Source organism: Symploca atlantica LB2515, assembly GCF_052546295.1.
Genome location: NZ_JBQWMT010000001.1, coordinates 1,211,100 through 1,326,442, shown reverse-complemented (window position 1 = coordinate 1,326,442; position 115,343 = coordinate 1,211,100). Strand labels below are relative to the sequence as shown.

Annotated in this window: 107 protein-coding genes and 1 tRNA gene (1 of these 108 only partly in view); 50 read left to right on the top strand and 58 right to left on the bottom strand. The window is 44.5% G+C overall.

All coding sequences use genetic code 11. The features are described from left to right. From ACT7WV_RS05695 to ACT7WV_RS05680, 4 genes are all read left to right on the top strand, one after another. Positions 1-20, top strand: partial view of a hypothetical protein gene (locus tag ACT7WV_RS05695; protein WP_445101973.1) — the 3' portion only. Its footprint begins 163 nt before the window's first position; the window shows 20 of its 183 coding nt (coding positions 164-183); the start codon falls outside the window, past its left edge; it ends in the stop codon at positions 18-20. A gap of 40 nt (positions 21-60) precedes the next feature. Continuing rightward, on the top strand, positions 61-3,174 hold the full coding sequence (locus ACT7WV_RS05690; RefSeq protein WP_445101972.1) for a PAS domain-containing sensor histidine kinase: 3,114 nt from the start codon (positions 61-63) through the stop codon (positions 3,172-3,174). Between the two features lie 85 nt (positions 3,175-3,259). Beyond that, entirely contained in the window at positions 3,260-3,715 is a 456-nt protein-coding gene (locus tag ACT7WV_RS05685; RefSeq protein ID WP_445101971.1) for a response regulator, read from the top strand. Positions 3,716-3,764: 49 nt separating this feature from the next. Continuing rightward, on the top strand, positions 3,765-3,950 hold the full coding sequence (locus ACT7WV_RS05680; protein ID WP_445101970.1) for a hypothetical protein: 186 nt from the start codon (positions 3,765-3,767) through the stop codon (positions 3,948-3,950). Positions 3,951-3,975: 25 nt separating this feature from the next. Here the strand turns inward: ACT7WV_RS05680 and hpsJ-A are convergent, their stop codons facing one another. From hpsJ-A to ACT7WV_RS05645, 7 genes are all read right to left on the bottom strand, one after another. Further along, positions 3,976-4,758: an HpsJ-like protein, cyanoexosortase A-associated gene (hpsJ-A, locus tag ACT7WV_RS05675; RefSeq protein ID WP_445101969.1), complete on the bottom strand. Its 783-nt coding sequence runs from the start codon at positions 4,756-4,758 to the stop codon at positions 3,976-3,978. Between the two features lie 198 nt (positions 4,759-4,956). Next, on the bottom strand, positions 4,957-5,613 hold the full coding sequence (locus ACT7WV_RS05670) for a cyanoexosortase A system-associated protein (RefSeq protein WP_445101968.1): 657 nt from the start codon (positions 5,611-5,613) through the stop codon (positions 4,957-4,959). Continuing rightward, positions 5,610-6,470: a cyanoexosortase A gene (gene crtA / locus ACT7WV_RS05665; protein WP_445101967.1), complete on the bottom strand. Its 861-nt coding sequence runs from the start codon at positions 6,468-6,470 to the stop codon at positions 5,610-5,612. The genes ACT7WV_RS05670 and crtA overlap by 4 nt, the downstream gene beginning before the upstream one ends. 127 nt (positions 6,471-6,597) lie before the next feature. Beyond that, the gene (locus ACT7WV_RS05660; RefSeq protein ID WP_445101966.1) at positions 6,598-7,002 is read right to left on the bottom strand and encodes a PEP-CTERM sorting domain-containing protein; all 405 of its coding nucleotides are present in this window, start codon (positions 7,000-7,002) and stop codon (positions 6,598-6,600) included. A gap of 26 nt (positions 7,003-7,028) precedes the next feature. After that, positions 7,029-7,232: a hypothetical protein gene (locus ACT7WV_RS05655; RefSeq protein WP_445101965.1), complete on the bottom strand. Its 204-nt coding sequence runs from the start codon at positions 7,230-7,232 to the stop codon at positions 7,029-7,031. 404 nt (positions 7,233-7,636) lie between these two features. Then, the gene (locus tag ACT7WV_RS05650) at positions 7,637-8,059 is read right to left on the bottom strand and encodes a hypothetical protein (protein ID WP_445101964.1); all 423 of its coding nucleotides are present in this window, start codon (positions 8,057-8,059) and stop codon (positions 7,637-7,639) included. Between the two features lie 40 nt (positions 8,060-8,099). Beyond that, positions 8,100-8,528, bottom strand: coding sequence for an HHL1-like protein (locus ACT7WV_RS05645; protein WP_445101963.1), 429 nt, complete (start codon positions 8,526-8,528; stop codon positions 8,100-8,102). A 232-nt stretch (positions 8,529-8,760) separates the two neighbouring features. Between ACT7WV_RS05645 and ACT7WV_RS05640 the strand changes: the two genes are divergently transcribed. Both ACT7WV_RS05640 and ACT7WV_RS05635 read left to right on the top strand, forming a co-directional pair. Beyond that, a complete protein-coding gene (locus tag ACT7WV_RS05640) occupies positions 8,761-9,201 on the top strand; it encodes a YidH family protein (protein WP_445101962.1) in 441 nt (146 codons plus the stop codon). Positions 9,202-9,367: 166 nt separating this feature from the next. Then, complete coding sequence (locus ACT7WV_RS05635; RefSeq protein WP_445101961.1) at positions 9,368-9,862, top strand: DUF427 domain-containing protein; 495 nt, start codon at positions 9,368-9,370, stop codon at positions 9,860-9,862. 301 nt (positions 9,863-10,163) lie between these two features. Here ACT7WV_RS05635 and ACT7WV_RS05630 read toward each other — a convergent pair whose 3' ends face one another. Next, positions 10,164-12,056: an alpha/beta hydrolase gene (locus ACT7WV_RS05630; RefSeq protein ID WP_445101960.1), complete on the bottom strand. Its 1,893-nt coding sequence runs from the start codon at positions 12,054-12,056 to the stop codon at positions 10,164-10,166. 224 nt (positions 12,057-12,280) lie between these two features. Between ACT7WV_RS05630 and ACT7WV_RS05625 the strand changes: the two genes are divergently transcribed. Further along, entirely contained in the window at positions 12,281-14,524 is a 2,244-nt protein-coding gene (locus tag ACT7WV_RS05625; protein WP_445101959.1) for a PBP1A family penicillin-binding protein, read from the top strand. A 246-nt stretch (positions 14,525-14,770) separates the two neighbouring features. Here the strand turns inward: ACT7WV_RS05625 and ACT7WV_RS05620 are convergent, their stop codons facing one another. The 6 genes from ACT7WV_RS05620 to ACT7WV_RS05595 all read right to left on the bottom strand — a co-directional run bounded on the left by ACT7WV_RS05620 (position 14,771) and on the right by ACT7WV_RS05595 (position 19,175). Then, positions 14,771-15,628: a phosphate ABC transporter ATP-binding protein gene (locus ACT7WV_RS05620; protein WP_445101958.1), complete on the bottom strand. Its 858-nt coding sequence runs from the start codon at positions 15,626-15,628 to the stop codon at positions 14,771-14,773. Between the two features lie 171 nt (positions 15,629-15,799). Further along, entirely contained in the window at positions 15,800-16,201 is a 402-nt protein-coding gene (locus tag ACT7WV_RS05615; RefSeq protein WP_445101957.1) for an ExbD/TolR family protein, read from the bottom strand. Further along, positions 16,185-16,835 (bottom strand): MotA/TolQ/ExbB proton channel family protein, encoded by a 651-nt coding sequence (locus ACT7WV_RS05610; protein ID WP_445101956.1) that lies wholly within the window; start codon positions 16,833-16,835, stop codon positions 16,185-16,187. The genes ACT7WV_RS05615 and ACT7WV_RS05610 overlap by 17 nt, the downstream gene beginning before the upstream one ends. A 251-nt stretch (positions 16,836-17,086) precedes the next feature. Beyond that, positions 17,087-17,389 carry a hypothetical protein gene (locus ACT7WV_RS05605; RefSeq protein WP_445101955.1) on the bottom strand — a complete coding sequence of 101 codons (303 nt, stop codon included), beginning with the start codon at positions 17,387-17,389 and terminating at the stop codon, positions 17,087-17,089. Between the two features lie 168 nt (positions 17,390-17,557). Beyond that, positions 17,558-18,622, bottom strand: a complete 1,065-nt coding sequence (locus tag ACT7WV_RS05600) for an ABC transporter permease (RefSeq protein WP_463424148.1) — start codon at positions 18,620-18,622, stop codon at positions 17,558-17,560. 34 nt (positions 18,623-18,656) lie between these two features. After that, the gene (locus tag ACT7WV_RS05595) at positions 18,657-19,175 is read right to left on the bottom strand and encodes an adenine phosphoribosyltransferase (RefSeq protein WP_445101954.1); all 519 of its coding nucleotides are present in this window, start codon (positions 19,173-19,175) and stop codon (positions 18,657-18,659) included. Positions 19,176-19,664: 489 nt separating this feature from the next. Between ACT7WV_RS05595 and ACT7WV_RS05590 the strand changes: the two genes are divergently transcribed. The 3 genes from ACT7WV_RS05590 (at position 19,665) to mog (ending at position 22,373) form a co-directional block, all read left to right on the top strand. Beyond that, positions 19,665-20,291 carry a DUF3038 domain-containing protein gene (locus ACT7WV_RS05590; protein WP_463424147.1) on the top strand — a complete coding sequence of 209 codons (627 nt, stop codon included), beginning with the start codon at positions 19,665-19,667 and terminating at the stop codon, positions 20,289-20,291. After that, a complete protein-coding gene (locus ACT7WV_RS05585; RefSeq protein ID WP_445101952.1) occupies positions 20,288-21,709 on the top strand; it encodes a DUF4335 domain-containing protein in 1,422 nt (473 codons plus the stop codon). The genes ACT7WV_RS05590 and ACT7WV_RS05585 overlap by 4 nt, the downstream gene beginning before the upstream one ends. 136 nt (positions 21,710-21,845) lie before the next feature. Further along, on the top strand, positions 21,846-22,373 hold the full coding sequence (mog, locus tag ACT7WV_RS05580) for a molybdopterin adenylyltransferase (RefSeq protein WP_445101951.1): 528 nt from the start codon (positions 21,846-21,848) through the stop codon (positions 22,371-22,373). 18 nt (positions 22,374-22,391) lie between these two features. Here mog and ACT7WV_RS05575 read toward each other — a convergent pair whose 3' ends face one another. The 3 genes from ACT7WV_RS05575 to ACT7WV_RS05565 form a co-directional block, all read right to left on the bottom strand. Further along, positions 22,392-25,133, bottom strand: a complete 2,742-nt coding sequence (locus ACT7WV_RS05575; protein WP_445101950.1) for a PAS domain S-box protein — start codon at positions 25,131-25,133, stop codon at positions 22,392-22,394. Beyond that, positions 25,127-25,252 carry a hypothetical protein gene (locus tag ACT7WV_RS05570; protein WP_445101949.1) on the bottom strand — a complete coding sequence of 42 codons (126 nt, stop codon included), beginning with the start codon at positions 25,250-25,252 and terminating at the stop codon, positions 25,127-25,129. Before ACT7WV_RS05570 ends, ACT7WV_RS05575 begins: the two co-directional genes overlap by 7 nt. 231 nt (positions 25,253-25,483) lie before the next feature. After that, positions 25,484-26,434: an FTR1 family iron permease gene (locus tag ACT7WV_RS05565; protein ID WP_445101948.1), complete on the bottom strand. Its 951-nt coding sequence runs from the start codon at positions 26,432-26,434 to the stop codon at positions 25,484-25,486. Between the two features lie 340 nt (positions 26,435-26,774). On the opposite strand from ACT7WV_RS05565, the gene ACT7WV_RS05560 reads away from it, so the two are divergent. After that, positions 26,775-27,347: a hypothetical protein gene (locus ACT7WV_RS05560; protein ID WP_445101947.1), complete on the top strand. Its 573-nt coding sequence runs from the start codon at positions 26,775-26,777 to the stop codon at positions 27,345-27,347. 241 nt (positions 27,348-27,588) lie between these two features. Continuing rightward, positions 27,589-28,551 (top strand): protochlorophyllide reductase, encoded by a 963-nt coding sequence (locus ACT7WV_RS05555; RefSeq protein WP_445101946.1) that lies wholly within the window; start codon positions 27,589-27,591, stop codon positions 28,549-28,551. A 248-nt stretch (positions 28,552-28,799) separates the two neighbouring features. On the opposite strand, the gene ACT7WV_RS05550 is transcribed toward ACT7WV_RS05555, so the two are convergent. The 4 genes from ACT7WV_RS05550 to ACT7WV_RS05535 form a co-directional block, all read right to left on the bottom strand. Further along, positions 28,800-31,871 carry an RNA-directed DNA polymerase gene (locus ACT7WV_RS05550; protein WP_445101945.1) on the bottom strand — a complete coding sequence of 1,024 codons (3,072 nt, stop codon included), beginning with the start codon at positions 31,869-31,871 and terminating at the stop codon, positions 28,800-28,802. After that, positions 31,864-34,317, bottom strand: a complete 2,454-nt coding sequence (locus tag ACT7WV_RS05545; RefSeq protein WP_445101944.1) for a 3'-5' exonuclease — start codon at positions 34,315-34,317, stop codon at positions 31,864-31,866. The genes ACT7WV_RS05550 and ACT7WV_RS05545 overlap by 8 nt, the downstream gene beginning before the upstream one ends. 301 nt (positions 34,318-34,618) lie before the next feature. Then, positions 34,619-34,689, bottom strand: a tRNA-Gly gene (locus ACT7WV_RS05540). Between the two features lie 79 nt (positions 34,690-34,768). Further along, the gene (locus tag ACT7WV_RS05535; protein WP_445101943.1) at positions 34,769-36,016 is read right to left on the bottom strand and encodes a hypothetical protein; all 1,248 of its coding nucleotides are present in this window, start codon (positions 36,014-36,016) and stop codon (positions 34,769-34,771) included. A gap of 171 nt (positions 36,017-36,187) precedes the next feature. Between ACT7WV_RS05535 and ACT7WV_RS05530 the strand changes: the two genes are divergently transcribed. Both ACT7WV_RS05530 and ACT7WV_RS05525 read left to right on the top strand, forming a co-directional pair. Continuing rightward, positions 36,188-36,964 (top strand): class I SAM-dependent methyltransferase, encoded by a 777-nt coding sequence (locus ACT7WV_RS05530; protein WP_445101942.1) that lies wholly within the window; start codon positions 36,188-36,190, stop codon positions 36,962-36,964. 35 nt (positions 36,965-36,999) lie between these two features. Continuing rightward, positions 37,000-37,596, top strand: a complete 597-nt coding sequence (locus ACT7WV_RS05525; protein WP_445101941.1) for an arsinothricin resistance N-acetyltransferase ArsN1 family B — start codon at positions 37,000-37,002, stop codon at positions 37,594-37,596. Between the two features lie 23 nt (positions 37,597-37,619). On the opposite strand, the gene ACT7WV_RS05520 is transcribed toward ACT7WV_RS05525, so the two are convergent. Then, positions 37,620-39,869, bottom strand: coding sequence for a Tex family protein (locus ACT7WV_RS05520; protein WP_445101940.1), 2,250 nt, complete (start codon positions 39,867-39,869; stop codon positions 37,620-37,622). A gap of 1,177 nt (positions 39,870-41,046) precedes the next feature. Here ACT7WV_RS05520 and ACT7WV_RS05515 point away from each other — a divergent pair. Beyond that, complete coding sequence (locus ACT7WV_RS05515) at positions 41,047-42,414, top strand: adenylate/guanylate cyclase domain-containing protein (RefSeq protein ID WP_445101939.1); 1,368 nt, start codon at positions 41,047-41,049, stop codon at positions 42,412-42,414. Between the two features lie 94 nt (positions 42,415-42,508). Further along, entirely contained in the window at positions 42,509-43,387 is an 879-nt protein-coding gene (locus tag ACT7WV_RS05510; protein ID WP_445101938.1) for an S-methyl-5'-thioadenosine phosphorylase, read from the top strand. Between the two features lie 332 nt (positions 43,388-43,719). Here the strand turns inward: ACT7WV_RS05510 and ACT7WV_RS05505 are convergent, their stop codons facing one another. After that, positions 43,720-46,143 (bottom strand): caspase family protein, encoded by a 2,424-nt coding sequence (locus ACT7WV_RS05505; RefSeq protein WP_445101937.1) that lies wholly within the window; start codon positions 46,141-46,143, stop codon positions 43,720-43,722. A 965-nt stretch (positions 46,144-47,108) separates the two neighbouring features. Here ACT7WV_RS05505 and cysC point away from each other — a divergent pair. Both cysC and sat read left to right on the top strand, forming a co-directional pair. Further along, a complete protein-coding gene (gene cysC, locus ACT7WV_RS05500; RefSeq protein WP_445101936.1) occupies positions 47,109-47,663 on the top strand; it encodes an adenylyl-sulfate kinase in 555 nt (184 codons plus the stop codon). Positions 47,664-47,761: 98 nt separating this feature from the next. Beyond that, complete coding sequence (gene sat / locus ACT7WV_RS05495) at positions 47,762-48,943, top strand: sulfate adenylyltransferase (protein ID WP_463424221.1); 1,182 nt, start codon at positions 47,762-47,764, stop codon at positions 48,941-48,943. 506 nt (positions 48,944-49,449) lie between these two features. Here the strand turns inward: sat and ACT7WV_RS05490 are convergent. Beyond that, entirely contained in the window at positions 49,450-49,881 is a 432-nt protein-coding gene (locus tag ACT7WV_RS05490) for a VOC family protein (protein ID WP_445101934.1), read from the bottom strand. A 107-nt stretch (positions 49,882-49,988) separates the two neighbouring features. On the opposite strand from ACT7WV_RS05490, the gene ACT7WV_RS05485 reads away from it, so the two are divergent. Next, positions 49,989-50,810 (top strand): TIGR00297 family protein, encoded by an 822-nt coding sequence (locus tag ACT7WV_RS05485; RefSeq protein ID WP_445101933.1) that lies wholly within the window; start codon positions 49,989-49,991, stop codon positions 50,808-50,810. A 74-nt stretch (positions 50,811-50,884) separates the two neighbouring features. Here the strand turns inward: ACT7WV_RS05485 and hetR are convergent, their stop codons facing one another. From hetR to ACT7WV_RS05470, 3 genes are all read right to left on the bottom strand, one after another. After that, complete coding sequence (gene hetR, locus ACT7WV_RS05480) at positions 50,885-51,784, bottom strand: heterocyst differentiation master regulator HetR (RefSeq protein ID WP_445101932.1); 900 nt, start codon at positions 51,782-51,784, stop codon at positions 50,885-50,887. A 313-nt stretch (positions 51,785-52,097) separates the two neighbouring features. Beyond that, entirely contained in the window at positions 52,098-52,265 is a 168-nt protein-coding gene (locus ACT7WV_RS05475) for a hypothetical protein (protein ID WP_445101931.1), read from the bottom strand. Between the two features lie 319 nt (positions 52,266-52,584). Beyond that, on the bottom strand, positions 52,585-53,439 hold the full coding sequence (locus ACT7WV_RS05470; protein WP_445101930.1) for a phosphate/phosphite/phosphonate ABC transporter substrate-binding protein: 855 nt from the start codon (positions 53,437-53,439) through the stop codon (positions 52,585-52,587). 257 nt (positions 53,440-53,696) lie between these two features. Here ACT7WV_RS05470 and ACT7WV_RS05465 point away from each other — a divergent pair, with 257 nt between their 5' ends. Beyond that, positions 53,697-54,608: a c-type heme family protein gene (locus ACT7WV_RS05465; protein ID WP_445101929.1), complete on the top strand. Its 912-nt coding sequence runs from the start codon at positions 53,697-53,699 to the stop codon at positions 54,606-54,608. Between the two features lie 15 nt (positions 54,609-54,623). Here the strand turns inward: ACT7WV_RS05465 and ACT7WV_RS05460 are convergent, their stop codons facing one another. Next, on the bottom strand, positions 54,624-55,859 hold the full coding sequence (locus tag ACT7WV_RS05460; RefSeq protein WP_445101928.1) for a protein kinase domain-containing protein: 1,236 nt from the start codon (positions 55,857-55,859) through the stop codon (positions 54,624-54,626). A gap of 241 nt (positions 55,860-56,100) precedes the next feature. Here ACT7WV_RS05460 and ACT7WV_RS05455 point away from each other — a divergent pair, with 241 nt between their 5' ends. The 4 genes from ACT7WV_RS05455 to ACT7WV_RS05440 all read left to right on the top strand — a co-directional run bounded on the left by ACT7WV_RS05455 (position 56,101) and on the right by ACT7WV_RS05440 (position 61,240). Beyond that, positions 56,101-57,468, top strand: a complete 1,368-nt coding sequence (locus ACT7WV_RS05455; RefSeq protein ID WP_445101927.1) for an NAD-dependent succinate-semialdehyde dehydrogenase — start codon at positions 56,101-56,103, stop codon at positions 57,466-57,468. Positions 57,469-57,698: 230 nt separating this feature from the next. Next, a complete protein-coding gene (locus ACT7WV_RS05450; protein ID WP_463424146.1) occupies positions 57,699-59,351 on the top strand; it encodes an acetolactate synthase large subunit in 1,653 nt (550 codons plus the stop codon). 192 nt (positions 59,352-59,543) lie between these two features. Then, entirely contained in the window at positions 59,544-60,344 is an 801-nt protein-coding gene (gene xth, locus ACT7WV_RS05445) for an exodeoxyribonuclease III (RefSeq protein WP_445101926.1), read from the top strand. Positions 60,345-60,364: 20 nt separating this feature from the next. Next, positions 60,365-61,240, top strand: coding sequence for an SDR family oxidoreductase (locus ACT7WV_RS05440; RefSeq protein WP_445101925.1), 876 nt, complete (start codon positions 60,365-60,367; stop codon positions 61,238-61,240). Between the two features lie 115 nt (positions 61,241-61,355). Here the strand turns inward: ACT7WV_RS05440 and ACT7WV_RS05435 are convergent, their stop codons facing one another. Next, positions 61,356-63,053: a cadherin-like domain-containing protein gene (locus ACT7WV_RS05435; RefSeq protein ID WP_445101924.1), complete on the bottom strand. Its 1,698-nt coding sequence runs from the start codon at positions 63,051-63,053 to the stop codon at positions 61,356-61,358. Here ACT7WV_RS05435 and ACT7WV_RS05430 point away from each other — a divergent pair. After that, a complete protein-coding gene (locus ACT7WV_RS05430) occupies positions 63,052-63,222 on the top strand; it encodes a hypothetical protein (protein WP_445101923.1) in 171 nt (56 codons plus the stop codon). The two genes, ACT7WV_RS05435 and ACT7WV_RS05430, sit on opposite strands and share 2 nt — an antisense overlap. A 446-nt stretch (positions 63,223-63,668) precedes the next feature. On the opposite strand, the gene ACT7WV_RS05425 is transcribed toward ACT7WV_RS05430, so the two are convergent. Next, a complete protein-coding gene (locus ACT7WV_RS05425) occupies positions 63,669-63,863 on the bottom strand; it encodes a hypothetical protein (protein WP_445101922.1) in 195 nt (64 codons plus the stop codon). 411 nt (positions 63,864-64,274) lie between these two features. Between ACT7WV_RS05425 and ACT7WV_RS05420 the strand changes: the two genes are divergently transcribed. From ACT7WV_RS05420 to ACT7WV_RS05395, 6 genes are all read left to right on the top strand, one after another. Then, the gene (locus ACT7WV_RS05420) at positions 64,275-64,718 is read left to right on the top strand and encodes a hypothetical protein (protein WP_445101921.1); all 444 of its coding nucleotides are present in this window, start codon (positions 64,275-64,277) and stop codon (positions 64,716-64,718) included. Positions 64,719-64,809: 91 nt separating this feature from the next. Continuing rightward, entirely contained in the window at positions 64,810-65,460 is a 651-nt protein-coding gene (locus tag ACT7WV_RS05415; protein WP_445101920.1) for a hypothetical protein, read from the top strand. A 567-nt stretch (positions 65,461-66,027) separates the two neighbouring features. Continuing rightward, complete coding sequence (locus ACT7WV_RS05410; protein WP_445101919.1) at positions 66,028-66,396, top strand: hypothetical protein; 369 nt, start codon at positions 66,028-66,030, stop codon at positions 66,394-66,396. Between the two features lie 314 nt (positions 66,397-66,710). Further along, positions 66,711-67,379: a hypothetical protein gene (locus ACT7WV_RS05405; protein ID WP_445101918.1), complete on the top strand. Its 669-nt coding sequence runs from the start codon at positions 66,711-66,713 to the stop codon at positions 67,377-67,379. Positions 67,380-67,527: 148 nt separating this feature from the next. Continuing rightward, positions 67,528-68,454: a peptidoglycan-binding domain-containing protein gene (locus ACT7WV_RS05400; protein ID WP_445101917.1), complete on the top strand. Its 927-nt coding sequence runs from the start codon at positions 67,528-67,530 to the stop codon at positions 68,452-68,454. Positions 68,455-68,626: 172 nt separating this feature from the next. Next, a complete protein-coding gene (locus ACT7WV_RS05395; RefSeq protein WP_445101916.1) occupies positions 68,627-70,144 on the top strand; it encodes a phytoene desaturase family protein in 1,518 nt (505 codons plus the stop codon). A 46-nt stretch (positions 70,145-70,190) separates the two neighbouring features. On the opposite strand, the gene ACT7WV_RS05390 is transcribed toward ACT7WV_RS05395, so the two are convergent. The 8 genes from ACT7WV_RS05390 to ACT7WV_RS05355 all read right to left on the bottom strand — a co-directional run bounded on the left by ACT7WV_RS05390 (position 70,191) and on the right by ACT7WV_RS05355 (position 75,800). Next, complete coding sequence (locus ACT7WV_RS05390) at positions 70,191-70,850, bottom strand: Na(+)/H(+) antiporter subunit B (RefSeq protein WP_445101915.1); 660 nt, start codon at positions 70,848-70,850, stop codon at positions 70,191-70,193. Next, the gene (locus ACT7WV_RS05385) at positions 70,847-71,518 is read right to left on the bottom strand and encodes a DUF4040 domain-containing protein (RefSeq protein WP_445101914.1); all 672 of its coding nucleotides are present in this window, start codon (positions 71,516-71,518) and stop codon (positions 70,847-70,849) included. The genes ACT7WV_RS05390 and ACT7WV_RS05385 overlap by 4 nt, the downstream gene beginning before the upstream one ends. Continuing rightward, positions 71,511-71,789: a monovalent cation/H(+) antiporter subunit G gene (locus ACT7WV_RS05380; RefSeq protein WP_445101913.1), complete on the bottom strand. Its 279-nt coding sequence runs from the start codon at positions 71,787-71,789 to the stop codon at positions 71,511-71,513. Before ACT7WV_RS05380 ends, ACT7WV_RS05385 begins: the two co-directional genes overlap by 8 nt. Then, positions 71,786-72,037, bottom strand: a complete 252-nt coding sequence (locus tag ACT7WV_RS05375) for a hypothetical protein (RefSeq protein ID WP_445101912.1) — start codon at positions 72,035-72,037, stop codon at positions 71,786-71,788. Before ACT7WV_RS05375 ends, ACT7WV_RS05380 begins: the two co-directional genes overlap by 4 nt. Continuing rightward, positions 72,034-72,423: a Na+/H+ antiporter subunit E gene (locus tag ACT7WV_RS05370; RefSeq protein ID WP_445101911.1), complete on the bottom strand. Its 390-nt coding sequence runs from the start codon at positions 72,421-72,423 to the stop codon at positions 72,034-72,036. Before ACT7WV_RS05370 ends, ACT7WV_RS05375 begins: the two co-directional genes overlap by 4 nt. Next, positions 72,420-73,853 carry a cation:proton antiporter gene (locus ACT7WV_RS05365; protein WP_445101910.1) on the bottom strand — a complete coding sequence of 478 codons (1,434 nt, stop codon included), beginning with the start codon at positions 73,851-73,853 and terminating at the stop codon, positions 72,420-72,422. The genes ACT7WV_RS05370 and ACT7WV_RS05365 overlap by 4 nt, the downstream gene beginning before the upstream one ends. Further along, on the bottom strand, positions 73,850-74,185 hold the full coding sequence (locus ACT7WV_RS05360; protein ID WP_445101909.1) for a cation:proton antiporter subunit C: 336 nt from the start codon (positions 74,183-74,185) through the stop codon (positions 73,850-73,852). Before ACT7WV_RS05360 ends, ACT7WV_RS05365 begins: the two co-directional genes overlap by 4 nt. Positions 74,186-74,372: 187 nt before the next feature. After that, positions 74,373-75,800, bottom strand: a complete 1,428-nt coding sequence (locus ACT7WV_RS05355; protein WP_445101908.1) for a cation:proton antiporter — start codon at positions 75,798-75,800, stop codon at positions 74,373-74,375. Between the two features lie 306 nt (positions 75,801-76,106). Between ACT7WV_RS05355 and ACT7WV_RS05350 the strand changes: the two genes are divergently transcribed. Then, the gene (locus ACT7WV_RS05350) at positions 76,107-77,351 is read left to right on the top strand and encodes an ATP-binding protein (protein ID WP_445101907.1); all 1,245 of its coding nucleotides are present in this window, start codon (positions 76,107-76,109) and stop codon (positions 77,349-77,351) included. 97 nt (positions 77,352-77,448) lie between these two features. Further along, positions 77,449-78,093 carry a Uma2 family endonuclease gene (locus tag ACT7WV_RS05345; protein ID WP_445101906.1) on the top strand — a complete coding sequence of 215 codons (645 nt, stop codon included), beginning with the start codon at positions 77,449-77,451 and terminating at the stop codon, positions 78,091-78,093. Positions 78,094-78,187: 94 nt separating this feature from the next. Here the strand turns inward: ACT7WV_RS05345 and ACT7WV_RS05340 are convergent, their stop codons facing one another. After that, complete coding sequence (locus ACT7WV_RS05340; protein WP_445101905.1) at positions 78,188-81,169, bottom strand: leucine-rich repeat domain-containing protein; 2,982 nt, start codon at positions 81,167-81,169, stop codon at positions 78,188-78,190. A gap of 224 nt (positions 81,170-81,393) precedes the next feature. Between ACT7WV_RS05340 and ACT7WV_RS05335 the strand changes: the two genes are divergently transcribed. Together ACT7WV_RS05335 and ACT7WV_RS05330 are read left to right on the top strand one after the other, a co-directional pair. Continuing rightward, positions 81,394-81,768, top strand: coding sequence for a hypothetical protein (locus ACT7WV_RS05335; RefSeq protein ID WP_445101904.1), 375 nt, complete (start codon positions 81,394-81,396; stop codon positions 81,766-81,768). Between the two features lie 255 nt (positions 81,769-82,023). Beyond that, complete coding sequence (locus ACT7WV_RS05330; protein WP_445101903.1) at positions 82,024-83,436, top strand: LCP family protein; 1,413 nt, start codon at positions 82,024-82,026, stop codon at positions 83,434-83,436. A gap of 282 nt (positions 83,437-83,718) precedes the next feature. On the opposite strand, the gene ACT7WV_RS05325 is transcribed toward ACT7WV_RS05330, so the two are convergent. Beyond that, complete coding sequence (locus ACT7WV_RS05325; RefSeq protein ID WP_445101902.1) at positions 83,719-85,281, bottom strand: SagB/ThcOx family dehydrogenase; 1,563 nt, start codon at positions 85,279-85,281, stop codon at positions 83,719-83,721. A gap of 350 nt (positions 85,282-85,631) precedes the next feature. On the opposite strand from ACT7WV_RS05325, the gene ACT7WV_RS05320 reads away from it, so the two are divergent. Next, positions 85,632-86,201: a pentapeptide repeat-containing protein gene (locus ACT7WV_RS05320; RefSeq protein ID WP_445101901.1), complete on the top strand. Its 570-nt coding sequence runs from the start codon at positions 85,632-85,634 to the stop codon at positions 86,199-86,201. On the opposite strand, the gene ACT7WV_RS05315 is transcribed toward ACT7WV_RS05320, so the two are convergent. After that, entirely contained in the window at positions 86,165-87,103 is a 939-nt protein-coding gene (locus ACT7WV_RS05315; RefSeq protein WP_445101900.1) for a DUF4349 domain-containing protein, read from the bottom strand. The genes ACT7WV_RS05320 and ACT7WV_RS05315 overlap by 37 nt on opposite strands. Positions 87,104-87,245: 142 nt before the next feature. Here ACT7WV_RS05315 and ACT7WV_RS05310 point away from each other — a divergent pair, with 142 nt between their 5' ends. Beyond that, on the top strand, positions 87,246-87,653 hold the full coding sequence (locus ACT7WV_RS05310) for a nuclear transport factor 2 family protein (RefSeq protein ID WP_445101899.1): 408 nt from the start codon (positions 87,246-87,248) through the stop codon (positions 87,651-87,653). Between the two features lie 10 nt (positions 87,654-87,663). Here ACT7WV_RS05310 and ACT7WV_RS05305 read toward each other — a convergent pair whose 3' ends face one another. Both ACT7WV_RS05305 and ACT7WV_RS05300 read right to left on the bottom strand, forming a co-directional pair. Further along, positions 87,664-88,539 (bottom strand): lysophospholipid acyltransferase family protein, encoded by an 876-nt coding sequence (locus ACT7WV_RS05305; RefSeq protein ID WP_445101898.1) that lies wholly within the window; start codon positions 88,537-88,539, stop codon positions 87,664-87,666. An 86-nt stretch (positions 88,540-88,625) separates the two neighbouring features. Further along, a complete protein-coding gene (locus ACT7WV_RS05300) occupies positions 88,626-89,240 on the bottom strand; it encodes a class I SAM-dependent methyltransferase (protein WP_463424145.1) in 615 nt (204 codons plus the stop codon). 503 nt (positions 89,241-89,743) lie between these two features. On the opposite strand from ACT7WV_RS05300, the gene ilvC reads away from it, so the two are divergent. Further along, positions 89,744-90,739, top strand: a complete 996-nt coding sequence (gene ilvC, locus ACT7WV_RS05295) for a ketol-acid reductoisomerase (RefSeq protein ID WP_445101896.1) — start codon at positions 89,744-89,746, stop codon at positions 90,737-90,739. A gap of 164 nt (positions 90,740-90,903) precedes the next feature. On the opposite strand, the gene ACT7WV_RS05290 is transcribed toward ilvC, so the two are convergent. The 7 genes from ACT7WV_RS05290 to ACT7WV_RS05260 form a co-directional block, all read right to left on the bottom strand. After that, a complete protein-coding gene (locus ACT7WV_RS05290; RefSeq protein ID WP_445101895.1) occupies positions 90,904-91,182 on the bottom strand; it encodes a hypothetical protein in 279 nt (92 codons plus the stop codon). A 33-nt stretch (positions 91,183-91,215) separates the two neighbouring features. Beyond that, the gene (locus tag ACT7WV_RS05285; protein ID WP_445101894.1) at positions 91,216-92,625 is read right to left on the bottom strand and encodes an amidase; all 1,410 of its coding nucleotides are present in this window, start codon (positions 92,623-92,625) and stop codon (positions 91,216-91,218) included. Positions 92,626-92,713: 88 nt separating this feature from the next. Beyond that, positions 92,714-93,655 (bottom strand): lysophospholipid acyltransferase family protein, encoded by a 942-nt coding sequence (locus tag ACT7WV_RS05280; RefSeq protein WP_445101893.1) that lies wholly within the window; start codon positions 93,653-93,655, stop codon positions 92,714-92,716. A 587-nt stretch (positions 93,656-94,242) separates the two neighbouring features. After that, positions 94,243-95,067 carry a type I methionyl aminopeptidase gene (map, locus tag ACT7WV_RS05275; protein WP_445101892.1) on the bottom strand — a complete coding sequence of 275 codons (825 nt, stop codon included), beginning with the start codon at positions 95,065-95,067 and terminating at the stop codon, positions 94,243-94,245. 361 nt (positions 95,068-95,428) lie between these two features. Beyond that, positions 95,429-95,938 carry a plastocyanin/azurin family copper-binding protein gene (locus tag ACT7WV_RS05270; protein WP_445101891.1) on the bottom strand — a complete coding sequence of 170 codons (510 nt, stop codon included), beginning with the start codon at positions 95,936-95,938 and terminating at the stop codon, positions 95,429-95,431. A gap of 34 nt (positions 95,939-95,972) precedes the next feature. Beyond that, complete coding sequence (locus tag ACT7WV_RS05265) at positions 95,973-96,416, bottom strand: VOC family protein (RefSeq protein ID WP_445101890.1); 444 nt, start codon at positions 96,414-96,416, stop codon at positions 95,973-95,975. Between the two features lie 11 nt (positions 96,417-96,427). Continuing rightward, positions 96,428-96,937 carry a TIGR02652 family protein gene (locus tag ACT7WV_RS05260; protein ID WP_445101889.1) on the bottom strand — a complete coding sequence of 170 codons (510 nt, stop codon included), beginning with the start codon at positions 96,935-96,937 and terminating at the stop codon, positions 96,428-96,430. Between the two features lie 188 nt (positions 96,938-97,125). Here ACT7WV_RS05260 and ACT7WV_RS05255 point away from each other — a divergent pair, with 188 nt between their 5' ends. Continuing rightward, complete coding sequence (locus tag ACT7WV_RS05255; RefSeq protein WP_445101888.1) at positions 97,126-97,647, top strand: gamma carbonic anhydrase family protein; 522 nt, start codon at positions 97,126-97,128, stop codon at positions 97,645-97,647. 111 nt (positions 97,648-97,758) lie between these two features. Further along, a complete protein-coding gene (locus tag ACT7WV_RS05250) occupies positions 97,759-97,881 on the top strand; it encodes a photosystem II protein Y (RefSeq protein WP_445101887.1) in 123 nt (40 codons plus the stop codon). 167 nt (positions 97,882-98,048) lie between these two features. On the opposite strand, the gene ndhO is transcribed toward ACT7WV_RS05250, so the two are convergent. The 5 genes from ndhO to pedR form a co-directional block, all read right to left on the bottom strand. Continuing rightward, a complete protein-coding gene (gene ndhO / locus ACT7WV_RS05245; RefSeq protein WP_445101886.1) occupies positions 98,049-98,270 on the bottom strand; it encodes an NAD(P)H-quinone oxidoreductase subunit O in 222 nt (73 codons plus the stop codon). A 99-nt stretch (positions 98,271-98,369) separates the two neighbouring features. Next, positions 98,370-99,218: a DNA-formamidopyrimidine glycosylase gene (locus ACT7WV_RS05240; RefSeq protein WP_445101885.1), complete on the bottom strand. Its 849-nt coding sequence runs from the start codon at positions 99,216-99,218 to the stop codon at positions 98,370-98,372. A 3-nt stretch (positions 99,219-99,221) separates the two neighbouring features. Beyond that, the gene (locus ACT7WV_RS05235) at positions 99,222-99,572 is read right to left on the bottom strand and encodes a photosystem I reaction center subunit IV (protein ID WP_445101884.1); all 351 of its coding nucleotides are present in this window, start codon (positions 99,570-99,572) and stop codon (positions 99,222-99,224) included. Between the two features lie 142 nt (positions 99,573-99,714). Continuing rightward, a complete protein-coding gene (locus ACT7WV_RS05230; RefSeq protein WP_445101883.1) occupies positions 99,715-100,356 on the bottom strand; it encodes a DUF6391 domain-containing protein in 642 nt (213 codons plus the stop codon). 540 nt (positions 100,357-100,896) lie between these two features. After that, entirely contained in the window at positions 100,897-101,172 is a 276-nt protein-coding gene (gene pedR, locus ACT7WV_RS05225) for a photosynthetic electron transport-dependent transcriptional regulator PedR (RefSeq protein ID WP_445101882.1), read from the bottom strand. Positions 101,173-101,812: 640 nt separating this feature from the next. On the opposite strand from pedR, the gene ACT7WV_RS05220 reads away from it, so the two are divergent. From ACT7WV_RS05220 to ACT7WV_RS05210, 3 genes are all read left to right on the top strand, one after another. Next, positions 101,813-102,799: a carbohydrate kinase family protein gene (locus ACT7WV_RS05220; RefSeq protein ID WP_463424144.1), complete on the top strand. Its 987-nt coding sequence runs from the start codon at positions 101,813-101,815 to the stop codon at positions 102,797-102,799. Positions 102,800-103,020: 221 nt separating this feature from the next. Beyond that, positions 103,021-104,709 carry a leucine-rich repeat domain-containing protein gene (locus ACT7WV_RS05215; RefSeq protein WP_445101881.1) on the top strand — a complete coding sequence of 563 codons (1,689 nt, stop codon included), beginning with the start codon at positions 103,021-103,023 and terminating at the stop codon, positions 104,707-104,709. Positions 104,710-104,940: 231 nt separating this feature from the next. After that, the gene (locus ACT7WV_RS05210; RefSeq protein ID WP_445101880.1) at positions 104,941-106,197 is read left to right on the top strand and encodes a class I SAM-dependent methyltransferase; all 1,257 of its coding nucleotides are present in this window, start codon (positions 104,941-104,943) and stop codon (positions 106,195-106,197) included. Between the two features lie 196 nt (positions 106,198-106,393). Here the strand turns inward: ACT7WV_RS05210 and ACT7WV_RS05205 are convergent, their stop codons facing one another. The 3 genes from ACT7WV_RS05205 to ACT7WV_RS05195 form a co-directional block, all read right to left on the bottom strand. Beyond that, a complete protein-coding gene (locus ACT7WV_RS05205; RefSeq protein ID WP_445101879.1) occupies positions 106,394-106,906 on the bottom strand; it encodes a transcriptional repressor in 513 nt (170 codons plus the stop codon). A 259-nt stretch (positions 106,907-107,165) separates the two neighbouring features. After that, positions 107,166-107,642 (bottom strand): signal peptidase II, encoded by a 477-nt coding sequence (gene lspA / locus ACT7WV_RS05200; RefSeq protein ID WP_445101878.1) that lies wholly within the window; start codon positions 107,640-107,642, stop codon positions 107,166-107,168. A gap of 56 nt (positions 107,643-107,698) precedes the next feature. After that, positions 107,699-108,292 carry a biotin transporter BioY gene (locus ACT7WV_RS05195; RefSeq protein WP_463424143.1) on the bottom strand — a complete coding sequence of 198 codons (594 nt, stop codon included), beginning with the start codon at positions 108,290-108,292 and terminating at the stop codon, positions 107,699-107,701. 279 nt (positions 108,293-108,571) lie between these two features. On the opposite strand from ACT7WV_RS05195, the gene pstS reads away from it, so the two are divergent. The 7 genes from pstS to ACT7WV_RS05160 all read left to right on the top strand — a co-directional run bounded on the left by pstS (position 108,572) and on the right by ACT7WV_RS05160 (position 115,340). Further along, positions 108,572-109,711 (top strand): phosphate ABC transporter substrate-binding protein PstS, encoded by a 1,140-nt coding sequence (pstS, locus tag ACT7WV_RS05190; protein WP_445101876.1) that lies wholly within the window; start codon positions 108,572-108,574, stop codon positions 109,709-109,711. 136 nt (positions 109,712-109,847) lie between these two features. Continuing rightward, positions 109,848-110,801 (top strand): phosphate ABC transporter permease subunit PstC, encoded by a 954-nt coding sequence (gene pstC, locus ACT7WV_RS05185; RefSeq protein ID WP_445101875.1) that lies wholly within the window; start codon positions 109,848-109,850, stop codon positions 110,799-110,801. 30 nt (positions 110,802-110,831) lie between these two features. After that, complete coding sequence (gene pstA, locus ACT7WV_RS05180; RefSeq protein ID WP_445101874.1) at positions 110,832-111,722, top strand: phosphate ABC transporter permease PstA; 891 nt, start codon at positions 110,832-110,834, stop codon at positions 111,720-111,722. Positions 111,723-111,841: 119 nt separating this feature from the next. Further along, positions 111,842-112,666: a phosphate ABC transporter ATP-binding protein PstB gene (pstB, locus tag ACT7WV_RS05175; protein WP_445101873.1), complete on the top strand. Its 825-nt coding sequence runs from the start codon at positions 111,842-111,844 to the stop codon at positions 112,664-112,666. Between the two features lie 301 nt (positions 112,667-112,967). Then, on the top strand, positions 112,968-113,366 hold the full coding sequence (gene psb27 / locus ACT7WV_RS05170) for a photosystem II protein Psb27 (protein ID WP_445101872.1): 399 nt from the start codon (positions 112,968-112,970) through the stop codon (positions 113,364-113,366). Beyond that, positions 113,359-113,517 carry a hypothetical protein gene (locus ACT7WV_RS05165; RefSeq protein ID WP_445101871.1) on the top strand — a complete coding sequence of 53 codons (159 nt, stop codon included), beginning with the start codon at positions 113,359-113,361 and terminating at the stop codon, positions 113,515-113,517. The genes psb27 and ACT7WV_RS05165 overlap by 8 nt, the downstream gene beginning before the upstream one ends. A 338-nt stretch (positions 113,518-113,855) precedes the next feature. Then, on the top strand, positions 113,856-115,340 hold the full coding sequence (locus ACT7WV_RS05160) for a family 10 glycosylhydrolase (protein ID WP_445101870.1): 1,485 nt from the start codon (positions 113,856-113,858) through the stop codon (positions 115,338-115,340). Positions 115,341-115,343 lie beyond the last annotated feature (3 nt).

Here is a 115,343-nt window from a genome sequence, read left to right as displayed (position 1 = left end):
TTGTAGAGAAATTGAGTTAGTAATTTTAAATAAAGCGATAACAGCACCCTAGGCAAACTCATGCGTACTAATGCCTTACAGACAGCAACTATCGATACAGCCGAACTAGTGCGATTGCTGCGAGCAATCTCCAAAATCTCTAGTCTGGTGGTTGTCATTTCTAGCTGTCTAGTTTTTGTCGGCTGGGCACTAGATTTCGAGTTGCTCAAAAGCATTTTGCCGGGACAGGTAACCATGAAGCCCAACACTGCCCTAGGAATGCTCCTGAGTGGGGCAGCACTATGGTTATGGCATCAACACTTAAAACTCCACAACGAAAAATTTGCCAAAAGCGTTGTATTAATTATTTACTGTTTGTCATCTTTCGTGGTTTTCTTGGGTCTGTTAACGCTAATTCAATATAGTTTTAATCTCGATTTTGGCATTGATCAACTGTTGTTTAAAGAATCTCCAGATGCAGTAGACGCACTAGCCGAAGGACGAATGGCACCCAATACTGCTCTCAACTTTGTTTTTATCGGATCGGCGTTGGTGTTATTCACCCGGAAAATTGATCGCCCTGCCCAGTTTTTCAGTCTTGTAACCTTTTTCGTGGCACTGCTGGCACTTACCGGACATCTCTATGCTGTGACGCAATTCTATAGTGTCGGTTCTGTCACGGGCATGGCAATTAACACAGCGAGTGATTTTCTGCTGGTGTCACTGGGCATTCTCTTTGCTGGTGCTGATCGAGGCTGGATGCGGGAGATTAGTAGCAACAAAGCAGGTGGCATCATGGCGCGGCGTCTGGCACCCGTGGTCATAATTTTACCGCTACTGCTCGGTTTACTAGCTCTGGTAACCTATAAGATACTTGATATACCAGCCGAATACGTGATCGCGCTACGCAGTGCTTTGAGTGTTGCGGTGTTGATCAGCCTTGTTTGGTGGAATGCTCGCTCTCTCAACCAAATTGACACCTACCGCTGGGAAACACAACAACGTTTAATTGAGAACGAACGGCGATTTCGTGCGATTTTTGACCAAACCTATCAATTTATTGGTTTATTGCATACTGATGGCACGTTGATTGAGGCAAACCGTACTGCTTTGGAGTTTGGTGGTGTAACTTCTGCTGATGTGGTTGGCAAGCCCTTTTGGGAAGCCCCCTGGTGGACGCTATCTGCCACAACGCAGCAGCAGTTGAAAAAAGCAGTTGCCAAAGCCGCTCAAGGTGAATTTGTGCGCTATGAGGTTGTTGTCCGAGGAGCAAGAGATACCGTTGCCACAATTGACTTTTCCCTCAAGCCGATCACCGACACTTCAGGCAATGTAATTCTGCTGATTCCAGAAGGCCGTGATATTAGTGAGCGTAAACAAGCAGAGGAAGCCTTACGTCAACTCAACGCCGAGTTAGAAACCAGAGTAGCCAAAAGAACAGCAGAACTGACTGCCATCAACACATCATTGCAACAAGAAGTTGGCGATCGCATCTCAGCACAAGTTGATCTACGTGAGAGCGAAAAACGTTTCCGACGAGCGGTCATTGATGCCCCTTTCCCAATCTTAATTCATTCTGAAAATGGAGAAATCCTCCAAACAAGCAAAGCTCTCACAGAGATTACAGACTACACTCCAGAAGAAATTCCTACCATCGCCGCTTGGACAGAAAAAGCCTACGGAGAACGTCAGGATGATGTACTAGAGGTGATTAACAATCTGTATGCCCTAGACCGACGGGTTGATGATGGGGAATTTGCTGTCACAATTAAGGACGGAACCCGCCGCATCTGGACATTCAGTTCCGCTCCCCTGGGCCAGGTGGCAGATGGCAGACGGTTGGTTATTTCTATGGCAGCGGATATTACACAGCGTAAACAGGCTGAAACTGCCCTGGCCAGTCGCTTAGAGCAACAGGCGGCAGCAGCGCAGCTCGGTCAAAATGCTTTGTCGGGAATTGAATTAGTGGCGTTGTTTGATCAAGCAACGGCTCTAATGGCCAAGGCTCTCAAGGTCGAGTACTGCAAGGTTTTGGAGCTACTGCCAGATGGCAAAACGCTGCTGTTGCGTTCTGGTGTAGGCTGGCAAGCGGGTCTAGTGGGGCAGGCTACCGTAGGAACTGACCTTGATTCTCAGGCTGGTTACACTCTTCAGGTCTCTGAACCCGTAATTGTAGAAGACTTAGCAACTGAAACCCGCTTTAGTGGGCCGCCGTTGTTACGGGAGCATCAAGTTGTTAGTGGTATGAGTACTGTGATTCGAGGCAGAGGATTACAGCCGTTTGGTGTCTTGGGGGTTCACACAGTCAGCCGATGCCAATTTACCAAGGATGATGTCAATTTTCTTCAGGCAGTGACCGGTGTGCTCTCAGCTGCGATCGCTAGCAAACAAGCAGGGCAAGAAATTCAACAGTTGAATGAAACGTTGGAACAACGCGTGCAAGAGCGTACCCAGCAGCTAAAGGAAACTAACCAAGAACTAGAAACTTTTTCTTACTCAGTTGCCCATGACCTGCGCGCCCCCCTGCGGGGAATCCAGGGATTTGCTTTTGCCTTGCTGGAGGACTGTGGCAATCAATTAGATGAATTGGCGCAAGACTACGTACAGCGCATGGCAGCTTCTGCCGAACACCTGGACACTCTAATCCAAGACTTGCTTGAGTACAGCCGTCTGGGACGCGCCGATATTCAATGGCAGTTAGCCAGCCTGAGCGCCATACTAGAGGGAGCGTTGATTGATTTAGATTCAGAGATTCAAGCCCACCAGGCACAAATAATTGTAGAGCAACCCCTACCGATTGTTAAAGCTCAACGCAGTATATTGAGGCAGGTATTGGTTAATCTGGTAAACAATGCCATCAAATTTGTTGTTCCCGGTGTGCAACCTGTAGTGCGGATCTGGGCAGAGCAAGGGGTGGGACAGCAGCAGAACCCAGGCGCAGAGAAGGCTCCTCGTTGGGTACGCCTCTGGGTCGAAGATAACGGCATCGGCATTGCACCCCAGCATCAAGAGCGAATCTTTAAGGCTTTTGAGCGATTGCATGGAATGAATGCTTATCCTGGTACTGGAATCGGGCTAGCAATCGTCTATAAAGGCATTCAACGCCTAGGTGGTAGCGTGGGAGTTGACTCTAGCCCCAATCAAGGCAGCCGTTTCTGGATAGAACTTATGCAAGGAGAGGATCAAGTTTATTAACCGTCAGTAGACGGGCAAAATGAATGCAGAGTGTGGTCTCTGTTAGCGGAATTGAGGCAAGCCTTGGAGGATGAACTAATTTAAGATGATGGATTTAAACGATTATGGAGTCTTACTTGTAGAAGACGATTCTAACGATATTCTGCTTATTAAGCGAGCCTTTCGTCAGGCAAATTTGACCAATCCTATCCGTATTGTCGAGGATGGAGATCAGGCAGTTGAGTACCTTTCTGGTCAGGGGGACTATAGCGATCGCAACCAATACCCACTACCCGCCATGATCTTGCTCGATCTAAAGCTGCCTCGCCGTTCCGGACTGGAGGTTTTAGAATGGATACGGCAGCAACCCGTTGTCAAACGCATTCCCGTTGTTGTACTCACCTGTTCTAGGGAAAGTGCAGACGTTGATCTGGCTTATGACCTGGGTGTAAATTCCTACCTGGTCAAACCCGTTAGGTTCCAAGCTCTAATGGGGATGGTAGAAACGATTAACACCTACTGGATGAGGCTAAACCAGTATCCCTCAATTGTCTCTTCGTAAGAGGCGCTCAAGCTATAGCTACCACACAGTCACGACCAATACAAGGTTTATGGTGCAGCCTTTTCTGATGATGCAGCTTGCTCAATTCTCTGGCAGCTTTGCTCACCGCCGACGCAGATCATCAAGTAGTGTAGATGCCCCTAGTGTGGCGTTGCTCAACAGAGAACTCAAGTCTAGAGTTTGCCTAAAATTCGACCTCGTATTATGCAACGCTGTTTGCCGAGTCGGTTCGTAGCTCTAAGTTAGGTAATAGGCGTATCTTACCGGAAACCCCTGTTCAATGAACCTCGGCGACTCTTTTTCCGCGTCCAACTGCTGCTAAGCCAAATTACCAGGAGTAAAACTCCTGTGAGCAAAGCTCCTAGATTCCATTTTACTGAACTCTTAAGCAAATTTAGACGCTGATCTGCCTTAACCTCTTTTGCCCTGGTGCTGATAGTGGTTTCTCCTTGAGCAAGGACTGAGGATAGCTGTCCTTTGACATCTTCTAGTTGCTGGCCACTGCCAATCTGAGGAGAGCCACCTGTAGAATTAAAACCAGTTAAAAGCTCCTCCATTTGCTGTTGAGTTGTTACTCCTTGTAGTTGCTTTTGAATTTGCTGAATTTGATTCTTTCCTTGCTCAATTTGGTTAGTAATTTGTTGAGTGTTTTGTCGGTCAATTCTTAAGGTGTTGACAATCGCCAAAGGAATCATGAGAAAGAACAATATTGCCATCAAAAAAGCCAACCAAGATAAGCTTTTTAACAGAGGTAGCTCCCATTTACCTCGTCCGCCTCTCTCGCCAAAAAACACCAGTCCAAATCCCAGCAGCAGTACGACAACACGTTCAACAATTGCCCCAAAAGTCTGGAATTCCCAAACAGGATTCATAAATTGGGGTGGAATTATGATGGCTACCAGCTCAACTAGGGAAAATAACAAAAATCCGTAGCCAATCCAATGCAGGAGTAAGGTAGACGACAATATTTCAACGCAATATTGTCGTAATACTTCAACTTTTGCTTCAAGTTGTTCAGTTAGTTTTGTACTTGATTCGTTCATAGAGTTTTAATATTGTTTAATAAAGTAGTAAATATATAGCCCTTCTCTACGGCATGCATGACTTCTCAGATCCCTATCCGACGAAGAGAGTCTTAATTATTAATCCCCTTCCTACAAGGAAAAAGGCGATGTGCTGCGCGCACACTACGGGAGGAGGGTTAGGTTTTTTTGAGCTACACACCTAATTGAGAACTGCGATCAGCTTCCTTGCTGAGAAAAGCGGGAATGCCACCATTCGTACCACGGCAACCAAGTAGTTTCCAGCGTTTGGTAAGCCTGTTCAGGAGAAGAATCTTTAATCGGTAATGATAAATGAGTCCAGAGACAACGATTGTCCAGTAAAGATTCTTGATCCATGAGCCAAGGTAGTAAACGGCTAAACCGCAAGTCAGTCTTATAGCGGTTTTGGATTAACTGTGTATAGGTAATAGCACTATCAGCACGGGGATTGATGCAAGCTCTTAAGTAAGCTCGCTGCTCGTTAAGTGACAAGCTGTAGGCACCGATTGCTCGATGGTAACGTATCGTTGGAGTTAGCTCACCAGGTGATAAAACACTGGGGTTGTACTTGCGAAATAGCGCTTCATTCTCAAAAGAACTCTCGACATAGCGCATCTCAATTATAAGCTTGAGGTCTCCCTGACGATATTGGTAGTTTCTCCCTAAGGGTTCCATCAGAGGTTGACTTCCTAGAGATTGCCAACTGGGTAAAGGCACATTCGTAGGAAACTCAAAGGCTTTCGCCGTCAATCTCTTGTCCGAAGCCGTGCCAAAAACTGACTTTCCTAAAACAAGAATAACACCCCCGAAGGTAAGTGCTAAGAGAGATACTCTAAGGGACTTCCAGAAGATCATAGCCTTGAGGAATCCACATCAGTTTGATCTTGAATTCCCTCCTGTCGTAGTAAGAAAAAATAGAACAACCCAAACAACATAACGGCCATCAGTGTGAAGACAAGAGAACCTTGACCATCGTGCCAGTAGGCTAAAACTTTTTGATTTTGGGTACTGGCAAAAAACGCCATTATTACTACTCGAACACCATTCACCACAAAAGCCAAGATCATGGCAATGATGGGCACAAAGTATTTTTTTACCCCGCTCACAGGAAACATTACGAGAGTTAATACAGACAAGCCTAACAGATAAAATATTCCTCTTAAGCCAGAACAAAAAGGCTGCACATTGACTCCGCCTCCTGGCAGCATCACCGTCACGCCTTGCTGAAATACATCAAATCCCGTGTACCACATCATAACTGCGGCAAATTTAGCAGTTACAACCGAGATATCAATGACAGGAAAAATGGCTGCTTTGGGAACGCCGAGAAAAAACAGGAGGAGCAACTCCTGCCAATATTGTCTTAGTCCCTTAAAGCCAGAAGCTAGCAAGGCAAGACCAAGACCAGACAGAAAGGGAAACGCACCGAGAAAGTGAGTTGTTAGCTGAGGTGAGGAACTTCTCAAAAGTACCACAGCGATTAAAAGAATTCCTAAAAAGCTGGAGAAAACATCGCTTTCTAAGTTCAAGCTGTTGCGTTTCTGCCAAATTAAAGATGCCGCAGCTAACCAAAAAAGAAGACCGATTGAAGAGACGCTGCTGCCGTCTATTCGCTCTGTTAAGCTCAGATGAATTGTGATTAACCCCGTGGCGATGCCCAATAACAAAAACTGAGAGCCTTTTATGGCCGAAAGAAGAGAGAATGTCTTCATGGTTCGTGGGAAAGTAAAAATTTCTCTTCTAATGATTAAAATTTGGGACACGGTATAGCCATGTCCCTATATGGTAGTCAACACCCTTCTTTACCTAACTTACAAAACATCAGCTGAGAGCAATTCCCTATGCCTTGACTTTGGCTTTAGCTTTAACCTTACCCTTAGACTTCTCCCGTCTGAACAAGCCAGCAAAGCCAACAGCTGCACCCGTACCCAAGATAGTTAGGGGTTCAGGGATATCCTCGGAGGTCACACTTGAGCTGCTGGTAAGCCAGTCACTGTAACCACCAGAGCCACCAATACTTTGGGCGTGGAGAGCTAGTGCCAATTCACCTGTTCCGAAAAGTCCTTGAAGTTGACTATATTCTGAATCATTGACCAGGTTGAAAACAACGCTTACAGACTCACCTACATCTACAGCATTTTTATTAAATCCACCTGGGCTATCGGGATCTGCTCCAAAAGCAGCATCCCATCCAATTCCACCACGAGGGTTTTTGGGTGTAGCACCTGCGGAAAATTTAACCACACTGCTATTAATAATTGAGTCAAAATTTAGATAATTAAGAAATGTATTTTGTTTTTCCAGAAATAGATTTCGTTAATAGTTGCAGGTGCCGTAGCACCACTATTGTTGAACTTAAATTGAACTTTTCCGCCTCCTATATCTTCAACATTGACGCTGAAGTTGGGTGCTACATTTGTTGCTCCATGATTGGTCACGTTACCGAAACCAATGTTAAATGCCTCTGCTGGCATTATTTACACAGCAAGAGCAACACCCGTTGCTACCAATGCAGTGGGCAGGAAAGAGAACTTGTTCATTATTTTTTAGACAGAATTAAGTTGGATAAGTCATGGAATAAGTGCTTGGAGAAGACCAACTGATTGACTTGATTTCCAAGAATTTACTCGTTAATTTAGGCTAGCTTAGCCAACAATAAAATTTGAATGATTAATCAAAACAATATACGGCTTTTATCAAAGCTTTAACAAAGTTTTTATGGATTGATTTTTCTCTCCTTTGAGGTGAAATTGGGATAAGTATAATCTAACCTTATTACCTAATTGTTATATTGTCCTCTACAGACATAGAAATTGACGGATTTTCCCCATGTCCTTTTCCACGAATGTCTTAGGATGGATTGAGGAAAATCGCTTACTTATGATGCAGCCTTTTTTGGTGATGTCGGTTGCTCAATCCTCTGTTCAATCTCTTCTAGTGTTTGCCAAACTAATCGCTTTGCCTGAAGTTTCCAACCCCATCGTTGAATTTTAACAGCGGCAAAACCTGCGGCAGCCGTGACCAAAAAATCTAAGGGTTGGAAGAAAGAAATCCCAAAGATTAAACCGAGTCCCGCAATTCCCCAGAAGGGCAAAGCTACAGTCTGACGTTGTTTCTCGACTAACTGGCTGATGGCATCAGTTGGCATCATCTCCAGCAGTGCTGCTTTAACCTGCCGTTGCTCTGCTAGAGGAACGGATATGCCAATCTTCTGGCGCAGTTTTTCAATTTTACGAGCATCGGTGCTGTACTCGGTTAATTCGTCCTCTGCCATGAGGACTAGGCGTTCTAGCTGTCCCATTTGAGATTATATTTTTCCTGTTTTGTCAAGTATTATCGGCTCAAGTGCGCTTCAGCAGTGAAGAAAAGCCGTCTTTAACTTGGTTAATCGCTGTTTGAAAAACACCGTTGCCACTAGATTGGGTTGGGACTGCTACTTGAATAGGTTCATCTTTAAACTCTTTGAGGCGATAGCCATACTCTAGTTGATGCTTATTTTTGCGCAGAATGGGATACAGCCGCAAGGCTCCCCCAAGCAAGTCTTCCTGACTATCAAAGATTGCTTGATTGATTTGGCCGGAGCGTTTCACTGCGATTACTCCCACCAGATACCAATTTTTTTTACCCTCAATGCGAATGTAAATCTCAAAATCTGGTGTTCCCCCAGTTTTCATTCGCTCATATTGTTTAGCAGCTTTAGCGCGTTCAGTCGAGCGCTTGGAGACTTTTGCTGGAGGCTGAGATTTGCCAAATCCGGGGTTGGTCGTCATGGTTGTTAAATTTTTGGTGTAATATCTTAACAAAGTTTAACATAATTTTAATAAACTCTCTTGGAGTACCGAGGAACTTGTTAACTCATGGGTTCCGACTAACTAGGAACGAATTATCGCTCCTTCGCTGTACTTACTGTGTTGCTTTTACTACGCGAAGGAGCCAGATCTACTTTCTGGAGAGAGGAGTACGATTTTTGTAGGTAGATAAATATTTAATTTTGATTCTATTGTGACCAGAAAGCCACAAATAGACCGTCAGCGAGAGCATCAAGCAAACGAACGCACCTTTCTGGCTTGGCTGCGAACTTCTATTGCCCTAATTGGCTTTGGCTTTGCTATTGCTCGTTTTGGCATCTTTTTGCGCCAAATTCAAATAGTAGTTACTCAAGAAACAGCTTCACAACATCCCATCTTTAACTCGGAGAACTTAGGCGTAATTTTAGTAGTTTTTGGTATTGTTGCAATTGCCCTAGCAGCTTGGCGCTACGATCAAGTTTTTTGGCAAATTGAGCGGGGAGACTATCGACCGAACCGATTAATAATTTGGATGACGACTGGGGTAGTTATGATATTAGGACTTCTCAGTCTTCCTTTAGTATTTTGGCGCAATCGGATACCCACCTCTGTGCCTTCACCTCCTAGCGAACCGCAATCCCAGAAGCATCTTTAATCATGCTTGTAGAGGAAAAATCACTAGGGACGTGCATTTGATAAAGTTGCTGCTAATAACCACTTCATTTGTACTTTCAAAGAACTTACTGCATCTAGGCGGATTTATACCTGCTAGCTTACATTTAAAATAGCGGGTGTGATACAAGCAAGAAAACTTAATTAGTGTGAACAGTCCCCGTATTGAACCTGAACCTGGTCAAGAGTCTGTGTGGGATTACCCACGTCCACCCCGCCTAGAGGAGTCACCCAAGCGCATCCGGATTATTTTCAATGGGGTGACAATTGCCGAGAGCAATCGTTCCCAGCGTGTTTTAGAAACAAGCCATCCCCCCGTTTACTATATTCCTCCTGAAGATATCAAGATGGAATATTTATCAAGAACAAATCAAGGGTCGTTTTGTGAGTGGAAGGGGCGGGCAATTTATTACACAGTTATTGTTGGTAACAAACAAGCGGCTAATGCGGCTTGGGCTTATCCAGATCCCACAGCAAGCTTTGCTCCTCTCAAAAATTATTTAGCCTTCTATGCCCATATGATGGATGCCTGTTATGTGAATGGTGAGTTGGTAGAACCACAGCCCGGTAATTTTTACGGTGGTTGGGTTACCAAGGATATTCTAGGACCATTTAAGGGTGGCCCTGGAACCTGGGGCTGGTAAAAAAAATCGAGACGAAGGAAATTTGACAGGGGTATAGAAGTGCTTTTTTTTTGACAAAGGTTAGCGTTTTCAGGTAGTTCAGGTAGAACAGTGCAAGATAGTCTTGATTTGTCAAAAAAACCTATCGAAAGCAACAGATTTGGGCGGTGAGGACACTCCTTACTCAAAAAATAAATTAGAGAATAGAGGAGTACCGCCCATTGATTGTTCATTGAGTTGTATGGTTCCCTGAGCAATCAACTCTGAGCCAACATCTTCGTCTTCTGAGAAACACAAAAAAGTCTATACCCCTTACCCAACTTCAGCTAAGTCCAGTTGAGCGATCCTGATTATTTAGGAGATCTCTAAAGGTTTGATGTAATTCTCCTGTGTAACAACTTACTCGTGGCATGGCGTGAGCTCGAGAAAAGAAGAGAGACTTAATTGCACCTAGGGAAAAGTAATTCATCTTGGGCAAGTGCAGGGCAATTTGTTGATTACCAACACCTCGAACTTCAAACCAAGTTCCGATGGTTGGCGGTAATTCTGTATTGAGACGTAGGGAAAGCTTTGAGTTTGAGAAAGACTGGGCGTAGGTAGAACTCAAAAACGGTTCGTAGATTTTGGCTTCTGGTGTTAGTTGTTTAACGAATGCTAAGCTAACACCTTTCAAGAGTTGCCGCAGTGGTTCGGCTTCCTTGCCAATCAACTCTTTAACCAAGGTAGTTTTTGCTACAGAGTCATTGAGACTAGCTTGGTCAGTTGCACTCAGATGTGTGCCGCCGAGAGCGACAAGAAGATACTTAGAACCACCTAACTGAGCAAAAGACCGCAAATGATGATCCAACGAAGGTGTAATAACATCCTCTGTCCCCGTCAAAATTAAGGTTGGAGTTTTAACTCTCGCCAGACCATTTTTGCCAAACAAGCGTCCTGCCATCGGGTTAAGAGCAATTACCTGTGCCACTCGTCGATCCTGTAGAACAACAGAGTCGTTAGGCAAATTAGTGGCTGCACACTGGAACCAGTCTGCGGGTGAACGTCCCACGGGAGAGCGATTTTTACAAAACCTTCTGAGCTCATCTAAATCCAATTTGCCCCCAGCTAAAGCTAAGGCGGTATACCCTCCTAGAGAGTGACCGATGACGGTGACTCTTTGAGTATTAAATTTGCCTCGCATGCGGCTGTATCGTTGATTAATTGTGGCTAATCGGTCTAGCAGAAAGCTGACATCTTTAGGGCGGTCAATAAACTCCGATGGGGGTAACAAATCGCCGAGGTTACCACTAATCGAGACACCGTTGATCCACTCAAAATTACTACCAGGGTGTTCTATTGAGGCAACAGCAATACCGTGAGAAGCCAAATGACGGGCTATGTAGGTGAGGAATCTGCGATCAGAACCAAAGCCATGGGAGAGAACCACCAGCGGCCCAGAGACATCGCGCGCCCAGTAAAGGTCTACAATAATCGTGCGTTGGCGTTCTCGGTCTCTGAGCCTAATGGTTCGTTCCTGGACGAATTGTTGGCCAGCTTGAGTCGGGTCAAAACTGGGGAGGACTGTGGCAGAGTCGGTAACTTTAAGATCCCGCTCCAGCAAAGGACTTATCGCTTGACTTTGTAGGTAAGAAGTATTGAGCTGAAGGGCGATTGTCAAGGCAGAAGTGGCATCAATAACAACATTTTCGTCGGGATAAGCCCGTAAGAAACTCAGTACACTCAGACCATTAGCTTGCCTTGCTGCCAAAAACAAGGCAGCTTGCAATTGCTCTATGTTGCTATCAGGAAGTGCCTGACCAATTCTTTTGAATAATCGCGCGCCATCAGTGGAAAGAAGGAGGTCATTGATAAATTTCTCTGTCATATTGGGGTCGATTTGCAGGCGTCTTGTTAGCAAATGCCGCACCTGTGGGTTGAGTACTGCGCTGTAAGGTGTAAGCGTTTTTGTCAACTCGCCAGTCTCAGCAAAATGTTCTAAGTCGTCAATTTCGACCGATTGCTCAAAGGGGCCCAAACGCAGAGTGAAGCGTTGAGCCGCTGAAACCGAGGTGGCGATACTGCAAAAAAAAGCAGCAAAGAGCGCATACATAGCGCCCTGTCTGATGAGATTGATTCGACTTCTGGAACTGACTTGTGGAAGTTGACCGTCGCTAGAAGACCGAAATACCCTATCACCAGACCAGTTAAGCTGAAACTTCATAATGCAAGATTTCACCGCGATGTGAATAGCTATTAATAATCTTGGCAAAGCGACCCGATTAAAAATCTATAAGTTTCCCAAGTACTTTTGCTTTAGGGGGGTCGCTCAGGAACGTAAACTTTTTGGCACAATAAAGCAATCGCCTTTTATAATCACAGATTGTCGCCGACAATGCCTTCACGAAGGTTACGGATAGAATGAGGCAAGAGCCCCAAAGCCCATAACTCATCACGGACAAAATGAGTTCTCCCCAGCCACCACAACCGCCGAAGACACTGCTTGGTCAACTGACTCAGGCAGTACAGACGATTCAGGCAAAAGTTAACTTTCAGGCACTGGCAATTAAACCTAATGCTAAAGTGCCTGAACTTTGGGTGCAAGATGCAGGTGCAGATAAAGCCGATGTCTATCCCCTATTAGGAGACCGTTATTTACTAGGGCGTAGTTCCAAATCCTGCGATATTGTAGTGCGTAACCCAGTAGTCAGTCAGATTCATCTGTCTTTGGAGCGCTACGGAAGACGCAGGAGAACCTTCCTGATCAAAGACGAAAACTCCACCAACGGGATTTACCGAGGAAAACGCCGCCTCGGCTCACTGATGCTTTGTCACGGTGATGTTCTCACGATTGGACCGCCGGAACTAGCAGCATCGGTGCGGCTTGAGTACCACGATGCACCACCTTGGTATGTCCGGGGTATTCGTTACGGTCTTTACGGCGTCGGTGGATTGATCAGCTTGGTAGTACTGTTAATTTTTATTGAGGCACTGCAAGCGCCAGCAGTACGGCCATTGCCACTCGGTGTCCAAGGGCCGGTGATTGTCTATTCCGAGAACCAGACACCTCTGCGGCAACCCCGCACAGATGCCCATAGAGAACTCAAGAGATTATCCGATTTTTCGCCCTATTTGCCCCAGGCGGTGGTTGCCTCAGAAGACAGCCGCTATTACTGGCACTTTGGGATAGACCCCTACGGTGTTTTACGGGCGGTAGTCAGGAATATTCAGGGCGGAGGCATTCGTGAAGGAGCTAGTACCCTGACGCAACAGGTAGCTCGGAGTTTGTTTACTGACTATGTAGGCAGAGAAAATACTGCCTCTAGGAAACTGCGAGAGGCTGTAGTTGCCTTGAAGCTAGAAACTTTATACAGCAAGGACGAAATCTTAAAGACTTATTTAAATCGCATTTACTTAGGGGTTGAAGCCTATGGCTTTGAAGATGCCGCCCAGTTTTATTTTGACAAATCAGCAAAGGATCTGAATATCTCGGAAGCGGCAACACTAGCAGGAATTTTGCCAGCCCCCAACAGCTATAACCCGGTTGAGAACTACGATAAGGCTTTGGAACGACGCAACCGGGTAATTAGGCGGATGGCGGAACTAGGGATGATCAACCAGGAGGAGGCAAACAAAGCACGGCGATCACGTATTGAGGTTAGCCCCAAAGCTAGCGCATTCCTCAATAGCACTAAAGCCCCCTACTTCTATAGCTACGTCTTTAATGAACTGCGCGATTTATTAGGAGCAGATTTAGCCCAAGAGGGAAACTTTATCGTTGAAACTGGTCTGGATCTCCGGACTCAGGCAACAGCAGAGTCGTCCCTGAGTAACTTTGTCGATACGGAGGGCGATCGCTTAAGATTCTCCCAGGGGGCAATGGCTACCCTCGACACCAGTAATGGTGAAATTCTGGCTCTCGTTGGTGGCGTAAATTACCAACAAAGCCAGTTTAATCGAGCTACCCAAGCCCAACGACAACCTGGGTCAACTTTCAAGCTATTTGACTACGCTGCTGCTTTAGAGCAAGGTATCTCACCTAGAAAAGCCTACTCCTGCGCCCCCCTGCGGCGTTACCGAGCTTGTGAACGTTCTGGTGGGTCAATCGACATGTATACCGCCTTAGCGCTGTCTGAGAACGTGGTAGCCATTCGGGTAGCTCAAGATGCCGGTTTAAATAACGTGGTGGATTTGGCGCAACGTCTGGGTATTAGTTCCAAACTTGATCCAGTTCCAGGTTTAGCAATTGGTCAAAGTGAGGTCAAAGTCCTAGAAATCACTGGTTCCTACGCCGCAATCGCTAATCGTGGCGTCTGGAACCGCCCCCATGCAATCCAGCGGATTCTCGACAGCAGCGATTGTACTGATTTTAAAGATCCACAAACCTGTAGGGTAATTTACAGCTTTCAAGAAAATGGTGAAGGAGGTAGAACAGTCCTCTCACCAGCAGTAGCAGACACCATGACCAACATGTTGCAAGGTGTCGTGCAAAGAGGTACAGGTCGTGCGGCTGCTTTAGGAATGGGAGAAGCTGGTAAAACTGGTACTACTGACCGCTATGTCGATCTCTGGTTCATTGGCTATATTCCAGCACGTCAGTTAGTCACTGGGATCTGGTTGGGTAACGATGATAACTCTCCTACCAGAGGAACTAGTGGACAAGCTGCCCAGTTATGGAGTAAATATATGCGTCAGGTTGTCCAGTAAAAGGGTGGCAGTGGAAAGTTTAACCGAATTGACCACTTCTTTAGATAGAAATAGTTACTAAATCTTTAAATTGCTTATTTCCTTAAGCCAATGTTTACTTTTACTTTAAAAATGCTTAATTTTTCCAAGTAGAGGTTCCCGAAAATTGGCTGTGAAATTGATATATTTTGCTCATTTTTCACAGTAAATCTTTTGAAGAACTCTGGTCGAGTCAAGAATAATTAATAATAATTGTCTGGGTAATCATCAGGTGTATAAATGACCGCTAACGTACTCTTGGGTCATCCGCTGCTGAGGATTAGTAAAGATAACTTCTGTTTTGTCGTACTCTACTAAGTAACCAAATCCTTTGCCGTCACCTGCTTGCTGTCTATCGAAAAAAGCCGTCATATCTGTTGCACGCCTAGCCTGTTGAATATTGTGAGGGACGATGATTATGGTATATTTACTTTTGAGTTCGTAAAGCAGTTCTTCCACTTGCTTGGTTGAGATGGGATCAAGGGAGGAACAAGGTTTATCCATCAGCAAAATTTCCGGTTCGAGGGCAACAGCACGGGCAATGCACAAGCGCTGTTTTTGCCCACTGGAAAGGGATAAGGCACTGGCTTTAAGTCGATCTTTGATTTCATCCCATAAATTAGTTTGCCGGAATGAACGTTCTACCAATTCATCCATGTCGCCTTTATAGTTATTTATCCTAGCTCCATAGGCAATATTGTTGTAAATTGACTTCGGGAAAGGGCAAGCTTTTTCAAAGACAATGCCAATCCAACGCCGAACCAATATGGGGTCTACTTCTGCGGAATACAGGTTTTGATTTTTATAGAATAATTTCCCTTCTGTTCGGAAGTTATCGATTGAATCGTTGAGACGGTTGAAACACCTAATTAATGTACTTTTTCCACAACCAGAAGCACCAAGAATGGCAGTAATCTGATGTTTGGGAATTTCCAGAGAAACATCTCTAAGTACCAAAAAATTACCGTAGTAGGCACTTAAATTTTCTGCCCGCAAAATGTAGTCAGTTGGCTCGCCTTTACTGTAGTCTTGGTGCTCTATTCGATGTTTCAGCTTCTTGTGGTTAATCTGGTTTTGCGTAGGCATAACACAACAGAAGCGAATGAGATATAGTGAAGCACGACGGATTAGCCGATTATAGATTAGTTAATATTTAAATTAAACTTCCAAATAAACTTCCCAAGCTCGATATACAGCTCACTTAGAAAGGTACACAAATAACAGGCTAAGCTTCAGCTTTTAAGCAGAGTCCTTTTACTAAGAACTCTTGGCAGCGATCGCTAATTTTGCTCCCTTAACCCGACGCAATAGATCCATCACGCCAACTACCTTACCATGTTCAACTCTTTGATCGGCGTTGATAATGACCACAGTTTCAGAGTTTGGTTTTACTAAAGAGCGTACTGCACCTTCAAGTTCTGAAAGCTTAATCGGCTTGCGGTTAAGTGCAATTGTTCCGTTCGACTCAATAGAGACAGTGATTTTAGTACTAGGCTGAGGTTGAGCTGTTGAAGCCTTTGGTAAGTTAACTGGTAGTCCTTCAGAACGGGTTAAATACAACGTAGAAATAATGAAAAATGCCAGAATTGAGAAAATGACATCGATCATGGGTACGATATTAATCTGGAGAGGAGAATCCTGCTCATCGGGTAGACGCATAGGGATGTCCTCCTCGTTCGTAGTGACGACGATAAATAAGTTCTAACTGACCGCCGTACTCCTGAATTAGTGCTAATTGACGCAGGTAAAATCCTCGGAACATATTGGCAAACAACAGAGTAAAAATTGCCACAACCAATCCCATAACTGTAGAGACTAAAGCTTCAGAAATTCCGCCCGTGACTCTCGTGGTTGCACCATCTCCGACATCACCGATTCTCAGGGCAGAAAAAGCAGTAATTAAGCCTAAAATCGTACCTAATAGACCCAGCAGTGGCGAAACATTAATAATTGTTTCAAACATTGTACTAAATCTCTTCAAAGTTGGTAGTTCTGCTTGTGCCGCACTTTCTAAGGCTAAGCGAAATTCCTCCGGTGTAGGGTTATCTAGTTCCAAGGCTTCCAAGAAAATCCGAGAAACTGGCAAGTCAGCATTCTGCTGTAGCAGTTTAATTGCCGCCTCCGGATCTGTTCTGTAAAGCTTGAGCACTTCTCTAATGACTCGGCGTTGTCTGCGTTTGACTTTAAACCAAAACACTAAGCGCTCAACAATCAAAGCTACTGCTATCAAGGAGAATACCAGTAAAGGCCAGGCGACAATTCCACCAGCGATAAAAAAATTGCTAATTTGCATAGGCTTTCAGGTAAATGGCACAAGAATAGCATTCAGGCGATCGGGATATTATCTTACGCTAGAAGCTAGCAGAGGTTTTTGGGTAGAAACAATAAGATTAAGTAAAGAAACATTATAAAATAGAAAAAGGGCGCTATTTGCGCCCCACTAGTGCTAGTAAAAAAATAGAATCATCTACTCAATTTTCTATTAACGATTAGTCCCCATCTTTTAAGTAGACAAGAAGGGCAAAAAGAGCTGTATCTAGCTTCTCAAAAACCAGAAACTTGAGATAAAAACTCAATTTGCGGGACTAGCGGGTCTTGAACAACACCAATACCAGCAAAACCCCAACGTTGAAGCAAGTGTTTTAACTGAGTACCAGGAACTGACTCCACAGTAAAGCGGTCAGCCACTCCAGAAGCATGGGTATTGAGATAGCTAAGAGCCTCAAAACGTTCCCGAAACATCAAGAGGTAACTTTCCCCAACTGTTTCAGCATTACTATTTGGCTTGGCAACAAGATACTGCCCGTCGGCTCGAGAACGAATCAGATAATAAATTTGGGAAAACATTAACAAAAAAAATGACTATGATAGTTGAATGGCACTGATTTAAGAAAATTTACCTCAACCGATCAACCCCCGTGCAGGGGGTTTGGGGGGAACTCCCCCCAAGCAGAGTTTCTAACAACAAACGACTATTTGCCGCTTTAGTCAGTGCGATTCTTCTATGGTTGAGTACTATTTCAGATTTTCCAGGCGAATCCGAGGATCGACAACCTTGAGCAGCAAGTCTGCTAACAAATTGCCAACAATTAGCATTACTGCACCCATCATCAGGCTTGCCATTACCAGATAGAGATCTTGAGCTGTCACAGCCTGCAAAATCAAACGCCCTAAACCAGGCCAATTGAAGAAATATTCAGCAATAAATGACCCACTCAGTAAAGCGGCAAACTCAAAACCCAGAATGGTCACCAGGGGATTGATCGCATTGCGCAGAGCATGAACATAGATTACCCGGTTTTCTGGGAGTCCCTTGGCTCGCGCTGTTTGGATATAGTCTTGACGCAGAACGTCTAGCAATTCTCCTCTAGTAATGCGCTGTAGACCAGCAAAACTAGTGATAGAGAGAGCAATAGTTGGCAAAATCATATGCCAGCCAATATCCAAAACTTTCCCAATCGGCGATAAATCTTCATGATTAATACTAGTCATGCCGCCCACAGGGAATAAAGGGGTGGTGTACTGTGCAAAGATCAGCAGCAACAAGGCAAAGATGAAGCTGGGAAAGCCCTGACCAGTATAGCTAATTACTTGTAAAAATCGGTCGCTCCAGCGATTCTGATTGACAGCAGCAATAATTCCCAAGGGAATGGCGATCACCCAAGTAAGAATAATCGAGGAAATTGCTAGCAGCAACGTATTAGGTATCCGTTCCCACAGCAAAGACGACACGGAGCGAAAATAGACAAAACTCTGCCCAAAGTCGCCTTGAGTAACCACCCTTCCTAGCCAGCGCCAATACTGGATATATCCCGGTTGATCCAGACCGAATTGCTGCCGTAGTTCCTCAATACGTTCCGGTGAAATTTGCGGATTCTGCCTCAGGGTATCTAAATAATCCCCTGGTGCCAATTGAATAATGGCAAAACTTAAGGCAGAGGCTAAAAGCAAGGTCAAAAGTCCCTGGGATAACCGCTTAGTAACGTAGAGAAAAGTCTCACTGGTAACCAGCATTTTTAGCCAATTAACAGCGAGAGTGAACCTATTCTTGATTGAGGAATCCTTGGTTGAAGTTACCATAGAATGCCCATCCTACCTCATTATTTATTAGTGACTAATACTCAATCAAAGTCACCACCGGGACTTCAGGCAGTTTCTGACGACCACCCAAATCCCGTAGCTCAATGATAAAACCGAAGCCAACCAGTGAGCAGCCAGCCTTTTCTACTAAATTAGCCGTGGCGCTTGCGGTACCACCCGTAGCAATTAAATCATCCACGATCAAAACACGACTCTCAGGAACTAGGGCATCTTGATGCACTTCCAACCTATCCACACCGTATTCGAGTTCATACTCAACGGTGTGTACTGCGGCTGGGAGTTTGCCCGGTTTGCGGACAGGGATAAACCCAGCTCCCATTTGATAGGCTAAAGTTGGGCCAAAAATAAAGCCACGGGACTCCATCCCCAGCACGTAATCAGCTTCTAGTCCAGCTTCTCGGCATTTTTGAGCAAAAGTGTCAACTGTATAGCGTAGTCCATCAGGGTTACGCAGCAGCGTGGTGATATCTCGATACAAAATTCCTGGTTTAGGAAAATCGGGAATTGACCGTATTAAGGACTTTAAATCCATGAAACTGTTAAATCTTCCGTAGTTAGATTAAGGGGGAGAATACTTACTTTGAGTGCCGACACAGTCGCACACCCACAATTATCCTGTAACTTGTCATCCACTCCCTGCAAAATCGTACACTAGTAAATTGAACGGTTTTTGTGGATGGGGAGAAACTTGCGACCTGGCTAATCAAACTTTTTTATACGTCATCGGTTCTAATATTTGGGTACAAGCCACAACTAGAGAATAGTCAGACTAGGCATTAGGCATCAATCATGATTAAAGGCTCTCGTCGAGGCAGCTACCTTTTGCTTACCCATTTATTCAGGCAGATCAGGCATGAGGTGATAACCTCGGAGAATAGAATTATGAAGTAATTGTAGCAACGCCAAAACATTGGACACAAATGCCAATATAAAATGTCAGCTAATCTAGAGACTCCTATATTTAGAGTTACTTTTAGAGTTACTTGGACAAAAACCAGTCTACCCACAGTCGCTATTTGGAATGAATCTTTCTGTGAGCGTAATGCCGACAAACAGTCCTTCTGCTCAGTCAAAGCACATGATTTTGGATAGTCTAGCCGATCCGCCAATCTCAGACCGGCTGTGCCCACCACGCACCAGGCAGCAGATTGATCTGATTCTACTGACCATTGAATCTCTGGAACTAGGGGGTTCGGAAGCTATGCTGTTTGCGGCAAAGGAGCTCGAACTCCAGGATATTATCAAAAATCGTGTTGTTCTGTGGCGTCTGCGCTGCGCTAATCCTTGGCGGCGATCTCACTCGAGAAGACCCCTAAAGCTAGAGGAAGCCAAGGCTTTAGTGGTGATTGCCTCTCATCTGGCGCGCAAAATGACCGTTTTGATCCGGCAACTACTACTGGCTTACCAACAACTCAATGATAAGCAGGTAACGCTCGAACATCATTTTCGTTTGTCCGAGTATCTCGAACGGTTTCGGAAACATTTTCGGAGCAGAATGAATCCACGAAGAGCAAAGGTTGCTGCCTATAACTCAGATGAAAAGTTAAACGAGCTAGCACTCTCGCTGTTGAGTCAGTTGCTATTCTGTACAGGAACTTCTGGCATGCAGCGATTTTGGACTAGCTTGTTCGATGGAGAAGTAACATGACAATTCGACGTCAGTACAGTTTGCCAAATTGCACGCTAATCTTGGAAGGATTGAGTGACTCTGTAACCACGGCAGGGAATCAGCCCGATGCCCGTCCCTTGATGACGATCTTGGTTAACGCAGAATGTTATTTGGCAGGTAGGGAACAACCCCTGAGCGGCGGACGCGAGTTTTTGGAAAGCCTGGTGAGGTCTGTTAGTAGCTACGCTCAGGAATTCTTATCTCAGGTGCGTCATCCCCAAACCCATGGGGAGAAGCCAACTCTGGTACAGTTGCAGAACATAGAAAAAAACAACTTGCATCGCTTGATGCTGATGGAAAACCCGGAGACTGCTGCCAATGGCTACAGTACAACAACGACATCTAGTGGGATTGCTCAAGAAAAAGCAGTTTACGTTGATCTGACTACGGTGCAGCTATTCGACTTAGTTGAGGCGACAGACCAGTTTCTGGCTGATAGCCGCACTCTACCAGACCTGATAGTACCCTTACAGCCAGTTTCCCGGCGTTATAAAAAAGCCGAGCAATCAGCGGCAAAGCGAGCCACTCCTGCCATTGTCGGAGTGACGAGTTTAGCTTTAGCAGCGGTCGCTTTGTTCTTTGTACCCATACCCAAAGTACGCGAACCCTTGCCAGAATCCCGTACTAATTCTAGTAAAGTAACTTCAGAGAATTCCCAGGAAGAAGAGAACTCCACAGCTACACCTGAGTCAGATCCACCTTCTGCTTCTGAGACGAGAAGGACTCTGACAGAAGTTTCAGAGATTAATGATCCAACAGAACTTGGTTTTTTGAAACGTGCTCTTTACAAGAAGCTTAATCAATCTTGGGAGAACCGGAGAAGCTTAACAGAAAATTTGACTTATCAAGTCAGCGTTGGCAAAGATGGAGCCGTTATCGGCTACAAGCCAGTTAAAGGAACGCCGCTTAATGTGGGAGAGCAAACTCCTTTACCTGAGTTGCTCTATATCCGGACTCCAGGTAATAACGCGATTCAAGAAGCCACCGCTCAGTTCCTCGTCGTTTTTACCAACACGGGCATTCTACAAATTAGTCCTTGGCAAGGGTATATAGGTCAAGCTGGCTTAGGACCAGAAATAACTGAATCTGCGGTAATTAGCAATTTGGCAGATCAGCTTTACCAAACAATTAATACCGACTGGGACAAAACTCTCACATCCCCTAGTGAATTAGCTTACCGGGTGGGTGTCACCGAAGATGGCGTAATTGCTGACTATGAGCCCATTAATACACCCGCCTGGGATTATGTTGAGCAAACTCCCCTGGAAAGATTACTGAAGCCAGAGGCAGCGGGTATTGGTGTTGAGGGAGCTGGATTAGTACCCCAGAAACCCCTGGCTCAGTTTCGGGTGGTGTTTCAGCCCGACGGAGTACTAGAAGTAGCTCCCTATAGATAAATAAATATCTAGGCAGGAAGGTTGAGGCCTCAAGGGATAGACCTTCAGTATCCTGATCATAACTTACAAAATCTGCAAGTTAAATACTGTAGATTAGCTTACTATTTTTCTCTTTCAGCTAGATAACAGGGTCAGCATGAGCATTAAAATCGGTATCTTAACTGCTTCAGACCGTGCTAGTGCCGGGGTCTATGATGACCTTTCTGGTAAAGCAGTAATTAATTTACTGGGGGAATATCTCACTAGTCAGTGGGAACCCATTTACAAAGTCATCCCGGATGACCAGCAAAGTATTGAAACAGAACTCAAACGGATGATTGATCAGGTTCAATGTTGCCTAGTAATTACAACTGGCGGTACTGGCCCTGCTCCTCGGGATGTCACGCCGGAAGCTACAGAAGCAGTTTGTCAGAAAATGCTTCCAGGATTTGGGGAATTGATGCGTTCGGTTTCTTTGCAGTATGTGCCAACGGCCATCCTCTCTCGACAAACCGCAGGCATTCGAGGCAATGGTCTGATTGTCAATCTTCCGGGAAAACCCAAGTCTATTAAAGAATGTCTCGAAGCTGTTTTCCCTGCCATCCCCTATTGCGTCGATTTAATCGGTGGGCCTTATTTAGAATGCAACCCAGAAGTAATCCAAGTTTTCCGACCAAAGCGCTAGGGGTAGAAGTCAACTGAGTCATACTGGCTCGTGGCGTCCAGCAAGATTTGCCACCACCACCGCTAACTGATGAGGATCTACTGGCTTAGAGACATGTAGGTGGAAACCTGCCAAGATTGCAGCGGTGCAGTCTTCAGGTCTAGCGTAAGCTGTCAGTGCGACGGCGGGAATCTTTCCTCCTTGCTCGGGAGACAGCGCCCTGACACGCTTAATTAGTGCGTAGCCATCCTCTCCTGGCATGCCAATATCACTCACTAGCACATCCGGCTTTAACTGTTGCAGTGTGACTAGTGCATCGCTAGCGTTGGCTACTGTTTTCACTTGTGCTCCATATTGTTCAAGGATCAGGCTCAGTAGCTCCCGCGCCTCAGCCTGATCATCCACAACCAGTATTCGTAACTCTTCAAGTGAAAGAGGGCAGGGATTGGCTATTTGATCTGGAAAAGCTAGGGGATTTGCTCCATTTTGAGGAGTTCGCAGGCGCACTGCCCTCAACGGTAGCTCAACAATAAAGGTTGCTCCCTTTCCGATTCCCAGGCTTTCTGCGTGGACTGTCCCGCCATGGAGTTCGACAAGGTGGCGTACAATAGCTAATCCTAGTCCCAGTCCACCATAGGCTCTTGTCCTAGCGCTATCAGCTTGGCGAAAGCGATCAAAAACATAGGGGAGAAACTCCGCCGAGATACCTACTCCTGTATCAGTTACCCGAACTTGGGCGCGGGATTTTTCTAGTAGTAGTCTGACCTCAACACGCCCCTTTTGGGGAGTGAACTTAACGGCATTAGAGAGCAGGTTCCAAAAAACCTGTTGTAAGCGGTTGATATCACCCGAAACTATGCCAATTAAAGACTCTGAGCAAAAATTAATGCCAATCTCCTTAGCCTCAGCAGCGGGGCGCACAACTTCAATTGCTGCCTGAATCACTGGTGTCAGTTCCAGTTGGCGAACGTCCAAGTTGAGCTTGCCCCTAATAATGCCAGATACATCTAGAACATCTTCAATCAGTTGTGCCAGGGATTTGGTATTGCGCTCAATGGTTTCTAGGGCTCTAGCCGTGGTAGTTTCGTTAAACTTGCGGCTGCGCAGCATCGTTGTCCATCCCAGCATGGCGTTGAGGGGAGTACGCAGTTCATGGGAAAGTGTAGCGAGGAATTCGTCTTTAATACGATTGGCTACTTCGGCTGATTCACGGGCTGCTTGCTCCCGTTCCAAGCTCTGGGCGAGTTCTTCTTGAGCTCGTTTATTGGCAGTCACATCACGCAAGGTGGTCACCGCGAGAATCATCCGCCCAGAAGAGTCGTGGACTGGCGTTCCGCTATAGTTTCCAATCCACACCTTTCCGGTATCAAGCCGATGAACTTGCACTTCGTAATTATCAAATGTCTCGCCGCGTAGCGATCGCGCTAGAGGCCACTCCTCTAATGGCATCACTCGTCCATCTAGGTAATGTAGCTCGAAGATCTCTTGGAAATCCTCCAACTGCCGACGCACTTGAGCAAGGTTCTGGTGTTCGTGGATGCGCAAAGCCGCAGGATTCATTGTCAGTACGTTGCCCTCAGGGTCAGAAATAATCAATCCTTCTCTGATGCTGCTCACGACAGCCTCTAGTTGTCTCAGGCTATTCTCTAATTGCTTAAGTAGCTCTTGGCGTTCTTCTTCTGCTCGTCGGCGCTCAGTGATGTCCATCTCCACACCAAGCATCCGCACCGGTTTGTTGTCCTTTCTAAAAAGGCGGGCTTTAGTTGCTATCCAACTTAAACTGCCGTCAGATTGTAAGATACGGAAATCAGCATCTAATTCTGTATCTTCCTGAAGTACACGTTTAACTTCTTGTTCTACCCTTACTCGATCATCAGCATAGATCAGATCTGCCCAGTCTTCATAGTTGGTGAATCCACCAGGCGCTAGTCCATAGATGGCTTCAATATTGCCGGTTAAAGTCAATTCACCCGTGGGAATATTCCAGTCAAACGTACCGATTTTGCCGATCTGCTGAGCCAGTTTCAATCGCTGTTGATCTTTTTGCAGTGCTTCCTCTGCCTGCTTGCGTTCTGTGACATCGGTAATCATGGCGATCGCACCATTAAATTCTCCTGATTTTGTCATAATTGGGCTAGCTGAAACGATTGCCCACAAGTTAGAGCCATCCCGACGGTGGAAACATAAGTCAAACTGCGTTTTTATGCCCTGTTTTTGTCGCTCAATCTGTTGCTCTAGTTGATTTCGAGCCATGATATCCATAAAGTAATAGATATCATGGTCAAGCATGTCTTCAATTCTCAGACCCAGCATCTGAGCCATCTGTTGATTGGCATATTTGATCCGCAGTTGGGCATCAATTAACCAGATGCCTTCATTAGCTGTATCGAGAAGACGGCGATACTGCTCTTCACTCTCTCGGAGCTGTGAAAGATTTGTCTGAGCTCGCTCTCTCGCAATGCGTCGTTGTGTTTCCAGGGAGCTAATCAAGAGCGCTACCAGTACAAATACGCCCAATCTGATGATTCCATTTAAGGTGATTAGGAATACATTGGCTGGAGGACTGATAAAGTAGGCAATAGCCAAAGTCGATAAGGCTGTAGCCACTAGTCCTGGTCCATGACCTTTATACCAGGCACTAATCGCTATGGCTGCATAGAATAGCGAGAAATTAACCGATGTCAACCAAGGTTGTAAGCACAGTGTCAGAATCAAGGCACTAGCTGTAGTTAGGATAGCTACTCCATAACCTTTGACGTGGGTTGGCATTCGGCTTACCATTTTCTCTCCTTCGGCTCTGGTAATTTGGTAAAGTCTTGAGGAATTGCCAAGTTAATGCGATCGCCTTGTTGAAGGTGAGTAGTTAAGCTCACTTTTGGTGATGCAGTCGGTTGATACACAGGCAATTTCCTTAAGAGTCTGTTACCTCACTCGAGAGGATTCTAATCTAGATTATCGAATAAGCTTTGATCTAAGTATCACCCCACAGATGCAGAGATTTGAGATGTTTAATTCCGTCGAGGAAAAGCAGTAGAACTTTATTCCTAAGTACCCCTGATATTTATCACAGAAGTCGGGAATCTGGGTTGTCTTTTCTGCACTTGTGATCAGCAATGTCTATATTCCCTGGTTTAATTTTTCTCTGCCGACTGTTCTGGTTTAGCAGTTGTAGTTGTTTGTTGGCTTAAGCTGTTGAAATAAAGACCACCTACCGAGAACAAAAATAGTAGGTAAGCTAAAGCTTGAATTAGATAAATTTTTGCTCGGTAACCAAACAAAGCTTTGAGTACTAATCCAGGAAACTGGTTATCGGGTAAGACGCCGCTAATATCCCAAACCATCGGGCCAAGAAGGCAAGAAGAGTACTCTGTCAAGGGGCTATAGGAAAAGCACAACCCTGAGAACCCAGAGTTCATTTGCGCCAAGATGGCAACAGCTTGATCGACATGCTTAAGGGCACCAATTACTAAACCTGCAACGATGAGTAGTAACAATATACCCATGACTTGGAAAAACTGGCGGATATTAATCTTGATGCCCCACTTGAACAGCACAATACCAATAAGAGTTGCTCCTGCTAAGCCACCAATTGCTCCTAGCGCTGGTGCTAGCCCTTGTTGAAACTTGGCAATAATAAAAACCACAGTTTCAAAGCCTTCTCGCAAGACAGCAACGAAAATTAAGCCAAAAACTCCCCATCCAGCACCAGTACCTTGGTTGATTGCGGTTTTGATATTGCCTTCAATTTCTCCTTTGAGAGTTCGCGCCTGTTGCGTCATCCAGATCAACATCCAACTGAGCAAAGCGATCGCTATTACACCAAAAACTGCCTCTAGAAGCGGTTCAATTAGTGTTGCATATTCTGGATAACTGGCACTCAAGGTTTGAATACCCCAGCTGAACAAGACACCAACTAGGGCACTAGCGACAATCCCCGCTATCACACCGGCATACACCAATGAGTTTAGTTGTTGGGCTTGAGCTTTTTTCAGGCAAGCCAAGACAATTCCTACGACTAGGGCGGCTTCAACGCCTTCTCGTAGAGTAATTACAAAGGTCGGCAGAGCAGCGCTAAAATCCATATTAAATCTGAGTAGCTTCGGTTGAGTATAGTTTCTTAGAGAAAATAGCTGTCATTAGAAATTAGCTATTAGTTCTTTTCTTCAGATAAGTTTGACAACTCGAACCTTAAAAGTCCAAGTCTCTTAATCGTGCAAGCGCTGAGTAAGGAACACTTTTCTCAAACCTCTAGTCTTTTAATCCAAAGACTACAATTTTTGGAGTTAACTAGCCCACTGGCATAATCCAGTTGGGCGAAGTGAGCTAACAACAGCACAGCCTATCATCTTAACTACTAAGTACCTAACTCTTCTAGAGTAGTCATTAACCCATAACAATTTCTAGTTTAGGAAGTCAGAAGTTATGAAATTAGGAATTTTGACAATTACAGGACTAATGCTTACAGGTGTTTTTATTGCCCCTGCTCAAGCACAAAGACGAATCTGCATTGTTGGCGAACGCAGCAACGATGTCGTTTGTGGGAGACCAGCAACTGAGCGTGAGATTCGGTCATCTGACAACTGGCAATATGATCAACGTCGTCCAACCACAAGAGACGATTTACGGCGACTTCGCCCCAGAGAAGATGTCAATAAAAGGATCAATGAGATTTATCGAGAAGTGCTCGGTCGCAATGCAGACAGCGGCGGTTTGAGAACTTACGGCGAGCGTGTTACCTCAGGAGACTGGGACTATGAGAAGGTTCGTGACGATTTAGCTGACTCTAGGGAGGCGCGAGATAAAATCAACCAGATTTATCGAGAAATTCTCAGGCGCGATGTAGACAACAGTGGACTGAAAACTTACACTAACCGTCTAAGAGAAGGTTGGTCACTTGCCGATGTGCGCCGCGATTTAGCCAACAGCCGCGAAGCTAGACAAATTCAGCAGGGAACAGAGGTGAGAGATAATAATAGGAGAAATAGAAGACGTTGACTTTTCCCCACCTTGAAAAACGGGAATTCGTTGTCAAGATAAAATAGAAGATTACTAAGGAAAAATTGAGACTATCAGCCCGACGAGGAGTGTGCATAGCTCAATTTTTTGTTTTCTATTTGCCACTCACCATATTTTTCTCTAATACAGAGCATCTCAGAAAAATACACAGATCATGTCATGGCGAGCATGCTTATGAGATCCTGGAAATAGTCAAAGGTGGTCAAGGGAGTATGAAGAAATGGCACAAAATCATCAGTCAACAGTTGTGATCACGGGCGCATCATCGGGCGTCGGTTTGTACGCCGCTAAAGCCCTTGCTCAAAGGGGATGGCACGTAGTGATGGCCTGTAGGAACTTGGCCAAAGCCCAAGAAGCGGCTCAAACTTTGGAAATACCGCAGGACAGCTACACGCTGATGGAAATTGACCTGGGTTCTCTAGAGAGTGTTCGACACTTTGTCAAGAACTTCAGGGAAAGCGGCAAATCTCTAGACGCCTTGGTGTGCAACGCCGCAATTTATATGCCTCTGTTAAAAGAGCCATTGCGCTCTCCAGAAGGCTATGAGTTGAACGTTGCCACGAATCACCTCGGTCATTTCCTGCTGTGTAACCTCATGCTGGAGGATCTGAAAAACTCTTCGTCTTCTGACCCCAGGCTAGTCATCTTGGGTACTGTGACGCATAATCCAGACGAGTTGGGTGGTAAGATTCCGCCGCGCCCTGACTTAGGAGAACTCAAGGGCTTTGCCGAGGGCTTTAAAGCGCCAATCTCGATGATTGATGGCAAGAAGTTTGAACCTGTTAAGGCCTATAAGGATAGCAAGGTTTGCAATGTACTGACGATGCGAGAACTGCATCGGCGTTATCACGAAGCGACAGGGATTACCTTCAGCTCACTTTATCCGGGCTGTGTTGCAGAGACACCACTATTCCGCAACCACTATCCCCTGTTTCAGAAAATCTTCCCCTTATTCCAGAAATATATCACTGGGGGGTATGTGTCTCAAGAGTTGGCAGGAGAGCGAGTCGCGATGGTGGTTGCTGATCCTGAGTACAAACAATCTGGTATTTATTGGAGTTGGGGAAATCGCCAGAAGAAAGACGGCAAGTCTTTTGTTCAGAGGGTTTCTCCTCAAGCCCGTGATGATGAGAAGGCTGAGCGCATGTGGGAACTGAGCGCTAAGTTAGTGGGAGTGGCGTGATGGGGTACTGAGTGTAGAGTACCGTTTGCATCTTGGATTTTGTGGGCATGAAACCTCCTTCACCAAGATTTTGATAGGTGTACAGTGAGTGGGGAACCTGTGGTAAACCCCGTATCTGTACACCGATGGAGGTGAAAAGTTTTGCTAAAAGTACGTAACGCATTTAGCAATTACAGCAGTAGATGGAGGCGTGGTAAGTGTTGCTGGAAAAGTTGAGAGGGAATTAATGAGAAATTTCTGAGAGTTCTTTAAGGTGATCCTTTTTCATTATCATCTGTTGGACTTTGACCACTGTAGTAATTTTCTCGAAGAATTTTAGGTTCCGGTAGATCAAATATCTCAGATGGGCTACCTTGTAGAGCAAGATCTCGTGCACCAACAAGCATGGGATCATTTTTGTTGACCGAGAATTCTTGCACAGCACTTGGCTCAAACTGTCCTAATATCAAAAGATAGTTTTTCTCCAACCTACTTGGCGGTAAAGGTTCAGAGCGAAGAGCTTTTTTAACAGCTTCAATATGACGATTTTGTTTAAAGTCGTTGTACTTATGTCCCAAATATAACCAAGTTTCAGTTGCCATAAGTCTTTCAGTTATACTAACTGAGCTATCTGAGATGGTCGCAAATCCAACAATTAGCTCCCACTCTTGAGCATCAACATTAGGAAGGAACCGCATCGCTCTAATTGTGATAGCTTTGAGATATTCAGCGGACTGCTCAAGATTGTGATAGCGATAGTGTTTTAATAAGGCTCTAATTTCGCTATGATAGCCTTGGTGCGCTAAATTCTCCAATATATTTATGGGATCGCGGATGATCCAAAAAGCTTCACGCAAAATTTCCATTAGGACGTTAAGTATATCCTCAAGTCCTAAAACAGAAAGTCTGTAAAGGGCAAAGCGAATATATCTTTGCAGCTTGCGTATTTCACTTAGCTTACTACCGTTTGATTCTTGTAGCTCTCGCCAACTATTCTGGAATAGCTCAACTAGTTGTTTCCGTAAGTCATTTCTATTTTCGTTCCAGATATTATTTGAGCTGATAAAGGATGCAGCCCATAGGTCAATTGCATCAAATGTATCGCTATTTGGTGGTTGTGTAGACTTTAATTCTCCCTCTAGTCCCAAAACTTCTTTTTGCTTTGCCAAGTCCCCATCGCGACTTTTCGAGCTGAAGAGGTACTCATATATTCTGCGACTGAGTTCCGTCTCATGTGTATAAATTTTTATTGCTTTTAAGCAATTTTGATAACATTCAATGTTGTACCACCAGAGCATGTCAGTATGATAAGAACTTGCAAAAATAGCACGGTGTTCTGAGTTCATAATCCAAAGTGGATTTACAACACTCTTAAAACGATTGCTTAATCTCTCCAGATATTCATCCTCCTCAGATTGCTCTAAAAATAAAGACACATCATAAATTTTTTCTGTTTTTTTCTCATTGAGGTTTAGACCTAGCTTTTGTAGTTCATCTCTTAAGGTATCTTCAACTTCATCCATATCTTCGGGATTTGGAATGATGATAATCATGTCATCTACATAGCGATGAAGTTCAACTCCCCACTCGTTACCACTTCCAAATTTTGCATCTATTGGAGTTAAATATATATTTGCATAGAAGCCTGAGCCAATGCTTCCTTGCGTTATCCCTTGACCCAGTTCATGTTCATCAATATCTTTAGAAAGCAATAGTCGGATTAGCCAGCGTATACGTTGGCTAACTGTTAATTCTTTGGAAAGACCACTATAGAGCTGATCCTGAATTATTTTTGTATAGAAAGATTCAATATCTACATTCAAAATTGCGCCGTTGGGGTAGTTGCTAGCACTGTCCCGCGCCTTTTTCATATAATAACAATAAGCGTTGAACCAATACTCATAAAGATACTCTGTGTCTCTATGTCCATATTTTCCAGAAATTCTATATGCGTAGCTACTACCTCTCAACTGAGAGGCCTTATCACCTAATCTCTGGATAATTGCAACTGACAAAATCTCTTCTTCAAGACGTGAAATTCCTTTAGGGCGAGAAAGTGTTAAGTTCTTAGGTATTTTATACGAAATAATTTCATCAGTTAAGGCAACGTCTTTAGCATAAGCACACAGTTGTTCTCGTAATCTTTCAAGCTTTACATCGAGGCTTAGCTCAAACAGACGCATTTCAGTTTCATCGAATAATGCCTCTCTTAAAAGGTTGTTGCGTGCCCTTGCCCAAGCCAACCTAAGATTGTCGAGACTTATTACACCATTCCAATCTTGATCCTCTGTTAAATCAGCACTCCATATCGTTTGAAAATCAGCATAGAATATTATGGGATTACCTGTTTTATCCCTATTTTTATCTTTCCAATAACTACTATGCGGATTTTCAAAAAATATTTCATGATTGCCATTATTTATTTGCTTAACTACATGACGTTTTTCTATAACATCTTTTAGAGTCAACGCCATTTCTTTGACTCGTTTCTCTAGAGTTACTTCACTATTAGTATTAGCTTGAACATATTTTTCTATGTTTTTAGTTGCAATAGTCAAGACATGCATTGTATCAACTGGCACATCTTCAATTATCTGTTTATACGCATAAGCCTCAGTACTACCAAAATTTTCAGGAATTTCTGTAAGGAAATTACATATTTCAGGATCGATCTTCATCAGCTCATTATATTCCTCTTCTTTATTTCTAAAACCTTGACTAAATGGAGAAATGACATTTAATTGAATTGTCAAAATATTTGAAAGACAAGGAAGATGAAATGTATTAAGTTCTTTTTTGAGGTTTTGAATAATTCCAAGTGTGGCTTCTGGAAAACCACTCTTTACACAGGCGAATTCTAACTCTATTGTATCTACGGCAGAAGTTTTCAATTTCTCCATGAGTTGCTTGTAAAGAAGAATTGAAAATTTATTGGGATCTACACCAATAGCAAAAATATTAATGTCATTTGAAATTTTCCCTTTTTCTTTCAAGATAAGTGCTGCCTCTATTACAGCAGCAGTACCAGCTCCTGCACCACATCCAATATCTAAAATGCAAATTCTTTGCTTATGCCTAAGCCAGCTTATTAAGTTATCTTCCCTAACAACATTTTCTAAAATGTGTGCAGCTTTAAAGTAGTGTGCAGGAAAAAGATTATAGTACTGGAAAGCTACACTCTTTAGATCTTCACCTTGCAGTATCTTTTGCCACTTTTTTCGAGGATCTATTGATTTATAGCCTTTGGCTATATCAATACTATCAAGCCACTGATGTACAGCAGTATAAGCTTCTGCAACCAGAGGATGAAAACAACGATATATGGGGGTATTATCACTCACTGATATATTCCTTAGGTATTTCGTTAATAAATTTACCGGGAGATTTTGAGTAGCCCCGGAAATCTCTCGAATAAGCTGAAATAAACAACCTTTGCTTTGCCCTCGTCATGGCAACATAAAACAAGCGCCTTTCTTCCTCTAAATTATCGTCACGAACACTAAAAAAACTGGGAAACTCATCCTCAGTAACCCCTGCAATAAAAACTGTGTCAAACTCCAAACCTTTGGATTGATGAATAGTAATAATCGGAACTTGGTTGTCATTTTGAGAGACTTGATCCAAGTTTTTAGCCAGGGCTGTGAATTCAAGAATGCTGCGTAAAGCTGTGTCAGGGTGCAAATTTGGATTATCCTGTTCTTGAAAAACTTCTACAAGATGCAATAGGTTTTGCTGTCGTTTTTCTTCTGACTGGTAATATTTGTAGAGTCCAGATTCAACTAGCAATTTGTCTAGCAGTTTTGAAGGTCGCATGGTTTGGCTGGCATCACGCCAGTTATCCATTTGTTCAGCTAGTTCATCAAACTCTTCGCCGTAGCGATAAACCAACGCTTGACGGTAATCTGCCCTGCGTCCAATCAGTGGAATTAGTACTGCTAGCAAGTCAATTGTGCTTCTTACATCATCCATGGCCTTATGACTAGGCAAATGTGCAAGATTCAGGTGTTCTGCCAAGGCTTCCAGACTGTAGCGCTCAGTTTTGATGAAGCGATTTGCTAGCTCTAAAGTATCTTCCCATCGCAGCTTGGGAACGGATACACCAGCTTTCTGCGCTTGAGCTGTTACCATCTTGATGTCAAAGCCGACATTATGGCCAATTAACATGGCATTTCTCACAAACTCGAAGAATTCGCGGAAAACCTCTTGAGCTGGTCTACCATGTTCTGCTAAGAAGCGATCGCTATGTCCGTGTATCCACTCCGAGTCACCAACACTTACTGTGTTGGCAATATAAGCATGAAACTCATCCTGTGGTTGTCCCTGAAATAAACGAATTGCAGCAATTTCTACAACTTCATCCTGGCTGACGGAAAATCCTGTTGTCTCAACATCAAAGACAATTACCGTTAGGGATGAATAGGCACTCAGTAGTTCACCAAAAGGATCGTCATCGATAAGCGTCTGACTAGATACCAGATCCGTCAGTCTAAAGCCACAATCTTTACCCTCTTCAATAACATTATTGATGGTTACATCTCCAATTCCACGACTTGGACGGAGCAAAATCCGACGCATCGAACCTGTATCAAAGGGATTCAAAACTAGACGCAGGTAAGCCAAAGCATCTTTAACTTCCTGTCGCATGAAAAATTGGAACCGCTCAACCGTCACACAGGGAATTCCCATCTGTTCCAGTGCTTGACTAACTATTTCTGTTCGCCGATGGTTACGAGCGAGAACCGCCACTCGACTGTAAGCAAAATCTCGGCAATCGCCTGCTAATTGCTGAATCTGTCTGCCGATCCACTTTGCCTCAGCCCGTTCATCTTTAGCAACATGAATTTGAATTGGTTCTCCTAGCTCACAATTAGGGGCTGGTTTAATCTGAGTTTGCCGATGCTCAAAGGAATCTGCAAAACCAGAAGCGGCTTGTAAGAGAGTTTTTGTTGCTCGATAGTTCCAGGTTAGGGAATACTCTGTCGGTTGAAAGTCGCGTTTGAATTGAGCAATTACTTGATCAGGTTCAGATCCTCGCCACTCATAAATTGTTTGGTCTAAATCTCCAATCATCGCTAAATTGCCACTTCGAGATGCTAAGTGACTGACAAGGCTGTACTCGGAAAGATGAGTATCTTGAACCTCATCAACTTGGACAAAATCGAACTTTTCCGCCCAACGTTGGCTAATCTCTGGTTCTTGATGCAACATTGCCCGAACATAAAAAAGTAAATCCCCAAAGTCTAGAACGTGGCGTTTTTGCAGAATGGCTTGATATTGAGCAGCACGTCTAGCCCCATATTTCTCTAGTGTTGTGTACAGTTCTTCTAGGGAATTACTGAGAGATAGCTGGAAATTACGAGCTTTAGTTTTGCAGTTAGCCAGCTCAAAGAATAACTGCTTAGCCTCTTTATCTCTAGAAAAACTAAAGACTTCCTTGATTAGTTCAATGCAATCAGCATCATCATAAATTACAAAATCTGCTGGTATGCCAAGCTGACTAGCCTCTATCCTCAGCATTGAGGCACATAAACCGTGGAATGTCTTGATAGTAAGATAGGGTAAATGATCTGGACAGTACTGAGACAAGCGTCCTCTCATCTCTTGAGAGGCTCGGTTAGTGAACGTGAGGCAAAGAATTCTTTGGGGAGAAATACCTCTCTTCATTGCATTTAAAGCTCGCTCTGCTAAAACGCGAGTCTTACCCGTACCAACAGGAGCAAGTACTAAAACTGCACCTTTGGTGTGGTTAGCGATCGCTCTCTGTTGAGAGTTAAGTTCGTTTTCCATATTGAGCAAAACTCTAAAGTTATCTCGCAAGCGTTGATGAATGCGATCGCTTTTTCAGTAAACTTTGCCGAGCTAGCGCTGATCATGCTAACGTCAACAATAATTCATACATACAAGGTAGTTGGTTCTCCGGATGGGTAACTCTCCCCTATCGCAAACCATCCACAGGGAAAGCGATCGATCCCAGTTGCCACACATTCCTGTAACCGAACCTTGTAAGATGATACTAATTTGTCACTGCTAACTTAGCGACACTAAGTAATCATTGATGACAAATAATTGTTCACTCTACATCTATAAAAGCGGGCGGCGAGAATCGAACTCGCATCATTAGCTTGGAAGGCTAAGGTTTTACCACTAAACTACGCCCGCAGTTTTTGGCATATTAATTTGCACTCTAAATAAGTTAGCACAATTTTCACCTTAATAGACAACATCCTTCTTAATTAAATTACGGAGTGATTTGGAAGTTAACCTCATACGTCTGGTCAAAAGGTTGACTTTGTCCATCGTAACCGGGACTAAATTGCCATTGGTCGATGATTTCCTTTGCTAGCTGCATCACATCAACATTGCCACTATCTTGCCCCAATACAGCAGAAATAACGGTGGCTTTGCCAGTGCGATCAATCCTGACAGTAATTCCCAAGCTTAGGGATTGACCAGCATTGGAAACCGAACGCAGATTAATCCTTTTCTCTCTAGGCGTGGATTGGGGTAGTTTGCTGACACTGTCTACACCTGGAGGAAGACCGGAAATTCTTAGATCGGTGAAAGTTACCTGATATGTTCCTCCAGGCTGAGGTTGCCCACTTCCCGGCTGAGGTTGCCCACTTCCCGGCTGAGGTTGCCCACTTCCCGGTTGAGGTTGTCCTGTTCCCGGCTGAGGTTGCCCACTTTCCGGTTGAGGTTGCCCACTTTCCGGTTGAGGTTGTCCGCTTCCCGAATCTGGTATTCCCGGAAAAACTGGAGGCACCTGGTTTACTGGAGGGGCTTGGGGTGGTAGTGGATACTCGAAAGGTTCAGGAGGTGCGGGTGGTTCACTTGAGAAGGGCGGTGGTGGCAGTGGTTGCGGTTCCGCAGGTACTGGCTCGCCAGGGAAGGACAATGGCGGTGGAACCGGAGGTATTGACTGCCGTGGTGGTGGCGGCGGAACCGGAGGTATTGACTGCCGTGGTGGAGGTGGCGGCGGAATCGGAGGTAATGGCGGAATCGGTCGTGGAAGCGGACGTATTGATTCCTGTGGTGGTGGTGGCGGCGGCGGTGGAACGGGATCTCTAGCTACAGGTGTCTCTGTTACAGATGATTGACTGGGTTGTTGTTCCCTAGGGGTCGATTCTCCTGGCGATGCCTGAGATTCAGGCTGTGGGGTTGGCTTGTTCTGCTGCTGGTTAGGGGAAGCACTTGGTGTAGGTTGTTGAGTGGGTTGTACTTCGTTCTGGGATGGTTTCTTGACAGCATTTTGAGTTTCTTTGATTGGTGATGTATCTTCAGGATCCAGGACAATCAGATCTACAGGAATAAAATCTGTAGTCGTCTGCAAGTCCTGGAGGCGTTCCCACAGCAACATACCCAGCATCCAAAAGCCAAGTGAATTAACGACTAAAGAACTCACAATAGCAGCTACCCATAACCCCTTCGGATCTGAGTGATGCCGTTCGGGCATTGGAGTAGTCTGTATTACAGTTGATGGTGCCATGTTTCAAAGCTCGTGGATACACCTTATTCAATAGTGCCAAAAAGCATCAACGTGCTCCGGACAAAAGCGGCAATTGCTGGAGATTTCAGGCGAACCTATCATCCCCTTGCATCATATGACAAGATTACTTAAGTTAAACCAACATCAATCCACCAGGTGTTTTTAGCCAGAATGAGCATATTCTCACTCCAACTACAGCAAGTTCATCCGTGGATCAGGTCGAGCATCATAGTAATTTTGCTGATGCTTTCGGGACTGATGCTCGGCGGTTGTGCAACCTTGAGCAGTGCTACTGAACCTGAAGTTATCTACCAGGAGAGGACTTTTCATAGCTCAGATGGCATTGGCAAGTTCTACATGGGCAGAGAAATTGCTAAGGTGATGGGACATACGGAGGCTCTTTGGCTGGAGCGACCGAGTCGAGAGGCTACAGAGCAACCACAGCAGGTGGTAGATGCCCTTGACTTGAAGCCTACTGATGTTGTGGCAGATCTTGGAGCAGGTACTGGCTATTTTAGCTTCCGTATCAGTCCTTTAGTGCCTCAGGGAAAGGTTTTGGCAGTGGATATTCAGCCAGAAATGCTTGATATTATTGAGTTCTTAGCAAAAGAGAATAAGATTACTAATGTTGAGCCTATTTTGGGTGACCTCAACGAACCCAACCTACCGGAGGAAAGCGTTGATTTGGCACTAATGGTGGATGCTTACCATGAGTTTGAGTATCCTAGGGAAATGATCTCAGGAATTGTCCGGGCACTCAAACCAGGTGGACGCGTGGTGCTAGTAGAGTATCGGCGTGAGAATCCCTTGATTATGATTAAGGCTCTTCACAAAATGACCCAAAAACAAGCCCGTAAAGAAATGAAAGCGATGGGTTTGCAATGGCTAGCAACTAAAAGCTTTTTACCTGAGCAACATTTTATGGTGTTCCAGAAGCCACAGGAGTGACAATAGTCAGCAATGATTTTGGGGGCTAATTAGCAATGGATGCAATCAGGCTAGTCAAGGAAAGTGATGCCCAGAAAATGCTGGCAATTTATGCTCCGGTAGTACAGGAAACTGCCATTTCTTTTGATGTGGAGCCACCCACCAAAACAGAATTTACCGAGCGTATTCGATCTATTTTGGAGTATAGTCCTTGGCTGGTTTGCGAAGTTGATGGAGAAATTTTAGGCTACGCCTGTGCGAGTAAACACCGTCTACGTGAAGCCTACCAATGGTCTGTTGAATCTTCCATATACGTAGCAGCTAACCATAAAAGGAAAGGAGTTGGCAAGGCTCTCTACACTTCTTTATTTAAGGTGCTGCAACTCCAAGGCTTTTATAATGTCTACGCTGGAATTACTCTACCAAATCCAGCGAGTGTCGCCTTGCATGAATCTGTCGGGTTTTCCCATTTTACTGTCTATCAATTAGTGGGATATAAGCTTGGTAAGTGGCACGATGTGGGGTGGTGGCAACTATCGCTACAATCAGAAAGATTAGTGCCTGCGCACCCACCCCTGCCGTTGAGTGAAGTTCAACATTCTGCACAGTGGCAGGAAGCCTTAAACAGTGGACTCTCTATACTGCGCCTGTAATTAGAACCTAAAGATTTCTTCTACTACAACTTCTTGCCAAACTTAGCTTGCAAATCCTCAAGTTTTGTCCCCGTAGGCTTTTTGGTCGTACCATTTTTTTTGTTGCTAGGCTGACTATTTTGTGGCGATCGCATTGACAGAGAAATTCGCTTTAATTTCTCATCAATTGAGAGTACCCACACTTTAACCACCTGTCCTACTTTAACCACCTGTTTAGGATCATCCACAAAGCGATCAGCTAATTGTGAAATATGCACTAATCCATCCTGATGAACGCCAATATCCACAAAGGCTCCAAAGTTAGCAACATTGGTTACAATCCCTTCAAGTTCCATACCTTCCGTAAGGTCTTTAATTTCTTTGACTCCTTCTTTGAAGGTGGCATACTTGAATTCAGCGCGTGGGTCTCTTCCTGGTTTTTCCAGTTCACTAATAATATCTCGTAGGGTTGGTAAGCCGACAGTATCGGTAACGTATTGCTTGAGATCCATCGACTTGAGTCGATCTGCCGCTTGGGTAATTTTCTCCAGCGTTAAATTTAAGTCAGAAGCGATCGCTTTTACTACTGCATAACTCTCTGGATGCACAGCCGTATTGTCCAAGGGGTTATCGCCATTGCGAATACGCAGAAAACCAGCCGCTTGCTCAAATGCTTTTGGTCCCAACTTCGATACTTTGAGGAGGGTTTTGCGATTTTTAAAAGCGCCCTGTTCGTTGCGGTAGCTGACAATATTTTTGGCAACAGTTGGTGTCAATCCAGAAACGAAAGTTAGCAGTTCTTTTGAGGCAGTATTTAAATCAACACCGACATAATTTACACAGCTTTCTACAGTTTCATCCAGCTTTTTTTTGAGTAGTTTTTGGTCAACATCGTGCTGGTATTGTCCTACACCAATTGACTTAGGATCAATTTTGACTAACTCTGCTAGAGGATCCTGCAAACGGCGACCAATACTAATCGCTCCTCGAACCGTAACATCTTGATCAGGAAACTCCTCTCTGGCTAAGTCACTTGCTGAATAAATTGATGCGCCAGATTCATTGACCATTACTTTAATTGGCCGATGTTCCAGGGTTTTGAGGATATCGGAGATAAACTCATCTGTTTCACGGGAAGCTGTACCATTACCAATAGCAATTAGCTCAATGTTGTATTTGGCAATAAAGTTTTTGATTGTTTCAGCCGCTTTTTGACGCTGAGCTGGGGCTTGAAAGGGGAAAATCGTCTGATATTCCAGAAATTTTGCTGTCTCGTCCAAAACAGCCACCTTGCAACCAGTGCGGATTCCTGGATCAACGGCTAAGGTTGGCTTCATTCCGGCTGGTGGAGACAGTAATAACTCACGCAGATTAGTCTCAAAAGTCTTAATTGACTCGATATCAGCATAAGCTTTTCTGTCAGAGCGCACTTCGCTAGTCAGTGATGTTTTCATTAGACGGTTAAACCCGTCTTTGAGAATTTTTCGGTAAAAATCCCGAATTTCTGGCACTTTCGTCTGTATTTCCTGCGACTCCAGGTAAGACATTACCAAGTCTTCATCGAAGGAGAGTTCTAGGTTTAGTACTCCTTCTGCTTCACCGCGTAGTAGTGCCAGCATATTATGCGGTGCAATCTTATTCGCTTTAATCTGGAAATTCCGGTACATCTCGAACTTAGTAGTGCCTTCCGGATAATCCTTTTTTACTCGCGAGACGAATACCCCTTCATTCATCAGGTATTCTCGCAGGTAAGCACGCAACTTTGCTTTCTCAGACACTTCTTCTGCCAGAATGTCAGAGGCACCTCGCAGAGCTTCCTCTGGATTATTTACTCCCTTTTCTGGTGAGACATATTTCGTGGCTTCTTGAGTTAGTGAAGCTGGTGCAGCGCTAGGTGTGTTGAGAGATTTGATTAACTCCGCTAAAGGTTCTAAGCCTTTTTCTCTAGCAATGGTTGCCCTAGTACGTCGTCTTGGTTTATAAGGAAGGTACAGGTCTTCTAATTCAGTTTTTTGCAGGCAGGCAGCGATTTTTGCCTGGAGTTCATCGGTTAGCTTACCTTGAGAAGCGATTTCTTCTAAAATCGTCGCTTTCCTAGCTTCTAGCTCAGTGAGGTAGGTAAATCTCTCGGAGATATCGCGCAGCTGAATTTCGTCAAGGGAGCCTGTCCGCTCTTTCCGATAACGGGCAATAAAGGGAATTGTTGCTCCCTCAGCAAAAAGTTCAAGAGCGTTTTCTATCTGAAAGGATTTCAGGGAAAGCTCTTTTGCCAGTAGTTGAGGAATGTTCAGCATTAGGTATGTGGTCAGTCGGACTTTTCCAGGATAAGCTGACTAGCCTCTACCTGCTAGAAAGCTGGCAACTGCTCTATTGTACTAGGCAACCTTTAAAATAATTAGCAATTCTTGGTGAATCAGAAGTCAACTCTGTTGAAATTTGCTGTGATTTATTCCGAAGGAGGAAAAATAATCGTCTTGCTGATGGAGTAAACCGATCTCTGTTGGGAGCGATTCTGATAGAGGAGTCTTAGTAGGAGAAGCAGCACAATTCAAAAGTACCAGAGTAGAATCTTAAGCAAATTAGCTCTAACGCAATGGGAAAGTGTTCTGTGCCAGTTCCGGGTGTAGTCGGGGGGGACTCGGATGCAAGTAGTCGGAGCAAATTAATCTGTCTGATTTTCCGGCATTTTGTTAGTTAACTAGAAAAGAGAATTAAGAAAGTAATAATCATGACTTTTGGTTGTCAAATTACAATACAGCTCAATAACCAATTTCCAAGAGATACTTACCAAGAGTGGTGGCTTGAAAAGCATATATTGTCTATACTTAAACTACTAAAAAATTAGTATTCGATACCAGCAATAATCTCCCTAGACTAGTAGAAATATAAAATCCTAATGATGATCAGGTAGATGTAAATCATCTTTTAACTAGAGAAAATCTTGAAGTCCTAAATCACAATTATGTCCACTAGGTTCAATTATTTTCTCAGCTTAGGCAAAAATTTAATTTATACTAAATTAAGCTACTCTAGAAATGAAGTGCATTCAGTTTTTTGGACTGGTTTACTGATTAGTTTTCCTTGATGGGTAATATATTTGGCAAAATATAACTAATACCAAAATTCCCGGAAGAGAATTGATGAGTTTCTTTTTTATAGTTTAGCTGCTACAAGTAGAGTTTTCTTCTCGCAAAAATCCTATTTAATTTGTTAGTAGAAGTATAGATTAAATAAATTAATTGAATGAAAAAAGTATAAATAAACTGTATTTTTGCACATGATTTACGCCACTTTTTATTGCTCAAAGCCATAATTAACAATGATGGTAGAAAAAAATTCCCTAGTACGATTCAAAGTGAAGACCAAATCTGCACCGACAAAATTGACAAATTTCTTGTCAATGCTGAACAAACTTGACTATTAATGATTGGCTAGTGGTTACTCACAAAGAATTACACTAAGGAATCAATAATGTCAAAAGACAGTTTAAGCTCATCCTTCGCTGACAATGAAAATAATTTATCTTTTAAAGAGAAAATTAAAGAAACACATTCCGCTTGGAAAATCTTGATAGTTGATGATGAGACTGAACTCCATGATCTGACTAAGCTAGGTCTCAATAACTTCCAGTTAGACGGGAAAGGTTTGAATTTTATAAGTGCTTATTCTGGTAAAGAAGCTAAACAGTTAATTGAGCAACATCCTGATACAGCTTTAGTCTTGCTTAACATAGTCATGGAAACTAAGGATGCAGGGTTAGAAGTTATTAAGTATATACGAGAAGTCTTAAATAATCAGTTTGTTAGAATCATTTTACGGACAGAAGAATCAGAACAAGCACCCGAAAAGCTAGTTATTCTCAATTACGATATTAATGATTATAAAACAAAAACAGAACTAACCACTCCAAAACTGTTTACTATTGTAGTTACAGCACTAAAAACATTCATTGCCCTAACAAATATTGAAAAAAGTAAAAGAGAACTAGAAACAATAGCAGCCGCTTCCGCTCGTTTTGTGCCGCGTGAGTTTTTGAAGTTTTTGAATCGGCAAAGTATTGTTGATGCTAAATTAGGAGACTCTGTGCAAGCAGAAATGACAATTCTCTTTGCTGATATTCGCTCATTCACCCGTATGTCTGAGGGAATGTCTCTCCAGGAAAATTTTGATTTCATCAACGATTATTTAAGCTGGGTTTGCCCAGTTATCCGTCGATATAATGGCTTTATTGATAAATATATTGGTGATGCCATTATGGCGCTGTTTCCAGAAAAAGCTGAGGATGCAGTGCGGGCAGCCATTGATATGCAAAAGCAGGTTGCCTTGTATAATATTCAACGACAAAAAAAAGGTGAAAAACCTATAGCTATCGGTATTGGTTTACACACAGGTAGCTTGATGTTAGGTACGATTGGTGATGAGCAACGGATGGAAAGTACAGTAATTTCTGATGCAGTTAATCTGGCATCTCATCTGGAAGGCTTAACTAAGCTCTACGGGGTAGAAATAGTTTTCAGTGCTCAAACTTTATCCCAGCTAGATGACCCTCAGAAGTATAGTTGTCGGTTTTTAGATCGGGTAAGAGTTAAAGGTAAAAGAGCTCCTGTTGGTGTATTTGAACTGTACGAAAGTAACCCCCAACCCCTCAAAGACATCAAGACAGAAACTAAAACCGATTTTGAAAGAGGCATTTTTCTCTTCCACCAACAGCAATTTCACCAAGCACAACAAATATTTGAGCAACTCTTAAAAGTGAATCAAAAAGATGGAGCTGTGCGTCTTTATCTTAAAAGTGCAAGCAAGAAGTGCAGACAGCTCAAATCGCAATTAGACCCCTAAACACGGTGTTAGTCCAAAAATTGGGAAGACTTGTTGATAATTGCGTTCTATTTACCGATAAAATAACTGGGCATGACAGTAAATAGGAAGATAAATGACAACAGCTCAGGCGAAGATCGGAATTATTGGTGGTAGTGGTCTTTATAAGATGGAAGCCCTTAAAGAAGTAGAGGAGGTGTCAGTCAACACACCTTTTGGCTCTCCTTCTGACACCCTAATTGTAGGAAAACTAGAAAATACAAAAGTTGCTTTTCTCGCCCGTCATGGTCGTAATCATCACCTTTTGCCCTCTGAGTTGCCGTTTCAAGCAAATATTTATGCGATGAAGCAGTTGGGCGTGGAGTATTTGATTTCAGCATCTGCAGTTGGTTCCCTTAAGCAAGAAGCCAAACCCCTGGATATGGTAGTGCCAGATCAGTTTATTGATCGTACTAAGAATCGAGTTTCTACTTTTTTTGGTGAAGGAATTGTTGCCCACATTGCTTTTGCTGATCCTGTTTGCCAGCAATTAGCGGCAGTTTTAGCGGATGCTGTTGCTAGTCTTGAATTACCGGATGTAACGCTACACAGAGGCGGCACTTATGTTTGCATGGAGGGTCCAGCATTTTCTACTAAAGCTGAGTCTAATCTCTATCGCAGTTGGGGGGCAACGGTAATTGGCATGACTAATTTACCAGAGGCGAAGTTGGCGCGGGAAGCGGAGATTGCCTATGCAACTTTAGCACTGGTAACAGATTACGATTGTTGGCATCCTGAGCACGACAGCGTGACGGTAGAAATGGTGATTGGTAATTTGATGCGCAATGCTACTAATGCTCAGAGAGTCATTCAAGAAACAGTACGAAGTTTGAGTGAAAATTTACCAGTTTCAGAAGCTCATTCTGCATTAAAGTACGCAATTTTGACGCCGTTGGATAAGATACCAGTAGCTACTAGGGATAAATTGGGAATGTTGTTGGATAAGTACTTATAGATAGATTTACTTATGTTTAATTGCCCTTAAGCTGAGTAGATATCGTGTAAAAATGCCGTAGATGTCTGAGGCTTCTTGATTAAGTCTTAATCTTCAGTCTGTCGCCAATAGTGATCGCTTTCCCATTACGGTTCACCTAGATTAACAGGAGAAAAAGAATTTACTCCTGACCTTTAAATCTAGATCGCTTAAGTCAGGATACAAGCAAGGGAAAGCGATTAACTTCAAATGCGGTTAAATTTATCAAACTGATTTTCTGATCATTGATTTAATTCTCATGAAATATAGGCTAAAGACTAACGACACCAGAAAATATCAAACTACAGAAGATATCAAACGACCTGATAGATAAAATTCAAAGTTGCCCAGGCATTCACATCGAGTACATAGCTATCGGAAACTGTACCGATAATATCGGCGGAAACATTACTCGCATTATGCAAGTCTTGTAACACGCCTTGTGCTACTTCTAGAGGGTTAAATAGATCATCAATTCGCTCCCCTTCTCCCTTCGGACGACCAGCCGCTTCCAGTGTTGTAATCGCTTTCTTGAAGGGTGCGCGACTGCAAATGAGTTGTAACTCGACAAGACCAGCAGGTCCGGGGACAACCCAGTTAAAAGAAGCCGCAGGTTGTGGTATGGTCAGAGATTCACCGGGTTGGATCACTGCGTCTTGAAGGGGCATGTTGCTAGTTTCTCTGATTTTATAGAGTGCGATCGCGTTGGTGTTGGTGTCAACGCCGAGAAAAATAAAGTAGACTGGGTAGTCGCTGTAATTCTCCAAGCGGTATTGGATACGACTTCCAATCGGCAATTTTGGGATACTACTCTCTGCTGCTGAGAGAACTAAGTCACCTTCAATCCTTTTGTTTTTCAAGAAATTAGGCAATTTTGACACCCGCAGAGTTTCCCGTTGCATCAAAGTCTGGGGCTGAGTCTCCACTCTCTCCAGCGACGCCCGGATGCCCAAACGGGAAGAGCCTTCATTTGCGGTTAAACGCAGCAATTTTGCTGCCCGTAAAGTTTTCAGTTTTGGGGTCAGTCGGCTAGCTGCTGACTTGACAGCTTCCCCAGCTTCTCCTGCTGTATTAGGAATAGGATCCCTAGCAAGATAAAACAATCCATAGCCACCCGTATGGGCTCCAGCATTATTAGTTAAACCCTCAGACATCTCAGAACCTGTGACAGCCGGCGACGCCACTTTAATCATTGGGGTCTTGCTGATTTTCCCGAATAGATAATCGGCAGGTTGTTCTCCGGCTCCTACCACCGATGATACGGAGGGGATGCTGGCGAAAGCACTTGTAGCATCCACCCGCTCAATTCTTTCTAGTAGACTATCTAAAGCAATTGTTAGACCGAGATTGCGGGGCAGTACACGGATGACTTCCTGAACTAGCTGCCCAACTTGTAGCTGATAATTTTCAGCCACATTTGTGCCAACAATTCGTGCCTTGGCAATTAAGCCCTCTTTGAAGCGTACTTGCAGTCGTATTGGTTGGTCGGGGGTTAAAGCTTGTTCTGCTGAAGGTAGATGATCAGATTTTTCTACTTGAGAGTCGCTAGCTTTCAGCTTATTTTGTCCAGAGCTAGATAAGTCCCCCCCTAAGCTACCTACTAATTGCAGAAGAGAATTAGTACCGTAGTATTCCAGAACGGTAGCTGGCAGTCCAGCTAACCAGATTTGTGCTGCTTTGCCATTATCTTCTATTGCTGTTACCACACCGTCTGCCCCAATATTAGGATCCGGTGGTAAGTAATAGGCAAGTAATGGCTTCTGTTGACTTGTTTTGCCACTTAACCTAGGCTGTTGTTCTTTACCAGCTAGTTGATTTACCGTTCCTGCTGTGCGACTCAGACTCACCCTAATTGTTGTAGCCGGAGAAGCTTGCCAGAGATGCTGAGTCAGAGCATAGGTGAACAAGCCAGCACTGAAACCATTCCACTGAGCCTCTGTCGCTAGTTGAGAAGGCCCTGCTGCTGCCAAAACAAGTCCCGGTACTTGAGTTAAACTTTCTGAGGGGGACACTTGTCTTCCCTGGTCCTTGAGGTTGCGCAGGATTTGTTCTTGAAAAGCCAGTTCTCCTGAACTAGGACGTTCTGCTGCTGGGTTAGGGCAAGATCTGACGCGCAGATTCCCTTGGAGGATATTGACTGCTCTCGTGTAGCTTGTATCGAGTACCGCAGTGATGTGATCTGTGGCAAGCGATCGCATCAGCAAAATCAAGGTTTCTTCCAGTAAATCATTGCCTATGGGTGTTCCTTTTGTGGGTACAATACCGTCTGCTGGCACCAAGCTATTTTGCAGAAGTATTGATTGGTCTGTTTGAGACTCTTGATTGACCTTGACGCGGCTACCATAACCGCTGAAGTGGAAGAGTACCACATCCCCAGCCTTAGCTTGTTTAGTCAGATGCTCAACAAAAGTCGTTTCGATGTTCTCCCTAGTGGCTTGATTATCTGTCAGCACCAAGATATCGCTAGGGTTAACACCAAATCTATGAATTAACAGTTCTCGTTGCAGTTCCACATCCGTGATACAACCACCCAAGGCTGCGATCCGAGGATACTGGTTGATCCCTACCAGTAGTGCCAACTTCCGCGCCCCAGGTTGTGCCAGCACTTGGAAATAGCGGTCTAACATAGGAACGGCTAAGCTTTGATCACCTAGGAGTGATAGTACTGTTTCACTCATCCCCAGTCCCGCCAGCCCCAAACCAGCTTTTTGCAGAAAAGTCCGCCTATCAAGTCCCATATTCGCACTCAGCTCTCAGATCTCAGGTATCAGCCTACCAGGAATAAGTTAGCTATCAGCTTCCAGGCTAGGTTACAGAAACTAATAGAAAGGTCAACAATGAATAATAAACGATGAATGGGAAGATGACGACTGCTGATATCTTAGCGGACAGCGAAAACAGGAAATTCACAAATGTATCCGGTAATAGCCCTCCCCAGCAAATGAGAAGGTCAGAGCTGTAATCAAACAGCAGTTTACTGTAACTCCCATTTGCTTATTAGTTATTGCCTCAGCCGTTGCTCTAGACTACTAACTTATTCCGAGCCTCACTCTTAAGTTTACGTGACGTATCAATATTTAACAGTTAAACTGTTGCTAACAGGTCTTGCTCTGCTTGGATGTCTGGCTTAAACGCAACCGGGGAGCATCTTAGTTGCTTAATACAGACATGGCAAAAGAATCCGGATAGCGGCAATGCTAATTGGCACTTTTTTATTAAATTCTTATCATAGTAAGTTCTACCTGTCGAGAACTGCTTTGCTGTAGCTAAGAAAGCAACATCTAACGGGGGTGTATTTCTTACAGGAACTCAAAAAAGTCTACACCTACGTCCAACTAGAACAACCTGTAAATAGTTAGATAATTTCTGGTTTGAAGAATATTGGGTGAATCTCCCCAAGCTCTCAGCTCAGGTGTAACTGATTTATCCAATCTGCCAAGTTGTTGGAAAACTGGGCTATGTATTACAACATGGCAAGGTTTTTCTTAGGTAAATTCCTCTTCAAGCAGCCCAAAGAATAGAGATATCCAACAGTGCCAAGCCATTATGCGGATCAACTAGTGCGTTGAAGCCATCAGAATCCAGCTCAAAAGTCTGTTTTCTCAAACCCAGAGCTATCAACAACATTGAGCCTGGATATCTCGATTGGCTGAGACGAGACGAGTTGCTTTGCAATGTTCTAGAGTAATAGGAAAAAAGTACGATGGATCAACGCGGTGTAACACTATGGTTCACTGGTTTGAGTGGTGCCGGCAAGACTACCATCTCTAAGGCAGTAGCAGAGGCTCTGCGCGCTAAAGGATATAAGCTGGAAATTTTGGATGGAGATGTAGTCCGAACTAATCTCACTAAGGGGTTAGGCTTTACTAAGGAAGACCGGGACGAAAACATCCGTCGCATTGGTTTTGTATCTCGTATTCTAACTCGCAATGATGCAATTGTCTTGGTTTCAGCAATTTCACCGTATCGTGAAATTCGGGAAGAGGTAAGAGAAAAAATCGGGAATTTTGTTGAAGTTTACGTCAATGCTCCCCTAAATGTCTGCGAAGGACGAGATGTCAAGGGGCTTTACAAGCGCGCCCGTTCAGGAGACATTAAGGGTTTTACGGGCATTGATGATCCCTACGAACCACCCATTGACCCAGAAGTTGAATGTAGAACTGACCTGGAAGATGAATCAGAAAGTGTTGCCAAAGTCCTCAAGAAACTAGAAGAATTGGGTTATTTTGCTCAGGCATCAGCAGTGCCAGCAGTTTAGAAGCATAAAAAGGCTGCCCAGCCATTTTCTGTGCCATGACCCAATTAACTGCATTCCTAAAACTTGAAACAACTGTAGAAACCACTATCATCTCAAACATGCAAAGTCTTACTGTGAGTAGCCATCAAGAGGGTGTTGTTCCTCAAATCGACCAGCTAGTAAACCGCATTGCCACGCCTGAGCAACGCTCTGAGTTCTTAGATAAAGCAGATTCTCTACCCAGAGTACAGCTTGATCAGCGGACGACCTCTGATTTAGAGATGATTGCCATTGGCGGATTCAGTCCAGTAATCGGCTTTATGGAGCAAGCTGATTATGAGACTGTAGTTGAGGACATGCGTCTGTCTAACTCTCAACCTTGGTCAATTCCGATTACCCTCTCAGTGGAAGAGGCTGTGGCCGAACCCCTCAAGGAAGGTAGTTTGGTTCGCCTCGATGATCCCAGCGGGCGCTTTGTGGGAGTTTTAGAGCTAACTCAGAAGTATCGCTACGACAAAAATCGTGAGGCGGTTAAAGTTTACCGCACCGATGAAGAAAAACACCCTGGTGTTCAGGTGATTTACAATCAGGGAGAAATTAACCTTGCTGGTCCTGTTTGGTTGCTCGAGCGTGACCCCCATGCTCAGTTCCCAGCTTACCAAATTGACCCAGCTGCTTCCCGTGCCTTGTTCGCAGAAAGAGGCTGGAAAACCGTTGTCGGCTTCCAGACTCGTAATCCCATCCACCGCGCCCACGAATACATTATCAAGTGCGCCCTAGAAACCGTTGATGGTCTATTCCTTCATCCTCTAGTTGGTGCAACCAAGAGTGACGACATCCCGGCTGAGGTACGGATGCGTTGCTACGAAATCATGGTAGAACACTACTTCCCGAACGACCGAGTGATTCTGGCGATTAACCCCGCTGCCATGCGCTACGCTGGTCCTAGAGAAGCAATTTTCCATGCTTTGGTACGTAAGAACTACGGTTGCACTCACTTTATTGTGGGACGTGACCACGCTGGTGTTGGTGATTACTATGGTACCTACGACGCTCAGTACATTTTTGATGAGTTCAAACCTGGGGAACTGGGTATTGTGCCGATGAAGTTCGAGCACGCTTTCTACTGCACCCGCACCCAGACAATGGCAACATCTAAGACTAGCCCCAGTAGCAAAGAAGAGCGCATTCACTTATCAGGTACTAAAGTAAGACAAATGCTCCGTAATGGCGAGCTACCACCACCAGAATTTTCCAGACCGCAAGTAGCTGCGGAATTGGTTAGAGCGATGCACGATTAAAATCTCAACCAAGAGCATGAGCGTCAAGCCCTATACTAGGGCAACGCTCTGCTTTCTGTGTAGATTACTATCTACTTTGGGGTCGGCTGGTTCACAGCCGACCATCTCCCAATTCTTCAGTTAAGTCCCGTCACTCCGAGAGTTTCCTTTCGCCCTGATAATAAATCTCTGATGCATTCCCACTGATCGTCACGCAAGCTATAGCGGCACCTCACGATAGCACTCATCTAGATTGACTCAACTCTCTGAGCCTGGTGATTCTAAACTAGGTCGGCAGCTATTTGATGACACGGTCTAATCTGACAATGGCGACAGATAATTTGGCAATCGATCATGAGCGCTTAGATACTTCGTGTGGGGGAAAGGTTCTCTAAGATTTGCACAGAGATAGGCAATAGCCAACTGGCACAAATATAAAAACTGCACTGTTCTGAAAAGTCGGTTTTACAAAAACTGAAAAATTTGCTTATTTCTAACTCTCCTACCTGCCTTCCACCTCTTCAATCCTAAGCGCGATCGCCAACTGCTGCTGACTCGCGACTGCCAAAAATTGCCTCAGTATGACGGTAGAATTTAAACTCCATCAAGTTAGAGAAAGGGTCTTGCAAGAAGAATGTGCGATGCTCTGTAATTTCGTCAGGAAAACGCAGCCTTGGCTCTTGATAAAAGGTTAGTTGTTTTTGTTGGACGTGGGAGAGCATTGCTTCCCAGTCAGCTTCTGCTGTAAAAACCAAGCCGAAATGACGAGGATAAATACCCCTTTGAGGTGTTATTGTTTCTTGAGTAAGGTGGGCTACCAATTGATTACCGTATAAATTGAGAATTACAGCATTACGCGATTCTCTACCAATTTCGCAACCTAGACCATTGCCATAGTATTCTTTAGCTTGCTCAATGTCGGTAACGGGAAAAGCTAGATGAAATAAAACTGGGTTCATTTTTCTACTTAAAGTTTTCAATTTGAAACTTCCAACCGCAAATTTAACTTACCGAAAGTTAACTTGCCAATGATATTTTGACAAAAGTCATTTCGTCATGATTTGTAATGCTTTCTAGTATTGATTTTGATTTTTTAAATCCCTGGCTAGTTGCTGCGGGATTAAACACAATTTTGCTAGCCCTTGCTTGGTTGGCTCCGAAAAAGCTCCTGACACCAGCAGGTATCCTCCACGCTTGGGCGCTTGGTGTCCTGATTTGGGGTACTCTTGGCTGGCCAGGTTACTTGGTCGTATTATTTTATTTTCTGGTGGGTTCTAGTGTGACACGCCTCGGCATAACGCAAAAGGAGGCTGAAGGTATTGCGGAGAAGCGTTCCGGTGCGAGGGGACCGGAGAATGTCTGGGGATCAGCTCTTACAGGCGCTTTGTGTGCTTTGGGAACTATCTTGGCGGCGGTTCCTGCTCAACAATTGCTGCTGCTCGCCTACGTAGCGAGTTTTGCCACAAAACTCTCAGATACTACTGCCAGTGAAGTTGGTAAAGCTTATGGCAAGCGGACTTTTTTGATTACCACCCTACAACCAGTAGCGCGGGGAACTGAAGGAGCTATTAGTTTAGAAGGAACCTTAGCCGGATTAGTGGCCTCGGTAGCGATCGCTTTTGTCGGTTGGGGTGTCGGTCTAATTGACTTGACAGGTATTGTTTTGTGTGTATTAGCTGCCTTCGTCGCCACTAATCTTGAGAGTGTCATTGGTGCGACTCTGCAATCTGAATTTGACTGGATGACTAATGAAGTCGTGAATATTATTAATACCCTAATTGGTGCGATCGCGGCGGTACTTTTTGCCTTGGCTTGGGGGCTGGTTAAGCCTGGGTTGATCGCCAGCAGTTTGGAGGCTTTGACGGCTGTCAATAACCTTTCAAACTAGACATCTTGTGTTGCGCCTCAGGCGCACCATAGGTGCTACGCCTGATGTGCTAACAACGTTCAATCTCCAGTCTCCTATTCTACTTGTGGCCCAAAAACCATCTGTAGAATCATTGGTTTACCACCATCTCGATGATATTTATCCGCCCAAGCACGGACAACTTCATCAAGTTCTTCCATTGCCTGATCCATGTTCTCTGGAGGAATATCTAATTCCTCCAACAGCCGCATCACCTTAGGCTGGCGCTCTGCCCAATCTTTCATGAGTCGGAAGTAGCGCGCTGTATCTTCGACCATGGTGTAGGTGCGTTCTTTGCCATCTACCGGCGAGTAAGACGCGCGGGTAAGAGCATAGTAAGGCAACCCCCAAGGGCAATCGATTCGCGTTACTGTCCCTGAATAGAGCAAGCGCCGCTTAATGTGTTCTGCCATGGCCTCGCTCAGAGACTGGCGTCGCTCTTGGGACCAGTCTTCCTGTGCTCGAGTGTGCAGAAATTCGATTAACTCCATAAACTTAAGGGAATTAATCACCTGGGCATCAGGTAAGTTACCAGGCAGTTTGTCCTGGATATATTGCTTTTGATCAGCAGTGAGGCTAGTGCCAGAGATGCGCGATCTTCCTGGTTGCCAGGAGTACTGATCCATCCAGACATAAGGGAATTGGATCAGATAGCGAGGCTCCTGAGAGCCTAGCATCTTTAACAGCCTTCCTTCGGTTAGAGCTTGTCTAACCTCTTCAACAATCACCTTGACCCGCTTGGGCTCAATGTGGTGTAAATGCCCAGTCATCCGGGTATTTTCACCTTGCTCCAAGTAGGTCATATAGATCGCGCATTTGGCGGCAGTTGCCGCCGCATCGAGAAAAGCCCCGTGCCTATGTCCACTGGTTCTCATGGCGCTGAAAGCCAGGTATAGCATAATCTGATCCATGGCACTGGGACTGAGGCTTTTGATCAGATCGGCGTAGTTGATCATCTATCTTTAGGGGCGGTTAGATCGTAGGATTACAATAACTGTGTTCCTTGGTGAGTTACCTCACCGTCTCACTCTACTCAGCGAGTTTAGCTCACTAGGCAAAAGATTCGCCTACAAAAAGCACCCTAATGCTCGAAGCTCAATTTCTTACTTTCCATTATACAAAACGAATGGTAAACTCCTATTATAGATAACAGTAGAAAAATAGAGAATTCGGAAGCTCCCCATCCATAGTTGCTTGACAGAGGAAGAGGAGTTTCCAAAAACTGGACTTGATGTCGGAAGATTGAATATTTCGCTAGCTGTTTCAATATTAAGCGTTTGCTAGCTCGATACGTCCACTACCACGGTGGTAGAATATTGTGGCTGCGGTTTCCTTGAGTTGGCTAGCCTGCTCAATTTTCAGTAGAGTGGCAGCCGATAGAAGTTGTTGAAAACCGACAGATTTCAGCTGAGAAATAATTCTGTTGTAAAAGCACATAGCCAAAGATCCGAATTGGGGTTTGCACTTCCTCATTCGGCTTTTTGGTCATGTTTTCAGGATATTCCTTGAAGAGAGTTTAATTATTGGGGTTAGAGAAGTGTCTAAGAAGTTATAGCTGATAACCCCTCTAAAGCAGGATAGGTGAGCTTTTCCCCTAACTAGATAGCTAACAGAAAATCTCGTCGCCCATGCTAATGGTTAATGGAAAAAGGGTTAAATTGTTAAAGGATTAATGAAAAATTGAGACTATAAGCCGAATAGTGGTGTTAAAAGCTCCATTTTCGATTTTCCACCTACAACTTTCCCTTCTGCCTATCTAGGACATCTCGTGCAAAGGTGCAGGCTTCTCTTTAATTCGTTCGGCAATGGGTCTAACTCTTTTGACTACCTCGATTAGGTGTCCATAGTCAGGCGCTTTGGCGCTGGGAATATATCCTGCTGCTGCTGCTATGCTCGGAGAAACCGATTTGAGTACCTTGCGAATTTGTTCTTGTTGGTTGCGCTCAACTGTGGGTCCAACGAGGATCGCACCAGCGGGAACAGTACTTAAGTCTGTGTAAAGAATGCGAAACTTAGTTTGGCTAAAATCTTTGCGGTAGCGTTCAAACTCAGCTAAGGACAAAGCTCCTGCTACCACCTCTTGCTGGTCAATCCACTGGAGGACAGTTTTTGGTGTGGGGGCAAAACGCACTTCAGCCAGAGTTAAACCATAAAGATTGTAAATCGGCAAATAATATCCTGTAGCAGAACCAGGTTGACCGAGAGCGATCACTTTACCTGCTAGATCATTCAACTTTTGAACAGGATTTTCGTCGCGTACCACGATTACTGAGCGTACCCTTCTGAGTCCTTCGAGGGGCAAAAGCGGCAAGTACTGCTCCTCAGAAATAGCGATCGCTGCCAAGCCAGGAGGGGCAAACACTAAAGACCAAGTTCTCCGTCTAATCTGTGCTAAAGCCCTGACTTCGTTGTAGACAGGCTCGAGTTCTATCATCGCCTTGAGTTGAGTTGCCAGATAGTCCTTCAAAGCAGAGTATTGCTCTAGCGATCGCTCCCCTTCTCCATAACTGACCACCCCAATAGTTAATTTTCCTGCTTCACTTCCCGTTGGTGGTTGGCAAGCTGTGAGAAGGAATAGAAGATTTAGTAGGAAGAGGCGGCGTGAAAACATACTTAATAATAAGAAGTGTTAGAAAACGTCCCCTGAGGTGTCTTTGTTTAGAATACACTCTATATGGAGAAATAAAAAATAGCTATATTCCCAGCATTGTCAATATCTTTGGTAGCTCAATAACACCCAAATTAACTAACTTAGATAAATGTTATTATCTAGTTTTTAAGACAAATTAAAATGACAATTTTACTGGTAATTCGTTTTTTTTAGTAGTAGAAATAAACGATCGGCTATCAATCCACAGGAGTTAAAAAATGAACAAAGTTTTCAAAAATCTTAATTTGGGAGCGAAGCTTAATTTAATTCTACTGGCAATCTTTTTAGTGGTAGTACTGGTTAGTGGATTGTTATTGTCGATAATTCTAGGAAACTATGCAAAAAAAGTGGTTGCCGATGAAGCTATTGTTCTGATCGAAACCATGGGCGCTGTTCGTGAATATACTAGTAACCAAGTTAATCCAGAGCTAGCTCCTAGATTGGAAACAGAGGAACAGTTTTTACCACAAACAGTACCAGGTTATTCGGCTCGTGAAGTATTTGAAAACCTAAGAAAAACTCCACAATACAGCAATTTTTTCTATAAAGAAGCTACCCTAAATCCCACTAACCTACGAGATAAAGCCGATGCATTTGAAACAACAATCGTCGAGAATTTCCGCAATCAATCAAATCTCAAAGAATTAACAGGATTTCGTTACCTACCTAGTGGCAGAATTTTTTATGTTGCCCGTCCTCTTGCTGTTTCTGAGGAAAGCTGTCTGCGATGCCATAGCACTCCAGAGGCTGCACCCAAGAGCCAAATTCTCACCTACGGTAGCGACAACGGTTTTGGTTGGCAACTCAATGAAGTTGTTGGAGCAAGAATTATCTCAACTCCAGCCAGTGAAGTAATTAATGCGGCGCGGCGTTTACAGTTATTAGTAATTGGCATTCTGATCGGGTTTTTCCTAATCGCCGTTTTGATTATTAATCTTTTCCTTAAATTCTCTGTGGTCAGACATCTTAAGGAGATGGCTCAATTGTCTAGACAGGTGAGCACTGGCAACATGGAGGGAGAATTTAAACATGACTCCAATGATGAAATTGGTGTATTAGCAGCTTCTCTGAACCGCATGAAAGTTAGCTTACAAATGGCGATGGATATGCTGAATTCTGAATCTAAGTAATCAATCAAGAAGAGTCTAAGAAAGTAAACGCCGCTCAAATTCTTTTGCTTGCTGTCGATCAGGAATTTTTTTCGCTAAAGCTTCTACGAATTCGTCTTGGGATATTCCCGGATTTTGCTGCAAAGTGCGTTTACAAATAATAGAAGCCATCGGACCGATTAATTCGGCAAGTTCTTGTTGACACCTAGAGATAAAATTTTGCCTAAGTTGCGAGGGACTCGGCGGTGATGTAGACGGTTTCGACTGTCCAGAGGTGTTTTGTCTACCTACGGAGTTAGGGTTTTGTGGGAGATACGCTGTAGTTTCTGTCTGCTGAGAACCCCCAGGAAATTTAGGCTGGGAAGGTAGCTGGGTTGAAGGTAAAGTTAGGTTGATTTCTGCTAATTGTTGCAAAATTATTTCGGCAGTCTGAGGACGCTGATTGGGAAAACGTGCCATCAGGCGATCCAGAAAATCAGCGAACTCAAGCGAAATAACGGGGACTGCATTACGCCAGTGCAACTCGTCAGTATAGGGATCATAAAAATTACTGGGGTCTTTACCAGTGAGTAAATATACAAAAGTGCGTCCTAAAGCAAAAAAATCAGATTGTGGTACTGCTTGACCGTTGAGTTGCTCCGGTGGAGTGTAACCAGCTGACATCACACCCGTTACCTGACCTGCTGCTTGTTTAACCATAAAGGTGCCTGTGATTTCTCTGGCTGTGCCAAAATCAATCAAGACCAGCGGTCCATCTGCTCTGAGCATAATATTGGATGGCTTGATGTCTCTGTGGAAAAAGTTATGGTTGTGTACCTCTTGTAGGATACTCACTAGCTGGGTCAGCCATTGGATTGCCAGTTTTTGGTCGATGGGAGTACCACGCTTGCGCAGGTATTGGTGTAAATCCAGACCATAGATCATTTCCATTACCAGACAGTGCAATGGTTCTTTGCTGTTTCTAGGAAAGAAGGTAAAGTAGGCGTCTGGTTCTACTCTAGGAATGCCAGGATGTTCTAGCAAGGCAAGGATTTGGGACTCTCGCAAGAAGAGTTCGACGTACTTGGGATGATTTTTCGTCAGAACTTTAAGAACTTTGGGAGTGTCTTGGCGATCAGTAACTTCGTAGGTTTTGCCGAAGCCACCACTTCCCATTTGACGGGTTACACGATAGCGACCTTGCAGCAATAATTCAGAGTTACAACTCTTGCAAAATAGCTGGGTGTCGCTATTTTGCGGATTTGAGCAGTCAGGATTAATGCAAATGCTCATTCGGATTACAGAAAGTCTTTTGGGTAAACCGACTCCGGGAAGTAGGATATTTATCTGAAGTCTAGATTAATCATGATGCCCTTAGCGGGAAATAGTTCTATACAACCAATGTATGGGTAGAGCAGGATAGAAAAATGCCAATTTACAATACAATAAGGATTTAGTTAACAATTACTAACTTGACGCTAGACTGGAATTAGGATTGCTATCCCCATATAGCTTGGAGTTGGAGAGCGAGGCAATGGCTATAGCTACAATTAACCCGGCAACAGGGTCAACAATCAAAACCTTTGAGCCGCTCAGCAGCGGTTCAATCAACACCAAACTAACACTAGCGCAGCAAGCCTTTGAGCAGTACCGCAAAACCTCAATGAGTCAAAGAGCCGAATGGCTCAAGGTTGCCGCCGATATTCTAGAACGGGAACAACTCAGCTTTGGCAAGCTGATGACCACGGAAATGGGTAAGACGCTAAAAAGTGCGATCGCTGAGGTTAAAAAATGTGCCTTGGTTTGCCGTTATTACGCTGAACACGCTGCTGACTTTTTGGCCGATGTACCAGCGAATACTGATGCTAGCAAAAGCTTTGTACGCTACCAACCTTTGGGGATCATTCTAGCAGTAATGCCTTGGAACTTTCCCTTTTGGCAAGTATTCCGCTTTGCTGCACCGACTTTGATGGCAGGTAATGTGGGTTTGCTCAAACATGCCTCAAATGTACCGCAGTGTGCTACAGCGATTGAGCAAATCTTCACAGAAGCCGGATTTCCCGAAGGAGTTTTTCAGACTTTACTCATTGGTTCTGACCAAGTTGAAGCGGTCATTAATGACGAACGAGTCAAAGCCGCCACTTTAACTGGCTCAGAGCTAGCCGGAGCTGCATTAGCCTCAGCTGCTGGTAAGCAGATCAAAAAAACTCTCCTAGAACTGGGCGGGAGTGACCCCTATGTTGTCTTAGAAAGTGCCGATTTAGAAGCCGCAGTCTCGACAGCTGTCACGGCCAGGATGCTCAACAACGGTCAATCTTGTATTGCAGCAAAACGCTTCATTGTGGCCGAGGCTGTTGCGGATCAATTTGAACAAAGCCTTGTGGAAAAATTCCAGGCACTGAAAATTGGCGATCCTATGGATGAAGAGACCGATGTTGGTCCCTTGGCTACTCCAGGTATTCTCAAAGATTTAGACAAGCTAGTCCAAGCTTGTATCCAACAAGGAGCTAAAGTTCTGACAGGTGGATATCCTTTATCAGATCGCGCCGGAAACTTTTATCCACCGACAATTTTGACAGATTTTCCAGCCGGGACACCTGCTGATGAGGAAGAATTTTTTGGGCCGGTAGCGCTACTGTTCCGAGTACCTGATATTGAGGCTGCAATTAAGCTGGCAAATGCAACGCCTTTTGGACTAGGAGCTAGCGCCTGGACAACCGATGAGGAACAAGTACACCGACTAATTGATGAACTAGAAGCCGGCGCAGTTTTTATCAATGGCTTAGTAAAATCAGATCCCCGCTTGCCTTTTGGTGGTATTAAACGTTCAGGATACGGACGAGAGTTGGGTATTCAAGGCATACATGAATTTGTCAATATCAAAACAGTTTGGGTGAAATAAGTAGCTAGGCTCAGTTAAATTTTGTAAGCTCTTGCCAAACTGGCGACAAGAATAGTTTGGCAAGATTTTTAATGGGTTTAAATGGTCTTCTTGGTGTTTATGTCTACCGAGGGAAGAGTTTAGTGTAGACGAAAGATAGTTATAGGGGTTAGGGTGTAAAGAATCCTTAAAATCGAGTGAACCTGGTCTCAAAAGTAAAGATATCAAATAAATATTTCAAGACAAGCAATATGGGTGAAATGAACACGGCAGAAATGTTGGTACGTTGCCTAGAAAACGAGGGAGTCGAGTACGTTTTTGGACTACCTGGTGAGGAAAACCTGCACGTACTAGAAGCACTAAGGCATTCTTCAATTCAGTTTATTACTACCCGCCACGAACAAGGCGCAGCCTTTATGGCAGACGTTTATGGCAGACTCACAGGTAAAGCTGGAGTCTGCCTTTCTACTCTTGGTCCTGGAGCAACTAACCTGATGACTGGTGTTGCCGATGCTAACCTGGATGGCGCTCCTCTCGTGGCAATTACTGGTCAGGTGGGAACAGATAGGATGCACATTGAATCCCACCAATACTTAGACTTGGTAGCAATGTTTGCTCCGGTGACCAAGTGGAATACCCAAATTGTTCGCCCTAGCAATACCCCAGAAATTGTCCGTAAAGCGTTTAAAATTGCTCAGACGGAAAAACCTGGAGCAGTCCACATTGACTTGCCAGAAAATATTGCCGCTATGCCGGTAACGGGTCAGCCTTTATGTAGAGATAGCCGAGAAAAAACCTTTGCTTCTTTCCGCAGTTTGGGCAAAGCAGCCGTAGCAATTTCTAAGGCAAAAAATCCCCTAATTCTAGTGGGGAATGGGGCAATTCGTGCTGGTGCCAGTGAAGCGCTAACGGAATTTGCCACGCGGATGAATATTCCGGTAGTTAATAGCTTCATGGGCAAAGGTGTGATTCCCTACACTCATCCCCTAGCATTGTGGACAGTAGGACTCCAACAGCGCGACCACGTTAGCTGTGCTTTTGATCAAACTGATTTGGTGATTGTCGTCGGTTATGACTTGATTGAGTATTCACCGAAAAAGTGGAATCCAGAAGGCAAAATTCCGATCATTCATATTAGTGCCACACCCGCAGAGATTGATAGCAGCTATATTCCACTAGTGGAAGTGGTAGGAGATATTTCTGACTCCCTGGGTGAAATTATGAAGCAGGGAGACCGACAGAGTAAATCTACACCATCTGCGGTGGAATTGAGAACCGACATTCGGGCAGACTACGAACAGTATGCCAATGATCAAGGTTTTCCCATCAAGCCACAAAAACTGATCTATGACCTGCGGCAAGTCATGGGCCCGGAAGACATTGTAATCTCTGATGTCGGTGCTCACAAGATGTGGATGGCACGTCACTATCACTGTGATCGCCCCAATACTTGCCTGATCTCTAACGGCTTTGCTGCCATGGGGATTGCCATGCCCGGAGCCTTGGCGGCTAAACTGGTTTATCCTGACCGTAAGGTAGTTGCTGTTACTGGCGATGGTGGTTTTATGATGAATTGCCAGGAACTAGAGACGGCGCTACGGGTTGGTACACCTTTTGTGACCTTGATTTTCAATGACGGTGCCTATGGCTTGATTGAGTGGAAGCAGCATAATCAATTTGGTGAATCAGCCTTTGTCCACTTTGGTAATCCGGATTTTGTGAAATTTGCCGAAAGTATGGGCTTAAAAGGCTATCGCGTGGGTTCAGTTGATGAGTTTATTCCTACTCTGAAAACTGCCCTGGCTCAAGATGTCCCCACTGTGATTGACTGCCCCGTAGACTATGGTGAAAACCTCCGTTTCACCCAAAAGACCGGAGATTTGCATTGCAAACTGTATGAATAGCTAGCTAGTTTTTGCAGTTAGTAATTAGCTGAAATTGCAGGTAAATTTGCGCAGATTTTTCATGTTTTGACCTCAGAAATACTCAATTTTTTCAATAGTTAAACCGTTGAAAAAGCAGTATTCTAATCATGGAAAACTCAAGAGAATATCGATGAGAACCATCATCAACCAACAGCCAATTGCTAACTGTTAATGAAAATCGCGACTTGGAACGTTAACTCAATTCGTAGCCGCCAAGAGCAGGTGATCAATTGGTTACAAGAAACCAAAGTAGATGTGCTTTGTCTGCAAGAAACTAAGGTGGTGGATGCCGACTTTCCGCGATCGCCTTTTGAAGAATTGGGTTATCATCTCTACGTTTCTGGGCAAAAATCCTACAATGGTGTTGCCATCTTAACGCTGTTACCAGCAGAGGAAGTCAGTACTGGCTTTGCTTCTGTATTACCCGTTGACATGGTGGGGGATTTTGATGATCAGAAGCGAATAATTACCGCTGTTGTGGACGGCATCCGTATTGTTAATCTCTATGTCCCTAACGGTGCCACTCTGGGGAGCGATAAGTATAACTACAAGCTCCTTTGGCTCAAGTTACTGCGGCAATATCTGCAATCCCTCTTGGCAGAAGAACCCCACGAACTATCTGTTTGTGGGGATTTTAATATTGCCTTAGAAGATCGAGATATCCATAATCCCCAGGGCAAAGAGAACCACGTCATGGCATCACCTAGAGAACGCCAAGCCTTAGGGGAAGTTTTAGACCTAGGTTTAGCGGATGCCTTTCGCAAGTTTACACTAGAGGGAGGTCACTTCAGTTGGTGGGACTATCGCACCCGTGCTTTCAGTGGCAATAGAGGTTGGCGCATTGACCATCATTATCTAACCTCTAATCTCTATGAGCGAGCCATTAGTTGCATAATTGATGTGTCTCCGAGAAAGCTGACTAAACCTAGCGACCACGCCCCAGTTATTGTCGAATTGTCCCCAGGATCATAAATCTTTTGAGAGATTGAGATATGTACTTAGTTACCGGAGCAACAGGACAAATCGGACGCCGTGTGATTCGTGTCCTACGAGAGCGAGAACTTCCGGTGCGAGCTTTTGCTCGCCTGATGTCTCGCTACGGAGAGCTAGAAAACCGGGGTGCCGAGATTTTTATCGGTGACTTACGGCAAGACAAAGATATCCAGAAAGCCTGCCGAGGTGTCAAGTACATTATCAGTAGCCATGGCTCCGGAGGCAATGCTCAAGCACTAGACTACCGAGCCAATATCGAATTAATTGATCAGGCAAAGGAAAACGGCGTTGAACACTTCGTTTTCATCTCTGTACTGGGAGCTGATCGGGGGTATGAAGATGCCCCGACTTTCAAAGCCAAACGAGCGGTAGAAAAGTACTTGCAAAGAAGTGGTCTTAATTACACTATCCTGCGTCCGTCCGGGTTGGCTTCCAATCTTATCCCATTGGCAGAACAATTCCGGCAAACAGGAATTTATTTGCTCAACGGCAATCCTAAAAACCGGACTTCAATTGTCAGTACCGACGATTTAGCACAGATTATCGTCGATTCGATTACCGTCGAAGCTGCACGCAACCAAATCTTTCCTGTGGGAGGATCAGATATTCTCCAGCGCGAAGATATACCCCAAATTTTTGGTCGTATCTTTAATAAAGAGCCGATTATTATCAATCCGCCTTTACTGGTGTTTGATGGCTTAAGGAATGTTTTGGGTTTGGTAAACCCTCAAGCTGGAAAAGGTTTTGGTACTCTGCGTACTTTGCTAGCTAATGAATTTTTCTGCACGTCGGAAGAGATTGCCAATTTGGAGTCGATTTACAACATGAAGCTGGAATCTTTAGAAAATTTCTTGAGGCGCTACTTAGGAACTTGAGTTTCTGATTAAGGATATTTAGGAGTTTAAAAAACCTGCCACTCTTGAAGGCGCATAAAACGCAAGGATGGCAGGTTTCTTTTAAGGTATCAATACAAAGAGTCAAAAACGAAGACTAAATGGTTGAGAACTCGACGGCAAAGATAGCATCGTTGAAGTCTGCGTCACCACCACCGAATAAGTCCTCAGCGGCAAAGGTGTTGGCTCCTTGTAGGAGAAAATGGTCTATTCTGTCTGGGTTAGCATCCTCAAAGGCAAAGAAGGTATAGGGACCGTCATCGCCACCTCCCAATTTACCAAAAGGCTCATCTGCAAAATCCTTCGAGTTGCCATTGGCGACCAGATAGGGAGCTAGGATAGTCCCACCTAGTAATTGCAATTGACCCGTTATGCTCTGGCCATCTGTCAGGCTTACTTCTACCAAACTCCGAGCCAGGGCAACTTGCTGATAACCGGAATCGCCTGGAGCAATGCCCTCAATTGTGCCGTTAGGGTCATCGATTATATACAGGCCAAAGGAATTGTTATAGTCTGCTTCGCTGGTGAGTGTATATTCGGCGAGTAGTTGCTGCCCTGCCTGCTGTCTTAAATCGATCAGTTCTGGCGGATTTCCTCCCTGTAATCCGGTTCCTATAGGAGTTTGACCAGGATCTGTACCGGGATCTGTACCGGGATCTGTACCGGGATCTGTACCAGGATCTGTACCGGGATCTGTACCGGGATCTGGGCCAGGATCTGGTCCGGGAGACGGTTCTGCTCCGGTGACATTGACTGTAACCGTCGCTGTAGCTGTATCAGTGCCATCGCTGACTGTATAGTCAAAGCTGACATCCCCACTGGCTTGATCAGCAACGGGAGTATAGATGATACTAGTGCCATCAGCACTGATTTGGGCAGTACCACTGCTGGGAACGGCTACGTTAGTTAACGTCAGTGTATCTTGCTCTGCATCAGTGTCGTTTGCCAATACACTAACAGTTACTGGTGTGCTGGCATCCGTGGAGGCTATGTCATTCTGAGCCACAGGGGGACTGTTAGGTATTGCCTGGACACCTACATTGACTGTCCCAGTAGCCGTGCCACCGTTGCCGTCATCTACTGTATAAGTGAACGTGTCGTCACCACTGAATGCTGCCGCAGGGGTGTAAGTGATCGTGCTATCAGGATTGAGTACAACAGTACCACCGCCAGTCGTTGGCGAAATTACCTCGGTAACTGCCAGTGTATCCTCGTCAGCATCAGTATCATTTGCCAACAAGTCAGCCGCTGCTAGATCCAGTGGGGTATCTACCGCTGTGGCTAATTGATCATCCGTTGCTACAGGAGGATTGTTGATACGCTGGAAGTTAATAAAGTCTAGTCGCGCTAACTCACCAGCAGGATCGGGAGTTGCAGTAACGGTTATGGTATCTCCGGTGGCAATTGGTATATTTTCCAGTCCGGGAATTAAAAAACCGTCAAGATTACCATCTCCATCCCCATCAACTCCACCGACATAACTATTGGCATCGGCCACTGGTGAAGGCAGATTTTGATTAAAGGCAAAGGTTCCTAAGTCTACTGTACTGCCATCAGCAGCTAACGTCTGAGTAAATGCTAGAGTGGCTACCCCGTCGCTTTCGTCGAAGTAGGCAAGACTAATGCTGTAATTACCCGTCGGTTCACTAAATGTGGTTGTTGCTGTGCCTGGAACAATGTTAGCAGGCGGTATTTGTATAAATGTAACTGGCTGACCATTGATCGTAACAGGAGCAGCGACCTCAAAAGTGGTCAGTGTAAACGCCTGATTGTCTTCAAATTGAAATATTGGCATGATGTTTTATCCGCAAAGACTCCTCGATGACAAGTGCAGGGTACATCTGGCTTTGTCTGGTTATACACAAAAAGGTGCTAACCACATCGCAGCTCTTAAAATTGGCAACATAAAACAAAATTGGCAATGTCCCGATGGGGCAATTTATTTTTTAAATCTTCCGGATTAAACAATGATGGTGAGTAGATGTAAAAAGACATTTGCCAATCTTTCTGATCGGATCGCATATTTTAAGTCAGCTGATATAAAAAGAGACATTCCTCAGATTGGGATTGACTCTAAAGAGCCTGATACCCCACACGATTTTTAGTAGCAAGCAAACCCTGTCAAGAATGTAAGTTCTCGGTTGATTACAAAAGTCTATTTTTTATGGACAGAAACCTTTGTCTGTTGGTTGTTGGAGGGTTCTGACGATTAGTAACCTAGTTATTTACCTGATGATTTACCAGCATGAATAGGTAACCAATCCTTTTAATCTGCATTCCCTCTCCCCAGTTTGGCACCACAAAGAACTACCAGACCAATATATCTTTTTTTTAAAGCTCTGGGAAGAGAATGATCTCTGTGAACATTTTGTCTCAGAGTTTTCTGATAGAGGTCAGCCTGGGGTCGGTCTCAGTAGGGCTGTCGATATTTTACAGCTCGCCACAATAACCCCAACGCTAAAATGACGGTAGGTGTCAGTACGGTAATCAGCGCATTCAGTGAAGTTGCAGCCACTGGTAAGTTTGGTCCAACGTACTTGAGTAAAACTGATATCCCACCTGAGAAAATCAAGACTTTGAGAATAAAGCTTACTTGGGTATCCATAGCACCTCGTCTCCTCCCCAAAGGATATAGCAATCCGGCTTAAGTTGTGAACTTTGAGGAGACTAGGAAGACTAGGAAGATTTTCCTCAGTTTGTTCAATACTGCTGTTAGTTTTGTGAATACTTGAGGATTGCTATCTCAAGATTGGTAGTAACTGCTCGTCCGAAACTCTTTCTACAACTAATCTAGGGCTGATTGGAAAAATTTTATTGTTTAGTAACGATATAAATATGTTGCGACATCGCGATTGGCTGTGCCAGAATTAGTGGCTGATGGTCAAGCAACTATTTCACGGTCAAAAACCCCGGCGCTTGAAGCGTATAGTTAAGTTGCGACATCGCGACTAGCTGTGGCAAAATTAGCGGAGGGCAGTAAAATGTCCGTTCTTCTCAAGAGAAAGGACGCTGAAAATTGGTTCACAAAAAAACAGATGCTAGATATGCCTTAGTAAGAGGCCACATCCCGAAAGTGCTTCAGAAGCGCTTTAGAAACTACTGTGTTGAGAAGGAAATTGACTATTCTCAAGGACTCGAAGATATCTTAACAATATTTTTCCAACTCCTTGACAAAGGCGATATTCCGCATCTTCAAACTATAAGCATAACAATTGCAGACCTCATTAAAGATTGGAATTTGGAGAAGTTAGCTAAATTAAGTGAAGTCAAAATTGAGAACCTACAGGCTATCCGCGCAGGGGAAAGACCCACTAATGACGACTTGATTGGTTTGGGTATTATTCTTTGCAAAGAAGATGGAGAACCTTGGACAACTGACGAATTGATCGAGATTCGCGATCGCACTTTCTACTATTTGCCAGATTTATCCAAGCAGAGAGAATCGCCACCGATTTCTTAAGGAAAAATTTGAGCAGTTCTCAATAGCAACATAAGCATTCCCAGGGGGCAATTTGAGCAGCGACAATCAATCTCAGATTTAGTCTTAGACAATGGATAATTTGTTTTTATCAGGGTGTCAACTGTCAATTACAGCCGACAGCTTCAACATTGAAGCGCCGTCACGTTTTGCCGCTTATGCGCTGAGGCGCTGTGCTTCTGAGTTAGCAGCTTCAGCAAAAAAACTCAAACGCCAAAGGGCAATAGTCTCTTGGCCTGGATGCAATCGCCCTTACCGAATTCCTGTTTCTATACTCAATGAGCATTTTGCCATGACAAGACCACAACCTCAAAACGGAAACTATTTTCTGGGAGCAGACTATCTGCGTATCACAGATTTCATTAAAGAAAAACGTGAACAAGGTTTGATTGTTGTAATTACCTCAATGTGGGACGATGTTTGTTTGCATACCAACGATTTATTGAGACCAGAACGCGCTAACCTAATGCCCCATCAATGGACTGGCTTTAATTTTCGCTATCTGTGGCGTGATAGTCGAGATGACTACAACCAGCTAATTGATAGACTTATTCGAGACCATCATATTCCCCAATACCATTACCGTATGAGACGTCCCGATGGTCGTTTTGCAGAATACGAAACCGATTACTACTTTGTCGAAAATTATTTGAACGTACCCGTTCGGATTGGTGTAAGTCAAGTAGATAACTGGGAACTTTTACCGGAACCTACGCCTAGCTAAGCAGCGCATAATCATGCTGCTGGATCAATTTTTCTGTTAAAACAAGTGAGAGTTGGCAATTGCGTTTAGGTCAACTAGGCAAGTCGTTCACTGCTCCTCAGAGGCGATTAGAAAGTTGCTGCTCTCAGCCTCACTATTTGCCATACCAAATTGCCCTGAATTTTGGCAGATTTAAGCCTACTTAACTCAATCACATTGTCTGACCACTAGCTCTCTTCCACTAAGACTAAATGAGGGAATTTTCTCCGAGATAGTCGAAATCAGTGTCAGTGAACTTAGCTACCGTCAATCCTTACAGAGGAGTAACTTCTACGCTTAAGTGTCTGAGTCTTCCTCTTTTACCCCTTGGTGCTTGCGAGTTGTGCTAAGTAAATATCGCAAGAATGGTTGTTAGGTAGTGGAGAGTAGAAACCTTATTATTCTTACTGCTTACTACCTACGGCCTTTTACCTAAGCCTTGGATATAGGAAATTAAGCACCATTTCATATCAGCAAAACTTTGTGGCTTTCGCCATGCAGGAAACTGCTGCCTTTTTTTTATAAACTTACTTACAAAGCAACGTAATCATGCCAAAAAACTCAAGAGATTCGATGTCTTCCCCCCAATCATTTGAAGAAAACTCTAGCTGTCCAATTGATTGTCCCAACCGACGTTCTCAAGATAGACAGCCCGTTTTAGGAGCAGGGTATATTTTCTCTCTTATTGTTGCTACGCTTCTGGCATTTCAGTCACTTGACGCTTCCTATAAACGGGTTAATGGAGAAGAGGATATTGTTTTTGCCACGAAGTCTCCCCCTTCGACTGTCTTAGTAATTGGATTAACTTTAATCGGATTGGGACTAGGTATTGAAATAGATAAATCAATTATTTCGCTAAACCCCAAAGAATTGATTAGAGGAATAGTTGATTATTCTCAAGAAGAAGATGAAAAATAAACTACACTTACTGACAAAAGAGTTCAATTTTTATAAGCTTGTCAGTAGTTCGCTTAACCCTGCACAGTCTCTATTCTCCTATATAACAATTCAAAGGCACATTCCTTAAGCATCATTTAGTTTCTACAGCTATGTTGTGCTAAATCTTTGATTGATTCTTCTCAGGTAGACAAGGTAAAGAAATTATAACCTACCTGTTATCACCACATGAACTTGCCAAAAATGATCTAGCAATGAGCCTAATTTTGCTCTAGATAAGACCTGAAACTATTATTTCAGCTTCACGCCAGTTTGCTTATTTTTCAGGAATAACCATGAACATACCACTAAAAACAACCATAATGGTACGTACCAAATACAATCTTTTGGAACGATGGAATCATCTTATCAAAGAATGGTTCGATCTCGTACTAAGGCAAAAGAAAGGGTGGTTACCTAAACAGACGATTCTCAACCAGCGTCCAGGAAAAGGATGCATTTTGCTACAGCTAGAAAGAAACACACCGGGAGCTATTAGTACATGGCGATTTAATTGCGAGTTACTCAGAGAACAATCGTTATTACTGACTTTAGATAATATTGTTGATCTAGAAAGACACTTCCAAAGAGCCAACCGACAAACAGATCCGACTAACACGACAAGAGAAGTAGTAAACTTACCAACAAGATTGACATCTCACCGAATCGGAATCAGTTTAGTTTATCCCCTCAAGCGTACTGAGTTTATTGGTGTATGGGATATCAATCTTATCGATCAGTGGGCTACTGTACATGCCGAAGATTATAAGGCGGAAAAAATTATCTTATATATCGCTCTTCGAGTACTCAGTTCCTATGAAATAATACCCGATTTTTTTGAGCAGGAAATTAGATCGAAGCACTGGTGGGAACAGCGCTTACTACGTCTGTGCGCAGGTGAGTTTGCTATCACCCACAAAATTAACCTGCTCTTTTGTTCAGAGATTAACAGCTTTGTTGACTAGCGAGAAGACTCAGATTTGGCAAGTAATATCTTAATCTTTACTTCTTTTCTTGATGGGTCAAAGGATTTAACTTATCCCAAAAATTAAGTTAATTGTCTGGCGACAATTCTTCAAATGTCATCTACTTTTAGTAAAAATTGGCAACATTATGAAACTACAAGATTTGCTCAAAAATAACCAGCAAAGCAGCATAGTAGTGATGCCTCAGGCGATTCACTTCGCTACCATTGCTTCTGACAGAGAACTCGCTACCCAGATCCAGATTCGTCTCATCGATTTAGGACTACTGGAGCCGCCAGCTGACGGTAAATTCGGTCCAATTTCTACCGCAGCACTTAAAAGATTTCAAATTCTAATGCAATGTAACGAGCCAGAATATCTTGGAGCAGAAACCGCCGAAAAATTGATTGAAACTAAGTTAGAAGATTTGCCCACTCCTGTACTTAATTTAGGCAATAATTTGGCGAGTCGTATTGTTAGCTATATGCAGCAAAAAGGTTACCAAATTTTTGGTGGGAGTGGGAAGTACAACATTGTCTACGTCGAAGGAATCAATGCTGATGGCTCGCTGAACAATGACGCTTCTAACCAGTTTAATGACCGACGGATGGTGCTGCAAATTCTCGATGGGACTCCTAAAATAGTGGGTAACTGGGAAGCTACTACTGAACCAGGAAGACATTACACCATGCATCCAATGAGTGCCAAAGGTGCAGCCAGAATCAAATTTGGGCAGTACCAAGCTTGGCGGGTGGGAACTCACGGAAACTCAGAACCCCATGAAGCACTAGTCCAAAGTGGTAGTGAAGTTACTGTCCACCGAGACTTAAACCAAGATTTCGTACGCACCAACGACAAAATTGATACAGGCTACTTTGGTATTAATCAACACTTTGGTTACGATTTTCCCAGTAACAACATCTACAAGGCAAGTGCCGGTTGCTTAGTGGGGCGTACTCGTCAAGGACACCGGGAGTTTATGGAAGTAATTAAACAGGATCAAAGGTATCAGCTCAACAAAGGTTATAGCTTCTATACAACAATTATCCCTGGAGACGATCTCTGGAAAAGTTAGTTAAAACTGCTCTCCTGAGTCTCTAAGAGAAGCCAGTATTCTATTACTAACCAAGAACCGAAGATGACAGCAATCGAGCTAATGATCTTTCTGGGTAAAGGTATTGCGTTTCGAGGTGAAGGCGGTAGGATTGCTAGTATGAGCAGATCTTTTGGCACGGTGCAATTGGTCTATGGCAGATTCTCCCACTGACATGATCATTATTGGCGCGGGCATCGCTGGATTAGCGGCAGGTTGCTATGCTCAGATGAATGGCTATCGCACTCGAATTTTTGAGCTACATAACCAACCCGGAGGTCTGTGCACCGCCTGGGAACGCAGGGGATATATCTTTGACGGCTGTATTCACTATCTGTTCGGTTCTGCTCCAGGACAGCCATTTTACAATCTGTGGCAAGAGTTAGGAGCAATTCAAGGACGGCAGTTTGTCCATCATGAGGAGCTGATGCGCCTCACTGAGCCAAGTGGCAAAACCTTGATTGTCTACAGCGATCCAGATCGATTAGAAGCACATCTTACAGCGATCTCGCCTAGCGATCGCAGACTCATTCATGCCTTCTGTGCTGGTATTCGAGAATTCACTAACTTTGATCTATCCTTGCTTCAGCAGAAACCAAAAGTTCTGATGAGTCCCCTTGATTGGGTTCACCTTAGTCTGAAGGTTCTGCCATTTCTTTGCCCTCTGGCACGATGGGGGACACTCTCTGCTCAAGAATTTGCCAATTATTTCAAGTCTCCTTTTTTGCGTCGGGCTATCCCCCAGATGTTCGCCTGGTCAAGTATTCCGGTTATGGTTGGCATGTCACTACTGGCCTATATGCATAATCAAAATGCCGGTTTTCCGATCGGTGGATCGCTGACTTTTGCCCGTGCCATAGAGCAACGCTATCGGCAGCTAGGTGGCACCATTGATTACGAAGCACAAGTGGAACGCATCCTGGTGCAGCGCAACCGTGCCATTGGCGTTCGGTTGTATAGCAATGAGGAGTATTTCGCCAAGCGCGTGATCTCTGCCTGTGATGGACGCAGTACTATTTTCAATATGCTGGGAGGGCAGTACAGTACTCCCCGCATTAAACGCTGCTACAACGGTCACTTACCTGTACACTCTCAATTGCAAGTGTCTTTGGGAGTAAACCGGAACCTATCCCATCAGCCCCATTGGGTCACGTACTTGCTGAACAAACCTGTTATCGTTGCTGGGGAAAAGCGCTACGAGATCAGTGTTAAGCACTATTGTTTTGATCCCTCCCTGGCTCCAGCAGGTAAATCAGTTGTGGTCGTCATGTTGACTACGCCCTACCAATACTGGCAGCGTATTTATGGACGTTCTATCTATAACGCTGAGCAAATCCAAGAATCCGGCATTTTGATTGATCGATTGGAGCAGGTTTATCCCGGTATCAAAGCAGACATTGAGTTTGTTGATGTCGCAACGCCTCTCAGCTATGAGCGCTATACGGGAAACTGGCAGGGATCGAGCTGTGGTTGGCTACTGACTAAACAGACACTGCCGCTGATGATCAACGGTTTACGAAAGACGCTACCGGGACTCCGTAATTTTTATCTGATTGGTCAGTGGGTTCAACCTGGGGGCAGTCTACCCGTCGTGGCGATGTCGGGTCGCAATATCGTTCAGCAAATTTGTCACGAAGATCGAAAAGTATTCAGGGCTACGTTGCCTGAGTAGCCAGTTCTGAGATGTTTCTGAGACAGAAATTAGCAGTTCTCATCTCTCACAACAATCCCCGATAATGAATAAACACTAAAATAGCTGCCCAAGAACCCAACGCAACTTTTATGGCAACCAAAATATTCAGCAAGGGAATTACCCCGCCGCTAATCAGTGTACCCAACTCTCCCTGGGGTAACTCATATCCGGCTAGAGTGATAACCGACAGGACAATGAAAATCAGAACTGACACCTTCTCCCATCTAGAGGCATTCCAGCGCTTGTAGATTTCCTGCATCCACTCCGATGATGAGGTAATCGCCACCAATCCGATCGCCGTTCCGCCTGCTACCCCAGCCGCAAAACCACCGCCCGGACTCAGATGCCCCCGAATCGCCAGTTCAATACCCACCAATGCGGCAATGGTCGCTCCCAGACGCGCCATTACAATCGATGGTTCATCGGTAAACTGATAGATTGTGCAGAACGGTCGTTCATCAGCTAGCAGAAACTTAGCCCCCATGACCGAGATCGTAAATACGACCACTTCAAAGATCGTGTCATACAAGCGATTCCTGAGAATGATACCCGTAACTGCATTAGGCACCCCACTATCTTCTACAACTGCTTCCACAATTGAGAACGATAAGTCTGGTGCCGGATTGGGCATGATCAGGAACTTGACGAACAGTGCTACCCCGGCTGCAATATAAACCCATTTCATTTATGTTTCTCCCCTGAGTCTGATGCATTGACGTAGGCTAGGCTTGTTGCTGGTGACGCAAGTTCGGTTCGCATGATGTCATAGAGGCGTTGAACCCTAGTTGTGGTGTGATAAGGTTCCTGTTCGTCCTGACTCACTACAGAGTCTTGATTATGGACGCTATCGCGTCCCGCTTCGCTATCGTAGTCTCGTCTGGCACAGGCCGCATGAACTTCTTTGTCCATCAGCGCTCGATACAAAGCTTGCCTGTTTGTGTACGGGACTACCTCAACACGCATATAGTGTTTGTGAAAAATTGAACGCATGTCATCCATCAGTTGCTGAAAATGGTCACATTCCTGCCAAGTCGCTATACTCACAGCTTTGCCGTCTGGTAGGGGTTCGTCATCTGTATTGATCGCATTGATCGCCCCCTCTTCAAGTACACCCAGACGCATCACTAGTGATGAACGCACTGCGATCGCATAAAGCGTAATCGCCAGCAGAGTCCCCATCAATGCTTGGGTCAATGCAACATCCGCCGCCCCCAAAACCGCAAATACCAATGCCGCTACTGCTCCCAATATTCCCTGGATTACCAAGGCATGGTAGGGATTGGTCTGAAGTATAAGCATGAGCGCAGACAACGGTAGCAGGGCGGTTATGACATAGATATAGCTATCATTCATCGTTCCCTCCCGTGCTGGAAGAGTATGCCAATACATACCCCAGCACTGTATTCCAGATTGCTAAGGTGATGATGCCCAGGACAAGTAGCGGCCATTCGCTGGGTATTTTCAGGAGCAGTCCGACGATGATGAGCATACTCCCAAGCGTATCTGCAACCGAAAGAGTATGCAGTTTGAATAATACCGAGCGATGACCGATTAGGGGAAAGGTTCCCCAAAACCAGAAGAAAATTCCTATACCTATGCAGATATAACTCAGTGTGTCGATCATAGTTCGTTGATTCGTTTCAGGACTTGTGCCAACAACATTAATCCGGCATTACCTACACTTAGGATGATTATCCCTGTAACACCGAGCATCCAATCATCCCGTAAGACGGATACGACTAGAATCATGATTGATGTTTTGGTGGCGATACTTGAAAATGCCAACATCTTCTGCCAGATATTCTCATCTTGCCAAGCCTCGTACATAGGTATGAGCAGAGCCAGAATCATTGCAATCAGCGCCAAGTTCATGCCTTTTTCCTCCGTCGCACCCAATGGACTTCGTACCAGCCATTTTCGTGGTATTTCAAAACAATGGTCTTGGGCGTAAAGGTGATTAGAAATATATCCAGGAAGATCAGTCCGGGTGTCCGTCTGGCTTTGACTCGTTCCATCGTCACATCCTCGTGATTATGGGGACGGAAGATGATTTCAAATGCCTCCATATACGCCTGGGGAATTGCCACTATGACCTCACCCAACACACGCAGCCAATCCTTTAATGCTTCCGGGGTTTTCGGACGTCCTGGTAATAGGAGTGCGACGACTATACCGATGATGATATTTGGCACACTCAGACTACCGGTGAGCAAAAACCAGATGACCAGTCGCAATATCAGATTCAAATGTCCAATCATGCCATCACCATCCAGAAGAGAAGGAGCAACATTAGACTCATGCCACCGATCAGATGCTCAAATTCCTCCACAACACGGGGCAGCTTGATTACGGATCGTTTAAAAATCAACAGATATGCCGACCAGCCCAAGCCGATAGTTACGAGTGGTTTCACGATATTCTTCAGGGTATAAGCTTCGTAGTAGGCAATGTTTGCGACAAACAAGCCCACGAGCAACACAATCACTGCTGGCCAGAAACCGGGCTTGACTGCTTCCTCGCCGTCTGCTTTATGGGGCAAGAATATAAATTTGGCAAACGAGATTGCTGTTCCCAAAGCCGCAATGTTCATGGCAATTGTTTGCCAGGGCAGAAAATTCTTCGCCGTTAATACCTTGGCTCCAAAGCCAGACAATAAGGGAAAGCCTGAGATCGAGAAGCTAGCGATGACTAGAGCAATCCAGACCGTTGTTTTGATCGGTCTGTGTTGCAGTTCCTTAAAGTTGCGGCTCGGTAAAGCACCCGCAATCAGGAAGAGTACTGATTTGACCAGTCCGTGAGTCAGTGCATAAAAGCCACCTACGCCTGGGGCCGCCAGGACAAAGCCCAACTGCGAAACCGTATGAAACGCCAGCATCCGCTTGGTATCTTTTTCAAAGACGGCATAGAACACGCCCAGCAGCGCTGTTCCCACTCCAAACAGCCGGATGAGCGGATCGAGTTCCTCCACCATCAGCGCACAACGCGCTAGCGGATAGACTCCAGCTTTGACCACAACTCCCGACAGCAATGCCGATACTGGCGTCTCTGATTCAGAGTGGGTTAACGGCAACCACAATCCCGATACAAAGATTCCTCCCTTAACCAAGAGTCCCAGAAAGATCAGGGCAAGTGCCTCCGGCGGTGCTCCACGCAAACTTTCAAAACTAAAGGAATGATTGGTCTGATAGGCTAGCACCGCACCCACCAGATAAAACAGCATTGCCGTATTGCTGATCAACAGATAGCGCAAGGCCACCCAAATTGAGCGATTGGTGCGGGGATAGGCAATCAAGAGAAACGCCGCAATCCCGCTCACCTCTAAAGTCACGTATAAACTGATAAAGTCCGCACAGACAAACGCGGCATTGACGCTGCCATGCAAAATCATTGCTTGTGCATAAAAAAAAGCCGCCTTAGGGCTGTTCCAACAGTAGAGGATGACCGCCAGCGTTACCACCGCATTAGTCACTATAAAGTAGCCACTTAACTGATCGACTACTAATGTGACACCGAAATGATCGAGTAACTCTAATGTCAGGGGCGACTGCTCGACAAATAGCTGCAACGCATATCCAGCCGAAGCAATTGCCGTTAACAGTGCCAGGTATCGGTCAAGTTTGGGGAGCAGATAAATAGTAAACCCCAAAAAAAACGGTAGTGCGATCCATGCGATGGTAATGGTAGTCATGGCGTATTGCTCTTCTCGATCTCGTTGCTTTCCAATGTTGGATTATCTCGTGCCAGCTTCATGACACCGACCAGCATTAAGCACTGAATCGAAAAACCGATTACAATCCCCGTCAATATGACTGCCTGGGGAACTGGATCAGAGTAAGCACCATTGGCAACGTCTGAAACAATGGGTGTGAACAAGCCATCTCGCGATGCGACCAGCACGTAATAGGCGATAACCCCCGTACTCATCACATCCATCGAGATGATCTTCATCACTAGGTTCTTTTTAAGGATGATGCCGAAAAATCCGCACAATATAGTTGCGAATATGCATGCTTCTAACACAGATATGCTGTCCTGTAAAAAGGTGCTAAATCATATATAGCACGTTTTAATAGTGCTAGCCAACCTTGACACTATTGGAAAGTGTCAATACCAATGATAGATTTATGCCACACCAACGGGTTGGTTTGAGCTGGGGAAATGATGATATTGGTCACACACTGAAACCGAATATTTGTAAGAGGTCTAATCATGCCATTACCATCCAGAACAGTAGAATCAACATTAGACTCATCACCCCAATTAGATGCTCCAATTGCTCAAGTACACGGGGCAGCTTGAGTACCACTCGTTGAAAAATCAACAGGTATGCCAACCATCCAACGGCGATGATTGCCAGGGCTTTGGTGATATTTGCCAGGGTATATCCTTCTAAATACATCCCACTTGCGACAATCAACGCACCGAGCAATAGTATTATTGGTATCCAGAAACTGGGTCGAACATCCTTTCCTTTCCCATGGGGCAGAAAGATAAATTTGGCATACACGAGCGCTGTTCCCACCGCCCCAATGTTCATGGCAATCCATTGCCAAGATAAGACATTCTTCAACGTTAATATCTTCGCTCCAAAGCCAACGAACAAGGGAAAGCCTGAAATCGAGAGGCCCGCTATGAGTAGGGCAATCCAGAGTACGGTATTTATCTGCTTATCTTGCAGTTCCTTGAAGTTTCGGCTCGGTAAGTTACCCGCGATCAGGAATAGCGACGATTTAGCCAGTCCATGGGCTAGAGCAAAAAAGCCTCCCACCATCGGTGCAGCGAGTATCCAGCCTAATTGTGAAACTGTGCTAAACGCTAGCGTGCGTTTGGTATCTTGTTCAAAAATGGCATAAACTACTCCCAGCAATGCTGTACCAACGCCGAATATCCTAACAATGGGATCGATCTCCTCGACCATCAAAGCACAGCGCACCAGGGGAAACACGCCTGTTTTGACCACAACCCCCGATAGCATTGCTGAAACTGGCGTTTCGGATTCTGAGTGGGTTAATGGCAACCACAATCCCGATACAAAAACGCCTCCCTTACTCAGGAGTCCCAAAACAATCAGGGCAACTGCTTCGGTGGGTGCTGAACTTAAACCCGTAAACGCAAAGGAATGATTTGCCTGATAAACCAATACCGCACCAACTAGGTAAAACAGCATTGCCACGTTGCTAACAAACAGATAGCGCAAACCTACCCAAATGGATCGGTTAGTTCGGGGATAGGCAATTAAGAGAAATGCCGCAATCCCAATTACCTCTAACGCCACGTATAAGCTGATGAAATCGGCACAAAGAAACGCGGCGTTGACACTGCCGTGTAAAATAATGCTCTGTGTATAAAAGAAAGCCGTCTTATTGGTGTGCCAACAGTAGAGGATAACTGCGGTTGTTACTAAGGCATTGGTCAATATAAAGTAGCTGCTCAATGAGTCAGCTATTAATGTGACGCCGAAATTATCCAATAATTGCAGGGTTAACGGCGATTTAGCCATAAATAGCTGCAACGCATATCCAGCCGAAACTAGGGCTACGCCCAGTGCAAGATATCGGTCAAGTTTGGGGAATAGATAAATGCTGAACCCCACAAAGAACGGTAGTGCGATCCAAGCAAGAGTCAATGTACTCATGGGCTATTGTGCCTCTCAATCTTGCTGCTTTCCAAGGCCGAATGAGTCCGTGCTAGCTTCATCACCAAGTTTTTTTCAGGATGATGCGGAAAAATCCGCACAGTAGGGTTGCCAATAGGCTATGGCTATGGTTCTAGCACGGGTATGCTGTCTTTAAAAAAGGTGCTAAAACATATATAGCACGTTTTAATAGTGCTATAAGATAGTGACACTATTGAAAAGTGTTAATGGAAACAATAGACTCATGCCACACCAACTGGTGGGTTTGAGGCTGGAATCAGGTAGGATAAAACACGCAATAGCCGGATGAGAGAACCGATTCGTGGCAAATCAATGCTTAACCTTCGCCCTGACTCGCCCACCAAGACAGTTGGTCACTTGCCAACTCCTGAAGCGGTTCCGCCTGAAGAGTTCTACACTTGGGAGCGGGACGCTAAAGCCGTGAATCTTTTGGATATATCAGCACCGTTTCAATTGGTTGGACGGCAAGCGCAATTTCAGCGAATCACCCAAGTTTTAGCGCGGGATGGCAACTTGCTGATTGTGGGAGTGCCCGGAAGCGGACGGCGGACTCTGGTACGGCGGGCGGCTCGGGAAGTTGGAGTTAAAATCCTGGAGGTTGACTGCATCCGGGTTACTGATGGTCAGCGTTTCGTGCAACTGCTGTGCGAGAGTATAGACCAGACGTTTCAAAGTGCAACGGCTCAAGCTCTAATTGAAGAGTGGATTGAACGCAAGGCAGGCGAATTATTTTTCCTGAAAGACGAAGAAAGTGGCAGAGTGCGGTTGAAACCTGTTCGGGCACAGAACCAAGAGCAACAATGGAAAGCATTTGAGGGATTACTCAATCTCCTGCAAGAGTTAGCGGAGTCTTCGGGTGAACGGGTGGTGTTGATTTTGGAAAGCTTCCCCCACATCCGTTCTTGGGATCGCCATGGGGTGTGGGAAAAATTTTTGAGGAAACAGATTGAGCCTCAGACTCAGGTGAGTTACGTATTAGTCGCAACGATCGCAGAAATCAGCATTCATCCCGATGAACCGGGCAATAATTTGGAAATCGTGCAGTTAGCGCCTTTAGCGGATGATATTGTTGCCGCTTGGGTAACCGAAGTCTTGCATGCTGAAGATCTGACGTTCGATCCGCGATCGCAAGCGCTGGAACTCTTTGTCAATGCGGTGCAGGGACATTTAGGCGATGCTTCGGCACTCGTGCGACGCCTCAAATCGGTACGAGTTGCTGACGGGTTGATTCGCGATTGGCACGTCCAGCAGGCAATTCAAGAACTGCTGGGGGATTTATCAATGGTCTTTGAGTCATTACTGATGCTGCTTCCAGCTAATCAAGCGCATTTGTTGGAGTCTCTGGCGTTAGACCCTACCGACAAGCCCCAAAGTCGAGATTACATTCACAAGCATTACTTGTCGAGAGGGGGAAGTCTGCAAGGTGCGATCGCGGGGTTGCAACATAAGGGCTTGATTTATGGTTCTGAACAAGGCTATCGATTAGCTTTGCCTCTGTTTGCTTTGTGGCTTTGCCAACGCCTGAGTTGATGGCAAATTCAATAAACCGAAATATGAGAGCAATGGTTTTGCCGAAATGGAGTACTCGCAGTTGTTATAGTGATTCCAAAGCCTTGGAGATGTCATAATGCATTTGACAATTACCGACGACAAAATTGACTTACCTCCAGGTGGAGAAGTAATTCTGCGCCATCAAACCTGGTTGAACTATGAGAAACTATTGGAGAGTCGTCAGGACAAGGCAGCCATCAAGATTTATTTCGACGCAGCCACTCAAGAAATTCGCATCATGGCTCCTTTACCAGGACATGGAAAGAAATCCGATACACTCTCCGATTTGGTAAAGGCTCTTTTGCGATACCAAGGACAAGATTGGGATAGCTTTGATCCGATTACACTGAAACGATTTGACCAAGCAGGACTAGAACCAGATGCTTGCTTTTACATTCAAAACCGCCAAGCTATTTTAGGAAAAGAACGGATAGATTTAGAAATAGATCCACCTCCAGATTTAGCATTAGAAATAGACCTGACTTCATCCACTGAACCTGAAGATTATCAAGCAATTGCTGTTCCCGAACTCTGGATTTATCGGCGAAAAGTACTCTACATCTACTTGTTTGATGGAGAGCAGTATCAAGAAAGCTTTAATAGTTCTACATTCCCTAAAATTCCTGTCAAACAGCTTATCCCCAATTATGTAGAGCGTGCTTGGGAAGCTGGCTCTAGTGTTGCCCTCAAAGAGTTTGAAAAGAAATTGCGAGAACTATAATTAAACTAAAACTAACAGCAGAGCGAGTCTTTAGATGGCTCAAGATGCAAGGCTAATCATCAAATCTTGGTAAATTATTTTCTAAGTTGAGACTCTAGGTAATTGTAGCTGCTTCTTTGATTTTCTTACAGATATCCACTAAGGCTTTATTTTGTTCTGATTGAGTCAGGCTGTCTATTGGCTGACGGGGAGAGTGTGCGGCTTGATATTTTTCAATTTCAGTTTCTTCGTAAGAGCTATAACTAAATGGGATCCAAATAATAGTAAGTCCTTTGCTTTGAGCTACATCTAGTAATGGAGGTAGTTCATTTTTAAAAATAAAGTCTGAGGCTAAAAAGTCAGGACTAACCATTAAGACAGCTACTCTGGCGGCGGCTAAAGCCTTTTCAATCTCTGGTCGCCACTCAGCACCAGACTTAATTTTAGTATCATCCCAGACTTCTAAGGTTTGGTTACGAATCATCGGTTTGAGATGTTTTTGGAGTTGGTTAAGCCATTCTTTATCTTGATGGCTATAGCTGATGAATACTTGGTTTCTAGTGATAGTTTCTGACATAGATGGTTGGAGATGGGAACGCTGTAATGATTCTTCTTTTCTGTGGTCTAATTCCTGTTGTAGAAGGGAAACAGGTTGCTTTAATTCTCTTTCTGATAACTGGGATTGCAGATTCACCTCATCTATTAACCTGCGGACATTTACCATTTGATAGCTATTTTCGCACTCCACCTCGTAACGACCCGCGTCTAGGCGCTTGCGGAGTTTTTCCAAAGAGTAGGAATAAGCTTCCTGACTTACTTTGCACTTCTCACAGTTACAAGGAACTAGGGTGTCATACTCCAACCGTTCATAAGATTTGTGGATTTTTTCTAGTTCGTGGGTGACTACGGCGAGCAGTTCTTTCTTGCGGCTGCCAGTTATTCTGATTTCAATCTTACGTTGATTGTAATGCTCAATTACTTCGGCGTGGGTTTGGTCTTTGTGGAGGACAACACCGCTTCGCCAAACGAGTTTTTGTCCTTCAATCCAAGGGTGTGTTTCTACAATGAAGCGGGTGAGAATTCCCTTGGGCATGAACTCGTATTGATAGCGCAAAATCAGATTATCAGATTCATTCCCATTGTATTCAGGCTGCTCGATTTCCAGCAGTTGCGGGGCAATGTAATTATTGGGATTATTAGGGATAGGGTAGCAGAGTTTGAACCGCATCATTAGTTGCAGTAGTTCATCCCGCATTTCCGAATATTCATCGTCTTGCCAAATATCTTTCAGGTCATCTTGAGTAAAACGGCCGAAATCTTGCTTAACGGCGTTATTATCTAATACTTCATAGACGGCGGTAGTTCCCCATTCTGGTTTGAGGATAACCCAATGTTTCAGTGTGGGATCGTCTTGAAAGTGTAGACAAACGCCGAGGTCGTGTAGATAGCGACTCAGCCGCAGCATATCTGTAGTATCGGTTAAATTGTTAATTCGGCAAAGGGTTTTGTATTGCTCAAGGTTGATGTAGTTGCGGGAGTCGTTTTCTAAGGCAGAACGGACTCTGACCCAGAGTTTAGGTAGAGGAGTGCCGACGTGGGGAAGTTGAGTAATGTATTGTTTAATTTTTTCTTTTATTTCTGGTAAACCGCGATTATCGGCTAAGTTAGTGGCTAGGGATTCTTTTAAGTTGCCAAATTCTCCTCGTAACCGACCCTCGTTTACTTCACACTTACGGTTTTGTTTTTCATTTTTGATAATTAAAGTTGGACTATTATCGCTCAACAGTTCCACTACTTTTAGCCACCAGTAAAAGTCGGTGTTTTCTTTACGAGTATCTGCAACTAAGGCATAGAGGGAACGCTTAGTTAGGAAAAATTGGTGAGTTTGGTGATAGATTTCTTGTCCGCCAAAATCCCAGATATTGACGCGAAAGTTTTCTCCATTGGCTTGGGTAAAATCCCAGCGGATGACATCAATGCCTTCGGTGGATTCTTCGTCTGATTGGAGTCCGTAGGTTTCGTCTTCAATTTTCTTAGCTAAAGAGGTTTTTCCTGCTCCCCCTTCACCAATAATTAAAAATTTTGCTTCGTAGAAGGGTTCAGTTTCTTTGGGATCTTGTACTCGGAAGTAGAAATCGAGGATTTCCTTAACATCGTCCGATTGCAAAATTTCCGGGGGAATGGGAACGGGATTGCCCCTGAGGTCGAGGGATTGTAGGTTAGTCAGTTGGACTATTTCTGCTGGCAGACTACTCAGTTGATTGCCGCTGAGGTAGAGAGATTTTAGGTTAGTCAGTTGTCCTATTTCTGCTGGCAGACTACTCAGTTGATTGCCGCTGAGGTAGAGAGATTTTAGGTTAGTCAGTTGTCCTATTTCTGCTGGCAGACTACTCAGTTGATTGCCGCTGAGGTAGAGAGATTTTAGGTTAGTCAGTTGTCCTATTTCTGCTGGCAGACTACTCAGTTGATTGCCGCTGAGGTAGAGAGATTTTAGGTTAGTCAGTTGTCCTATTTCTGCTGGCAGACTACTCAGTTGATTGCCGCTGAGGTAGAGAGATTTTAGGTTAGTCAGTTGTCCTATTTCTGCTGGCAGACTACTCAGTTGATTGCCGCTGAGGTAGAGAGATTTTAGGTTAGTCAGTTGTCCTATTTCTGCTGGCAGACTACTCAGTTGATTGCCGCTGAGGTAGAGAGATTTTAGGTTAGTCAGTTGTCCTATTTCTGCTGGCAGACTACTCAGTTGATTGCCGCTGAGGTAGAGAGATTTTAGGTTAGTCAGTTGTCCTATTTCTGCTGGCAGACTACTCAGTTGATTGCCGCTGAGGTAGAGAGATTTTAGGTTAGTCAGTTGTCCTATTTCTGCTGGCAGACTACTCAGTTGATTGCCGCTGAGGTAGAGAGATTTTAGGTTAGTCAGTTGTCCTATTTCTGCTGGCAGACTACTCAGTTGATTGCCGCTGAGGTAGAGAGATTTTAGGTTAGTCAGTTGTCCTATTTCTGCTGGCAGACTACTCAGTTTATTGCTGCTTAGGTCGAGTTCCGTTGCTCCCTCCCTCGCCGCCTGTTCAATTACCCGCAGTAGTTTTTCCTCAGTCATCGGTTATCACTGAAGTATTCTTCAATACTCTAGCCAAGTTGAGGGTAGGTGTCGTTAAAACCAGTCAGTAGGCTCACTAATCTGAATATCTTGCTCCCCACCAATGTTGGCTGTATACTTCCCTATCTGGCAAATGTCATCATAGAGATAGCACTAGAGGAAAACATCAGCGCCGCCTTGAAGTTTCACTCCTTGAGAGCTCCGTCCCTAAACTACTAAGTTACATGAAAGAGCTTGAGCCTTCAGAAAATCCCGATCTTGAGCAATTGCAATTATTTATCTACCTTATTCCCGTTATGGGCTTTTTCCCCTCACTGTGGACTTTGTACCGCCGTCAGGGGACTGCCAAACAACAAGCCGTCAGTCGCTTATCAGTTACCTTAGCTTTTGGTTGGCTGCTGGGCTATATTCTATTATCTACAGGGGTGCAAGGTTCGGAGTTCTGGAATATTCGTCTGTTATTCATCAATGGTATGCTCACCTCTGGTTATTTTTTAGTGAGTGTTGGGTTGATGGTGCGTTTGTGGCAACGCAAGCCGCCTAGTCTTCCCGGAATTAGTGGTGTCGCTCAGGGAATTGTGCGCAAGCATTTATCCTAGTTAGGGACTCCAGCTTTTCAACTTTGCCGCTAGGGAGTGAGGCGGCTTTTGCTTAGGGTTTGTTTGACGAATTCCTTAAACTCTATCTAGTATTAGCTCTAGCATTTGCCGGATTTGGGGGCAAACTGTCTGAAAAACTGCTATGAGTGTTTAGGCTAAACACTTAATTTCAGATCAGGGGTGTTAAGCGTTAGTGCATCTGCGAGTTATCTTGAGAGATTCCCGTTTTTAACTACACGTGTGTGAGGAAGGCAAGTGCAAGGTCGAAAAACTTATGAAAAATCCAAGACAGGGCAGAAAAGCGATCACTCTGCAAAAAAAAAGACTGACCCGGCAAAGAAAAAAAATTGGTTTTGGGTATGGATGGGCTTTTCTGGGGTAGCAGTCTTGTCGGCAACGGCAGGAGCTATGCTAGCGGTATCGCTTTCTAGTGTGCCTCTGCTGCAAAGTAGACTGTCTGCTGCTGAAGATGCGTTTTTTTCTAAGACTAAAAGTATTTCCCGCAATAGTCTGCGACTGCCAGAGTTGACTAGACCAGTTAATATTTTGGTTTTAGGAACCAAAGTTCTGACCACTGACTTGTCTCAACCACCCGCTGAAGATCCAGGATACCAAGCTCTGGTCAATTCTTTTGATGGTCTCTCAGACACGATGCTTTTGTTGCGGTTTGACCCAGAGGGAGAAAAGTTAACGGTTCTCTCTTTGCCCCGCGATACTAGAACTAATGTAGATGGAATAGGTCTCACTAAGCTCAATGCGGCTAATTACCATGGCGGGCCTGCACTAACAGCGAAAGCGACAAGTGAACTACTAGGCGGCGTTGGCATTGACCGCTACATCCGGGTAAATGTTCAGGGTGTAGAAAAACTCATAGATGCTTTAGGGGGTGTCACTTTGTACGTCCCTAAGGATATGAAGTACACAGACCACTCTCAGCACCTCTACATTGACCTCAAAGAAGGTAAACAGCACCTCAATGGTGAGCAAGCCATGCAGTTTTTGCGGTTTCGCTATGACCAATATGGTGATGTCGGACGGGTACAACGGCAACAACTGCTGATGAGGGCCTTAACGGAACAGGTACTTAATCCCACGACTTTGGCGCGAGTACCGAAAATTCTCTCGGTAATTCAGTCCCACCTTGACACCAACTTAAGTGTAGAAGAGCTAGTTGCCCTGGTAGGTTTTTCTGTTCAAACAAAGCGCTCGGATATGCAAATGTTGCTGTTACCGGGCGAGTTTAACGGAGATGGGCGTAATGATGTTAGCTACTGGTTGCCTGATCGAAGCCGTATCCGACAGATGATGGCTCAGCACTTTGACCAAGGCTATAGCTACGGTAATCAAGTGGAACCAATATACCAGCGTGTGGCTATTCAAGATAGTACCGGAGAACCAGAGGCAGTCCAAGCTTTAGTCAACATACTCCGGGAGGCTGGCTATCGCAATGTTTATGTGAGCGATGCCTGGAAGGAACCTTTGCGAACTACTCGCATTGTTGCTCAACAAGGAGATGATAGCAGTGCTACTGCCCTCCGTGAATATTTAGGATTTGGAGAAGTCCGTGTTGAGAGTACGGGTTCCCTCTCCTCCGATGTCACAATTCAGTTAGGTCAAGACTGGTTAAGCCAACAAGCTTATTCTGAAAAGCGGTTGAGCAGTTCCTAGGCAATAGTAATGAGTAATAAGTAAGAAAGCCCGAAGGTAAGCGAATGGACGGTAAACCATGCTTTCGATGCTTTCGAGTGGAAGGAAAAGAGAACGTTGACCAGAATATTAGTAAAAACACCTAAGTAGGCGGGCGAAATTAAACGTAAAGATGGTAATTATTGCCTAGTGAGCGCTTTAGCTCTCAAGTAAGGGTTTCAAATCGCTAAAGCGCTTACTAAAAACGTCAGTTTATTTATTACCTATTACCTATTACTTTCTCTCCCCCTGCCTCACTAATCCCTAACGTTTCTTGGGACGCCCTAGAGTAGTGATATAAAGAACTGCCTCATCTATGGGGATGCCCAAAACTTCATTTACTTGGTCATCAAAAAAACCCGCAATACCACTCACCCCTAAACTCAGATGGGTCGCTGCTAAATTAAGGCGTTGCCCCAGATGACCAGCATCCATGTGAAGATAGCGGTAGGCGCGATCGCCAAGTTTTTCCACGGCTTTGTTTAAGTCAGCAGTATGAAATACGATCGCCCCAGCATCTCTACCTAACTCTTGCCAAAGACACAAGTAATGCAATTCTCGTCGGAAGTTTTTAAACCGAATCTGCCGTAACTCTTGAGCTGTGGGTGCATAGTAATAGCAGCCTTCTTCTAAGTCTGTTACTCCAGAAACCGCCACAAAAGTTTCAATCAAACTCAGATCAAAATAATCTGGTGAACCATCTAGCCCTTGCTCAACGTAGTGCTGGGGTTGGTAAGTGAAATCCAGTAGGGCTTTAAGTTCTGCTAATGTTAGATTTTCTCCATTGTAAGCACGGGTGGAACGCCTTACGATAATCGTGTCTTCTAATGGCTTTAGAGGCAATCCTGTGTTGGTTATCTTACTCCAATCAATCGGTTGAGTAACCGTTGAAACTTTGGTGCAGAAGGGAAAGTTATACTTATCTTCTAATTCTCCCTCTTTTGCCTTAGAGCTTGACTTTTCCTGCTGCCAATTTTCGTCTTCATCCTCTATTTCTGTGGCACGGTGCAAGTAACCCAGCAACTCTCCGTCAGGAACTTCTGGATATTCAGTTTGAGTTGCAGAAGGCAAAATATTTAGGGTATTAGGCAGATTTTTTTGTCCGCTTAGCTGGTCTACTAAGGGAATCACGCTGATTGCACCTTCGATTTCTGACTCAACATAGAGCAGATTATTAACCTTCTCATCCGCAAAGCCACCAATCAGATGAGGTCGGTAGTTAGCGATCGCACCAGCTAGTTCAATGTTGCCGAGTAGATGACCAGTGTCTAGAAAAATTCTTCGGTATGCTCGGTCTTCATAGCGCCAGGCCGAGCGGTAAAAGACCGCTGTAGTTACAATTGCCAGTTCAGTATACTCTAAGACTGGGTGCCTGAAACAGGCTTCTTGCAAAGCGTTCCACACCTGATTTTCCCAAAAATGCACCAGTGAATGGTTACGACACTGATAGTTATATAGTCCTGCTGGCAGTATGGGGGTGCCACGAGAAATTAAATACACTTCAGCGGGGTATAGTCCCCCGGCAGAAGGCGCTGCCCTTAGATACACTGGTGAACCCATTGCTGTGGCCATCTTGGCGGTCAAGCCATAGCTTAAAAAAAGTAGCTTTGATAGCCGCTGCCATTCCTTACCAGATTCATCGGGAAACACGGAAGGGTCTTCTCTCAAGTAGGGCTTCAGGTCGAAGTTGGCTCCGACTTTGTACTCTTTAAAAGGTACGGGCTGACTCTCCCAGTCTAATCCCTTACTTTTTGAGGTGAGTGTCTCCGGATCGTATTTGGTGCGCTCGTGGTAGTGCTGAGCAATTGATACTTGCCGTTCCGACATGGTAGTTTCAAGACCTTTGGAGCTTCAACTCTCATCTTTACACTTAAGAACACCTCCTACTTGCCACAGGACAGAAACGACGATGAGTGCTTCTAGTACTAGACTATAATTTGTTGTCAGATCGCTAACTTAAGAAGTTGGTAATGAGTCACATAAAACTTTAATTGTAAAAATATACCGGAAACAACACCAAGATAAGCTTGAGGCAGTTGATAAATATTAAGAAAAACCAAAGAAAATGTATATTTTGCTACAGCGTTTTAACTTATATGAAAGTACTTGAGTATAAATACGGATTGACATTGCAGTAAAGGAGTAAGGGCAGTAGGCTTCCAGACCACAAGCACATAATGAAGAAAATTCACACAGCAGATTTACTGGCTCAGTACGCCAGCGGCAAAAGAGACTTTAGTTACGTAGACATCAGTGAAGCTCACTTGTTTGAAGCTAAATTACAAGGTATTGACCTTACTGGCAGCAAGCTCAAAAAAACCTACCTGCCCTACTCTAATTTAAGTCAAGCGGAGCTACCAAAAACTCAATTCCAAGCAGCCGAGTTGAGTAATACTCAGCTTTACCAGGCAAATTTATCTGAAGCGGATCTTCAACAAGCAAACCTTTTTCGAGCATCTCTACGTCGTGCTAATCTGCGGGGGGCAAATTTGCAAGGTGCTAATCTACAAGGGGCAGATTTAGCCCATGCTGACCTCAGCAGCGCCAACTTAAATAATGCGAACTTGAAAGGGGCTAACCTGGCAAAAGCAAAATTAAATAAAGCCAATTTGAGCGGTAGCAACTTGTTTCGCGCCCAAAACGCCAACTTGTCTCATGCCTATTTAGACAACTTAACTATTCATCCTGACGGGCATCGAATAGACGACTCTCAATCGGATGAAAGTTTTGCATCAGAAGATGTTTGAGTCTTAGTTTGAGGCGGTTGCTTTTTGAGTTGGATGTAGGCAAACCAAGTTATAGCACCTAACACCAACAGATAGGGACTATAAGCAACAAGCCAAATTGTCAAGCGCAGTAAATCAGAGGTAAATTCACCTACAGATTGAGTTGCGTTTTGCCAAGTGTCGTTAACTTTTGTACCTAGAGGTGCTTGGTTCGTTGTCGTGAAAACAGAGGCTTCTAGCTGCAAGTTGATGGTGGAATAAGCAACTTGGTTAGTTAAGTTTTTTAGTTGTGCATCTATTTGCTCAATAGATTCCCTAACTTTACTTAGCTCTTGGGCAACTTTAAGCACATCCCCGACAGAGCCGGAACGCTCCATAATTTGTAGTAAAGAGCTTTCGGTTTTCCGTAAGTTTCGCAGTCTTGCTTGGACATCGACTAACTGATTGGTAACATCTTCAGCAGTGAGGTTGCGATACTCTACAGTTCCCAGTGTTGCTAGAGCTTCGAGAGTAGTTTCTAGCTTGTCTTGGGGTATGCGAATACGCATTGATGCTGTGTGGCGACGGTTGCTATCTTGGGGTTTATTGTCCTGCAAGCCAAGTAGATCTCCCTGCTGTTGCTTGACTATTTTTGAGGCTTCTTGAAGAGTGTCATCAATGGAATTGACAACCAGGGAAATATCAGCAGTTTTGACAAGTTGAGGGCGAGACTGTGGTACTGGTTCTGAATTTGGTGTAGCTACTTTTGCTACGTTAGCTGGTTCTGCTACTGGTGCGTCGGCTGTCAGTGGTGCTGACAATTGAGCCTTTTCTTGTTGTAGCTGCATTTCACTAGCAGAGTTACAACCAACTAAAAGAATGCTTCCTAGCAGGGGAGTTAGGAATAATGCGGGTTTAATCAAGGAATGATGCGAGCGATTCATCGGACGCCCTCAGCTATATATCGCTAGTATGGCTTAGCAATATGTCGGACTGGGGATAGTTGCAATTTAGGTAACAAAACTAACCGTATTATGGTCACAAGATGACAGGAAGCTGAAGCAGCAACAAACGCTAAATTTATATATGGATATTGCAATAATGATGCTGTCACCAGCAGCAGAAATTATGAACCAAAACATCAAAGAAATTGTAACAAGACAAGCCTTGGCTTGGGAAACTGCTAATGCTAACAAAATTATCGCAGATTTTGCAGAAGATGGTTTATTTGTCACACCTGGTGCTACTTTCCAAGGTAAACAACAAATCAAAGAAGCAGTAGAGAGCTACTTTGCAGAATTTACAGATACTAAGGTAAAAATTAAACGAATTATTAGCAATGGCAATCAAGCAGCCGTTGAGTGGGATTGGAGTGAAAAAAACAAAAAAACGGGTGAGATATCTAGGGCGGAAGATGCAATAATTTTTGAGGTAGCAGGAGGCAAGATAAAATCTTGGCGAGAATATATTGATCAGAAGTCACCAAGCGATTAAAAAAATTGCTTTATTGAAGACTTTTAATTAAGCTGTCTAATTCATATTGCATCTGACTGCGGACTTGTTCATCGCAAGCATCCACATATTCGCGATCGCTGGCAGCAGTGCGTCCGTACTTTTCAAATACAATTGGCGCACAAACACGGGTATGAATCTGCACTGGTAGAGGAATATTCATTAAAGGACCAATTGCTAGTCCCCAAGGCAACCCTAAGTAAATGGGAAACACACCTATTTCTGGGCCTAACCATTGGGGAAAGCCTCGTGGGTTTAATTGTCGTATTTGCTCGTAGATATCTGCTATAACAATCAGGGTATCATGAGCTCCGTGAGAAATAATTGGCACGATGGGCACCTCTTCTCGCAGTGCTAGTTTAATAAATCCCCTGCGCCCTGCAAAATTAATCTGATCTCGCTGGCTATGGAGACGGAACATATCTTGAGCTCCCCCTGGATAGACGAGTACTGCGGCACCTCTTTGGAATGCTGCGATCGCCATTTTCGGGTGAGCTATCACTGCCCCCACTTCGGCAGCTAACTTAGCGGAGACTGGAGATTGCCAAGCAAGGGGATGCATCAGCCCATAAGCAGGGCGTTCATAACCAAAATTACGGAACCAGTCATACATAAACATTGAGGTGTCCGGTGATGCCAAACCCCCATTGTGGGAACCCACGATTAGCACCTTACCTTCAGAAGGCATGTGTTGCCAGCCATCGGTTTGCACACGAAAGTAATTTTGGTAAAACCATTCGATGATGGGGATCCAAGCTTTAATTGCTTCGGGATTTCGTTCGTCTAATGACCAACCATTAAACCGATGCCGAGAGGCTTTACCCTCACGAGAGGGAACACTGGTGAAAAGCTCAAAGGAATTAAACAATGCTTCTGAAGTACTACGAGTAACTATAATTATCCCTCTTAGGATAAGCAGATCTGGAGTTGACTGGCAAACTTGAGCTATATCTCTCAAGCTTTAGTTGCTATTCCTTTATACATGTAGGAAAAAATTTTGGGAGTTTTCGGAACATAAAACTTCTCCAGCTTCACGAGAGGAAAATATTTTTTAATCAACTGTTCAATATTACGATTGAGATGACAACCGTCACCGATAACCTTTTGCACTGGCGTTAAACGGTTTTGCCAAACTTGGACTTGGGGTTCGTTACTTAGTCCATGCTCAATGAAAAAGAATTTGCCTCCCGGCTTGAGGACTCGATAGATTTCTTGAAGGGCTTGCTCTACATTAGCAATGCTGCACAATGTCCAAGTGCTAACAACGCTATCAAAGGTATCATCAGCCATTGGTAAATTTTCTCCATTGAGGACTCGATTATCTACCCTTAGGCTGCAGGCTTGTATCCGTTTTTGTGCTTTAGCGTTCATGCCAGAGTTGGCATCAATTGCCGTTATTTTTTGAAGGTGTTCGGGGTAATAATGGAGATTCAATCCTGTTCCCAAGCCAATTTCTAAGACTTCCCCAGAAACCTCGGATAAAACTTCTTGACGGTATTGAGCAAGGCTCGGATCGGACATACTCCAATCTAGGAGGTTAGGAAGAATAACTTGTGAGTAGAAGCCCATTGATCAACTTTTTAATCAGTAACGCTATTAGCAATCCTCGATGACGCTGGAGAAAACTTAACCACAGATGCACAATAGATAAGATAGGCAGTTTTCAAAATTCGTCTAGGACTGTTATATCAAAGAGTACAACTAAATTATCGCTCATAAATTCGTGCTGTTGATTCACCCAATTGGACGATTAGAAATCGGATGATTGCCCACTTGCAGTTTCAGTTTAGTAAAAATGCTGAGTAAGTGAATTAAAAGCCAAATGCTTCACTAAGTTGATAACTTACTCAAGGTACTTTACTAGTACCTTGTCAACTCTGCCTTAAGCAGTATCTCTTGCCCGAAAAATTTCAGGGAATAGCACTAGTTAATGAGCTGCCAAATCTTAAATTATCAGCAAAGTTCTGGGAGTTTCCTCAGAATGAGTGGCACAAGTAAAGGCTTGCCCCAAGTTTTAGGGTAAGATTAAGGGCTGCAGTCAATCACAACGTTTGCAGCAAGGAGATGTTACTATGGCCCGGATGTTTTACGATTCTGATGCCAACTTAGACCTACTCGCCAGTAAAACTATTGCCATCATCGGCTACGGTTCTCAAGGCCATGCCCATGCTCTTAATCTTAAAGATAGTGGCATGAATGTCATTGTTGGACTTTATCCGGGTAGTAAGTCTGTTGCCAAAGCCGAGGGAGCAGGCTTAAAAGTCCACTCGGTTGCAGAGGCTGCCAAAGCTGCTGATTTGATCATGATTTTATTGCCCGATGAGGTGCAAAAAACCATTTATCAGCAGGAGATTGAGCCAAACTTGAAAGAGGGCAATATCTTAGCCTTTGCCCACGGTTTTAATATTCACTTTGGTCAAGTTATTCCCCCGGCTTCGGTAGATGTGATCATGGTGGCACCCAAGGGGCCAGGACATTTGGTGCGGCGGACTTATGAACAGGGAGAAGGTGTACCCTGCTTGTTTGCTGTCTATCAGGATGCTACAGGTCAAGCACGCGATCGCGCTATGGCTTATGCTAAAGGCGTTGGTGGCACTCGTGCCGGCATCCTGGAAACTAGCTTCCGTGAAGAAACAGAAACCGATTTATTCGGAGAACAAGTAGTATTATGCGGTGGCTTGAGTGCCTTAATTAAAGCTGGTTTTGAAACCCTGGTAGCTGCTGGCTATCAGCCAGAGTTAGCTTATTTTGAGTGCCTCCATGAAGTGAAGCTAATTGTTGACTTGGTAGTGGAAGGTGGATTGGCAAAAATGCGCGATAGCATCTCTAATACTGCTGAGTATGGAGACTATACCCGTGGCCCTCGAATTGTTAATGATCAAACCCGCGCCGAGATGCGTAAAATTCTCAGTGAGATTCAGTCCGGTCAATTTGCCCGAGAATTCGTATTAGAAAACCAGGCAGGTAAACCAGGATTTACCGCGATGCGGCGTCAGGAAGCTGAGCATCCTATTGAGGAAGTGGGTAAGGATTTACGCGCAATGTTTAGTTGGTTGAAGAAAATTTAATCAATTACTATTGGAAGACAAGAAAGAGAACTTTATTCTTAGAAACTAAGCAAAACTGGCTCCCTTGTCTTCTGATACTTTCTTGTTTTTTGTCTGTAAAGACTATCGTTGTAAGCTATCTTTTCCCTTAGTTTAAGCAGATAGAAATTAAGAGTTGCCCAGATTTATTGCCCTTGCTCCTGTTGTTTAATTGCTTCTTCAGTACGCTGATAGGGGTCTTTTGGTTCTCGCTCTGGGAATAAGCCGATTAAGAACTGATTGATACTAGTTCGAGTGTTCTGGCTTACCGTGCCTAGAGGTTCGGGAAGAAGACGATCGCCGATTAAGATAAACAGCAATGCCAGAAACAAAAGCATTGTTACAGTAGTCTTGGGACGCACAACTTTCTCCAATTTGAGGGGACTAACAAGGCTTACTCTGATGTTTTCAGTAGTTTCCCTCAAGCAGATAATCCTCGATTAATTCTTGAGCAACAGTTACAAATTAAACAAAGCTGGGCGTTTATGACTCCAAGGTTGGGCTGCTTCCAACTGAGCAGCTAAGGAAATCAAAGTTGCTTCTGCTGCGGGGCGTCCCACTAACTGTATGCCGACAGGCAAGCCATTGGTATCAAAACCAGTAGGAATCGCGATCGCAGGTAATCCAGAAGCATTAAACGCTGGACAGGGGGCAACCCAAGTAATAATCTTCTGTAAAGTCTCCTCAGGACTCAAATCAGCCCACTCGCCAACACGAATCGTTGAATGCATATAGACGGGCAATACTAAGACATCAAAGACTTCAAAGAAAGCAATAATCTTGCGTGAAATAACTTGCATTTGTTTAACTGCTTGCAAGTATTCCCCAGCAGAACCGCACTGCTGACCAATCCAGCGATTCACTGGCCCCATAGTTTCAGGAGGCAGTCCCGTAGCAGCGACACCTGCCTGCCAAACTTTAACAAAGGGTTCAACCAAGCCCTCGAAATCAGGACAACCAGGTTCGAGAATGTGACCAAATTCCTCTAAACGCCCCGCCGTTTCTCTTACTGCTTGCTGACAGATCTCTGTCGCTTCACCAATTTGAGGAATTGAGGTGGAAAAAGCAATCCGTAATTGTTGAGGTGTTTGACCAGTGGCATCAAGAAAAGACGTTTCTGGGTCAGGCAACCAGTAAGGGTCTCCGGTAATATATCCAGATATTACATCCAAGAAAGCCGCAGCATCAGCAACGGTGCGAGTGAGGGAACCATTAGTAGAAATACCGTTTTGATGGTCACCTACTGGTGCATGAGAAACTCGACCCCGCGATGGTTTAAAGCCTACCAATCCGCAGCAAAAAGCTGGTCCCCGTAAGGAACCACCGCCATCAGAACCCTGAGCAATGGGGCATAAACCTGCTGCTACTGCTGCAGCGGCGCCACCACTGGAACCCCCCGAAGTGTAGTCTAGGTTCCAGGGATTCCGAGTTGGGGGAACTCCAGGTGGTTCGGTGTAGGGCAGAGAACCTATTTCTGAGGTGGCTGTTTTACCAAGAATGACGAACCCAGCCTGCTTAATTTTGCTGACTACGCCGTCATCGTAGTCAAAGATTTTGCCCCTCATTAAGGGTGTTCCATAGGTACAAGGCATCCCTGCTACGGCATTGAGATCTTTAATGGCCGTAGGTATGCCAAAAAATGGTGGCAGTTCAGTAATATCTTGAGTTTGAGCCAGTTGTTGAGTCTTAACTCGCGCATCTGCTAGAGCCATCTCGGCTGCGACGGTGAAGTAACTGCTCAACTGGGAATCCAGCCGATTAATACGCTCAAGGTAAAGTTCTACCAACTCCAGGGGCGACACTTGCTTAGTGCGAATTAACCGCGCTTGTTCTAGAGCTGTCGTGAATGCTAAATCAACTTGATCCATTTTTTGATTCCTGATCAATTATCCGTTGATGATCTAAAGTTTAAAGTTAGGGATACTCAAAGCCCACTTGCTCTCTTTTCGGGGAAGCTTACCAAAACATGTGATTGAGGAAGTAACGTAACGGTTTTGGCTCTGAAGGTTCTTGATAGTCTCCTGGCAAAAGTGCCATTAGTGAATCTTCCAGAGCCTCTACAGCCTCTGCCACAGCTCGTGGTTTCGGTCGCTTTGACCGGGGGAAACGCAACGGTTTACCAAAGCGGATGGTTAGTTTCTTGCGGAAATACAGGTCGTGCACACCAATCAGCGCCACTGGCACAATGGGTACACCGGCACGTAAGGCATAGAGTACGGCACCGCGTGCTAACGGCAATTCTAGTTGACCTTCAATATGACCCAGCTTCCCTTCGGGAAAAATAATAATCCCATCCCCACGGCCAAAAATCGCTTGAGTTGCCCTGTCGATGCGTCGCAGAGTATGTATATCTCCGCCAGTCGGTACATCTTGTTCAACCGCTGCTGCCAAGTCAGCCAGATCTTGGTGTCCTGCCTGAGCCTGTTCAATCACCGCTTTCTCTTCACCCCAGCGGCGTTCTAGGGGAATGACGCCCCCGGAATGGCCGAGGATGCGACGCTTCCACCAGTGGTTATACAGTGTCCGAGCATCGCCAGGGATGTAATAGTAGGGATGCGCTGGCACCTCCGATAGTATGAGAAACGGGTCGATATGGTTGAGATGGTTGGCTGCCAGCATCGCGGGTTCTTGGGGAATCCGTTCCGGGAACTCGACTCTGACGCAAAACAGGCTGTGCATCAGCGATCGCAGCAGACAGCGACGTAGCCACCCACTAACTCGACGCTCTGAGCCAGCCTCAGCGATCGCATCGGTATTGCTCAGCGCTTCCTCAATCGCTTGGCGCACTCGGCTATCACGTGCTGCGGCTACCCCCTCTTTCACCCGCTCAATTTTGGCTGGTGTAAGTGGCTGTGGGGCATTTTGTTGTATCTGCTCTTCGGGCGATTGGGTACTCATTTGAGCCTGCCTTGGCGGAACTTGCAGCCCATGATCTGGTGGGAGTTTCAGAAAAATCTGGTCGGATCGCTGATATTGGGCTTCTTTTGTAATTGTCTCAACCTAAGATGGCATCTATCGTGGCGGTAAATTTGATAGAACAGTTTCCTTTTTGTCACTGTCTCTTGGTTATTGCTTTAGTTCTCAAACCTTATGCCTTCTGAAATGACGGCTGCTCAGATGAGACATCTTAGTAGACAGTTACCTAACTGGCACAAACATCAGGAAATCTGCTATTTAGTGACCAAATTTTTCCCCATCTTCCGGATAATTACCGGCTTCTCTGTAATAAAGAAATGGTAGATGCACCCTGTATTCATCTTCCCGAGTTACCACAGCTCGGGTTTTTTTTTGCGATAATTTCAGAGGCTGTTGTTAGCTATCTAGTATTTCCTAAACGAGGAAGACAAGGGAGTCTGTATCAGCTGGTTCTGGATACTAAACTTCCTTGTCTTCTAAGTATTGTCTGTTTTTTGTGAGGTGAGCCTGGTACAACAGAAGATACAGCTAGCTTTGACCCTCGTATTGCAGCTTAGAGCGGACGGCTTTTAAAGTTTAGTTCGGTCGGTCAAGATTTCATAGCCATCAGTTGTTACCAATACAGTATGCTCAAACTGGGCTGATAGGGCATTATCTACTGTAACTGCTGTCCACCGGTCAGATAGGGTGCGGGTGAATTTAGATCCGGCATTTAAAATCGGTTCGATTGCTAAAGTCATCCCAGCACGCAGCTTCACATTTGCCATCTCACGAGTACGGAAGTTGAAAACTGATGGTTCTTCGTGTAGGTTTCGCCCCACACCATGACCTGTAAAGTCTTCAACTACACTAAAGCCATTCGCTTTCACATGATCTTCAATTGCACCAGCAATGTCGAGTAAATAAGCGCCGGCTTTGACTTGTTCAATTCCCTTGTAGAGAGTTTCTTCTGCTACTCGAATTAACTTGGCTGCGGCTGGTGTTACTTCCCCAACTGGAATGGTAATGCAAGAGTCACCGTGAAATCCTTGATAGTAAGCACCGGTGTCAACCTTGAGAACATCGCCAGCACGAATTACTTTCTTAGAACTAGGAATACCGTGCACAATTTCCTGATTGATGCTGGAGCAAATAGAAGCTGGAAAGCCGTGGTAACCTTTGAAGCTAGGTGTTGCTCCCATCTCCCTAATACGCTTTTCCGCGTAGGCATCTAAGTCAGCAGTTGTGATCCCTGGTTCAACCCTCTCAGAAATTTCTTTGAGTACTGTGGCAACAATCTTCGCCGCCTGCCGCATAATTTCAACTTCACGCTCAGACTTGATTTCGACACCCCGGCGTTTTTTGATGCGAGGAGTTTCAGCTGGTTTAAAAAGCAGGTTACTCAGAATGTTCATATAAACAGATATCTCAAATTAGTGCCTCACCAGAGATTGAACCCAACTGCCTCAAGGACTCTGCTTTAGCACCTGGTGTTGAGGGTCGTGGACTTCACCAAAATTCCTAAGTAAGCGCCAATCCCTCGGTGAGGTTTCTCTTTAGTGTAAGATACTTTGGCTTATACTATAGCAATCCTAAATAAATTGTAAAAACTGCATATTTGCTCTCTGTAAATCTTGTGCTTATCTGTGGTTAATTTTTTTCACGAGTCATTTAGTTATCGCCCTAGATTACCCTACATTTCATCAAGAAAAGGATAGCTAGAGTAATTTTCTCGTCACCAGATTTCTCTGATAAAATCTCTAGTTTAACTTTCTCCTACTGAGCCGCGATGACAATTTCTCCAGTCATACCTGCTTCTGTATGACCTGGTATAGAGCAATGAAGTTTGTAGCTTCCAGGCTTCATCGGTACAAAAACCCACTCGGCTTCTCCTCCAGGCTTCAATTCTAGCTCGTGGATTGCTCCTTTAACTTCTACTTTGCCTGCTTCAACTTTTTGAGTCCAGCTAATATCTGCAAAGTCTTTAGCTGTGAAATAATGTTTTTGGGGACTGGGATTGTCTAATATAAGTTTGTAGCGAATACCGGAAATAAACTCTAATTTGCTGGGAAAAAACTTCAATTTATTAGCACTACTACCGAGGCTGACTTTTACCTCAGTTGCGGGCTGACTGAGTAAATTGCTAGTAGTGTTGAGAGATGGTGCTGCTGTTGCAGAAGCTCCAGAAAATAAACCGATCCAAATTATTAATCCTGATATTAATCCTAGGCAATAATTAATCCGTCGCCGTTGCCAAATATTTTTCCTCAAATTAATTAACTCCATAGCCTTTATGACAAAATTTGGTTATTTTAAAAACTTATTGAGTCTTTCCTAAAACTCGTAAAAACTCTAGGGGCAGTCCATCAGCATCGGCAATAAAAGCCACCTCGTAAACGCGATCGCCAATAATTTGTTGGGTTGGCTTTAAGAGAATTACCAGGGGCTGAAACTGTTCTGGGTTCTGACTTGACGCTTCAGCAAAGCTTTTTTGTAGGGAAGCTAACCAGGTTGGCAAGTCGGTAGAAACATCCGTTAGGTCAAAAGACAAATGGTAGTAACCAACATAGTGTTCATCTCCAAAAGCATCTGGTGCAGGTTTCGGTTCAGGAATTTGGATGAGTTCAATTCTTCCGCCTAGTCCCTCTAGCCAGCAAGCCAGGGTGATACCAGCGGTGAAGCGTTCACAGACAGTAAATCCTAGCTTCTCGTAGAAAGCGATCGCGTGATGAATATTGGCAGTGCGAATCGAAGCGTGATGCATTGCCTCGCACCTTACTCAAATAATCGGAAGTAGGGATAACGTACAGGGATACCCGGTTCTTTTTCTAGGTCGAAGTTAATTACTCCCCAGCAAGGTTCTTCTTCTGCCCCCGGACTAAATTCTACTGGCAAGCCATACAGCCTAGGTCGTACTGGCTCTGAGGAACCGCGCCAAGGAGTGCTACGTTCCAGGTAGGCACTAACTAACTCTCGATAACGATTGGCAATAATTACCCTCGTCGCCCGGTAGCCTTGAGTATATAGTCGGTCTAGGGCTTCGTGAATTTCAAAACGAATGCCGTCAGGATGGGTGTGCTGTCTGTACCACTTACCGTTCCACTGACGCCAGTGACGCCCCGATTGTAAATGAATTAGTTCCCCAGTTTTCGGATCTGCTTCAAAGGCTCCATGGCGGGAACACAGATAGGTGTCAGTCAATGTTAGTGCCGGAATTGACTGACGACAGTGAGGACAATTAATTTCTGGACCAAATATGGGGTACTGCAATGCTGTGTTAATCATTAAGTGCTTATCCGCATCTTTGGCGTGTGCGCTAGTACCTGTGGCTCTATCATTATAGAGTAATGACGATTGCAACCACTCCTTGTTAATTATTCTTGGGAATGGGGAATAAAGGTCTGGTAGCCTGGCGAAAAACTTAGCTAAGTATCAAAGTAAATTATCTATTCGGTCAATATTCTGAGGAGTTAATGTCTTACTGGTCTCCCCCTGATCTTTCTCAAGCTGCTTTTGTTGCCCCGAACGCGACGGTCATGGGTCAGGTATTGCTATCTGCTGGGGTGAGCATCTGGTACGGTGCTGTGGTGCGGGGAGATGTGGAGCGCATTGAAATTGGTGAGCGAACTAATATTCAGGATGGCGCAATTTTGCACGGTGACCCCGGCAAACCTACTATTTTGGAAGATCACGTGACAGTTGGTCATCGAGCTGTCATACATTCGGCTCACATTGAACGAGGAAGCTTGATTGGCATCGGTGCTGTGGTATTAGATGGTGTGCGCGTCGGTTCAGGTAGTATTGTGGGCGCTGGCGCTGTAGTTAGTAGAGATGTTCCGCCTATGTCCTTGGTAGTCGGAGTGCCAGCTAAACGATTGCGGGATATTTCGGAAGCTGAGGCGAGAGAACTACTCGAACATGCGCGGCATTATGAAAAACTGGCTCTAGTTCATGCCGGAAAGGGAACTGATTTAGGCTTTGCCAGGTCTGACTAACTTCTCGCGTCGCAGTTTTGAAGTTTTCTAGCAAACTGTACCAATTTGCTTAAAAATATAAATATGATAAAGCTTCAATAAACTTTAGATATTAAGGGAGACAACAAAAAAATGGATTTTGATTGGCGCGTATTAATAGTTTTGGCTCCTGTCCTCTTGGCAGGCAGCTGGGCAATATTCAATATTGGTGCTGCTGCTTTGAGACAAGTGCAAGGCTTTATGAATAAATCCTGAGCAGCACTGGCAGTAGCAGAAAAGCCAGGTATTGCTCTGATTGTGCAATACCTGGCTTAAACGATTCAGTGGCATGAGTTACTAAGTTCAGTTAGCTTAGTTGCCCCTAATCCCTTCTCCAGTCTGGAGTCGGGATCAAGGGGAGCCATTTTTAAGTTAACTTACGCTCAACCAGCCTTTTCTAACTGATCTAGGCGTAACCAAATATTCGGGGTAGGCACTGCACCAAACTTGACTAGTGCATAGTCACCCTTGGTATCCATAACTTCCCCATTGGTTTCAAATAGATAAGGCGAAAAACGTGAGTCGCTCGCCTGAGCTTCCAGGCTATTTTCCAGCTTTTCTCGAATAGCTCGAACCATAGTCCCTTTTTTGATTGCGTCTGCCATAATTACTGCTCTGGTGTAACTCCTCGAATCCTGTTCATTAGTTTAAGACTAGTTAACAATTAGAAATTAGTAATTAGTTGAGGCAAGAGTCTCTGCTTTCTAGTGCTGGCATTGAGGGCAAAAGTGAGACGAGCGTCCTGCTAACTTAAGACGCTCAATCGGCGTGCTACAAATACGACAGGGTTCTCCCGTGCGACCATATACCCAGGCAACACCACCGTAGTTGCCATTAACACCTAGTACGTTGAGAAAACTACTAAAGGTAGTCCCTCCACTCTCAATACTAGTTTGCAAAACCTTAATGATTGCTCGGTAAAGACCCTCAATCTGCTCTAAATTCAAAACAGCGCCAAGGGTTTCCGGTCTAATACCGCTCAAGAAAAGGGCTTCATCTGCGTAAATATTACCGACTCCTGCCACTATGCCTTGATCGAGGAGTAAGGTTTTAATGGCGCGCTGACGATTTCGGAGTTTTTTGGTGAGGTAATCAGGAGAAAATTCAGCAGAAAATGGTTCGGGTCCAAGTTTTTGGAGACCGGCAATGATGCTTTCTGGTGGCTGTGATGGCGGCACCCACCACATCTTACCAAACGTACGGGTGTCAACAAAGCGCAACTCCCGACTTTGTGTAAAAAACAATCGCACTCGCGTGTGTTTTTGTAGTGGTTCGTCTTGATTGAGCCATAGCAATTGACCAGTCATGCGCAAGTGAACGCCTAACCAACCGGCATCACTCCTATCTGGCGCGGTAAGTTTTGCCAGTAAGTACTTACCACGCCGCTGCCAATCGATGATAGTGACGTTGTTTAGTCCCACTAAAAACTGATCCGCAGAAAAGGGGTAGGCAATGCTACGAGAGAGCAACACTTCCCCACCCCTGATTTCTTGTGCCAGAGTGACTTGATTTAAGCCCAGACGGACTGTTTCAACTTCGGGCAGTTCTGGCACGATTTACCGGGATTCTGTACCTTGGTTGGGGTCGCCTTCGGTCTGTCCCCCAGCTTTTGGCGCTTCACCTGCTTTGGGAGCTTTGGCTTCGAGACCAGTAGTACGAGCTTTAGCAGCAGTTGTCGTTTCCTTGCCCTTAGAAGCAGGAGACTTTTTACCCTTAGGCGCTTCAATCTCTACGAGTTCACCTTCAGCAAAGTTATTGGTATTGATGCCTGAGTAGTTAACCTTATCAAAGCGAACAATTACTGGGTAGATAATACCGCTCTTATCTACAGTAGCGACTGTTCCGACATCCTGATACCAATAGGATTCTTTTCTGAGGACGCGAACTGTTGAACCACGTTGAACCATAAAAGTTTATCCCTTTTGTGCTTGTTTTACAGCGTACTACTCGCGGTGAGTTATCTGTTAAGCCCTGTCTTTAAGTTTTATGAATGTTTACCTATATTGAAACAATAGGAAACATTTTCGAGACAGAGGATTAATCTCTGACTCAACTTTTCCAGTGTACTTTAACGAAATGCGAGGGTCGCTCCCAGAGGTCTGAGGTTGCTGTAATCTCTTCAATTGCCAGGTTAAAAGGGATCGAAGTAGTTAGATATTTTTGAGCCAGACTACCAACATCCGGTGCTATTTGAGTGGCTGTGGCTGTCGCCAAACCCAGACCAAGCATTTGCTCAATCGGTCCCCGTGGCAAAACAAGATGAGCGCCAAATGCCAAGACCGCAGTGAGGAACATTCCGACTGAGAGATTAGTGCCGCAACGCGGATGCACTGCTAAGTCCCATTCTCCGCTGGTGAGGCGTTCTAAAGCAGTAGGTACGGCTCTTTTCAACTCAACCAGCTTTACCTGGCCGTAAAGATAAAAGCCCTCTTCAGTAGATAATCCGCCGATGGCGTCATTGTTTAACTGGCGATTGTTGGGGGAAGATGCCGTGTAACCAAGGCGAGCATTCTCAGCCAGAACCCAAACAGTTGCGTGTTCTAGAGCATGAACCTGACGCAGCATCAGCATTTCTTTTAGCCCTGGAACAAAAGGCAGTTGCTTGAGTAGGTCACTATCCTGCGTAGGTTGCGGTGCAACAAAATCTACGTCCCAGAAATTGCCAGTTTGAGCAGAAGCCGTATTAGTCATGGCAGTACTACTCCAAAAGTGTGATTGATTAACAGAAGTTTTTCAACTTTAACCTTCGTCTGAGTTCAGTTTTGTGAAACTTAGTGAAGCCTCAAGAAAGTAAGCGACGTTTACTCTCTTTTCCTACGAGGGAAAGAGTTTGGGTTGGATCACGAGTTAGTGGATTAAAAGGAGTTTGAGAGAAATTAGAGGAGATGCTTTACCTTTATAGTTTGTTTTTCTTCTTATAACGTCAAGAATTTGTAATAATCAAAGTAATATACTACCATTGCTTTGTTGCCACAATAATCGAGTCAGAAACTAGCCCTTTGCTTTCCACAAATCCAGGCTGGCTCCCACTCCAATCAAAAAAAGGAGTCAAAGTAATGATGACTTATAAAGACAGTCTCAAACCTTGGGCAATTGTCCGTCTACTTCCCTCCGCGCAATGGATGGTTATTGGTCGCTACCGCTCCCGTTCAGATGCTCAATAACATCTCCACAGTTATGCCGTCAGCAAATAGACAAGATTGAGTTTGAGGCCGTGTTTGATCCGCCTAGTTAGGAAACTATTTCATCAGATGGTGCTGGTAAAGCACAGCAGTTAACATCATTGATACAAACTTTGCCCCATCGTAAAGCCCAACGCACTAGTGCCACCCGATTATCTGTAGATGTCTTTGTCAAAATATTGCTGATATGATTATCAACAGTGCGCTTGCTAATTTCTAGCTGCTGGGCAATTGTCTGATTGCTTAAACCAGCGGCTACTAATTCGATAATTTCTACTTCGCGGCCTGAGAGAGACGCGGGTTTGTAAGACTCGCCACCAGTCATAGGTCTTTTGCCCTTGGTATATCTGCGAAAAAAGTAATGCTAACGCTTATAAATATTGTAACTAGTATTTGTACTTATCGGGTACTCAAGCTCAATTTTCGGGGCATCTAGATGAATTGGGATCGTGTACAGAAAACGACTATTAGCAGACTCAACTATTAGCAGGGACAACCATCACTGCTTTGGCATAAATTGTTAAGATCGAGTAATGATTTTCCCATTTTTGAATATTTATTGCGATAAGCTAAAAAGCCAACAGGATAATCAACCCAATAGACTTGTTACACAAATATAAAGAAACCTTAACCCTTACTTATCATTTAAGTAAGGTTTGTGGCACATAGGCTAAAAGCTTAGAGTAAGGAGGTAATTCTTAGTTTTGCGTCCATTGATCGGCAGTTGTGCATTTGAGTTATTGATCAATAAAAACATTAATTAATATTAAAAATAGCTTCTTTGGGCTCAATAGAGATTAGTCCAAAAAAGTCCCACAAAAGTAAGCCACGAAATTATCAAGTTTTGATTTCATCAAGACTCTGCCACTAGTTCCTTCCTGGCGCTTAAAGTTTAGATATAAAGTAAACAGATTGGGTTAGTATGGCTGGAACGGTTAAGCCTCTGGTAGTCTGGAAAAGTCGAGATGTATGTAGCTGTGACTAATCCTCGTGTTCTCTGCCTTGGTGAGATATTATTTGACTGTCTAGCAGATCAGCTGGGAAGATCGCTAGAACAGGTGGAATCCTGGACACCATATCCAGGAGGAGCTCCAGCTAATGTTGCCTGCGCTTTGGTGAAACTGGGTACCCCCGCAGGCTTTATCGGCTGCGTAGGTCAAGATGAACCGGGAAATAACCTGGTGCAACTGTTGCAAGAGGTTGGGGTAGACAGCCAAGGCATCCAGCGCCATGCAACGGCTCCGACTCGGCAGGTTTATGTGGTACGTTCCGACAAGGGTGATCGCGAATTTGCTGGCTTTGGTGAACTAGACACCACACAATTTGCCGATGCCTTTCTCCAGGCATCCCAATTACCAGAATCTTTATTTGTAGATGCTGATTTTTTGGTTTTGGGAACTCTAGAGTTAGCTTATCCCCAAACTCGCAAGGCAATTGCTCAAGCTTTGCAATTGGCAGAGCAGTATGATCTCAAAGTGGTCATGGATATTAACTGGCGTCCGATGTTCTGGCCCGACTCTAATGCGGCACTGCCGTTAATTCAAGAGCATTTAAAGCATGTAGATTTTCTTAAAATCGCCAAGGAAGAAGCCGAGTTACTATTTAATACCGCTGATGCTGGTGCCATTGTCAATAAGCTTGATTCGGTAGAAGGCGTCTTGATTACCGACGGAGATCAAGAAGTTAAATACTGCCTCAATGAATACGAAGATAAGTTACCAGCTTTTTCAGTAGATGTTAAAGATACCACTGGTGCTGGGGATGGCTTTGTTGCCGGTTTTATCCAGCAGCTTTGTCAGCACGGACTAAAGTGTCTGGCTACTGCTGAGTCAACCAGAAATGTGGTTAAATATGCCAGTGCAGTAGGAGCACTGACAACTTTGAAACCAGGAGCAATTGCAGCTCAACCAACAGCAAAAGAGGTAGGAGAATTTCTCAAAGCTTGTCCTTAACTCAACCTCTACTATGGTTGTGCAGAAGTTGTGCAGAAATACTTATGATAATAAAAGTCAGGAGTTTTCTTTATTGGTAAATTTCTGTTTTTTAAGAGCAGTTAAGGTGAATACTCCTCCTACCTCCGAACTTCTGAAAATAGCTACTTTCCTAAGAGTAGTCCGTAAAAAACTATTGTGCTGTTTGGTTATCTGTTAGTGATGGAGTAAAAAATTTTCTCATGTCTGACACAGATTATAACCAGATAAGGTCTTTCAGTCATTTTAGTGATTGGTGCTGGCATCAAGCAAGTCTTTCCCCAGAGGCAAGACTCACCGTCGAAGCATTGTTAGATACAGTTAATACATCTGATTGTGAGACAGCTAATGAGGAACTCTCAAGTCTCACAGAACTTACACTCTACGATGCTCATATCTCTGACTTGAGTCCCCTACAATCTCTCACTAACCTGACTGAGCTTGAGCTTTTTCGTAACGAAGTTTCCGATCTTAGTCCACTACAATCTTTGAGTAGATTAACAACTCTCTCTATAAGTAGCAGTCAAATAAAAGATCTGAGTCCACTGCAATTTTTAACCAATCTAATTGCCCTTTCTGTACACGGCAATCAAATTACTGACCTAGAATCGCTACAATCCCTGACTAAGCTAACTAAATTTGAATTATTTAATAGCCAAATTGCTGAGCTAAAGCCACTGCAATCTCTGGTTAATCTCACTGAGCTGGAATTGGTCAATAATCAAATTGCAAATCTAGCTCCACTGCAATTTTTAATTAACCTAAAGACACTCTGCCTGTTCAACTATCGCGGTTATCAGATAAAGGATATCAGTCTTCTCAAATCGCTGACCAGCCTGACCAACCTTGACCTCTCCCATAACCAAATTAGTGACCTTAGTCCGCTGCAATTTCTAACTAATCTTACTAAACTAAATCTCTCTAATAATCAAATTAGTGACCTTAGTCCGCTGCAATCCTTAACCAAGCTGACTAACCTTTGCCTTGATTGCAATCAAATTGCTGACCTCAAACCACTGCAGTCACTGACGCATCTTTCTGTTCTCCGTCTTGGTAGTAATAAAATTAACGATCTTAGTCCATTAAAAACTCTGACTAACCTCACTTTTCTTTATCTTGACGGTAATCCTATTGATAACCTCAACTCAGTGCAATCTCTGAGCAATCTCACTATTAAAGTCCGAGATCAGGAACCAGTCAATATTAGCTTCGAGAACTGGATTAAGTATATCTTTGATCACTCCGTTACTATTCCAGCTTGGTATCAAGATAGTTATGATGATTGGCTAGTAAGTATGCCGCCAGCAGTCACAGTAAAATATCTCACCAGAACCTTTGAAAATACTAAGGAAATTTGTCAACAATTCTCAGATGCTCAGCTAGAGCAAGGTTTATGCTATCTAGTCAACAATTCTTGCTCAAATCATCTTTTGGCAATCTTAGACCAAAGTGTACCCTGGCCGGACAGACAACGTTGTATCCGCTCAATTTTTACTCTATTTGAACAGTGCTTTGCCAAAAAATGTTCCCCTCAATTGTCCCCTCTCGATCAGCCTTTAGCAGAGCAGGAGCAGGGAGTAGATAGCCACGAGACTAACCCTCTCAACTCTCTATGCTACATGTGGTGGGATATTTTCCCTTACTGGGGAAATCCAGAAGATACCGATCAGCGTTATGTAGATGAGGAATTTTTCCAGGTCATGGAACAGATAATGCATCTTGATGCAGATGCTTGTCGTGAGAGCGCCCTGCATGGATTGGGTCATTGGTGGCATCCAGCCTACGAGAACAAGATAGCAGCAACTATTGAACAATTCTTAGCTAATAATCCCAGTATTCAACCAGAATTGGAGAAATATGCTCTACAAGCGCTAATTGGTCAAGTTCTCTGATGCCTTGACTATCTTCGTAACTAGCAGTCTTGTAGGTAGTTCATTAAATCTTCATAAAAAAAGGGGTGAAACCCCTTAACCCTAATGTAATAATAGGGATACATAGATGCACCCTGATGATTTAGAGAGTAGTAAATGCCGCTCTCTTTTTTATTTCTCTTCAAAAAGAGGTGTAATGTACTCCAAACCTAGTTGCTAACGCAATATAGACGTAGAGTACGCCGCTAGTTTATGAGTAATTTATCTGCTTTCCCCCATTCATCGCCCCCCGACGACCGAACCCTACGACAGCAAATTGCCAGTATAATCGCCGCCGCGCCGCAGCAAAGGATTACTTTTGCTCAGTACATGGACTTGGCACTGTATCACCCGCAGCATGGTTACTACGCTACTAGAGCTACTAACATGGGGTCGAGTGGTGATTTTTTCACATCGTCTCACCTAGGAAGTGACTTTGGTGAATTACTAGCTGAGCAGTTTGCCCAAATGTGGGATATTCTAGAGCGTCCTCAACCCTTTACGCTAGTAGAAATGGGAGCAGGACAAGGTCTCTTGGCAGCAGATATCCTGGTTTACCTGCATCAAAAGCACCCTGATTGCTTTGCTGTTTTGGAATACATTATTGTTGAAAAAGCGGCAGCACTGATTAAGCAACAGCAGCAGTTTCTACAGAAACTGAGGCTACAGCAATTACCTGTGCATTGGTCTTCTTTGGCAGAGATACCCGAAAACTCAATTACTGGTTGTTGTTTCTCAAATGAATTGGTGGACGCCTTACCTGTACATCAATTTGTCCTTGAAGAAGGACAGTTACGGGAAATCTACGTCACCAGAGTAGATGGTACTGGAGATCAAGTTCAGTTTGTAGAAGTCAGCGATACCCCTTCAACACCTCAATTGAGAGAGTATTTAGACTTGGTGGCAATTGATCTGTTTTCTGGTGCTTATCCAGAGGGTTATCGTAGTGAGGTCAATCTAGCCGCATTGGACTGGCTCAAAACTGTAGCTAGTCGGTTGCAGCGAGGGTTTTTGCTAACTATTGATTATGGCTACTCGGCTGATCGCTATTACTTGAGTGCCCGTCATCAGGGGACTTTACAGTGTTATTACCGTCATCGCCACCACGATCAACCCTATTTATTTGTGGGACATCAAGATATTACTACTCATGCCAACTTTACTGCTCTAGAGCGTCAGGGAGAATTATCTGGTTTGCGTAAGGCAGGTTTTACTCAGCAGGGTTTGTTTTTGATGTCATTAGGATTAGGCGATCGCCTTAGTACTCTGGCGACGAGTGGTGAGTCTGGTGGTCAAGCGATCGCTAAGGCGCAAGACTTAATGAGAGTTATGCAGCGTCGCGATGCCCTACACCAGTTGATCGACCCGATGGGACTGGGAAACTTTGGTGTCCTTATTCAGAGTAAGGGTTTGACTGCGCAGCAAGAACAGTTGCCTCTAAAAGGTTTGACTGTGCCGCCGAGAATGTAATTTGCGGCAATCAGTGCTTCTACTGTCCCAAGCAAAATTCACTCCTATAAATAAAAATCCCCGTCCTTAAAGTCATTGCTCTGAGGACGGGGAATTGAACAAATACTGCTCACAAAATTAATCACACTGTTAGTTGATCAAAAAAAGCTTAATTTCACTTATTATTTTTGCTTACAATCCTTTGCTATGTGCTTGCTTATCCTTTTTTAATCTCTTGAGCGATAGATCTTGAACAGCGCCAATTACTTGGCAGTGCTGAGGGCCACCCCATGCGCAGCGCTTCAGGACAGATAGTATGAATTGTTAGCTGACAATCGATTAGCTGGAAGCCTTCTTTTTCTACCTGCTTCATACCTTGCTTCAAAATTGAATCGTTTTTAAATTCAACTGTCTGGTTACACTGAATGCACACCAAATGATGGTGATGATTAGGGAAAGGCTGATTAAGCTCGTAATGCTTATGTCCTTCGGCTAACTCTAGTTCCCGCAGGATACCCATCCGCGACATTAACTTAACGCTGCGGTATATTGTAGACAAGCTAATGGGTTCGTCACGCTGTTGCAAGAGATCATGTAGTTCCTCCGCACTCAAATGATCTCCTCTAGGGAGGTTCTGAAAAACATGCAGAATCGTTTCCCTTTGTGGTGTTAAACGCCAACCTCGGGAATTGAGTTCGGCTTTTAGTGAAGAGGCTGTATAAGAAGCCATAATAACTCTCTCAAAAAAAACCCACTATTGACAATCATAGCTACTTTCGTGTCCTATTTTCAAGAATGCCTGTTAATTGCGAATAAATCGCAAAACATTATTGAGGATTCTTGAAAGCTTGCCCCTGGTCATAAGTCACATCACTGCAGTGAAATTATTTTTAATTAATCTTTTATTTTGTTAAGAAAGAATGCTAAGTATTGCCAGTCTCTGAACTAATGGCAAGTCTCATTCACTCTAAATAGAGTGGCGTATCACTTCAGTTTCTTGCTCTTGAAGCTGGCGGGGGCTGCTGCAAACTACTAATTAGTAAACAGATAATCCCCACATTGATGAAAACATCTGCCAGATTAAACACAGGAAATTGGATAAAGCGAAAATCTAAAAAATCAACAACATAACCAGCAACAAATCTATCAATGCCATTGCCTAGTGCTCCTGCCAAGATGAAGCCATAGCCTAACTGTTCCCAAATATTAAGTCTTGGTCCCAACCAAGCTAAGACAATTAAGCCAAGACTCACGGCTAACGACAGCCAGCGCAACCAGCTTCCTCCTTCACTAAAGAGACTGAAAGCGGCACCAGTGTTGGTTACATAAGTTAGGTGAAATACCTCTGACCAGACTGGTAGAGTCTCTTTAAGTTCAAAATTGATGACCACCAAATATTTAGTTAGTTGATCTAAAATTAGACCAATAACAGCTGCAACCCAAAAAAAGCGGTTTTTCAAATTCATGTTAATTGGTTATTGGTAGTTATTAATTAGCTTGCGGATGGGAAATTATAAATAACTTAATAGAACATTAATTGCCGCAAGACAAATGCCAAAACTGTGACGGCGCAGACAACCACCAATTGGCCAGGCAATGGATAGACAGAGTATTTCATAATTGTCTGGAACAGAGACAATCCTTCAAAACCGGTTCCTTTGAAGGCAAGATGGGAAATAATCAAATAACCTACACCACAAAGATGGATCGTTAGTAAACCACAAATACAGCTCCAGCTCAAAGAATCGAAGCGCCGAGGCATTCTAAAGGCAAGAAAACCACACATCCAGGCACCAGGAATAAAGCCAATCAGGTAACCAAAGCTAGGCTCTTTTAAGTAGCTAATACCACCACCTTGGGTAAAAACAGGCAGAAATGATAACCCTAAGCAAACATAAGCGATTTGAGAAAGGGCACCAGCATTTTTGCCACCTAAACAACCAGCGAGTAGTACAGCCCCGATCTGATAAGTAACGCCTAGTGATACAGTCTGAACACCTTGATCTGACCAATTCCAGGGCGGATTAGTCACAAAGGCTTCCAGAAAAGTGCCGCCGATTGTTAGGAGTAAACCAATTAATGCCCACAGCAGTTCATTGGGAGCAGTCACAGTCATATAGGGGCGACGAGCAAAAAAAAGTATAAGCTAAGCAAAAAAAAGGGTAGGCTAAAAGGTTACCATGGGAGATGGTAGCAACGCCAAATCTAATAAATTAGAAGGTAGTTTCCCCGCACCTTTAACCCAGTTCGGGAGCTTTGCAGAGGAACTTAGCTTTAAGGAAATAAAATGCCTTTAGTAAAGGGTACAATCTCCTAAATTTATTAACCTTGTCTTTACTATTTTGCGCTATCCTGCTAAGGGCCGATCCTTAGAAATCTTTTTAGCTTGGTACCAATGCTTTTCCGTCTGAATTTAATCAATCCAATTCGAATAGTTGCTTCAATTTCTGTGGCAGCTTTGACAGTCAGCCTAGCAGCTTGTGGAGGAAGCGGCGAAGATAATCAAACCGCCGCTACCGGTGATGCTACTCAGAGTGGCGGTCCCGATAAGCTAGCCCTGAGCAGTCCTGTAGACTTAACTGGCGCTGGGGCATCCTTCCCCGCTCCGCTTTACCAACGTTGGTTTGTTGAGGTTAACCAAGAATACCCCGATTTACGAGTTGATTACCAGTCCGTTGGTAGCGGCGCTGGCGTCAAACAGTTTACTGCTGGGACAGTAGACTTTGGAGCTAGTGACGTAGCAATGACCGACGAAGAAATCCAAGCAGTGAGTCGGGGAGTTCACCTGCTGCCAATGACCGCCGGCAGCATTGTACTTGCCTACAACCTTCCTGGAGTAGAAACCGGACTAAAGCTATCACGAGAAGCTTATACGGATATTTTGTTGGGCAAAATCAAGACTTGGAATGACCCAAAGATTGCTGAGGTGAACCCTGGGGTTAATCTGCCTGATTTACCGATCACTGTAGTACACCGTTCTGATGGTAGTGGTACTACAGGCGTCTTCACCAAACATCTCAGTGCGATCAGCCCAGAGTGGAAGCAGAAAGTTGGAGAAGGCAAGACTGTAGAATGGCCAACCGGTGTCGGCGGCAGCAAAAATGACGGTGTTACTGCTCAAATTGCCCAGAATGAAGGAGCAGTCGGTTATGTGGAATATGGCTACGCCAAGAGCAAAAATCTTGCAGTTGCTGCCCTAGAAAATAAATCAGGGAATTTTATTGAGGCTAACGACGAGTCGGCATCGAAAACCCTTGAAGCGGTTGAGCTACCGGAAAATCTACGAGCCTTCATTGAAGATCCCGAAGGAGATCAGTCCTATCCTATCGTCACCTATACTTGGTTGCTAGCCTACGAAAAGTACGACGATCCACAAAAGGCTAAATCCTTAGAAGCAGCGATTGAGTATGGCTTGAATGAAGGTCAAAAACTGGCACCAGAGCTAGGGTATGTTGCCTTACCGATGAACGTCAGAGAAAAAGTTGCCGCTGCTGCTGATGTAATTAGCCCAGACTACAAGATAGAAATCAAATAACTCATTTTGAGTTTCCACAGAATAATCTCGGCTCTCAAGCTTTCTCTTAACTCTAGACTTACAAACGAATAGAGCTGACTGAGTAGCTGTACGTTCGCTCCCACATTCCTTCCTTGCTTTCCCAGCAAATTTAATTATGGAAGCGCAAGCTAACGCCCCTCAAACACAATCTAGAGCCCGTTCCAGCACCGAAAAAAAACTAGACAATGCCTTTTTCTGGCTGACGCGTCTACTGGCATTAGGAGTTGCGGCCCTTTTAGTCTGGATCGCACTCCAGATGGCGTCTAAGGCTATACCTGCCATTGGGGAATATGGTCTAGGATTTATTTTCAACAGTACCTGGAATCCTGTGGAAGACGAATATGGGATACTCCCCATGATCTACGGGACGCTGATGAGCTCATTCCTGGCGCTGCTTCTGGCAGTTCCTCTAGGTCTAGGAACAGCCATCTTCTTGAGTGAAGATTTTCTGCCCCTATCCCTTCGCACAGTATTAGTTTTCTTGGTGCAACTGTTAGCGGCTATTCCTAGTGTGGTCTATGGTCTCTGGGGTATTTTTGTACTTAGTCCCCTAATTAGACCCCTAGGACAATGGTTGCACGACGCCTTTGGTTGGTTTCCCTTCTTTAGCACAGCTCCCGCTAGTAACTCAGGAATGTTGCCAGCAGGAGTGGTGTTGGCAATTATGGTTTTGCCAATTATTACGGCAATTTCCCGTGATTCTCTAGCCGCGCTGCCTCCTGAACTGCGGCAGGCATCCCTCGGTTTAGGAGCAAGTCGCTGGGGAACTGTTTTTAGAGTTCTTGTGCCAGCGGCTTTCTCTGGTATTGTGGGTGGCATTATGCTCGGTCTTGGTCGCGCTATGGGAGAAACCATGGCAGTCACCATGCTAATTGGCAACGCCAATCAACTGAATTTTTCTGTCCTAGCGCCCGGAAATTCCATCGCTTCGTTGTTGGCAAGTCAATTTGCTGAAGCTAGTGGTCTGCAAATTTCTGCTCTGATGTACGCAGGACTGGTTTTGTTTGCCCTTACCCTGATTGTCAATATCTTGGCAGAGCTAGTTGTGCGTCAAGTCAAGAAATTTTAAGTCGCTAATCATTCACCAGAGTCTTGCCCTATGTCAACTAGCGCCTCAGATCGATCCTTTGAAGGAACTAGTTCCTTAAATCTGTCTCGATCAAATAATCTCCGTACTGTGTTAGGTAAATTAATGACGGTGCTGGCAGGAGCCTGTCTAGTAACTGCCCTCATTCCCTTGTTTGCTCTACTCAGCTACGTAACACTCAAAGGATTTAGCCGCCTAAACCTAGACTTGTTTACCAAGCTACCTCCCGCTGCTGGTCAGGAAACAGGTGGAATTGCCAATGCAATAATCGGTACTCTGATTACCGTTGGGATTGCCTCTCTGATTGCTGTTCCCTTTGGTGTCTTGGCGGCAATTTATTTATCAGAGTTCAGTTCCGGACAGTTAGCTCGCTGGATTCGCTTTGCTACTAACGTACTCAGTGGCGTTCCTTCAATCATTGCCGGGATATTTGCCTATGGAATTCTGGTACTCACGACAGGGCAATTCTCGGCAGTAGCAGGAGGAGTTGCACTAGCTGTACTCATGTTACCGACAATTGTTAGAACTGCCGACGAAGGTTTGCAGATTGTGCCGCAAGATGTCAGATGGGCATCAGTGGGACTTGGTGCTTCTGATTACCAAACTGTTTTACAAGTCGTACTCCCGGCTGCTATACCTGCTATTGTCACAGGAGTAACCTTGGCAGTAGCCCGTGCTGCCGGGGAAACAGCTCCTTTGATTTTTACCGCTCTCAATTCTAACTTTTGGCCCCGTGGATTGTGGGATCCAACCCCAACTCTTTCGGTTTTAGTTTATAACTTTGCTACAAGTTTCGATGAAGTTCTTCAGGAGTTTGCTTGGACGGCATCCTTAATTTTGGTGCTCTTGGTGCTACTGACAAGTGTTCTCTCTCGTTGGGCAACCCGTCAGAAAAACTATTAGTAAGATAATCACAAATCTTCTGAGTTGTTCACAAGGAAAAGTCCAATTTTTGTTTGCAGCTGCTAGAAAAATTTACTTAGTTTCTCTTGCCATTTAATTAAGCTCCCAGTTGTACTCCCATGTCTTACCAACAAGTAACCAATCATAATCAGCAGAACGTAGAGCAGACTGAGGCTGTACTGCGTACTGAAAACTTAGATATTTTTTACGGCAGTTTTAAGGCAGTTGAAGGTGTTGCCCTGAACATACCTAAGAACCGCGTTACTGCATTTATCGGTCCCTCTGGCTGTGGTAAAAGTACTCTACTACGTTGCTTTAATCGGCTCAATGATTTAATCAATGGGTTTCATATTGAAGGTAATGTTTATTATCATGACCAAGACATCTACGATAAAGATGTTGATCCTGTAGAAGTAAGGCGACGGATTGGTATGGTCTTCCAAAAGCCCAACCCTTTCCCCAAATCGATTTATGACAATATTGCCTACGGAGCCAGGGTCAATGGTCACAAAGGGGATCTTGATGAACTCGTAGAAAGTTCCTTGCGTAAAGCTGCCCTTTGGGATGAAGTCAAAGATAAACTAAAGGCAAATGGTCTTTCAATATCTGGTGGACAGCAGCAACGTCTGTGTATTGCCCGTGCTATCGCGATTAATCCCGATGTAGTACTAATGGACGAACCTTGTGCTTCCCTTGATCCCATCTCAACCCTCAAGGTTGAAGAATTAATGCATGAACTTAAGGAACAGTACAGCATCGTCATCGTGACCCACAATATGCAGCAAGCAACGCGGGTAGCTGACATGACAGCATTCTTCAATGCCCAGGCGACAGAAACAGGCGGCAAAAAAGGTTACTTAGTCGAGTACAATCGAACCGAAATGATTTTCCAAAACCCCCAGGAGCAAGCCACTAAGGACTACGTAAGTGGACGCTTCGGTTAGATTAGGTTTAGTCGCTTCACTGACAAGATGAAAAGTGCAATAAGAAGGTAAACACCTTCTTTATTTTTGGTTTTCTAACAATTTTACTTTCTATATACTTGCTTCTAGGAGTATATCAATCAGCATAGACCATAATCAATAACCAAGCTTGATCTGCTGTTAAAATCTTATAGCTTGACTAAATTATTTAGTAATTCTTGAAATAACCTGTAGGTAATAGTTTCAGCGGAAAATTAAGTATCGGGGATCGGATTAAGTTATAATACTGAAATTGTGCCTGTTGCAAGTCATATCGTTTACTATGAAGCCCTACATATCACGTCTGATAGCTCTTGTATTAGTTGTTGTCATCGGTCTAATGGGATGTTCCTCCAGTCCAACGGGCTTGACCGGTAACTACCGTGAGGATACTTTTACCTTGTTGCAGAACTTGAGAACAGCCATTGAACTGCCAGAAAGCGCTACAGATCAATCTACAGTTCAGACTCAAGCACGTCAGATAATTAACGACTACGCTTCTCGCTACAGACGCGATAGTTCAGTGGCTAATCTTCCTTCCTTCACCACAATGCGAACGGCATTGAATTCCCTAGCTGGTCACTATAGCTCTTACCCCAACCGCCCCTTACCAGAAAAGTTGAAGAATCGCTTAGAGCAAGAATTTAAGAGTGTAGAACGCGCAGTTCAACGAGGTGCTTAACTTACTAGGTAAGTTTGCTGTACTGCAAAACGGCATAGCAGCGGTTATTCTCACTAAAGGTCGATTTGGATTTATTGGTGAGCAAATAGGTATTGGTTTTCTCGAGGATAGAGTAGAGTCATCTACTCAAGAGTTCCTTGGCAAAGACTGACCCATTCTATCTAGTGAAAAACGCTAGGATACTTTGAGCTGCCCCTGCAGAGTTGCCACTTGGGCAGCATCCTCATTGCTGGGCAATTCTCGCGAAAGCACTAATCAAGAAAACAGCAAGAACACCTGGCTTCTTTACTGAGGATTATTGCTTAAGGGACGGGAAAGGATCATGGTCTAAACAATCAAGGCTAAGCCATTTTTTGTAAACTTTCCTGAAAACTTGGCAAGATTAGTGAAAAAAGAATAGTTGAACGATATTTTTTGGCGTTGCGCACTACCAGTCTGGGAAGACTGAGAACGCCAGTATTACCTTATTTTGTGTGGTATTTGCTTCGCATGTTTAATGGTTTTCTCAAAAGAGCGCGGTCGTGGCAGCGTCTGGATCGTAGCCTGGTAGCAATGCTTTTGACCAGTACTAACTTACTTAGCCAGTGTTTAATAACACAGACAGCTCAGGCTCAAACAAATGCATACTGCCAACTTAACAATGAGGCGATCACTCAAAAAGAAAACTTACGCATTAACTCCTTAAAAGGCAACTCAGATTCTGAGAAAAACTATAAGACCCTTTTAAAGCAGCATGCAGATAGCTTGCAGCAGTGCCGCTCTCGTACCTGGCCGAAAGATCAAGCGATTTGGCTACGTTTATATCCCTGTGATGTGCGTCCTGGATCTCTTGATGCTGTTATGGATCGTCTCGTTAACCTTGGGTACAACCAAGTTTATGTGGAAGCCTTTTTCGATGGTCAGGTGCTATTGCCATTGTCGGAAAACCAGACTCCTTGGCCTTCGGTGGTGAGGACGCCTGGGACGGAGAAAGTCGATTTGTTAGCCCAAGCAATTCAAAAAGGGCATGAGCGGGGTTTGGAGGTTTATGCCTGGGTATTTACCATGAACTTCGGCTACTCCTACGCCCAGCGCTCAGATCGGCAAAGTGTACTAGCCCGTAATGGTAAAGGGCAAACCAGCTTGTCCTTTGTTGAAGATGGCTCTCAAGCTTTCATTGATCCCTACAGCAATCAAGCCAAGTCTGACTACTACAGGCTCGTGGAGGCGGTAGCGAAAAGACGCCCTGACGGAATTTTGTTTGATTACATTCGTTATCCGCGTGGTTCAGGAAGCGATTCGGTTGTCGCCAAGGTCAAGGATTTATGGATTTTTAGCGATGCTTCGAGAGAAGCTCTCTACAACCGTGCTCTTAACAATCAAGGGCGAGAACTCATCAGGCGCTATGTCAGTAAGGGTTCTATTAGCGATGGCGATATTAAAGCAGTTGAAAAGCTTTACCCAGATGAAGGAGTACCTCAATGGCAAGGTCGTACACCCTCTGCCGGAGAGACTGCTGCCTCTTTGCGTTGGCAACTTTGGCAGCTGAGCGTCGCTCATGCCGCCCAAGGCGTTCTAGATTTTTTAGCCTTAGCCACCCTAGCAGCTGAGCGCGGCGGCACAAAAGCGGGAGCGGTATTTTTCCCAGACGGCAATCAAGTTGTTGGTCGAGGTGGGTATGATTCGAGACTACAGCCTTGGGATCATTTTCCTGGTTCCCTTGAGTGGCATCCCATGTCTTACGCCACTTGTGGCAGAACCAGTTGCATCGAAAATTTAGTCAAGCGAGTCGTAGATCGTGCTCCCTCTGGTACGATGGTGGCTCCAGCTATCGCAGGAACTTGGGGCCAACCCATGCGCAATCGTCCCTCCCTAGAAGCCCAGATGCAGGCGTTGCGGCGAGTGGCACCGCAGATTAACTCAGTGAGCCATTTTGCTTATTCTTGGCAAGACCCGGAGTTTGACAAAGCACGCAAGTTCTGTCAGCTACAGTAGCTA

What these genes read in the sequence shown, in the direction of transcription:
- ACT7WV_RS05215 (WP_445101881.1), top strand. Translation starts at nt 103,021, where the DNA reads ATGTCTGACACAGATTATAACCAGATAAGGTCTTTCAGTCATTTTAGT.
- ACT7WV_RS05565 (WP_445101948.1), bottom strand. Translation starts at nt 26,434, where the DNA reads ATGGATTTTAGCGCTGCTCTGCCGACCTTTGTAATTACTCTACGAGAA.
- map (WP_445101892.1), bottom strand. Translation starts at nt 95,067, where the DNA reads ATGAACATTCTGAGTAACCTGCTTTTTAAACCAGCTGAAACTCCTCGC.
- ACT7WV_RS05380 (WP_445101913.1), bottom strand. Translation starts at nt 71,789, where the DNA reads ATGATCGACACACTGAGTTATATCTGCATAGGTATAGGAATTTTCTTC.
- pstC (WP_445101875.1), top strand. Translation starts at nt 109,848, where the DNA reads ATGGAAGCGCAAGCTAACGCCCCTCAAACACAATCTAGAGCCCGTTCC.
- ACT7WV_RS05520 (WP_445101940.1), bottom strand. Translation starts at nt 39,869, where the DNA reads ATGCTGAACATTCCTCAACTACTGGCAAAAGAGCTTTCCCTGAAATCC.
- ACT7WV_RS05285 (WP_445101894.1), bottom strand. Translation starts at nt 92,625, where the DNA reads ATGGATCAAGTTGATTTAGCATTCACGACAGCTCTAGAACAAGCGCGG.
- ACT7WV_RS05270 (WP_445101891.1), bottom strand. Translation starts at nt 95,938, where the DNA reads ATGGAGTTAATTAATTTGAGGAAAAATATTTGGCAACGGCGACGGATT.
- ACT7WV_RS05680 (WP_445101970.1), top strand. Translation starts at nt 3,765, where the DNA reads ATGGTGCAGCCTTTTCTGATGATGCAGCTTGCTCAATTCTCTGGCAGC.
- ACT7WV_RS05655 (WP_445101965.1), bottom strand. Translation starts at nt 7,232, where the DNA reads ATGCCAGCAGAGGCATTTAACATTGGTTTCGGTAACGTGACCAATCAT.
- ACT7WV_RS05425 (WP_445101922.1), bottom strand. Translation starts at nt 63,863, where the DNA reads ATGGATACCCAAGTAAGCTTTATTCTCAAAGTCTTGATTTTCTCAGGT.
- ACT7WV_RS05470 (WP_445101930.1), bottom strand. Translation starts at nt 53,439, where the DNA reads ATGTTTTCACGCCGCCTCTTCCTACTAAATCTTCTATTCCTTCTCACA.
- sat (WP_463424221.1), top strand. Translation starts at nt 47,762, where the DNA reads ATGCAAAGTCTTACTGTGAGTAGCCATCAAGAGGGTGTTGTTCCTCAA.
- pedR (WP_445101882.1), bottom strand. Translation starts at nt 101,172, where the DNA reads ATGACTGGTGGCGAGTCTTACAAACCCGCGTCTCTCTCAGGCCGCGAA.
- ACT7WV_RS05355 (WP_445101908.1), bottom strand. Translation starts at nt 75,800, where the DNA reads ATGAGTACATTGACTCTTGCTTGGATCGCACTACCGTTCTTTGTGGGG.
- ACT7WV_RS05325 (WP_445101902.1), bottom strand. Translation starts at nt 85,281, where the DNA reads ATGTCGGAACGGCAAGTATCAATTGCTCAGCACTACCACGAGCGCACC.
- ACT7WV_RS05210 (WP_445101880.1), top strand. Translation starts at nt 104,941, where the DNA reads ATGAGTAATTTATCTGCTTTCCCCCATTCATCGCCCCCCGACGACCGA.
- pstB (WP_445101873.1), top strand. Translation starts at nt 111,842, where the DNA reads ATGTCTTACCAACAAGTAACCAATCATAATCAGCAGAACGTAGAGCAG.
- ACT7WV_RS05340 (WP_445101905.1), bottom strand. Translation starts at nt 81,169, where the DNA reads ATGACTGAGGAAAAACTACTGCGGGTAATTGAACAGGCGGCGAGGGAG.
- psb27 (WP_445101872.1), top strand. Translation starts at nt 112,968, where the DNA reads ATGAAGCCCTACATATCACGTCTGATAGCTCTTGTATTAGTTGTTGTC.
- ACT7WV_RS05300 (WP_463424145.1), bottom strand. Translation starts at nt 89,240, where the DNA reads ATGGGCTTCTACTCACAAGTTATTCTTCCTAACCTCCTAGATTGGAGT.
- hetR (WP_445101932.1), bottom strand. Translation starts at nt 51,784, where the DNA reads ATGATCAACTACGCCGATCTGATCAAAAGCCTCAGTCCCAGTGCCATG.
- ACT7WV_RS05255 (WP_445101888.1), top strand. Translation starts at nt 97,126, where the DNA reads ATGTCTTACTGGTCTCCCCCTGATCTTTCTCAAGCTGCTTTTGTTGCC.
- ACT7WV_RS05315 (WP_445101900.1), bottom strand. Translation starts at nt 87,103, where the DNA reads ATGAATCGCTCGCATCATTCCTTGATTAAACCCGCATTATTCCTAACT.
- ACT7WV_RS05610 (WP_445101956.1), bottom strand. Translation starts at nt 16,835, where the DNA reads ATGCAAATTAGCAATTTTTTTATCGCTGGTGGAATTGTCGCCTGGCCT.
- ACT7WV_RS05525 (WP_445101941.1), top strand. Translation starts at nt 37,000, where the DNA reads ATGGATGCAATCAGGCTAGTCAAGGAAAGTGATGCCCAGAAAATGCTG.
- ACT7WV_RS05415 (WP_445101920.1), top strand. Translation starts at nt 64,810, where the DNA reads ATGGATAATTTGTTTTTATCAGGGTGTCAACTGTCAATTACAGCCGAC.
- ACT7WV_RS05410 (WP_445101919.1), top strand. Translation starts at nt 66,028, where the DNA reads ATGCCAAAAAACTCAAGAGATTCGATGTCTTCCCCCCAATCATTTGAA.
- hpsJ-A (WP_445101969.1), bottom strand. Translation starts at nt 4,758, where the DNA reads ATGAACGAATCAAGTACAAAACTAACTGAACAACTTGAAGCAAAAGTT.
- mog (WP_445101951.1), top strand. Translation starts at nt 21,846, where the DNA reads ATGAGCATTAAAATCGGTATCTTAACTGCTTCAGACCGTGCTAGTGCC.
- ACT7WV_RS05645 (WP_445101963.1), bottom strand. Translation starts at nt 8,528, where the DNA reads ATGACGACCAACCCCGGATTTGGCAAATCTCAGCCTCCAGCAAAAGTC.
- ACT7WV_RS05320 (WP_445101901.1), top strand. Translation starts at nt 85,632, where the DNA reads ATGAAGAAAATTCACACAGCAGATTTACTGGCTCAGTACGCCAGCGGC.
- ndhO (WP_445101886.1), bottom strand. Translation starts at nt 98,270, where the DNA reads ATGGCAGACGCAATCAAAAAAGGGACTATGGTTCGAGCTATTCGAGAA.
- ACT7WV_RS05450 (WP_463424146.1), top strand. Translation starts at nt 57,699, where the DNA reads ATGGGTGAAATGAACACGGCAGAAATGTTGGTACGTTGCCTAGAAAAC.
- ACT7WV_RS05475 (WP_445101931.1), bottom strand. Translation starts at nt 52,265, where the DNA reads ATGTGCTTTTACAACAGAATTATTTCTCAGCTGAAATCTGTCGGTTTT.
- ACT7WV_RS05220 (WP_463424144.1), top strand. Translation starts at nt 101,813, where the DNA reads ATGTATGTAGCTGTGACTAATCCTCGTGTTCTCTGCCTTGGTGAGATA.
- ACT7WV_RS05615 (WP_445101957.1), bottom strand. Translation starts at nt 16,201, where the DNA reads ATGCGTCTACCCGATGAGCAGGATTCTCCTCTCCAGATTAATATCGTA.
- ACT7WV_RS05490 (WP_445101934.1), bottom strand. Translation starts at nt 49,881, where the DNA reads ATGAACCCAGTTTTATTTCATCTAGCTTTTCCCGTTACCGACATTGAG.
- ACT7WV_RS05690 (WP_445101972.1), top strand. Translation starts at nt 61, where the DNA reads ATGCGTACTAATGCCTTACAGACAGCAACTATCGATACAGCCGAACTA.
- ACT7WV_RS05605 (WP_445101955.1), bottom strand. Translation starts at nt 17,389, where the DNA reads ATGTTTTCCCAAATTTATTATCTGATTCGTTCTCGAGCCGACGGGCAG.
- crtA (WP_445101967.1), bottom strand. Translation starts at nt 6,470, where the DNA reads ATGAAGACATTCTCTCTTCTTTCGGCCATAAAAGGCTCTCAGTTTTTG.
- ACT7WV_RS05585 (WP_445101952.1), top strand. Translation starts at nt 20,288, where the DNA reads ATGACAATTCGACGTCAGTACAGTTTGCCAAATTGCACGCTAATCTTG.
- ACT7WV_RS05195 (WP_463424143.1), bottom strand. Translation starts at nt 108,292, where the DNA reads ATGACTGTGACTGCTCCCAATGAACTGCTGTGGGCATTAATTGGTTTA.
- ACT7WV_RS05235 (WP_445101884.1), bottom strand. Translation starts at nt 99,572, where the DNA reads ATGGTTCAACGTGGTTCAACAGTTCGCGTCCTCAGAAAAGAATCCTAT.
- ACT7WV_RS05160 (WP_445101870.1), top strand. Translation starts at nt 113,856, where the DNA reads ATGTTTAATGGTTTTCTCAAAAGAGCGCGGTCGTGGCAGCGTCTGGAT.
- ACT7WV_RS05485 (WP_445101933.1), top strand. Translation starts at nt 49,989, where the DNA reads ATGCTTTCTAGTATTGATTTTGATTTTTTAAATCCCTGGCTAGTTGCT.
- ACT7WV_RS05400 (WP_445101917.1), top strand. Translation starts at nt 67,528, where the DNA reads ATGAAACTACAAGATTTGCTCAAAAATAACCAGCAAAGCAGCATAGTA.
- ACT7WV_RS05575 (WP_445101950.1), bottom strand. Translation starts at nt 25,133, where the DNA reads ATGGTAAGCCGAATGCCAACCCACGTCAAAGGTTATGGAGTAGCTATC.
- ACT7WV_RS05515 (WP_445101939.1), top strand. Translation starts at nt 41,047, where the DNA reads ATGTCAAAAGACAGTTTAAGCTCATCCTTCGCTGACAATGAAAATAAT.
- ACT7WV_RS05440 (WP_445101925.1), top strand. Translation starts at nt 60,365, where the DNA reads ATGTACTTAGTTACCGGAGCAACAGGACAAATCGGACGCCGTGTGATT.
- ACT7WV_RS05460 (WP_445101928.1), bottom strand. Translation starts at nt 55,859, where the DNA reads ATGAGCATTTGCATTAATCCTGACTGCTCAAATCCGCAAAATAGCGAC.
- ACT7WV_RS05600 (WP_463424148.1), bottom strand. Translation starts at nt 18,622, where the DNA reads ATGGTAACTTCAACCAAGGATTCCTCAATCAAGAATAGGTTCACTCTC.
- ACT7WV_RS05670 (WP_445101968.1), bottom strand. Translation starts at nt 5,613, where the DNA reads ATGATCTTCTGGAAGTCCCTTAGAGTATCTCTCTTAGCACTTACCTTC.
- ACT7WV_RS05385 (WP_445101914.1), bottom strand. Translation starts at nt 71,518, where the DNA reads ATGAATGATAGCTATATCTATGTCATAACCGCCCTGCTACCGTTGTCT.
- ACT7WV_RS05595 (WP_445101954.1), bottom strand. Translation starts at nt 19,175, where the DNA reads ATGGATTTAAAGTCCTTAATACGGTCAATTCCCGATTTTCCTAAACCA.
- ACT7WV_RS05590 (WP_463424147.1), top strand. Translation starts at nt 19,665, where the DNA reads ATGAATCTTTCTGTGAGCGTAATGCCGACAAACAGTCCTTCTGCTCAG.
- ACT7WV_RS05205 (WP_445101879.1), bottom strand. Translation starts at nt 106,906, where the DNA reads ATGGCTTCTTATACAGCCTCTTCACTAAAAGCCGAACTCAATTCCCGA.
- ACT7WV_RS05265 (WP_445101890.1), bottom strand. Translation starts at nt 96,416, where the DNA reads ATGCATCACGCTTCGATTCGCACTGCCAATATTCATCACGCGATCGCT.
- ACT7WV_RS05430 (WP_445101923.1), top strand. Translation starts at nt 63,052, where the DNA reads ATGATGTTTTATCCGCAAAGACTCCTCGATGACAAGTGCAGGGTACAT.
- ACT7WV_RS05395 (WP_445101916.1), top strand. Translation starts at nt 68,627, where the DNA reads ATGGCAGATTCTCCCACTGACATGATCATTATTGGCGCGGGCATCGCT.
- pstS (WP_445101876.1), top strand. Translation starts at nt 108,572, where the DNA reads ATGCTTTTCCGTCTGAATTTAATCAATCCAATTCGAATAGTTGCTTCA.
- ACT7WV_RS05335 (WP_445101904.1), top strand. Translation starts at nt 81,394, where the DNA reads ATGAAAGAGCTTGAGCCTTCAGAAAATCCCGATCTTGAGCAATTGCAA.
- ACT7WV_RS05375 (WP_445101912.1), bottom strand. Translation starts at nt 72,037, where the DNA reads ATGAACTTGGCGCTGATTGCAATGATTCTGGCTCTGCTCATACCTATG.
- ACT7WV_RS05365 (WP_445101910.1), bottom strand. Translation starts at nt 73,853, where the DNA reads ATGACTACCATTACCATCGCATGGATCGCACTACCGTTTTTTTTGGGG.
- ACT7WV_RS05620 (WP_445101958.1), bottom strand. Translation starts at nt 15,628, where the DNA reads ATGCCTACGCAAAACCAGATTAACCACAAGAAGCTGAAACATCGAATA.
- ACT7WV_RS05465 (WP_445101929.1), top strand. Translation starts at nt 53,697, where the DNA reads ATGAACAAAGTTTTCAAAAATCTTAATTTGGGAGCGAAGCTTAATTTA.
- ACT7WV_RS05650 (WP_445101964.1), bottom strand. Translation starts at nt 8,059, where the DNA reads ATGGGACAGCTAGAACGCCTAGTCCTCATGGCAGAGGACGAATTAACC.
- ACT7WV_RS05260 (WP_445101889.1), bottom strand. Translation starts at nt 96,937, where the DNA reads ATGATTAACACAGCATTGCAGTACCCCATATTTGGTCCAGAAATTAAT.
- ACT7WV_RS05280 (WP_445101893.1), bottom strand. Translation starts at nt 93,655, where the DNA reads ATGAGTACCCAATCGCCCGAAGAGCAGATACAACAAAATGCCCCACAG.
- xth (WP_445101926.1), top strand. Translation starts at nt 59,544, where the DNA reads ATGAAAATCGCGACTTGGAACGTTAACTCAATTCGTAGCCGCCAAGAG.
- ACT7WV_RS05405 (WP_445101918.1), top strand. Translation starts at nt 66,711, where the DNA reads ATGAACATACCACTAAAAACAACCATAATGGTACGTACCAAATACAAT.
- ACT7WV_RS05345 (WP_445101906.1), top strand. Translation starts at nt 77,449, where the DNA reads ATGCATTTGACAATTACCGACGACAAAATTGACTTACCTCCAGGTGGA.
- ACT7WV_RS05510 (WP_445101938.1), top strand. Translation starts at nt 42,509, where the DNA reads ATGACAACAGCTCAGGCGAAGATCGGAATTATTGGTGGTAGTGGTCTT.
- cysC (WP_445101936.1), top strand. Translation starts at nt 47,109, where the DNA reads ATGGATCAACGCGGTGTAACACTATGGTTCACTGGTTTGAGTGGTGCC.
- ACT7WV_RS05230 (WP_445101883.1), bottom strand. Translation starts at nt 100,356, where the DNA reads ATGACTAATACGGCTTCTGCTCAAACTGGCAATTTCTGGGACGTAGAT.
- ACT7WV_RS05250 (WP_445101887.1), top strand. Translation starts at nt 97,759, where the DNA reads ATGGATTTTGATTGGCGCGTATTAATAGTTTTGGCTCCTGTCCTCTTG.
- ACT7WV_RS05530 (WP_445101942.1), top strand. Translation starts at nt 36,188, where the DNA reads ATGAGCATATTCTCACTCCAACTACAGCAAGTTCATCCGTGGATCAGG.
- ACT7WV_RS05535 (WP_445101943.1), bottom strand. Translation starts at nt 36,016, where the DNA reads ATGGCACCATCAACTGTAATACAGACTACTCCAATGCCCGAACGGCAT.
- ACT7WV_RS05625 (WP_445101959.1), top strand. Translation starts at nt 12,281, where the DNA reads ATGAGTTCTCCCCAGCCACCACAACCGCCGAAGACACTGCTTGGTCAA.
- ACT7WV_RS05545 (WP_445101944.1), bottom strand. Translation starts at nt 34,317, where the DNA reads ATGGAAAACGAACTTAACTCTCAACAGAGAGCGATCGCTAACCACACC.
- ACT7WV_RS05555 (WP_445101946.1), top strand. Translation starts at nt 27,589, where the DNA reads ATGGCACAAAATCATCAGTCAACAGTTGTGATCACGGGCGCATCATCG.
- ACT7WV_RS05560 (WP_445101947.1), top strand. Translation starts at nt 26,775, where the DNA reads ATGAAATTAGGAATTTTGACAATTACAGGACTAATGCTTACAGGTGTT.
- ACT7WV_RS05310 (WP_445101899.1), top strand. Translation starts at nt 87,246, where the DNA reads ATGGATATTGCAATAATGATGCTGTCACCAGCAGCAGAAATTATGAAC.
- ACT7WV_RS05370 (WP_445101911.1), bottom strand. Translation starts at nt 72,423, where the DNA reads ATGATTGGACATTTGAATCTGATATTGCGACTGGTCATCTGGTTTTTG.
- ACT7WV_RS05455 (WP_445101927.1), top strand. Translation starts at nt 56,101, where the DNA reads ATGGCTATAGCTACAATTAACCCGGCAACAGGGTCAACAATCAAAACC.
- ACT7WV_RS05350 (WP_445101907.1), top strand. Translation starts at nt 76,107, where the DNA reads ATGAGAGAACCGATTCGTGGCAAATCAATGCTTAACCTTCGCCCTGAC.
- ACT7WV_RS05435 (WP_445101924.1), bottom strand. Translation starts at nt 63,053, where the DNA reads ATGCCAATATTTCAATTTGAAGACAATCAGGCGTTTACACTGACCACT.
- lspA (WP_445101878.1), bottom strand. Translation starts at nt 107,642, where the DNA reads ATGAATTTGAAAAACCGCTTTTTTTGGGTTGCAGCTGTTATTGGTCTA.
- ilvC (WP_445101896.1), top strand. Translation starts at nt 89,744, where the DNA reads ATGGCCCGGATGTTTTACGATTCTGATGCCAACTTAGACCTACTCGCC.
- ACT7WV_RS05505 (WP_445101937.1), bottom strand. Translation starts at nt 46,143, where the DNA reads ATGGGACTTGATAGGCGGACTTTTCTGCAAAAAGCTGGTTTGGGGCTG.
- pstA (WP_445101874.1), top strand. Translation starts at nt 110,832, where the DNA reads ATGTCAACTAGCGCCTCAGATCGATCCTTTGAAGGAACTAGTTCCTTA.
- ACT7WV_RS05685 (WP_445101971.1), top strand. Translation starts at nt 3,260, where the DNA reads ATGATGGATTTAAACGATTATGGAGTCTTACTTGTAGAAGACGATTCT.
- ACT7WV_RS05390 (WP_445101915.1), bottom strand. Translation starts at nt 70,850, where the DNA reads ATGAAATGGGTTTATATTGCAGCCGGGGTAGCACTGTTCGTCAAGTTC.